89 protein-coding genes, 1 pseudogene and 1 riboswitch (2 of these 91 cut by a window edge) are annotated in these 115,343 nt (G+C 34.9%); of the genes and pseudogenes, 75 read left to right on the top strand and 15 right to left on the bottom strand.

What is annotated here, in order from left to right; all coding sequences use genetic code 11:
* The 4 genes in view from purM to purD are tightly spaced (at most 47 nt apart) and all read left to right on the top strand, a layout consistent with a single transcriptional unit that may run on beyond the window.
* Positions 1-893, top strand: partial view of a phosphoribosylformylglycinamidine cyclo-ligase gene (purM, locus tag ACFVR2_RS16510; RefSeq protein WP_387363831.1) — the 3' portion only. Its footprint begins 145 nt before the window's first position; 893 of the gene's 1,038 nt are visible here — the last part of the coding sequence; its start codon lies off the left edge, out of view; its stop codon occupies positions 891-893.
* Positions 893-1,456, top strand: coding sequence for a phosphoribosylglycinamide formyltransferase (gene purN / locus ACFVR2_RS16505; protein ID WP_387363828.1), 564 nt, complete (start codon positions 893-895; stop codon positions 1,454-1,456). Before purM ends, purN begins: the two co-directional genes overlap by 1 nt.
* Positions 1,457-1,503: 47 nt before the next feature.
* Positions 1,504-3,039, top strand: a complete 1,536-nt coding sequence (gene purH / locus ACFVR2_RS16500; RefSeq protein ID WP_387363825.1) for a bifunctional phosphoribosylaminoimidazolecarboxamide formyltransferase/IMP cyclohydrolase — start codon at positions 1,504-1,506, stop codon at positions 3,037-3,039.
* A gap of 19 nt (positions 3,040-3,058) precedes the next feature.
* Positions 3,059-4,324: a phosphoribosylamine--glycine ligase gene (purD, locus tag ACFVR2_RS16495; protein ID WP_387363822.1), complete on the top strand. Its 1,266-nt coding sequence runs from the start codon at positions 3,059-3,061 to the stop codon at positions 4,322-4,324.
* A 108-nt stretch (positions 4,325-4,432) separates the two neighbouring features.
* Here the strand turns inward: purD and ACFVR2_RS16490 are convergent, their stop codons facing one another.
* A complete protein-coding gene (locus ACFVR2_RS16490) occupies positions 4,433-4,690 on the bottom strand; it encodes a YgaP family membrane protein (RefSeq protein WP_069032652.1) in 258 nt (85 codons plus the stop codon).
* Positions 4,691-4,911: 221 nt separating this feature from the next.
* On the opposite strand from ACFVR2_RS16490, the gene pcrB reads away from it, so the two are divergent.
* The 10 genes from pcrB to gatB all read left to right on the top strand — a co-directional run bounded on the left by pcrB (position 4,912) and on the right by gatB (position 18,764).
* On the top strand, positions 4,912-5,610 hold the full coding sequence (gene pcrB, locus ACFVR2_RS16485) for a heptaprenylglyceryl phosphate synthase (RefSeq protein WP_387363818.1): 699 nt from the start codon (positions 4,912-4,914) through the stop codon (positions 5,608-5,610).
* Complete coding sequence (pcrA, locus tag ACFVR2_RS16480; protein ID WP_387363815.1) at positions 5,610-7,787, top strand: DNA helicase PcrA; 2,178 nt, start codon at positions 5,610-5,612, stop codon at positions 7,785-7,787. The genes pcrB and pcrA overlap by 1 nt, the downstream gene beginning before the upstream one ends.
* A 16-nt stretch (positions 7,788-7,803) precedes the next feature.
* Positions 7,804-9,804 (top strand): NAD-dependent DNA ligase LigA, encoded by a 2,001-nt coding sequence (ligA, locus tag ACFVR2_RS16475; protein WP_387363812.1) that lies wholly within the window; start codon positions 7,804-7,806, stop codon positions 9,802-9,804.
* A gap of 74 nt (positions 9,805-9,878) precedes the next feature.
* Positions 9,879-11,081 (top strand): CamS family sex pheromone protein, encoded by a 1,203-nt coding sequence (locus ACFVR2_RS16470; RefSeq protein WP_387363809.1) that lies wholly within the window; start codon positions 9,879-9,881, stop codon positions 11,079-11,081.
* A 201-nt stretch (positions 11,082-11,282) separates the two neighbouring features.
* Positions 11,283-12,830, top strand: a complete 1,548-nt coding sequence (pruA, locus tag ACFVR2_RS16465; protein WP_387363806.1) for an L-glutamate gamma-semialdehyde dehydrogenase — start codon at positions 11,283-11,285, stop codon at positions 12,828-12,830.
* A 266-nt stretch (positions 12,831-13,096) separates the two neighbouring features.
* Positions 13,097-14,299 carry an FtsW/RodA/SpoVE family cell cycle protein gene (locus tag ACFVR2_RS16460; protein ID WP_387363803.1) on the top strand — a complete coding sequence of 401 codons (1,203 nt, stop codon included), beginning with the start codon at positions 13,097-13,099 and terminating at the stop codon, positions 14,297-14,299.
* 435 nt (positions 14,300-14,734) lie between these two features.
* On the top strand, positions 14,735-15,259 hold the full coding sequence (locus tag ACFVR2_RS16455) for a deoxycytidylate deaminase (RefSeq protein WP_387363801.1): 525 nt from the start codon (positions 14,735-14,737) through the stop codon (positions 15,257-15,259).
* A 299-nt stretch (positions 15,260-15,558) separates the two neighbouring features.
* The gene (gatC, locus tag ACFVR2_RS16450) at positions 15,559-15,849 is read left to right on the top strand and encodes an Asp-tRNA(Asn)/Glu-tRNA(Gln) amidotransferase subunit GatC (RefSeq protein WP_387363798.1); all 291 of its coding nucleotides are present in this window, start codon (positions 15,559-15,561) and stop codon (positions 15,847-15,849) included.
* A gap of 14 nt (positions 15,850-15,863) precedes the next feature.
* Complete coding sequence (gene gatA / locus ACFVR2_RS16445) at positions 15,864-17,318, top strand: Asp-tRNA(Asn)/Glu-tRNA(Gln) amidotransferase subunit GatA (protein ID WP_387363795.1); 1,455 nt, start codon at positions 15,864-15,866, stop codon at positions 17,316-17,318.
* Between the two features lie 15 nt (positions 17,319-17,333).
* Entirely contained in the window at positions 17,334-18,764 is a 1,431-nt protein-coding gene (gene gatB, locus ACFVR2_RS16440; RefSeq protein ID WP_387363792.1) for an Asp-tRNA(Asn)/Glu-tRNA(Gln) amidotransferase subunit GatB, read from the top strand.
* Positions 18,765-18,825: 61 nt separating this feature from the next.
* Here gatB and ACFVR2_RS16435 read toward each other — a convergent pair whose 3' ends face one another.
* Positions 18,826-19,293: a formate/nitrite transporter family protein gene (locus ACFVR2_RS16435; protein ID WP_387363789.1), complete on the bottom strand. Its 468-nt coding sequence runs from the start codon at positions 19,291-19,293 to the stop codon at positions 18,826-18,828.
* A gap of 261 nt (positions 19,294-19,554) precedes the next feature.
* On the opposite strand from ACFVR2_RS16435, the gene ACFVR2_RS16430 reads away from it, so the two are divergent.
* The 15 genes from ACFVR2_RS16430 (at position 19,555) to ACFVR2_RS16360 (ending at position 43,547) form a co-directional block, all read left to right on the top strand.
* Positions 19,555-20,439, top strand: a complete 885-nt coding sequence (locus ACFVR2_RS16430; RefSeq protein ID WP_097973985.1) for a diacylglycerol kinase — start codon at positions 19,555-19,557, stop codon at positions 20,437-20,439.
* Positions 20,440-20,548: 109 nt separating this feature from the next.
* Positions 20,549-21,931: a 23S rRNA (uracil(1939)-C(5))-methyltransferase RlmD gene (gene rlmD, locus ACFVR2_RS16425; protein ID WP_387363785.1), complete on the top strand. Its 1,383-nt coding sequence runs from the start codon at positions 20,549-20,551 to the stop codon at positions 21,929-21,931.
* Between the two features lie 203 nt (positions 21,932-22,134).
* Positions 22,135-23,118, top strand: a complete 984-nt coding sequence (locus ACFVR2_RS16420; protein ID WP_387363898.1) for a tRNA dihydrouridine synthase — start codon at positions 22,135-22,137, stop codon at positions 23,116-23,118.
* A 352-nt stretch (positions 23,119-23,470) separates the two neighbouring features.
* Positions 23,471-24,388: an N-acetylglucosamine kinase gene (locus ACFVR2_RS16415; RefSeq protein ID WP_387363782.1), complete on the top strand. Its 918-nt coding sequence runs from the start codon at positions 23,471-23,473 to the stop codon at positions 24,386-24,388.
* A 35-nt stretch (positions 24,389-24,423) separates the two neighbouring features.
* Complete coding sequence (locus tag ACFVR2_RS16410) at positions 24,424-25,551, top strand: MupG family TIM beta-alpha barrel fold protein (protein WP_387363779.1); 1,128 nt, start codon at positions 24,424-24,426, stop codon at positions 25,549-25,551.
* 25 nt (positions 25,552-25,576) lie between these two features.
* A complete protein-coding gene (locus tag ACFVR2_RS16405; RefSeq protein WP_387363776.1) occupies positions 25,577-26,944 on the top strand; it encodes a nucleotidyltransferase family protein in 1,368 nt (455 codons plus the stop codon).
* A 33-nt stretch (positions 26,945-26,977) separates the two neighbouring features.
* Complete coding sequence (locus ACFVR2_RS16400; RefSeq protein ID WP_387363773.1) at positions 26,978-27,694, top strand: SIS domain-containing protein; 717 nt, start codon at positions 26,978-26,980, stop codon at positions 27,692-27,694.
* A 428-nt stretch (positions 27,695-28,122) separates the two neighbouring features.
* On the top strand, positions 28,123-30,063 hold the full coding sequence (locus tag ACFVR2_RS16395; RefSeq protein ID WP_387363770.1) for a BglG family transcription antiterminator: 1,941 nt from the start codon (positions 28,123-28,125) through the stop codon (positions 30,061-30,063).
* Between the two features lie 170 nt (positions 30,064-30,233).
* Entirely contained in the window at positions 30,234-34,535 is a 4,302-nt protein-coding gene (locus ACFVR2_RS16390; protein ID WP_387363767.1) for an InlB B-repeat-containing protein, read from the top strand.
* Positions 34,536-34,629: 94 nt separating this feature from the next.
* Entirely contained in the window at positions 34,630-35,934 is a 1,305-nt protein-coding gene (gene celB, locus ACFVR2_RS16385) for a PTS cellobiose transporter subunit IIC (RefSeq protein ID WP_387363764.1), read from the top strand.
* A 51-nt stretch (positions 35,935-35,985) separates the two neighbouring features.
* Positions 35,986-36,501: an RDD family protein gene (locus ACFVR2_RS16380; protein WP_387363761.1), complete on the top strand. Its 516-nt coding sequence runs from the start codon at positions 35,986-35,988 to the stop codon at positions 36,499-36,501.
* Between the two features lie 28 nt (positions 36,502-36,529).
* Complete coding sequence (locus ACFVR2_RS16375) at positions 36,530-36,838, top strand: PTS sugar transporter subunit IIB (RefSeq protein WP_098846158.1); 309 nt, start codon at positions 36,530-36,532, stop codon at positions 36,836-36,838.
* A 141-nt stretch (positions 36,839-36,979) separates the two neighbouring features.
* The gene (locus ACFVR2_RS16370; protein ID WP_097974004.1) at positions 36,980-37,291 is read left to right on the top strand and encodes a PTS lactose/cellobiose transporter subunit IIA; all 312 of its coding nucleotides are present in this window, start codon (positions 36,980-36,982) and stop codon (positions 37,289-37,291) included.
* Entirely contained in the window at positions 37,291-38,607 is a 1,317-nt protein-coding gene (locus ACFVR2_RS16365) for a 6-phospho-beta-glucosidase (RefSeq protein ID WP_387363757.1), read from the top strand. Before ACFVR2_RS16370 ends, ACFVR2_RS16365 begins: the two co-directional genes overlap by 1 nt.
* A 587-nt stretch (positions 38,608-39,194) precedes the next feature.
* Positions 39,195-43,547 (top strand): S8 family serine peptidase, encoded by a 4,353-nt coding sequence (locus ACFVR2_RS16360; protein ID WP_387363754.1) that lies wholly within the window; start codon positions 39,195-39,197, stop codon positions 43,545-43,547.
* Between the two features lie 191 nt (positions 43,548-43,738).
* Here ACFVR2_RS16360 and ACFVR2_RS16355 read toward each other — a convergent pair whose 3' ends face one another.
* Positions 43,739-45,157 carry an amino acid permease gene (locus ACFVR2_RS16355; protein ID WP_387363751.1) on the bottom strand — a complete coding sequence of 473 codons (1,419 nt, stop codon included), beginning with the start codon at positions 45,155-45,157 and terminating at the stop codon, positions 43,739-43,741.
* A gap of 672 nt (positions 45,158-45,829) precedes the next feature.
* Here ACFVR2_RS16355 and ACFVR2_RS16350 point away from each other — a divergent pair.
* Positions 45,830-47,113, top strand: a complete 1,284-nt coding sequence (locus ACFVR2_RS16350; protein ID WP_387363748.1) for an efflux RND transporter periplasmic adaptor subunit — start codon at positions 45,830-45,832, stop codon at positions 47,111-47,113.
* 596 nt (positions 47,114-47,709) lie between these two features.
* On the opposite strand, the gene ACFVR2_RS16345 is transcribed toward ACFVR2_RS16350, so the two are convergent.
* Entirely contained in the window at positions 47,710-49,005 is a 1,296-nt protein-coding gene (locus tag ACFVR2_RS16345) for an MFS transporter (RefSeq protein WP_387363745.1), read from the bottom strand.
* Positions 49,006-49,457: 452 nt separating this feature from the next.
* On the opposite strand from ACFVR2_RS16345, the gene ACFVR2_RS16340 reads away from it, so the two are divergent.
* From ACFVR2_RS16340 to ACFVR2_RS16285, 12 genes are all read left to right on the top strand, one after another.
* Positions 49,458-50,264 (top strand): alpha/beta fold hydrolase, encoded by an 807-nt coding sequence (locus tag ACFVR2_RS16340; RefSeq protein ID WP_387363742.1) that lies wholly within the window; start codon positions 49,458-49,460, stop codon positions 50,262-50,264.
* 33 nt (positions 50,265-50,297) lie between these two features.
* Positions 50,298-51,101 carry an IclR family transcriptional regulator gene (locus tag ACFVR2_RS16335; protein WP_335407225.1) on the top strand — a complete coding sequence of 268 codons (804 nt, stop codon included), beginning with the start codon at positions 50,298-50,300 and terminating at the stop codon, positions 51,099-51,101.
* A gap of 268 nt (positions 51,102-51,369) precedes the next feature.
* Positions 51,370-51,903: a cupin domain-containing protein gene (locus ACFVR2_RS16330; protein WP_387363738.1), complete on the top strand. Its 534-nt coding sequence runs from the start codon at positions 51,370-51,372 to the stop codon at positions 51,901-51,903.
* Positions 51,904-52,013: 110 nt separating this feature from the next.
* A complete protein-coding gene (locus tag ACFVR2_RS16325; protein WP_387363735.1) occupies positions 52,014-52,934 on the top strand; it encodes a VOC family protein in 921 nt (306 codons plus the stop codon).
* A 63-nt stretch (positions 52,935-52,997) separates the two neighbouring features.
* Entirely contained in the window at positions 52,998-53,789 is a 792-nt protein-coding gene (locus ACFVR2_RS16320; RefSeq protein ID WP_387363732.1) for an SDR family oxidoreductase, read from the top strand.
* A 31-nt stretch (positions 53,790-53,820) separates the two neighbouring features.
* Positions 53,821-55,509: a thiamine pyrophosphate-binding protein gene (locus ACFVR2_RS16315; RefSeq protein ID WP_387363729.1), complete on the top strand. Its 1,689-nt coding sequence runs from the start codon at positions 53,821-53,823 to the stop codon at positions 55,507-55,509.
* Between the two features lie 12 nt (positions 55,510-55,521).
* Positions 55,522-56,967 (top strand): aldehyde dehydrogenase family protein, encoded by a 1,446-nt coding sequence (locus ACFVR2_RS16310; RefSeq protein WP_387363726.1) that lies wholly within the window; start codon positions 55,522-55,524, stop codon positions 56,965-56,967.
* A 15-nt stretch (positions 56,968-56,982) separates the two neighbouring features.
* Positions 56,983-57,765 carry an aspartate dehydrogenase gene (gene nadX, locus ACFVR2_RS16305; RefSeq protein ID WP_387363723.1) on the top strand — a complete coding sequence of 261 codons (783 nt, stop codon included), beginning with the start codon at positions 56,983-56,985 and terminating at the stop codon, positions 57,763-57,765.
* Between the two features lie 30 nt (positions 57,766-57,795).
* The gene (locus ACFVR2_RS16300; RefSeq protein WP_387363720.1) at positions 57,796-59,097 is read left to right on the top strand and encodes an aromatic ring-hydroxylating oxygenase subunit alpha; all 1,302 of its coding nucleotides are present in this window, start codon (positions 57,796-57,798) and stop codon (positions 59,095-59,097) included.
* 20 nt (positions 59,098-59,117) lie between these two features.
* Positions 59,118-59,627, top strand: a complete 510-nt coding sequence (locus ACFVR2_RS16295) for an aromatic-ring-hydroxylating dioxygenase subunit beta (RefSeq protein ID WP_387363717.1) — start codon at positions 59,118-59,120, stop codon at positions 59,625-59,627.
* 23 nt (positions 59,628-59,650) lie between these two features.
* The gene (locus tag ACFVR2_RS16290; protein ID WP_387363714.1) at positions 59,651-60,433 is read left to right on the top strand and encodes an SDR family NAD(P)-dependent oxidoreductase; all 783 of its coding nucleotides are present in this window, start codon (positions 59,651-59,653) and stop codon (positions 60,431-60,433) included.
* Positions 60,434-60,807: 374 nt separating this feature from the next.
* Complete coding sequence (locus ACFVR2_RS16285; RefSeq protein WP_387363711.1) at positions 60,808-61,935, top strand: IS110 family RNA-guided transposase; 1,128 nt, start codon at positions 60,808-60,810, stop codon at positions 61,933-61,935.
* Between the two features lie 512 nt (positions 61,936-62,447).
* Here ACFVR2_RS16285 and ACFVR2_RS16280 read toward each other — a convergent pair.
* Entirely contained in the window at positions 62,448-62,912 is a 465-nt protein-coding gene (locus ACFVR2_RS16280) for a hypothetical protein (RefSeq protein WP_387363708.1), read from the bottom strand.
* Between the two features lie 924 nt (positions 62,913-63,836).
* Here ACFVR2_RS16280 and ltrA point away from each other — a divergent pair.
* On the top strand, positions 63,837-65,639 hold the full coding sequence (ltrA, locus tag ACFVR2_RS16275) for a group II intron reverse transcriptase/maturase (RefSeq protein WP_483867304.1): 1,803 nt from the start codon (positions 63,837-63,839) through the stop codon (positions 65,637-65,639).
* 306 nt (positions 65,640-65,945) lie between these two features.
* On the opposite strand, the gene ACFVR2_RS16270 is transcribed toward ltrA, so the two are convergent.
* The 3 genes from ACFVR2_RS16270 to ACFVR2_RS16260 form a co-directional block, all read right to left on the bottom strand.
* Complete coding sequence (locus ACFVR2_RS16270) at positions 65,946-66,098, bottom strand: hypothetical protein (RefSeq protein ID WP_387363705.1); 153 nt, start codon at positions 66,096-66,098, stop codon at positions 65,946-65,948.
* Positions 66,099-66,779: 681 nt separating this feature from the next.
* The gene (locus tag ACFVR2_RS16265; RefSeq protein ID WP_387363702.1) at positions 66,780-67,079 is read right to left on the bottom strand and encodes a hypothetical protein; all 300 of its coding nucleotides are present in this window, start codon (positions 67,077-67,079) and stop codon (positions 66,780-66,782) included.
* Between the two features lie 122 nt (positions 67,080-67,201).
* Positions 67,202-69,043: a terpene cyclase/mutase family protein gene (locus tag ACFVR2_RS16260; RefSeq protein WP_387363699.1), complete on the bottom strand. Its 1,842-nt coding sequence runs from the start codon at positions 69,041-69,043 to the stop codon at positions 67,202-67,204.
* 398 nt (positions 69,044-69,441) lie between these two features.
* Here ACFVR2_RS16260 and ACFVR2_RS16255 point away from each other — a divergent pair, with 398 nt between their 5' ends.
* From ACFVR2_RS16255 to ACFVR2_RS16200, 12 genes are all read left to right on the top strand, one after another.
* Positions 69,442-70,776, top strand: coding sequence for an aspartate aminotransferase family protein (locus tag ACFVR2_RS16255; protein WP_387363696.1), 1,335 nt, complete (start codon positions 69,442-69,444; stop codon positions 70,774-70,776).
* Positions 70,773-71,471, top strand: coding sequence for a CoA transferase subunit A (locus tag ACFVR2_RS16250; RefSeq protein ID WP_387363693.1), 699 nt, complete (start codon positions 70,773-70,775; stop codon positions 71,469-71,471). Before ACFVR2_RS16255 ends, ACFVR2_RS16250 begins: the two co-directional genes overlap by 4 nt.
* A complete protein-coding gene (locus ACFVR2_RS16245; protein WP_098846183.1) occupies positions 71,456-72,118 on the top strand; it encodes a 3-oxoacid CoA-transferase subunit B in 663 nt (220 codons plus the stop codon). Before ACFVR2_RS16250 ends, ACFVR2_RS16245 begins: the two co-directional genes overlap by 16 nt.
* 15 nt (positions 72,119-72,133) lie before the next feature.
* Entirely contained in the window at positions 72,134-73,447 is a 1,314-nt protein-coding gene (locus ACFVR2_RS16240; RefSeq protein WP_387363690.1) for a peptidase, read from the top strand.
* Entirely contained in the window at positions 73,425-74,288 is an 864-nt protein-coding gene (gene ablB, locus ACFVR2_RS16235; protein WP_387363687.1) for a putative beta-lysine N-acetyltransferase, read from the top strand. The genes ACFVR2_RS16240 and ablB overlap by 23 nt, the downstream gene beginning before the upstream one ends.
* A 65-nt stretch (positions 74,289-74,353) precedes the next feature.
* Positions 74,354-75,742, top strand: a complete 1,389-nt coding sequence (locus ACFVR2_RS16230; protein ID WP_387363684.1) for a sigma-54 interaction domain-containing protein — start codon at positions 74,354-74,356, stop codon at positions 75,740-75,742.
* 254 nt (positions 75,743-75,996) lie between these two features.
* On the top strand, positions 75,997-77,427 hold the full coding sequence (kamA, locus tag ACFVR2_RS16225) for a lysine 2,3-aminomutase (RefSeq protein ID WP_387363681.1): 1,431 nt from the start codon (positions 75,997-75,999) through the stop codon (positions 77,425-77,427).
* The gene (locus ACFVR2_RS16220; RefSeq protein ID WP_097973365.1) at positions 77,427-77,705 is read left to right on the top strand and encodes a YokU family protein; all 279 of its coding nucleotides are present in this window, start codon (positions 77,427-77,429) and stop codon (positions 77,703-77,705) included. Before kamA ends, ACFVR2_RS16220 begins: the two co-directional genes overlap by 1 nt.
* 185 nt (positions 77,706-77,890) lie before the next feature.
* A complete protein-coding gene (locus ACFVR2_RS16215) occupies positions 77,891-79,312 on the top strand; it encodes an amino acid permease (RefSeq protein ID WP_387363892.1) in 1,422 nt (473 codons plus the stop codon).
* 470 nt (positions 79,313-79,782) lie between these two features.
* Entirely contained in the window at positions 79,783-80,616 is an 834-nt protein-coding gene (licT, locus tag ACFVR2_RS16210; RefSeq protein ID WP_387363678.1) for a BglG family transcription antiterminator LicT, read from the top strand.
* Between the two features lie 406 nt (positions 80,617-81,022).
* Positions 81,023-82,885, top strand: a complete 1,863-nt coding sequence (locus ACFVR2_RS16205) for a beta-glucoside-specific PTS transporter subunit IIABC (RefSeq protein ID WP_387363675.1) — start codon at positions 81,023-81,025, stop codon at positions 82,883-82,885.
* 77 nt (positions 82,886-82,962) lie between these two features.
* Complete coding sequence (locus ACFVR2_RS16200; protein ID WP_387363672.1) at positions 82,963-84,405, top strand: glycoside hydrolase family 1 protein; 1,443 nt, start codon at positions 82,963-82,965, stop codon at positions 84,403-84,405.
* A 144-nt stretch (positions 84,406-84,549) separates the two neighbouring features.
* Here the strand turns inward: ACFVR2_RS16200 and ACFVR2_RS16195 are convergent, their stop codons facing one another.
* On the bottom strand, positions 84,550-85,983 hold the full coding sequence (locus tag ACFVR2_RS16195; protein ID WP_387363669.1) for an APC family permease: 1,434 nt from the start codon (positions 85,981-85,983) through the stop codon (positions 84,550-84,552).
* A 527-nt stretch (positions 85,984-86,510) separates the two neighbouring features.
* Here ACFVR2_RS16195 and ACFVR2_RS16190 point away from each other — a divergent pair.
* The 5 genes from ACFVR2_RS16190 to ACFVR2_RS16170 all read left to right on the top strand — a co-directional run bounded on the left by ACFVR2_RS16190 (position 86,511) and on the right by ACFVR2_RS16170 (position 92,537).
* On the top strand, positions 86,511-87,848 hold the full coding sequence (locus tag ACFVR2_RS16190; protein WP_387363666.1) for an APC family permease: 1,338 nt from the start codon (positions 86,511-86,513) through the stop codon (positions 87,846-87,848).
* Positions 87,849-88,229: 381 nt separating this feature from the next.
* Complete coding sequence (locus tag ACFVR2_RS16185; RefSeq protein WP_387363663.1) at positions 88,230-89,528, top strand: Glu/Leu/Phe/Val family dehydrogenase; 1,299 nt, start codon at positions 88,230-88,232, stop codon at positions 89,526-89,528.
* Between the two features lie 20 nt (positions 89,529-89,548).
* Entirely contained in the window at positions 89,549-89,833 is a 285-nt protein-coding gene (locus tag ACFVR2_RS16180) for an SAV0927 family protein (RefSeq protein WP_387363660.1), read from the top strand.
* Between the two features lie 109 nt (positions 89,834-89,942).
* The gene (locus ACFVR2_RS16175; RefSeq protein ID WP_387363657.1) at positions 89,943-90,191 is read left to right on the top strand and encodes a biotin/lipoyl attachment domain-containing protein; all 249 of its coding nucleotides are present in this window, start codon (positions 89,943-89,945) and stop codon (positions 90,189-90,191) included.
* Positions 90,192-90,407: 216 nt separating this feature from the next.
* Positions 90,408-92,537 (top strand): sigma 54-interacting transcriptional regulator, encoded by a 2,130-nt coding sequence (locus ACFVR2_RS16170; RefSeq protein WP_387363654.1) that lies wholly within the window; start codon positions 90,408-90,410, stop codon positions 92,535-92,537.
* A gap of 24 nt (positions 92,538-92,561) precedes the next feature.
* On the opposite strand, the gene ACFVR2_RS16165 is transcribed toward ACFVR2_RS16170, so the two are convergent.
* Positions 92,562-92,696 carry a hypothetical protein gene (locus tag ACFVR2_RS16165; protein ID WP_286131749.1) on the bottom strand — a complete coding sequence of 45 codons (135 nt, stop codon included), beginning with the start codon at positions 92,694-92,696 and terminating at the stop codon, positions 92,562-92,564.
* Positions 92,697-92,959: 263 nt separating this feature from the next.
* Between ACFVR2_RS16165 and ACFVR2_RS16160 the strand changes: the two genes are divergently transcribed.
* The 7 genes from ACFVR2_RS16160 (at position 92,960) to ACFVR2_RS16130 (ending at position 101,994) form a co-directional block, all read left to right on the top strand.
* A complete protein-coding gene (locus ACFVR2_RS16160; RefSeq protein WP_387363650.1) occupies positions 92,960-94,453 on the top strand; it encodes an aldehyde dehydrogenase family protein in 1,494 nt (497 codons plus the stop codon).
* A gap of 71 nt (positions 94,454-94,524) precedes the next feature.
* Complete coding sequence (locus ACFVR2_RS16155; protein WP_387363647.1) at positions 94,525-95,895, top strand: putrescine aminotransferase; 1,371 nt, start codon at positions 94,525-94,527, stop codon at positions 95,893-95,895.
* Positions 95,896-95,977: 82 nt separating this feature from the next.
* On the top strand, positions 95,978-97,348 hold the full coding sequence (gene gabT, locus ACFVR2_RS16150; RefSeq protein ID WP_387363644.1) for a 4-aminobutyrate--2-oxoglutarate transaminase: 1,371 nt from the start codon (positions 95,978-95,980) through the stop codon (positions 97,346-97,348).
* A gap of 32 nt (positions 97,349-97,380) precedes the next feature.
* Entirely contained in the window at positions 97,381-98,802 is a 1,422-nt protein-coding gene (locus ACFVR2_RS16145) for an NAD-dependent succinate-semialdehyde dehydrogenase (protein ID WP_387363889.1), read from the top strand.
* Between the two features lie 111 nt (positions 98,803-98,913).
* On the top strand, positions 98,914-100,098 hold the full coding sequence (locus ACFVR2_RS16140; protein ID WP_387363641.1) for a CaiB/BaiF CoA transferase family protein: 1,185 nt from the start codon (positions 98,914-98,916) through the stop codon (positions 100,096-100,098).
* Positions 100,099-100,111: 13 nt separating this feature from the next.
* Positions 100,112-101,329 (top strand): acyl-CoA dehydrogenase family protein, encoded by a 1,218-nt coding sequence (locus ACFVR2_RS16135; protein WP_387363638.1) that lies wholly within the window; start codon positions 100,112-100,114, stop codon positions 101,327-101,329.
* Between the two features lie 230 nt (positions 101,330-101,559).
* Entirely contained in the window at positions 101,560-101,994 is a 435-nt protein-coding gene (locus tag ACFVR2_RS16130; RefSeq protein ID WP_387363636.1) for a DUF488 domain-containing protein, read from the top strand.
* A 39-nt stretch (positions 101,995-102,033) separates the two neighbouring features.
* Here the strand turns inward: ACFVR2_RS16130 and ACFVR2_RS16125 are convergent, their stop codons facing one another.
* A complete protein-coding gene (locus ACFVR2_RS16125) occupies positions 102,034-102,384 on the bottom strand; it encodes a hypothetical protein (protein ID WP_387363633.1) in 351 nt (116 codons plus the stop codon).
* A gap of 378 nt (positions 102,385-102,762) precedes the next feature.
* On the opposite strand from ACFVR2_RS16125, the gene ACFVR2_RS16120 reads away from it, so the two are divergent.
* Complete coding sequence (locus ACFVR2_RS16120) at positions 102,763-103,308, top strand: hypothetical protein (RefSeq protein WP_387363630.1); 546 nt, start codon at positions 102,763-102,765, stop codon at positions 103,306-103,308.
* Positions 103,309-103,674: 366 nt separating this feature from the next.
* Positions 103,675-105,609, top strand: coding sequence for a fibronectin type III domain-containing protein (locus tag ACFVR2_RS16115; protein ID WP_387363627.1), 1,935 nt, complete (start codon positions 103,675-103,677; stop codon positions 105,607-105,609).
* Between the two features lie 150 nt (positions 105,610-105,759).
* On the opposite strand, the gene ACFVR2_RS16110 is transcribed toward ACFVR2_RS16115, so the two are convergent.
* Positions 105,760-106,809, bottom strand: coding sequence for an NAD(P)/FAD-dependent oxidoreductase (locus tag ACFVR2_RS16110; RefSeq protein ID WP_387363624.1), 1,050 nt, complete (start codon positions 106,807-106,809; stop codon positions 105,760-105,762).
* 201 nt (positions 106,810-107,010) lie between these two features.
* Here ACFVR2_RS16110 and ACFVR2_RS16105 point away from each other — a divergent pair, with 201 nt between their 5' ends.
* From ACFVR2_RS16105 to ACFVR2_RS16090, 4 genes are all read left to right on the top strand, one after another.
* Positions 107,011-107,856, top strand: a complete 846-nt coding sequence (locus ACFVR2_RS16105) for an ABC transporter ATP-binding protein (protein ID WP_387363621.1) — start codon at positions 107,011-107,013, stop codon at positions 107,854-107,856.
* Positions 107,807-108,727, top strand: coding sequence for an iron-hydroxamate ABC transporter substrate-binding protein (locus ACFVR2_RS16100; RefSeq protein WP_387363618.1), 921 nt, complete (start codon positions 107,807-107,809; stop codon positions 108,725-108,727). Before ACFVR2_RS16105 ends, ACFVR2_RS16100 begins: the two co-directional genes overlap by 50 nt.
* A gap of 193 nt (positions 108,728-108,920) precedes the next feature.
* Positions 108,921-109,931, top strand: a complete 1,011-nt coding sequence (locus ACFVR2_RS16095; RefSeq protein ID WP_387363615.1) for a FecCD family ABC transporter permease — start codon at positions 108,921-108,923, stop codon at positions 109,929-109,931.
* Complete coding sequence (locus ACFVR2_RS16090) at positions 109,928-110,938, top strand: FecCD family ABC transporter permease (RefSeq protein ID WP_387363612.1); 1,011 nt, start codon at positions 109,928-109,930, stop codon at positions 110,936-110,938. Before ACFVR2_RS16095 ends, ACFVR2_RS16090 begins: the two co-directional genes overlap by 4 nt.
* Positions 110,939-110,998: 60 nt before the next feature.
* On the opposite strand, the gene ACFVR2_RS16085 is transcribed toward ACFVR2_RS16090, so the two are convergent.
* The 3 genes from ACFVR2_RS16085 to ACFVR2_RS16075 form a co-directional block, all read right to left on the bottom strand.
* Positions 110,999-111,586, bottom strand: coding sequence for a xanthine phosphoribosyltransferase (locus ACFVR2_RS16085; protein WP_387363609.1), 588 nt, complete (start codon positions 111,584-111,586; stop codon positions 110,999-111,001).
* 101 nt (positions 111,587-111,687) lie between these two features.
* Positions 111,688-111,789: riboswitch (purine riboswitch) on the bottom strand.
* Between the two features lie 73 nt (positions 111,790-111,862).
* Positions 111,863-112,429: an HD-GYP domain-containing protein gene (locus tag ACFVR2_RS16080; protein ID WP_387363606.1), complete on the bottom strand. Its 567-nt coding sequence runs from the start codon at positions 112,427-112,429 to the stop codon at positions 111,863-111,865.
* Positions 112,430-112,463: 34 nt separating this feature from the next.
* A complete protein-coding gene (locus tag ACFVR2_RS16075; RefSeq protein WP_387363603.1) occupies positions 112,464-113,897 on the bottom strand; it encodes a BglG family transcription antiterminator in 1,434 nt (477 codons plus the stop codon).
* 456 nt (positions 113,898-114,353) lie between these two features.
* Between ACFVR2_RS16075 and tnpA the strand changes: the two are divergent.
* Both tnpA and ACFVR2_RS16065 read left to right on the top strand, forming a co-directional pair.
* Positions 114,354-114,753, top strand: a pseudogene (gene tnpA / locus ACFVR2_RS16070) (IS200/IS605 family transposase).
* Positions 114,754-114,764: 11 nt separating this feature from the next.
* Positions 114,765-115,343, top strand: the 5' portion of a protein-coding gene (locus tag ACFVR2_RS16065) for an RNA-guided endonuclease TnpB family protein (RefSeq protein WP_387363600.1). The gene runs 534 nt beyond the window's last position; only the first 579 of its 1,113 coding nucleotides appear in the window; its start codon is at positions 114,765-114,767; its stop codon lies off the right edge, out of view.

The following is a 115,343-nucleotide window of genomic DNA, read 5'->3' as shown; positions in this document are numbered from 1 at the left end:
AATTCAATCTTAAAGAACCAGTTCTTGTATCAGGGACAGATGGAGTAGGAACAAAATTAAAATTAGCTTTCCAAATGGACCGTCATGATACGATTGGCATTGATGCAGTCGCGATGTGTGTGAATGATATTGTGGTTCAAGGAGCGGAGCCTTTATTTTTCCTAGATTACTTAGCAGTTGGAAAGGCTGTACCTGAACGAATTGAGCAAATTGTAAAAGGTGTATCTGATGGTTGCGTTCAAGCAGGCTGCGCTTTAGTCGGAGGAGAAACTGCAGAAATGCCTGGTATGTATCCAGAAGATGAATATGACGTTGCTGGTTTTGCAGTAGGAATTGCTGACAAGTCGAAGCTTGTAACAGGTCAAAACATTAAAGAAGGAGATATCTTATTAGGAATCTCATCAAACGGAATCCATAGTAATGGATATTCTCTAGTTCGTAAGGTTTTATTAGAAAAAGGTGGCTTAACGCTTGATCAACACATTGATAAATTAGGTCATACTTTAGGCGAAGAATTACTACGCCCAACTAAAATTTATGTAAAACCAATCTTAAATGTCCTGAAAAAGTTTGAAGTAAAAGGTATGGCACATATTACTGGTGGTGGGTTTATTGAAAATATCCCTAGAATGCTTCCAGAAGGAATCGGTGCAGAAATTGATTATGGTTCATGGCCAATCCAACCAATCTTTGATCTATTAGAAGAGATTGGTGAATTGAAGCGCGAAGAAATGTTTAATATTTTTAATATGGGTATTGGTATGGTTCTTGCGATTAGTGAAGAGAACTTACATGACACTATTAAACTATTAGAAGAAGACGGAGAAAAAGTATTTATTATCGGAAGAACAAAAGCAGGTGAAGGTGTTACCTTTGGCGGAGGTTCTCTGTAATGAAGAAGATTGCCGTATTTGCTTCAGGAAATGGCAGCAACTTTCAAGCCATTCTTGATGCAACTCTAAACGGAGAAGTAAATGCTGAAGTGAAATTACTTGTTTGTGATCGTCCCAATGCATTTTGTATCGAACGAGCAAAGCAAGCAAATATTCCATCATTTATATTTTCAGCGAAAAACTATGAATCAAAAGAGCAATATGAAGGTGAGATTATTGCCCATCTTAAAGAGTTAAATGTCGAATTTATTGTATTAGCTGGCTATATGCGATTGATTGGTTCGACAATTTTAGACTCATTTCCCGGGAAAATTGTAAATATTCATCCTTCATTTCTACCATTATTTCCTGGAAAAGACGCAATTGGTCAAGCTCTCCTAGCTGGTGTCGAATCGACTGGAGTAACGGTTCATTATGTCGATGAAGGAATGGATACTGGTCCAATTATTGCGCAAGAAGAAATTCTGATTGAAAAGGGGGATTCTAAGGAGTCTCTTGAGCAGAAGGTTCATAGTGTCGAGCATGTTTTATATGTGCAAACACTAAAAAAATTGTTTAGTTAACTAGATTAGATATAGAGCATGAAATCGATTAGATAGGGGAATGTATCATGAAAAAACGAGCTTTAGTTAGCGTTTCAGATAAACAAGGGATTATTGAATTTGTAAGTGGATTAATTAAACATGATTTTGAAGTTATTTCAACAGGTGGAACTTTTAATTTATTAAAAGATGCTGGATTAAATGTAATTGGTATTTCAGAAGTAACTAACTTTCCAGAAATTATGGATGGTCGTGTAAAAACATTGCATCCTTCAATTCACGGAGGTTTACTAGGCGTTCGTTCAAATGAAGAACATATGCGTCAAATGAACGAGTTAGGTATTCAGCCAATTGATTTAGTTTGTGTAAATTTATATCCGTTTAAAGAAACAATCATGAAGCCCGATGTTACATTTGAAGATGCAATTGAAAATATCGATATCGGTGGTCCTACAATGCTTCGTTCAGCAGCTAAAAATCATGAGTTTGTATCTGTAGTGGTAGACCCAACAGATTATGAAGTAATTTTAGCTGAGTTAGCTGAAAATAATACGGTTTCTATTGATACGAACCGTCGATTAGCTGCTAAAGTTTTCCGTCATACTGCAGCTTATGATTCATTAATTTCTAATTATTTAACAGAGCAAGTAGGAGAAGAAAATCCGGAAAGCTATACTGTTACTTACGAATTAAAACAATCTTTACGATATGGTGAAAATCCTCACCAAAAAGCGACATTCTATCGTGCTCCAATGCCAACAGTTTCATCAATTGCTTATGCAGAGCAATTACATGGTAAAGAGCTTTCTTATAACAATATTAATGACGCAAATGAAGCATTAAATATTGTTCGCGAATTCTCTAATCCAGCTGTTGTCGCTGTAAAACACATGAATCCTTGTGGAGTAGGCGAAGGCACTACAATTGAAGAAGCTTATGATCGTGCTTATACTGCTGATCCAGTTTCAATTTTTGGAGGAATTATTGCGACAAACCGTGAAGTTGATGCTACAACAGCTAAGAAGATGCATGAATTATTCTTAGAAATTATTATCGCTCCTTCATACAGTGAAGAGGCTTTAGAAATCTTAACTAGTAAAAAGAACTTACGTTTATTAACAGTGGACTTAGAAACTAAGCCTACGTTTGCACCTAAATTAACAACAGTTCATGGTGGCTTATTACGTCAAGACATGGATACATTTGGATTAGATGATGCAACAATTACAGTCCCTACAAAACGTCAACCGACTGAAGAAGAGTGGGAGAATTTAAAATTAGGTTGGAAAGTTGTAAAGCATGTTAAATCAAATGCGATTGTTTTAGCAAAAGATCATATGACAATCGGTGTTGGTGCAGGTCAAATGAATCGCGTTGGAGCTGCAAAAATTGCGATTGAACAAGCTGGCGAAAAATCAAATGGCGCGGCGTTAGCTTCAGATGCATTTTTCCCTATGAATGATACAGTAGAAGCAGCGGCTAAAGCTGGTATTACAGCAATTATTCAACCAGGCGGATCAATCAAAGATGAAGATTCAATTAAAAAAGCTGATGAATATGGAATTGCAATGGTCTTTACAGGGGTTCGTCACTTTAAACATTAAGAAATAAGGAGATGACAAGATGAAAGTATTAGTCATTGGTCGCGGAGGCCGTGAGCATACAATTGCTTGGAAGGTAAATCAATCGGAGAATGTAACAGACGTATTTGTTGCTCCAGGAAACGATGGAATGATTGATGTTGCAACACTTGTCAATATTGATGAAAGTGACCATGAAGCACTTATTGCATTTGCAAAAATGGAAGAAATTGATTTAACAATCGTTGGTCCTGAAGTTCCTTTAATGAACGGAATTGTAAATGATTTTCGAGCTGCTAATTTAAAGATTTTTGGTCCAACTAAGGAAGCGGCAATTATTGAAGGAAGTAAAAGTTTTACAAAGGATTTAATGAAAAAATATGCTATCCCAACTGCGGCTTATGAAACGTTTACTAATTTTGAAGAAGCAAAAGCATATGTTGAAAAAGTAGGTGCACCGATTGTTATTAAAGCTGATGGATTAGCAGCTGGTAAAGGTGTAGTTGTAGCGATGACAATTGAAGAAGCAATCATCAGCCTTCATGACATGCTTCTTGATGAAAAGTACGGCGATGCAAGTGCATCTGTAGTAATTGAAGAATATTTAGAGGGTGAAGAATTCTCGCTAATGTCGTTTGTTAACGGGAATAGTGTTTATCCTATGGTAATCGCTCAAGACCATAAACGTGCTTATGATGGAGACAAAGGACCTAATACGGGTGGTATGGGTGCGTATTCGCCAGTACCACAAATCTCAGAGTCAGTTGTTGAACAATCTTTAAAAGAAATAGTAGTACCAGTCGCAAAAGCAATGATTTCTGAAGGAAGACATTTTACTGGAATACTATATGCAGGTTTAATGTTAACAAGCCAAGGACCTAAAGTAATCGAGTTTAATGCAAGATTTGGGGATCCAGAGACTGAAGTTGTATTACCTCGTTTAGAGAGTGAGTTAGCTGAAGTGTTGTTAGGAATATTGAATGAAGAAAAAATCCATTTAGAATGGTCTGAGGAAGCTGTTGTCGGTGTTGTACTTGCTGCAAATGGATATCCTGAAGTTCCTGAAAAAGGTGCTGTAATAACTGGATTAAATAATGTAAGTAATGAAACGATGGTTTTCCACGCAGGTACAAAACTTGAAAATAATGAATTTCTTACAAATGGTGGTAGAGTATTAATTATTGCACATAAAGGAAGCTCCATTAATGAAGCTTGCGAAAATGTATATAAGCAAATTGATACAATTCAATCAACTGGCTTATTCTATCGCCACGATATAGCGCATAAAGCAATTAAAGTAAATAATTAGTAAGAAAGGGTCGTCATTTATGATCAATGACGACCCTATTTCTCGTTAAAATAAGAACTAGTGTTCTATTTTTATCTATACAATCTACTCCATTTTTGATAAACTACTTTATGAAGGTTGAATGTAATCTTCGAATGTATCTCCCTCGTCGTGTTTATCTGCCATAATCTTACATTTCTTACCTAGAGCAGTCATTGGGCAAAAACGTAATACTCCCTCTGCAACTTTCATGGCACCGATTATGATCAAAATGATGACAGAATTACTACATCTTCTGCGTGTAAGCTTGGCTGTACCATAAGCTAAAATTGTTAAGCCAGCAGTTATACGTATAAGTGCATTTATAATGCTAATATTTGGTCTCAACAGTAACTCCCCTTATAATAAGTATCAGTGACTAAATCACTCTTTACCATTTTTCCCTTTAATTGTTTCAATATCATAGGAAACAATTAGTATTAATTACTTAAAATGGGAATGTAGGGTTACTTTTCCTTTTTAATAAGATACAATACATTTATATTTTTGATAAAAAGTACTTAATAAAATAGATAAATTAATGTTAAAAAACAATTCCGGAGGACAAAATGTACGATTATTCACAATGGAATCACATATTTAAATTAGATCCAAACAAAGAAATCTCTGATGATGAATTAGAAAAAATTTGTGAGTCAGGAACGGATGCAATTTTAGTTGGTGGAACGGACGATGTAACGTTAGATGCTACGATATCTCTACTAGTTAGAATAAGACGCTATGCAGTACCATGTATTTTAGAGGTGTCAAATCTTGAAGCCGTAACTCCAGGGTATGATTTTTATTTTATCCCGACAGTTTTAAATAGTAATGATCCAAAGTGGATTGTTGGAATGCATCAACAAGCAATGAAAGAATTCGCTCATTTAGTTCATGCTGAAGAATTGGTGATGGAAGGTTATTGTATATTAAATGAAGATTGTAAGGCTGCAAAGCTGACAAGTGCAGTGACAGATCTTTCAGTAGAAGATGTTGTAGCTTATGCGGAAGTTTCTGAGCAATTATTAAAATTACCGATTTTTTATTTAGAATATAGCGGCACATATGGTTCACCACAAGTGGTAGAAGATGTATCAAAAGTATTAAACAATACGAAATTATTCTATGGTGGGGGAATTTCATCAACTCAACAAGCAATTGAGATGAAGCAATTTGCTGATACAATTGTTGTTGGGAACATTATATATGAGAACATACAAGAGGCTTTACTTACTGTGAAAGCTGTGAAAGAAGGAGCGACTAAGTAATGAAAACAGCAGAAGAATTATTGCAAGGTTTAAATCCAATGCAAAAAGAAGCCGTTAAAACGGTTGATGGTCCTTTATTAATTATGGCTGGAGCAGGTTCAGGTAAGACTCGAGTATTAACACATCGAATTGCGTATTTATTAGGTGAAAAAGGTGTTGCTCCTTGGAATATACTTGCGATCACATTTACAAATAAAGCAGCTAGAGAGATGCAAGAGCGTATTTTTAATCTAGTTGGAAAAGATGCAGAAGATATTTGGGTTTCAACATTTCACTCAATGTGTGTACGTATCCTTCGTAGAGATATTGATCGTATTGGCTTCAATAGAAGCTTTTCTATATTAGATACAACTGACCAATTAACAGTAATTAAAAATATCCTTAAAGAGAAAAACTTAGATTCAAAGAAATTTGATCCACGTAGTATTCTTGGAACTATTAGTAGTGCAAAAAACGAACTACAAACTGCTGCAGATTATACAAGAGATGCTTTTACTCCATATGAAAAAGTTGTTGGAGAAATTTATGCATCTTATCAAGATCGACTACGTAAAAATCATTCTTTAGACTTCGATGATTTAATTATGATGACAATTAATTTGTTCGAACGTGTTCCAGAAGTACTACAATATTATCAACGAAAATTTCAATATATTCACGTGGATGAGTATCAAGATACAAACCATGCTCAATATAAAATTGTAAAATTACTTGCCGAGCAATTCAAAAATATTTGTGTTGTAGGTGATTCAGACCAATCAATTTATCGCTGGCGTGGAGCAGATATTTCTAATATTCTATCATTCGAAAAAGATTACGAAAAAGCACAAGTTATTCTGTTAGAACAAAACTATCGCTCGACTCAAACGATTCTTGATGCAGCTAACGCAGTTATCACGAATAATTCAAATCGTAAAGCGAAAAAGCTATGGACAGAAAATGGACAAGGTACTCCAATTCATTATTTTAGAGCTGCCTCTGAACAAGACGAAGGATATTTCGTAGCCGGTAAGCTAGCCGAGTGGAAAAAAGAAGGCGTTCGTCAATATGGTGATGTTGCAATTCTATATCGTACGAATGCACAATCACGTGCAATGGAGGAAGTTTTAGTTAAGTCTAATATTCCTTATAAAATGGTCGGCGGAGTAAAGTTCTATGATCGTAAAGAGATTAAAGATATACTTGCTTACTTAAGATTTATTGCCAATCCAGATGACGAGATCAGTTTTTCAAGAATTATTAATGTGCCAAAACGTGGTGTAGGCGCGGCGTCTGTAGATAAAATTATTAACTATAGCATAATGAATGACTTATCTTTATCTGATACTTTAGAGCAAATTGATTTTGTTGGATTAAGTGGAAAAATCACGAAAGCAGTCGGAGATTTCCATGCTATGACGAAAAACTGGCAACAGATGCTAGATTATTTATCAGTAACTGAACTAGTTGAAGAAATACTTGATAAAACAGGCTATATCCAAGTATTAAAAGATGAAAATACAATAGAATCTGCTTCTAGAATCGAAAATATTGAAGAGTTTTTAACAGTTACAAATGCTTTTGAAGAAAGCAGTGAGGATAAAAGTTTAGTATCATTTTTAACTGATTTAGCATTAGTTTCTGATATCGATCAAGCGGATAAAGAAGAGTCACAAGCAGATGAGGTTATACTTATGACGCTTCACTCTGCAAAAGGGTTAGAGTTCCCGGTAGTCTTTCTAATCGGTTTGGAAGAAGGTATTTTCCCACATAGCCGTTCTTTAATGGACGAAGAAGAAATGGAAGAAGAAAGAAGATTAGCATATGTAGGTATTACACGTGCGGAAAAGGATTTATATATTACAAATGCTCAAACACGTACACTATATGGTCGCACTAGTGTAAACCAAGAATCTCGCTTTATTAATGAAATTCCTGATGAACTATTAGATCGTGCAAATAAGAAAGTAGTAACTGAACGCCGTGTTGTTTCAAGACCAGCAGTGGCAATGAAAACAACAGGTGGCGAGTCACTTGGTTGGCGAGTTGGAGATAAAGCTTCTCATGGTAAGTGGGGCATTGGTACAGTTGTAAGTGTAAAAGGAGATGGCGAAGCAATGGAGTTAGATATTGCATTCCCAAGTCCTGTTGGTATTAAGCGTTTATTAGCAAAATTTGCTCCAATTACGAAAGCATAGAAGGGATGGAGAGCTCTTGGATCAAAAAATCATTGATAAAGTTGAAGAACTAAGAACAAAATTAAATCAATACAACTATGAGTATTACGTATTAGATCAGCCATCAGTGCCAGATGCCGAGTATGACTCACTATTACATGAATTAATTGGATTAGAAGAACAATATCCTACTATTTTAACACCAGATTCTCCATCTCAACGTATAGGTGGACAGGCAATTGATTTATTCGAAAAAGTCGTTCACAGTCATCCAATGTTAAGTCTAGGAAATGCGTTTAATGAAGGAGATTTAAGAGATTTCGACCAAAGAATTAGACAGGATTCAGCGGGAGTATCTTATGTTTGTGAACTTAAAATAGACGGTTTAGCCGTTTCACTTCAATATGAAAATGGATTGTTTGTAAAAGGTGCAACTCGTGGTGATGGTACAGTTGGGGAAGATATTACGCATAATTTAAAGACGATTAAAGCAATTCCATTAAGACTTTCTGAGCCAATTACAATAGAAGCTCGTGGTGAAGCATTCATGCCAAAAGCTAGCTTCGAAAAGGTTAATGAAACGCGTGAAAAGAATGGGGAAGAATTATTTGCAAATCCAAGAAATGCAGCGGCAGGTTCATTACGCCAACTTGACCCGAAAATTGTTGCAAAGAGAGATTTATCGTTCTTTGTTTATGGATTCCCTACAGCTGAAGAATTTTCAATTCAAAAGCATAGCGAAGCCTTAGACTATCTTCATAAACTTGGATTTAAAACAAATACTTTCCGCAAAACATGCCATACAATTGAAGAAGTAATTGAGTATGTTGAGGAATGGAAAGAAAAACGCCCATCGCTGCCTTATGAGATTGATGGAATTGTTATAAAAGTGGATGAATACAGTACTCAGAAAAAGTTAGGATCAACAGCTAAAGTACCAAGATGGGCTATTGCATATAAGTTCCCAGCTGAAGAGGTTGTAACAAAATTAGTAGATATCGAATTGAGTGTTGGACGTACAGGTGTGGTAACACCAACTGCAATTTTGGAACCTGTTCGTGTTGCAGGAACGGTAGTAAAACGTGCATCGCTTCATAATGAAGATTTAATTAAAGAAAAAGACATTCGAATTGGTGACTCAGTCGTTATTCGCAAGGCTGGAGATATTATTCCTGAAGTAGTAAATGTACTATTAGATCGTCGTACTGGTGATGAACAGCCTTTTGCAATGCCAACTCACTGCCCTTCGTGTGATCATGAGTTAATAAGAGTGGCAGGTGAAGTAGCACTACGTTGTGTAAATCCTTTCTGTCCATCTCAAATTCGTGAAGGATTAATTCATTTTGCGTCTCGTGATGCAATGAATATCGATGGTTTAGGCGAAAGAGTAGTATCGCAATTATTCGATGCTAATTTGATTAAGACATTTACAGATCTTTATCTTCTATCGAAAGAACAATTATTATCGCTAGAACGATTTGGAGAAAAGTCAGCAGATAAATTAATTTATGCAATTCAAGCTTCTAAAGAAAATTCACTTGAAAAATTACTATTTGGTTTAGGTATTCGTCATGTTGGAGCTAAAGCAGCAAAAACATTAGCACAGCATTTCCAAACAATTGATCGACTCATGGAAGCATCGGTTGAGGAAATTACCGGAATTAATGAAATTGGTTCTAAAATGGCCCAGTCAATCAATGATTATTTTTCACAAGACGAAGTAAAAGAACTTATTTCAACGTTTAAAACTGTTGAAGTAAATACTGAATATAAAGGGATTCAAGTAGAAAATATTAATAAGGATTCTCTTTTTGCTGGTAAAACAGTAGTATTAACTGGTAAGCTAGAACAGATGACTAGAAGTGAGGCTAAGAAACAATTAGAAGCACTTGGAGCAAAAGTAGCTGGAAGCGTTAGTAAGAGTACTGATTTAGTCATTGCAGGTGAGGCTGCTGGATCGAAATTAGATGCTGCACGTAAATTAAATATCGAAGTTTGGGATGAAGAGAGAATGATTAAAGAGCTTCAACCACAATAACTATATCAATCAACTAGAGGGCGGATTAATGAGATATTAGTTCGTTCACTTAATAAGTAGAAGGTGTGAGTTAGATGAAAAAACGTATAGGAATGCTCCTATGTTGTTTTTCGCTCATCTTATCTGGCTGTTCATTATCAATAAAGAATGAAGATAAGGTTGTACAAGAGAGCAATAACAAAAAAGGGGAAGACGCAATCATACCCCGTTATTCAATTTCAAATGATTACTACAAGACAATACTTCCATTTAAGCCGAGTAAAACAAGAGGTGCTGTCGTTGCAAATATCGATAATAGACTTGATATTAGTGAATTTGAATTAGGTTTAATGCGAATTGTACAAGAGCAATATTCAACAAAAGATTACTTGTATCAAGAAGGACAATTATTAAGTAAAAAAACAGTGGAATCTTGGCTAAAAAGGAAGTATACTCCTTCACAATTTAAACAAAAACAAGATGCACTTAAGAACGCAAATTTAAAACCGAGTTCGATTACAAATGATGGATTGAATCCAATTCAAACGGACACAAAAAATCTTACTGAAGATCAAAAGGCTAAACAAGCTCCGATCTTTTTAAATTCTATTTTAGAGCAGGATTATCTTAAAAAGAACGGAAAAGAAGTTAAAGTTGAGGGAGTAGCAATTGGTTTAGCAATGAACTCTGTTTATTATTATCAAGAGGAACATGGCTACCCAAGAGAACTTAAAATTCCTCAAGATGAAATGATTAAACAAGGTAAAGCGATTGCTCAAGAAATTTTGACGCGAGTGCGAAAAATGGACGAATTTAAAGATATACCAATCACATTTGCTATTTTCCGTCAGCAAAGCCAGTCATCTGTAGTACCTGGAAACTATGTTGCTATGACTTCAGTTTCTGGAAATGACTTCTCGATTAGTAATTGGGATAAAATAAATGAGAAGTATTATTTATTCCCTTCAGCTGCTGCGACTGCAGATTACCGAGATGATGCAATGAAAATGGTTAATTTTAAATCAGATATAGAAAATTATTTTCCGAATTATACTGGTGTTGTAGGCACTGGTTTTTATAAGGATAATGAATTAATACAACTAAAAATTGATATACCTATGCAATTTTATGGTAAGGCAGAAGTCATAGCTTTTACCCAATATGTAGCGGGACTTATGATGGACCATTTCCCTTCATACTTAAAGGTTGAGACGAATATATTCTCATCAAATGGACAGGAAGCACTCATCGTAAAAGAAGTAGATGCTAAGGAACCAAGTGTGCATATTTATAACTAAAAGGAAGAGGACTACTCTTCCTTTTTTTTATTTAAGGGAAGAATCTGTAAGCGTTTCATATTTGAAGAATATATAGGAATATTGTATTATGTAAATGTGAGTTTTTTATTCAGTAGTTATTCTACTAGCAATTTACTGAAAAGACTGATAGAAAAACGGTTACAGTTATTGCTATTTTCAAACTAAAGGGGGATTTATTCAATGGTTATACCTTACAAACATGAGCCATTTACTAACTTTGGCTTAGAGGAAAATCAAGAACAATACAATCAAGGATTAGCAAAAGTTTCATCTTATTTAGGTGAAAAGTATCCACTAATCATTGGTGGAGAGCGTATCTTTACAGAAGAACAGATCGTATCTGTAAATCCTTCAAATCATAAAGAAGTTATTGGTTCTGTATCTAAAGCAAGCCGTGACTTAGCTGAAAAAGCTATGCAAATTGCTGATACAACTTTTAATACATGGAAAAAAGTTAAACCTGAAGTTCGTGCTGACATCTTATTCCGTGCGGCTGCGATTATTCGTCGTCGTAAACACGAATTCTCAGCTTTATTAACTAAAGAAGCTGGTAAACCTTGGAATGAAGCAGATGCTGATACAGCTGAAGCAATTGATTTCTTAGAGTTCTATGCTCGTCAAATGTTACAATTAAAAGACGGAATTCCTGTTGAAAGCCGTCCTGGTGAATACAACCGTTTCAACTACATTCCATTAGGAGTTGGCGTTGTAATCTCTCCTTGGAACTTCCCATTCGCAATCATGGCTGGAACAACTGTAGCTGCTGTAGTAACAGGTAACACTGTTCTATTAAAACCAGCAAGTACAACTCCAGTAGTTGCTTACAAATTCTTAGAAGTATTAGAAGAAGCTGGATTACCTGCAGGAGTAGTAAACTTCGTACCAGGTAGTGGTGCTGAAGTTGGAGATTACTTAGTTGATCACCCACGCACTCGTTTCGTCAGCTTTACTGGTTCTAAAGAAGTAGGTATCCGTATTTATGAGCGCGCTGCAAAAGTAAACCCAGGTCAAATCTGGTTAAAACGTGTTATCGCTGAAATGGGCGGTAAAGACACAATGGTAATTGATAAAGAAGCTGATTTAGAATTAGCTGCTAAATCAATCGTTTCATCTGCATTCGGATTCTCTGGTCAAAAATGTTCAGCATGTTCTCGTGCAGTAATTCACCAAGATGTGTATGATCAAGTTCTTGCTCGTGCAATCGAATTAACAAACGAATTAACTGTTGGAAACCCAGAAGACCGTTCAACTTACATGGGTCCAGTTAATGACCAAGCTGCTTTCAATAAAGTAATGAGCTACGTACAAATCGGACGTGAAGAAGGCCGTGTAGTAACAGGTGGAGAAGGAGACGATTCTACTGGTTGGTTCATCAAACCAACAATCGTTGCTGACGTTAAAGAAGATGCTCGTTTAATGAAAGAAGAAATCTTTGGACCAGTTGTAGCATTCTGCAAAGCTAACGACTTTGATCACGCTTTAGAAATTGCTAACAACACTGAATACGGTTTAACAGGTGCTGTAATCTCTAACAACCGTGCAAACATCGAAAAAGCACGTGAAGATTTCCACGCTGGTAACTTATACTTCAACCGTGGATGTACTGGTGCAATCGTTGGTTACCAACCATTTGGTGGATTCAACATGTCAGGTACTGACTCAAAAGCAGGCGGACCAGACTACCTAGTTCTTCACATGCAAGGTAAAACAACTTCAGAAATGCTTTAATTAATAGAGTAAAGGTTTGTTTTATTGACATCCTTTATAAGAAGTAACCCCACAGAGAAGTTAATTTCTTTGTGGGGTTTCTTTGTATTACTATACAATTCCTAGCATTATAAATTAATAGATTAAAGTTACTTTTGTCCATAGTTTGTCTAAAAATCGAATGATTTTCGAAACATCAACTTGTTCCGTAGTAAATGGAATTAAGCAATTAGTATAATGGTTAAAAGAAATTTATTAAAAGTAAAGAATGTTAGAGGACTTTGAGTATGAATCCTAAAAAAGATTTTTTTAAATCCTATGACTTTATTATGCTAATTTTAATTTTTTGTCTGATGTTTACTAGTATTGTTGCGATCTATTCAGCTAGTAAAAGTGGTCAGTATCAGGGAGGTTTCGTAGAAAGGCAAAGTGTTTTTTATTTAATTGGACTTACAATATCAATATTAATTGCGAAAATTGATCTTAACCGAATCAAAAAGATAAACTGGATTATTTATGGAATTTGTATTTTACTTTTAATCGTTTTAATTTTTGCACCTAAAAGTATAGCGAGACCAGTCAACGGGGCAAAAGCATGGTTTCAGCTACCGATTATTGGTTCACTACAACCTTCAGAATTCATGAAGATAAGTTTAATTATAAGTATTAGTGCCTTGGTAGATAAACATAATAAGGTATTTAAAATTAATAATATAAAAACTGACTTAATTTTGTTATGTAAAATACTCCTTGTTTCGTTGCCACCTTCCTTAATTGTCCTTAAACAACCGGATACTGGGATGACCATGATTTTTCTAGTCATTATTTTCTCCATCGTAATGTGCTCCAAGATTAAAACATCAATTTTGTTATTTTTAATATCAATTCCTTCACTAATGATAATTGCATTTTTAGTACTCTTAACTAAATTTCCGAATTATTTTGAAGAAAGAATACTGTCTTTATTATTGCCTCATCAGAGAAGTAGAATTGAAGGATGGTTAGATCCATTTGCACACAGTGATGCCGGATTTCAAACAAAACAAGGATTACTAGCAATTGGTACAGGTCAATTTTCAGGAAAAGGGTACTTAAATGGAATTGTTTATATTCCAGAAGAACATACTGATTTTATTTTTGCTAATATAGGCGAAGAGTTTGGTTTTATTGGAGGAGCAGTAATCATAGCTTTGTTTTTTCTTTTGCTAAGTAGATTAATAAATATTGCATTGGATGCTTTAAAAAATACCAATAATTTGTTTGGCCCAATGATCTGTGTTGGTACGATATCTGTATTAACATTTCAAATCTTTCAGAATATAGGAATGACAATAGGCTTGCTACCTGTAACGGGTATTACACTACCATTTATAAGTTACGGTGGAAGTTCATTGTTATCAAATATGGTATTAATAGGATTAACACAATCAGTTAGAAATTCTTATAATGGATACATATTCCATAGTTTGTCGGGAGGGAAGTATGGATAACAAAATATTTGAAAAGAGAATGAGAGTGTTACTATACATAGCCATTGGTTTATTCTCGATTATAATCTTAAAACTTTTGTATACGATAATAACTCTAAATTAAGAGCTAGTAAGATGTCACTATAATTTGGATTAACTATCCTTTTTTATTGCCACAAATAAATAGGTGATATTATTAAAAACCTCTTTTTTCTTGAATGAACAGAGAAAAATAGGAAGTATTAAGTTCCGGGAAACAGGTAATAGCTGTATTTTTCTATATATGAACAATTCATTGTGTAAACATTCACATAAAATACCATTAAGAGTGTAAGGAGATTTACGCTCTTTTTTTTATGAGCATTACCATAAACTTATCACTTAATACTAAGCCCTTCTCCATATTATTATGCTATAATTTTAAATAAACGAAAGTGAACAGAGAGAAGGGATACCATGCAAATTTTACAGAGAATTATTCAATTAGTAGATTCAATTCCTTTAGGAACTCGTGATGATTGGGACTCTTATTTTTTAGGACAGGCATTTATAACTTCTCTTCGTTCAACTTGTGGAAGTAGAAGGGTTGGAGCAGTTATTGTAAGTGACAATAGAATAATTGCTTCTGGGTATAATGGTTATCCAAAAGGAGCTAAGCATTGCATTGATGGGGGATGCCCACGCTTTGCTGCTCGTCAAGAAGGGTTAGTAGAAAGTGGTAAATACTCAGATCAGTATCCTTGTGATGCTTTCCATGCTGAAGAAAATGCAATTTATCAACTAGTACAATCAGGAATTCAAAAAACGAAAGGTGATAATTGGACAATCTATTGTACGACTGCACCATGTCGAGCTTGTGCGAAAATGATAAATGGAGCGGGTATTACTAGAGTTGTATATAATGTAGGCTATCCGGATGATTATTCTATTGAGTATTTTGAAAAATATGGAATTGAACTAACAAGAATTCCTACTGAATAATCGTGAATCCATATTTAAACAAACGTTTAATTTATTTTTATAAGTAGGTTAATCCAAAATTTGATGTACAGACTGTTTGGAAGCGAACGTCTTTCGAGGCACGGAAGCCTAATGAAGAGTGGGGTTACCTTATACGGTAATGAGAACTTCGGTTAGGTGAAGAAACGAAGAAAGCGAGCGTTTGACGGACAGTCTTTAATTATTTTACTTGGATTTAAGAGGAATGTTGCCCGACACATGGGAAATTTGGTATTATCAGTATATTGTATGTTGTGCGAATAATATGGAGGTGCATATAAATGTCAAAAATTACAATGGAGCAAGTTAAGCACGTTGCTCATTTAGCGCGTTTAGCGGTGACTGAGGAAGAGGCAGAGAAGTTTTCAAAACAACTTGGAGCAATTTTAGATTTTGCTGAGGAGTTAGGTGAACTTGATACAACAAATGTGAAACCAACTACACATGTTCTAAAAATGCGTAATGTATTACGTAAAGATGAGCCAGGTAAAGGTTTACCAATTGAAGAGGTACTGAAAAATGCACCAGACCACAAAGATGGACAAGTTAAAGTACCGTCAATATTGGATTAAGGGGGGGAATTAGAATGTCATTATTTGAATATACAGTTTCAGAATTACATAGCAAATTAAAATCAAAAGAGATTAAAGTAGAAGAATTAGTAAATGAATCGTATGAGCGAATCTCTGCAGTTGATGGTAAAGTAAAATCATTTTTAACTTTAAATGAAGAGCAAGCGCGTCTACAAGCGAAAACACTTGATGAAAAGCCTTGGGATGAGTCTCGTGGAATTCTTTCTGGTATGCCTATTGGTGTAAAAGATAATATCGTTACAAAGGGTCTTCGTACTACTTGTGCGAGTAAAATACTTGAGAACTTCAATCCAATTTATGATGCGACAGTTGTAACGAAAATAGCACAAGCTGAAAGCATTACGATCGGTAAATTAAATATGGATGAATTTGCAATGGGTTCATCTAATGAAAATTCTGCGTTCGGTGGTACTCGTAACCCTTGGAATACTGAATACGTACCAGGCGGAAGTAGTGGTGGGTCTGCAGCTTCAGTTGCTGCTGGAGAAGTATTATTCTCTTTAGGTTCTGATACAGGTGGATCAATCCGTCAACCAGCTTCATTCTGTGGAGTTGTTGGTTTAAAACCTACATATGGTCGTGTATCTCGTTCTGGTTTAGTAGCATTTGCTTCTTCTCTAGACCAAATTGGCCCAATTACTAGAAATGTAGAAGATAATGCATTGTTATTACAAGCAATTTCAGGATTAGATGCAAGTGACTCAACTTCAGCAAATGTAGAAGTTCCTTCATTTGCTAAGGCGTTAACAGGTGATGTAAAAGGTCTTCGTATCGCTGTACCTAAAGAATATTTAGGAGAAGGCGTTGGTGAAGAAGCTCGTGCATCTGTTATGGCTGCTTTAAATTTATTAGAAAGCTTAGGTGCTACTTGGGAAGAGGTTTCATTACCACATTCTAAATATGCATTAGCTACATATTATTTAATTTCTTCATCTGAAGCATCTGCTAACTTAGCTCGTTTCGATGGTATTCGCTACGGTCATCGTGCAGTTGATGTAGAAAACTTAATTGATCTTTATAAGAAAACTAGAGCTGAAGGCTTTGGAGATGAAGTAAAACGCCGTATCATGTTAGGTACTTATGCATTAAGTTCTGGTTACTATGATGCTTACTATAAAAAAGCTCAACAAGTACGTACATTAATAAAAGAAGATTTCGAGAAAGTATTTGAAAACTATGATGTTATTATTGGCCCAACTACACCAACTCCTGCATTTAAAGTAGGCGAAAAAGTAAGTGATCCAATGACAATGTACGCAAATGATATTTTAACGATTCCTATTAACTTAGCGGGTGTACCTGCGATTTCTGTTCCTTGTGGTTTCCACAATGGCCTTCCATTAGGATTACAAATTATTGGTAAACATTTTGATGAGTCTACAATTTATAGAGTTGCGCATGCATACGAGCAAGCAACTGACTTTACAAAACAAAGACCACAACTATAAGGAGGCGCGGGAAAGATGAATTTTGAAACGATAATCGGTTTAGAAGTACACGTAGAATTAAAAACAAAATCAAAAATCTTCTCACCAAGCCCTAATGCGTTTGGTGCAGAACCAAATACAAACACTGGTGTAATTGATTTAGGTTATCCAGGTGTGTTACCAGTATTAAATGAAGAAGCTGTAAACTTTGGTATGAGGGCAGCAATGGCATTAAATTGTGAAATTGCAACTGAAACAAAGTTTGACCGTAAAAACTACTTCTATCCTGATAATCCAAAAGCTTACCAAATCTCTCAATTTGATAAGCCGATTGGTGAAAATGGATGGATTGAAATTGAAGTTGGTGGCAAAAAGAAACGTATCGGTATAACTCGCGTTCATTTAGAAGAGGATGCTGGAAAGTTAAATCATACAGATGAAGGTTATTCATTAGTAGACTTTAACCGTCAAGGAACGCCATTAATTGAAATCGTTTCTGAGCCGGATATGAGAACACCTGAAGAGGCTTATGCATATTTAGAAAAACTTAAATCAATTATTCAATTCAGTGGTGTATCAGATGTAAAAATGGAAGAAGGCTCACTTCGTTGTGATGCTAATATTTCTTTACGTCCATTTGGACAAGAAAAATTCGGTACAAAAGCAGAATTAAAGAACTTAAACTCTTTTGCTTTCGTTCAAAAAGGACTGGAGCACGAGCAAGTTCGCCAAGAAAAAGTATTATTATCTGGCGGAGTAATCCAACAAGAAACACGTCGTTACGATGAAGCTACAAAGACTACAATCTTAATGCGTGTAAAAGAAGGTTCGGATGATTACCGTTACTTCCCAGAACCAGACTTAGTTGAACTATATATTGATGATGAGTGGAAAGAACGTGTTCGCAAAAGTATTCCGGAGCTTCCAGATGCTCGTCAAAAACGCTATGTAGAGCAACTAGGTTTACCAGCATACGATGCAATGGTATTAACTTTAACAAAAGAAATGTCTGATTTCTTCGATGACACTGTAAACAATGGTGCAGATGCAAAATTAGCATCTAACTGGTTAATGGGTGAAGTTTCAGCATACTTAAATAAATCACAAAAAGAATTCCATGAAGTTGCTTTAACGCCTGAAAACTTATCTAGTATGCTTAAGTTAATTACAGACGGTACAATCTCTTCTAAGATTGCGAAAAAAGTATTCACTGAGTTAATCGAAAACGGCGGAGACGCAAACGAAATTGTAAAAGCGAAAGGCTTAGTACAATTATCTGATGAGGGCGCACTTCGTAAAATCGTTATTGAAACTCTTGATGCTAACCCACAATCAATTGAAGACTTTAAAAATGGTAAGGACCGTGCTATTGGTTTCCTTGTTGGTCAAATGATGAAAGCGACTAAAGGCCAAGCGAATCCACCACTATTAAATAAGATCTTAATGGAAGAAATTCAAAAAAGATAAATCTTTTAATACAAAAAACTACGAGCTAAATAAGCTCGTAGTTTTTTTGCATTGTTTAGAATCAAAATGACTCAATAATATGGTTGGCTTGTTGGTGCATACAAAAGGATATCCACCTTACTGTAGGATCGTTATATAATCCTGTTATATGTATTAATAAAGAAAAACAACCAGCACCTAGTATATTTCCAATGTAAGTTATAAGCCATAAATGTAACACCTCTGGCCAATTCATTTTTCCTCTAATTGCAGTGTAGGCAAAATAAAATATGTTTCCTATAAATAGGTCAGCACCACCGTATGCAATTAGAAGAATGGCGACGGTAATTGTTATAGCAGCCATTGGGTAGGCAAAAGGTGTATACGCAGCATGAAAGAAATGACCTGATTTAAATGCTACTATAACGCCGAAGCCTATAAACATACTAGCCATTATTGCTCTTAATAAAAAACGCAAAACACTATCACGGTAAATTTTTAACTTTTTTAAAGCAAAATACTCTACATTCACAAACGGTTTGTTTTCCATCTCATTATCAATCCTTAATTCTACTTTAATGTATTTATCATCAATATGTACTATAATGATTAAGTTGTTCAAAACGATAGAAAAATATAGCAAAGAAACCAATGTAATATAAATTTAATATAATATAATAAGCTTTTCAAACTGGGTTTGAACATGCTTTATAAAGGTAAAAATAGATAAGTAAATGGAAAAAGTTTACTACAAAAACTTTTTAGGTTAGGATATAAGTTAGAGAACTTAAATAAATAAGTAGGATGGTTAATGATGAAACGTGCTAGAATTATCTACAACCCTACTTCTGGTCGTGAAATTTTTAAGAAAAAGCTTCCCGATGTGTTGCAATTGTTCGAGCAAGCGGGGTATGAAACTTCTTGTCATGCAACAACCGGTGCAGGTGATGCGACAATCGCAGCAAGAGAAGCATGTGAACGAAAATTTGATTTAGTTGTAGCTTGCGGTGGAGATGGAACACTTAATGAAGTCATTAGTGGTATGGCAGAACAAGAATATCGACCAAAGTTAGGATTAATCCCGGTTGGGACAACAAATGATTTTGCTAGAGCAATTGGTGTGAATGTTTCAATTATGGAAGCGGCTGAAGTCATAACAAATGGGCAAACTGTCCCCCTTGATATTGGAAGAGTTGATGATAAATATTTTGTAAATATTTTAGCTGCCGGTAAAATTACAGAATTAACATATGAAGTACCTAGTAAACTAAAAACAATGTTAGGACAGCTAGCATATTATTTAAAAGGTATTGAAATGTTACCAAGAGTTAAGCCTACACGATTAAAAATTGAGTATGATGGAAAAGTCTTTGATGAAGAAGCATATTTGTTCTTATTATCGAATACAAATTCAGTTGGCGGATTTGAAAAAATTGCACCAGAGGCAAGTATCAATGATGGACAATTTGATTTATTAGTCTTAAAGAAATCAAATATAGCCGAAATCATCAGAGTATGTGCCCAGCTATTAAGTGGCCAGCATGTACAAAATGAATATGTTCTTTATACTAGAGCAAGCCATTTGAAAATTATGTCTGATGATAAACTACTATTAAATATTGATGGTGAGTATGGTGGAGAAACACCATGTACTGTCGATATGCTTTACAACCACCTAGAAATCTATGTACCATAATAAGTGAAATAGTAGTAAATACTAGAAAAAGTAACCACGGTAGTTAACGTGGTTATTTATTTTGTATAATGAAATAGTTTAATAAAAGGTTGAAAGGTAGGTAAGGGACTTGTCGAAAAGAGTATTACCTGTAGAAAAGAATCAATTCATAGATGTTGAATTTATCGATTTAACTCATGAGGGGCATGGAGTTGCAAAGGTGGATGGATATCCGATCTTTGTACCAAATGCACTTCCTGGTGAAAAAGCACAAATTAAGGTACTAAAAACAAGCAAAGGCTTTGGGTTCGGTAAAATTATTGAATTCCAAAAAGAAAGTGATGTTCGAGTTGAACCAATTTGTTCGATTTACGATCAATGTGGTGGTTGTCAAACTCAACATATGAGCTATGAAGGCCAACTTGAAGCGAAACATAAACAAGTAGTAGAAGTTGTAAAACGAATTGGGAAACTTGATGACGTAGTAATCCATCCAGTGCTAGGAATGGAAAATCCATGGAGTTATCGTAACAAAGCACAAGTTCCAGTAGGGGAACTAGAAGGTGGACTAGTTGTTGGTTTCTATCAAAAGAGAAGCCATGAAATAATTCCAATGAATGAATGCTACATTCAAGGAAAAGAAAATGATGAAATGATACAAGCTGTGAAGGATCTTTGTGAGGAATTAAAAATTGAGCCATACGATGAAGTTGGCCACAAAGGACTATTGCGTCATATTATGGCACGCTATGGATACTATACAAATGAATCAATGCTAGTTCTTGTTACAAATAAAATGAACTTTGCTCAAAAAGACGAATTAATAGCTAGAATTGTTGAGAAATATCCAACAATTACAAGCATTATTCAAAACGTAAATAATGAAAAAACAAATGTGATACTTGGGAATCCAACAATTGTATTATACGGAAGTGAAACAATCAAAGATAAAATTGGTGACATTACTTTCGAAATTTCAGCTCGATCATTTTATCAAGTTAACCCTACACAAACTAAGGTTTTATATGATAAAACACTCGAGTATACAAACTTAAATGGTAGTGAAACAGTTATTGATGCATACTGTGGAATCGGATCAATCTCATTATTTTTAGCTCAAAAGGCTAAAAAGGTTTATGGTGTAGAAATTGTACCAGAAGCGATTGAAGATGCGAAACGAAATGCAATGATTAATGAGATGACAAATGTTGAATTTGAGGTAGGGAAAGCTGAAGAAGTTATACCTAATTGGTACAAGCAAGGAATTACAGCGGAAGTATTAGTTGTAGACCCTCCAAGAAAAGGTTGTGACGAGGCTTTATTAAATACAATCATTGATATGAAGCCGAGTAAAGTAGTTTATGTATCATGTAATCCTGCAACATTAGCAAGAGATTTACGAGTACTTGAAGACGGCGGTTATAAAACAGTTGAAATACAGCCAGTGGATATGTTCCCACATACTAGTCACGTGGAAGCTGTCGCGAAATTAGTACTGAAAGATGGCAACTGATTTTATATCTTTTCAATCTAGTGGTCTTCCAAATTACTTCAGTTTTTTAACAAAACTTTTAGTAACTTGAACAGTGGAATGCTGTTTGATGGGCCGGAGATAATAAGTGAATAAGCATGGTATAAATGAAAAGGAAGCGTTTTTTAATTTTGGGATAAAGGGGTTGGACTATTTTCCCATAATGAGAGGATTTGAATTTGATTATGATAGATAATTTTTGGCGTGATTTACCACGACCATTTTTTGTGCTTGCACCGATGGAAGATGTGACAGACGTTGTTTTTCGCCATGTGGTGAGTAAAGCGGGTAGACCGGATGTATTTTTCACAGAGTTTACAAATTCGGATAGCTATTGTCACCCAGAGGGCATGAAAAGTGTGCGTGGCCGTTTGATTTTTACAGAAGATGAACAGCCAATGGTGGCACATATCTGGGGGGATAATCCTGAATATTTTCGTCAAATGAGTATTGGTATGGCGGAACTAGGATTTAAAGGAATCGATATTAATATGGGTTGCCCTGTACCGAATGTGGCATCAAGAGGGAAGGGGAGTGGCCTTATTCTGCGCCCAGACGTTGCTGCAGAACTTATTCAAGCAGCAAAAGCAGGCGGACTTCCTGTCAGCGTGAAAACGCGACTCGGCTTTAAGGAGGTAAATGAGTGGGATGAGTGGTTAACGCATATTTTAAAACAGGATATCGCCAACCTTTCTATTCATTTACGTACAAGAGATGAAATGAGCCAAGTAGATGCGCATTGGGAGCTAATTCCGGAAATTAAAAAATTACGTGACCGTATCGCACCAAATACGCTTCTAACAATCAATGGAGATATTCCTGACCGTCAAATTGGACTACAGCTTGCCGAAAAATATGGTATTGATGGAGTTATGATCGGACGAGGCATTTTTAAAAATCCGTTTGCTTTTGAAAAAGAGCCAAAAGAGCATAGTAGTAAAGAACATCTTGATCTTTTAAGACTCCAGCTTGATCTTCAAGATCAATATGCGGATGTATTGCCACGTTCAATCACAGGGCTTCATCGTTTTTTCAAAATTTATGTCAAAGGATTCCGCGGAGCTGGTGAACTAAGAAATCAATTGATGAACACGAAATCAACAGATGAAGTACGTGCAATGCTTGATAACTTTGAGTCAAAGAATCTTGATGGAATATTGGAACTGTAAAAGTGTCAGCCCTTGTGTTGTCAATTACAGTCTGCACATATAAATACAATTAAAAAGTACTCTCTAGAGTAGACACTTAAAGTCTAGCTATAGGGTACTTTTTTTGTATTCATTATACAATCTAGAACTTTGACGAGTTGTTCACATTGAATAAGTGGTTTTTTTCCTTTACATGAAGAAAATATCCACCTAGTAAATGAGAAATGTTTACTTTACAATAAATGCAACTATACATTCATAACAAATTTGAAATTTAAGATGAAATAAAAAACGATAAAAAGAATGAATTAAAAGCTAAATGTATAAGTAGATTGATACTTATTAGCTTAACGAAAGGACGGATCAACACATAATGAATAGATTGATAATCGGAATGGATGGCGGAGGAACGAAAACGAGAGTTATGGTCAAAGAACGACTAGATGGAGAAACGTTATTTGATCAAAATTTTGGGATGTCAAATTATAACAACATCGGTGTTGAAGGGCTTAGACCAGTATTTAGTGAAATATATGAATCACTAACTTCTTGTTTTGGAGAGCGCTTACGAAATGCGATCCTTGTATTAGGCTCTGCAGGAGTAGATCGACCGAAAGATATTGATATTTATTTGAATGCATTAAAAGAAAGTGGTTTTACTTGCCAGTTAGAAGTAGTGAATGATGCAGAAATTGCTCTTGTTGGTGGGAACGGAGATCGAAAGGATGCTTTAATGATTGCTGGAACAGGTTCCATCGTTATGGGAGTAGACTCAAAAGGAAATACAATACGCTCAGGAGGATGGGGCGGATTAATAAGTGATGAGGGTGGAGGCTTCCAAATTGGCTTACATGCAATCGCGACAGTTATGAACGAGTATGACAAAGTGATTGCTCCTACATCATTTACCGAAAAACTACTTGCTCATTTTAAGTTAAATTCTCCAGAAGATTTTATGGACTTATTATACTTGGAAGATACAATTCCGGTAGATAAGGTAGCTTCGTGTACGCCAATCATATTAGAAGCATGGGTAAAAGGTGACGAAGCTGCTCGTACAATTGTCGAAGGAGAACTAGATAAGTTGGTTCGTTTAGTCATTGGAATCAGCCGACAAATGGGATCAATTAATTTCCGCCTTTCTGTGGCAGGAAGTTTGCTGACGAAATCAACTGAGTATTTCGATACGCTAAAAGAGAAGTTAAATGTGGCTTTACCACAGGTTGAACTTTCTACACCTCTTTATGATCCAGTTTTCGGTGCCATCATTATTGGCGAGAAATACAAGTAATTCAAAATAAAAATAGTAAGGAATGGCGATCGAATATGCGTGAAATAGGAATTAGTGTGTATCCCAACTTTTATCCAATGAATCAAATCAAAGATTATTTAGAAAAGGCTAATTCATTTGGTTTTAAAAAGGTATTTGTTTCACTGATTTTAAATAATCATGGTTTTGAAGGAGCACTAAATGTAAATGCTGAAACTTGGAATGAATTATTTAGTTATTGTAAAGAACTTAATATGACGGTGTCAGCTGATATGAATGATGAAGTTTTCAGTGAGTTGGGTTGTACATTAACCGACCTTACAGCGTTACAAAATATGGGCATCACAAGACTCCGCATCGATGGTGGGTTTACGAGTGAAGAAGTTGCACTTCTTTCAAAAAATAAGCAGGGAATACAAATTGAAGTAAATGCTTCAATGTCTTCTTCTAATAATCAAGATGGAAACGCTTTACGCGAATGTCGTGAGTTTTTAGAAACAATAGAAAGAGAAGGAAATATTGGACAACTAACAGCTTGTCATAATTTTTTTCCTCTACCAGATACAGCATTGTCTTTAGAAGATATACGTTCAATTAACAATATGTTTGCTTTATTCGGTGTGCCAATCGGAGGGTTTGTTGCATCTCAGCTTTCGCCTAAGGATTTACACCACTTAGGCCATGGAGTTTGTACAATTGAAAAACATCGCTTCTTGCCTAGCCATATTGCCATGCTAGAGTTATTTGCAAATGGTTTTAATGATGTGTTAATTGGTGACTCATTTGCAGATTTTTCAGAGCTCAAAGAAATGTCTAGATGTTACAAACGAGATTATATAGAAATTCCAGTTGTTTTTAATCAGTTTGTTCCCGAGCCGACAAAAATGAAAATTAGCGAGCAGGTTCTTATTTCAAGAGTAGATCAACCAGCAAATCTCATTCGTGCAACTGATACAAGGGGAATGGAAGTACCCCATTGCTATTGTGCACCAAGAAAGAAATATACAGTTTCAGTTTTAAATAATCGAAGTGCACAATATGAGGGAGAGGTACAAATTTCATTAAAAGATTTAGGACAATCCGTTGAGCATAATGTCATTGGATTTGTTCATCCTTTTGCATACGATTTAATGCCTTATCTATTAGCAGGCAAAAATAAATTTCGATTAGTTGAATATAAGTAAAAAAATTTATAGTCGAGGTATTCGAATGGTAAAAAGTGCAGTAATTCTTGCGGCAGGCAATGGGAGTAAAATGATTCCTTTCAACGCAGTTCGCTCTAAAACAGCAATAAAAATCGCTGGTAAACCATTAATACGTTATAATATTGAATCCATTGTAGCAATGGGAATAGAAGAGATTGTTGTTGTCGTTAATGAGGAACATCAAAGAGAGATTGAGAACCTTCTATTCGACATAGATCATGTTAAATTTGTAGTTGATCAATCAAATTTAGGAAGTGCAGAAAGTTTAGTAAAGGGAGCTGAGAAACTTTCAAGTACTAAGGAGTTTCTCGTTCTTTACGGTGATACGATCGTCGAACAAAAGGATCTCGAGCAATTAGCTAATTCTAACAAACCTACCGTTTTGTTGAAGAAATTAGAAGAGTCATCAAGAAATTGGATCGGTGCGAGTATAAAGGATGGATTTGTTCAGTCAATCGGTGCTCATTACCGTGGTGACAGTATTACACATCAATTTGCAGGATTTCTTTTTGAAGAGTCAATTCTAGATGAAGTGAGAAGAACGCCGGATTATTTTCCGAATGTAAAAGTAGGAGTGGGTGCTCCAAAAGAACGATACATCGAAGCTGCACTTCTAATATCACTTGAGAAAACAAAACTACAAGCGATTGAGTGTAATGGCCATTTCTTTGATATAGATAAGCCTTGGCATATGTTAGAAGCGAATGAATATATGGTGAATCATTTTTGTCATGCAATAAAAGAAAACGAACTAGCTGAAGGTGCGATGATTTCTGAAAATGCAACCATTCATGGTCACGTAAAGCTTGGTAAGAATTCCTCAATTGGTGATCGAGTTGTCATTCACGGTAACCTAATTGTAGGTGATCATACGATCATTGATAATGGTGCAATTTTCAATGGCAATGCAGTTATTGGCGATCATACTGCCATTCGTAATTATTGTATTATTTATGATGGAGTATCAATTGGATCGCATTGTATATTCGACCATTGTGCAGAGTTCCTTGGCGGAATGGTAATGGATAAGGTATATCTTTACCACTATGGAGAGTTTTATGGCGCAATTGGAAGTCATACAGATATCGGTGCAGCAACGGTTTGTGGAACATTACGCTTTGATGACGGTGAAACTGAGCACTCAGTAAATGGACGGAAAGAAATACCTTTACATTTTTCAAACGCAGCTTATCTTGGTGATTATTGTAGAACCGGAGTGAATACGATTATTATGCCTGGTTGTAAAATAGGGGCTTATAGTGTGTTAGGAGCAGGTGCAATCATCGATAAAGATATCGAACAAAATAGCCTTGTTTTCGTAAAACAAGATCTAGTTATTAAAAAATGGAGTGAAAAGAAGTACGGTTGGTAATTTTATTAAATCGATAAAAGAAGGTATTCATTTATGGAGAATTATTTTAAGTATGTAATGGCAAATCTCGAAAAATTATATACAACACAAAATCAAAACATTGACCAAGCGGCAACATGTATTTTTGAAGCCATTCAAACTGGTGGTCGCTTCCTCGTTACTGGTTCAGGTCATTCACATATGTTTGCAGAAGAATTTTATGTAAGAGCAGGTGGGTTTGCTGGGGTCTCTCCAATTTTGCCGAATGAGTTTTTTTTACATGACCATCCATTAAAAAGTACTGTGATCGAACGAATAGAGGCTTATGCAAAGGTAATTTTTGATTTATACAAAATAAGCTCAAAGGATATTCTTGTGATTGCTTCCAATTCGGGAAGAAATGGAATGACTGTTGAACTTGCAAAAATGGCACAGGAATGCGGTGCAAAGGTAATTGCTTTTACAAATCCAAATCATCCAGAAGGCTCAAAATCAAGACATAGTAGCGGGAAATATCTTTGCGATTTTAGTGATGTAGTCATAGATAATTGCACCGGACCTGGAGATGCTGCCTTTTATGTAGAAGAAGCAAATACAGGTATGGGGGCAACTTCAACAATGGCTGGAGCATTTGTTGCTCAAACAATTTCTATATTATTAGCAAAAAAATTTCATCAAGCTGGATTAAAACCACCTGTGTTTAAAAGCTCTAATGTAGATGGTGGAGATGAATGGAATAGAGAGTTGTTTGCGAAGTATTATGGTGTTTAATCATTAATCGAATATCTATTAAAAAGACCAAAGGTTTGACTTGTTTTTGCGTTCCCAGTTTATGGGAGCGCTTTTTCACGTTTGAACGGATTAAAGCATTAACCACGTCTTACAGAATTTTTAATACGTTGTTAAGAAACGCTTAAAACAACAAAAAGCCAAAATCCTTGATCCTATTGCTTTTATGCTAAGATAAGGATTTTTTTTGTATACAAAAGAAATAGAATCGGATGGTGCTAGTAAAATGTACCTGTATTTTGTTGTAGGACATAGGTCGTATTATTGCATTAGAATGTAATGTGACATATGAACTAGACTTATTTGTTTTAAATTGCGAACTATTTTGGAAAAATTCAAACTGTTAAATAGATTTGTTGGAAAGTAAACTTAAAATACTAGATTAGGAATCTAGGGTGGTGAGGTAATAAATGCGAAGAGATTTAATTTTGCAATATTTGTATCAAAAAGGAAAATCACTAACTTCACAGGAACTTGAATCTGAATTCGCCATTTCAAATCGTACACTGCGAAATGAATTAAAAGAATTAAACGCGATTGGTGAAAAGTTCGGATTTGTGGTTCAGAAAAAACGTGGTGAAGGCTATTTACTTCATGTAGCAAACCAAGAACTGGTTCAAACGTATTTGAAAGAAATAGACGGTGCATTAGCACCAGATTTACCTCGTGTCCGAGTGAGTAATATTATTATGCTTTTGCTTCAAACGACTGAGTTTCAAACGATTGATCTGTTTGCTGATAGTCTAATGATTAGCAGATCAACAGTTTTTACTGACATGATTGAAGTTGAAAAGCAAGTAAGGATTTTTGATTTAAAAGTAGAAACAAAATCACGCTATGGAGTTCGTTTACTTGGGGATGAAACGAATTTTAGAAGAGCGTTTTCCTACTTCTTAAGTCAAAAAGAAACAGGGCTGTTAAAGAAGTCGAATTATCAAACTTTTGAGAAAGCTTTTCCTTTTGAGGAAATTCGAGCTGTTTTGAGTGAAGAAGTACAGAATAATCAACTGAAATTAAGTTATTTTGCACTTGAGAATATTTTAGTGCATATCCAAGTACTCTCGTTTCGAGTAACTCAACACAACTTTATCTTGCCTAATCAAGAAAAAAAGTTAGATGTTTCTCTAATCAAACAATCGTTTATGAATATAGCAAAGAGAATTTGTGAAATTCTTTCTGAACTATATCATGTCGTATTACCAGAGAGTGAAATTATCTATTTAGCTGCTCATATAAGTGGTAAATCGAGTGTAGACGATATTGAGGAACATGAAAAAAATGACTTAAAACAAAAACTAAAGAATTGTTTAGAAAGATTAGATCAAACATTCTTAACTCAGTTTTCAGGTGATCAGCAGCTTTTAAATACGATGATCATGCATATGTATCCACTGTTAAGAAGATTATATTTCAATTTAAAGCTTACGAATCCATTGATTGATGATGTATATAGTAGGTATTCAGATGTATTTATGATTGCTTTAAACTTTTCTGAAATGATAAAGGAAATTTGGGGATTCGAACTTTCTAGTGACGAAATGGGTTACATCACAATGCATTTAGCAGCTCACGTAGAAAGGGAGAAGCAAAAACAATTAAGTTCCTTCAAAAAAATTCTACTATCTTACGGATTAGGAGCAGGATCGGCCGATTTAATGAAAATGAAACTTGAGACACTTTTCCAAGGGGCAATAATTGATGTCGTCTTGTATAGTGAGCTTCAAGCGTTAAATTTAGAAGATTATGACTTATTAGTTTCATCGACTTCGATTCCTTTTGACAATATTTCGATTCCATATATTCAAGTAGCACCAATATTAACTGAAACGGATGTTCAAAGAATTCGACGTACGCTTACTAGATACCCGGCTAATAAAGTTAAAGAAGATGTACCAACACTTTTATCTTTATTTCATACAGAATTGTTTTATATAGAAGAAAGCAAAGAGTCGTTTGACTACAAAGCATTTATTAAAGAAAAGGCAAAAAGCGTTGTTGAACTAGGATTTGCAGCACCTAATTATCCCACTTTAGTTGTCGACCGTGAAGAAAAAATATCGACGATACTACAATATGGAATTGCTGCGCCACATGCATTAAAAATGGTTGCGATTCAGGATTCAATCAGTGTAGTAATCTTTAAAAATCCACCAACGATCGATGGAAAAGTCGTACAAATACTATTTTTAATTAATCTTCGTGCCGGAGACTTGTTTTTACACAAGGAGTTAAGTCGATTATTTTTACATTTAATGGATCATCCTGAGACCAAACAAAAAGTTTTGAAATCAAATAATTTCAATGATTTTCAATATGAAATTTCTAAAATCTTGTTTCAATATGGTTCGTAACGATTTAGCGATCATGCTAACAAATAATTAATAGGATGATCGCTAATAGATACGGATCAACTTCATGTTATCATTTGTCCTTTTTAGATAATCTTGAAAACGGTTACTTGTTCATGAAAAGGTACTTCGATTAAAAAATTAATTAATAAAATTATTTTGGAGGAAGATAAATGAAAAGAAATAAATGGTTTTTAGGTAGAGCACTTCCAGCTTCTGTACTAGCAGCAACAATGTTTGCAAGTCCTTTAAGTGGAGTTGTTGCAAAGGCAGCACCAACTGTTACAACACAATCTGTAGCGCCGATTTCAACAGGCACTAAGATTTTTATGAATACTACACAAATTACTCACGCAAAACCAAGTAGTTTAGATACAACAAAGCCAGTAAAATGGACAACCTCTGATCCATACGTTGCGTATGTTGATACAATCGGTAACGCAAAAGGTGATTATAGCGGTAAGGTTTTAGGTGTATCTGGTGGTTCTGCAATCATCACAGGTACTGGAGTAGATTTAAGTGGTAATCCAGCTAAAGTGAATATTACGGTTTCTGTAATTGAGACGCAGGCATCTACTAATCTAGAAAAGCTAGTTTACTATTACAATGCGGGAGATTCGAAAATTCCTGCTGCACTTTCATCAACTAATTTGCAAACAACAAATATTCCAACTGCTCCATCAGGAACTAAGTTTCCTTCTAAAAACTATGTTGGCTATGTAAATGGAGAAAATGGCGTCAAATGGTTAGTTTCAAAGGATACTTTAATTAAGTCAAATGGTAACGTTAATTTTGGTGATGAAAAAGATCATCCTGTGACTACAGGTATCGTATCCGATGCAATTACACTATATGATCCAAACTTAGCTCCGGCTGATCAAATTCAATATTTACAAGGTGGAAGATATGTTCCTCAAACTGGTGAAAATTCAGGTTCAGGAATTGATAAAAACGGAAACCCAACTCAATTTAATGCCAAAGAAGTAATTACAAACATTATGTCTGATGGAAATAATGGACTTTGGATTCTAGGCGAAAAAGGAAATGCTACTCATATTGTAAGAAAACAAATGTCTCTAATGGGCAAATCATTAGTTCAAGAAGAAATTTCTAGAAACTATGCAGATCGATTTGGTTTCCAATCTGGTTCTATGAGTTTTGGTAATAAGGATAATATGATTAAAGCTCTTATGACAGCAGATAAAGATGCTATAAGCTCGATTTCTGATACGGATAACGATGGATTATGGACTACGATGTACGCTTCAGGTGAAATTTGGAGATACAACTACATGAAAGAAAACTTTGGTGAAAAAGATGCTAGGACAATAGATGCTAAAGCTTCTGCTGTTCGCGCTGTTGAAGCCATTGTAACGCTTGGTTATGTATCAGGAACGCAGTTAAAGGTACCTTCAAAAGACAATGTTAACGATGTTGTTTATATTGTTAACTCACTAGGTGGTAAAGTAACAACGATTGATGAAGGTAAGAAGTGGCTTGCAGATAACGAAGGTAAACCAGTATTCGTTGATAATGATGGAAAGTATACGTTAGACACAACAGGAAAACCTGCTTCAGCTGGGTTCTTTGCTAGATCGTATAAAGTAGAGGGCAGCAACAATGGTTCTACGACTGCAGAAAGCAAATCATGGGATCAAGCTTGGCTTCAAAAAAGTGCAGGAACTACTAAAGATGTAAACGGGAATACAATTAAATATTCTGTTCCAGGTAAAATCAGTGGAGGAACTGCTGGAATCAAGGCTTATGACACTGTTGCAGTACCGCCGCGTTTAACGAATATTATAAATGAACAAAATCCTAATTTAGATGATGCAACAAAAGCTTTAGACTCTAACAAAGTCTATTATAAAGCAACAACGTCTACGGACGAATTAGTAGGTCATTACTTTACATTAGACCTAGCTTATAACACGTTTAAAGATAGTGATCCTGAATTAGCGGCTCTTGTGAAAAATGATTTAATTAACCATACAAATGCAATGGTTTTAAACAACTATTATCAAGTAAGTGTTACTGGGGAGAACCCAATTGAATCTCGTTTCAATGGTACAGCACCTGGAGATGGATTAAATGCTCCTTCAGCTCCAACTAAATGGGCTAATTTAAATCCAGAATTCCTTGACGGTGTATCAAATGCATGGGATAGAAATGACTACGAAGATGGTCCATTAAATGCAACGTTGACATTACAAATGCTTGTAGCTGCAAGAGATATGGGCGGTTATACGCCAGCAGAAAAAGCTGCACTTGAAGCACAAGGTGTTGCAGTAATTTCTCCACTTGATTTTGCAAATGAATACAAAGTAATGAATGGTGTGAAAGCATCTACAACAGCTTCAGAACACAATGATTATGAAACAAGATATCCAAAGTCTTATAACTCAACTTCATTACTTGATATGTCATTACAATACCACTCTAGATACTTTGGTATCTCTGCTCATAACGGAGACGATATTGGCGTGAGTGGAGTATCTTACGAATCATACATGAACTATTCTGATGAAGAAGAAGCTGCACTAGCATATTACACATTATCTCACCATGCAGAGAATACGAATGCTAAAGGGATCTTAGACGGTATGAACCAATGGTGGTTCAATGAAAAGAGAGAGAAAAATCCATTTATGTTAACTTTCTACGCAGCTTCTCTAGGTGCAATGAAAGAAAAAGGATTTAGTATCGGAAGTTCAACGGTTGACCTTGAAGGTTCAACATGGCAAATGAAACGTATACCAAATAACTTCATGAACTGGGATTCTCTTTCTGCAAACAGAAATGACGTAACGCACGTGACACCTGATTTAATGGTTGATCAATTAATTCCACGTGATGAAGTAATGATGTCTAAATACAATACAAATATTTTTGGAACGATGGACCGAAGAACAATTGATTCTGGTAACAGCTTATCAATGGAATCTTCAACTGTAACATCTATGCCTTATTGGTTAACTCAAAACCCTGAGGATGCTGCATATGTAGAAGATTTAGGATCAAAAGTTACTGCACCAGTAAATAATGGTACAGAAAGCATTGCTTATCCAACGAATGTAGCGGCTATGAATCCGAATGCTAAATATAACGACGACACACATACATTTACGATTAATGTTGGTGACTCTGTTAAATTGGATGCTAATACGACAGGATATACAAAAAATGTAGCTTGGTTAACGAATTCTTGGGATTTAGCTGGATATAGCAATGGATTACCAACACAAATCAATGCTGATTCAAATGTATCTAATGTTCTGGATTTAAGAACTTTAGCAGCTTATGGTGAAGTTGGTAACGTTAGTGCAGCAGGTATTAGTGAAGATGGTGTGCACTATGGATCATACGCAACTGCTTTAAGACCAGGAACAAGTACAGTTACGGGTTATGTGATTGACGGATTCTTTAGAGCTCCGAAAAAAATCACTTACACAATCAAAGTTGTTGATTCGATGAAATCAGCTGAAAAAATTGCTCCTACTGAGCTTGACAAGAACTCATTTGCATACCCAACTTGGTTAAAAGATGCAATGGCTGAAAAAGGATTGAATACAGATGGAAACAAATATGTAGATGTTAGTTACGAATCATCTTCACCAGACGATGTTGCTGTTGATGCGGATGGAAAAGTAACGTACAACACTGATAAACCAGCTAACATCACTGCTACGGTTGTATACTCTGGAATGACATTGAACGGAGAAGCACAATTTGCAAATGATAGCCACGTGATGACTTTTGTACGCACAGTATCTAAGGATGCAAAACAAACAGTTTCATTTAATTCACAAGGCGGATCTGCAGTAGATCCAATAACTGCAACTTATAATCAAGCGATTACAGCACCAACACCAACAAAAACAGGTTATACATTCCTTGGTTGGTATAAAGATGCTTCATGTACTCAAGCATGGAACTTTGCAACTGATACAGTAACAGCATCTACTACTCTTTACGCTAAATGGGATATTAACAAATACACAGTTACATTTAACAGTAAAGGTGGATCTAAAGTAGCTACTATAACAGGAAACTATGATTCTATCATTGCGAAACCAGCTAACCCAACGAAAAAAGGATTTAACTTCGTTGGATGGTACAAAGATGCAGCGCTTAAAACAGCATGGAACTTTACTACTGATAAAGTAACAGCAAATACAACACTTTACGCAAAATGGACTGTTACTACACCAACAGGATTAAAAGCAACAAAAGCGAGTACTACTTCAATTAAAGTAAATTGGACTGGAGTAAGTGGCGTTTCTGGTTATGAAATCGTTCGTGCTACAAAAAGCGATTTCTCTGATCAAACAACAAAAACAACTACAACTGGAACATTTAATGCAACAGGATTAGTAAAAGGTAAAACGTACTACTTTAAAGTTCGTGCCTACACTCTTGATGGAAATGTAAAAGTTTACGGAAGCTATACAGCTGTTGTTAAAATCAAACTTTAAATCTACTAAATGAAATAAATACTAAAAGGATCTTGGTATATGGGGAAATTCTTGATTTGCCAAGATCCTATACCCTTAAAGAGGTGAAAACGAAATGAATAGTAAATTTTTTGAAAGAAAATTCTTACCGATCGCTTCAAAAATAGGTAATCAAAGACACTTACTAGCCTTACGTGACGGTATTATGTTTGCTATGCCACTAATGATCATTGGTTCATTTTTCATTATCGTAGCTTGGTTAGAAGCAGATTGGTATCAAAACTTCATGTCAAAAGTATTTGGCGAAAATTGGAATGCTTTCGGAGATATCGTTTATAACGGTTCAATGGGGATTATCGCATTAGTTGCAGTATTTGGCGTAGCGTATTCCTTAGCAAGTAGTTATAAGGTCGACAAAAAGAATATTGATGGAGTTCCAGCTGGGGTATTAGCATTAGCAAGTTATTTAATTGTTAACATTATGAGCACTTTCAAAGACGGTAAGGAAACTGTATCTGCTTGGTCACCTGATCTATTTGGTGCACAATACTTGTTTGTTGGATTAATCATTGCAATTATTACTGCTGAAATTTATCGTTACTTCTTACAAAAGAAGATCATCATCACTTTACCAGATACAGTGCCGCCAACAGTTTCACGTTCATTTACGGCTCTTATTCCTGGCTTTGTGATTATCCTTTTCTTCTTACTAGTTCGATACGGATTTAGTCATACAGGTTGGGGAGATTTTGCAACGTTTGTTCATAAAGTTGTAACACAACCATTTACGATTTTAGGTTCAACTTATGTTGGTACACTTGTCGCATGTTTAATGGAACACCTTTTATGGAGTTTTGGTATCCACGGTTCATCAATCATCACGTCTGTTATGGAACCAATTTGGATTACAAATGCAGATGCAAACTTAGCAGCACTTAAAGCAGGTAAGACACTGCCACATATCATTACGTATACATTCTATGAGAATGGAATTTGGATGGGTGGATCTGGTGCTACTTTACCAGTTGCAATCTATATGACATTTTTAGCGAAGTCAAAACTTCTTAAGAAGGTAGGACGTCTAGCAATTGGGCCATCTATCTTTAACGTTAATGAGCCAATTATGTTTGGTGTTCCGATTGTTTTAAATCCATTTTTAATGATTCCTTATATTCTAGCTCCAGTAGCAGTATTAACAGTTACGTACTTTGGTACGTCAATGGGAATTTTCCCACATACGACTGGTACGATCATCCCTTGGACAACTCCTTATTTTATAAGTGGTTATCTAATGACGGGTGGTAAGATTATGGGGGTAGTTATGCAATTGGTTGCATTTGCAGTAGCTTCAATCATTTGGTTCCCATTCATTCGCATGTGGGATAAGAAAAATTTAGAAATGGAGAAAGCTAGTAAATAATTCTCCAAAGCAAATAGATGGATAATTGATTAGAAGAAGGGACTAAAGCTTATGGAAAATCGACAAAAAATTATAACTTCGTTTCGATTAAAAAGAATCGGTGCCTTTGCCATTGATGCAATAATTGTTTCAATCATCTTGTCAATTGTGTATCGAATCACGGGACTTCCAAACTTTCCAGGGGTCTTAGCAAATATGATTGAGCTTCAAAAATCAGCTGCTAGTCAAGATGCAGCTGTAAAGGTAATGGCTCTTTTTAATGAAGCATTTCTCCAATCGCTTATAATCTATTTTTGTTATGACGTTTTAACAACCCTATTATTGAGGGGATCAACAATTGGAAAGATGATTTTTCGATTGAAGGTAACTCGTATTAATAACAAAAAGGGAATACTTCCTTATATATTACTAGTGATTGTTAGAAGTTTCTTTAAATTTTTGACGATGTTTATTTTTCAAGGTCTCCCGTTCTTTTTATCCGTTATTAGCATGTTTGCTAATAAAAAATCATTAGCTGTTCACGATCGAATCGGTCGATTTGTCGTTATTAATAAGAACGAAGCATAAAAACTTACTAAAGAAAGAGGAAATCATCATGAATATCTTACTTTGCTGTGCTGCAGGGATGTCAACAAGTCTAATCGTTTCTAAAATGGAAAAAGTTGCTGAATCAAAAGGGATTTCAGCACGTATATGGGCAGTTTCTGAATCAGTTGTTCGCTCAGAAATCGAAGAAGCTGATGTGTTATTGTTAGGTCCACAAGTACGTTTTCTTTTAGAAGAAATGGAAGAAATCTGTGAAGAGAAAAACATTCCAGTTGAAGTAATTAATATGATGAATTATGGCATGTGCGATGGTGAAGCTATTTTAGAGCAAGCTATCAGTTTAATTGAAAATAAGTAATAACTGTTGAGAAGTGACTTTTCTGATCTTTGCTCAAGAAAAATACGATGAATACCTTAAAGGTTTATAACTTTGAAAAATTAATAAACGTAGGGTTATGACGATAAATAATTTTATTAATAAAGAGAGGAGGTCAGTTTTATGGTAAAAAATGAAACGGAAATTTTTACACTGATTCTTCATGGTGGAAATGGTCGAAGTGCTGCAATGGAAGCGATTCAAGCAGCAAAAAAACAAGACTTCGATTTAGCTCGCAAGAAATTGAAGGAATCAGGTGATGCTTTGAATGAGGCACACCATATTCAAACAACGCTTATTCAATCAGAGATTGGTGGCACTCCAACGGAGATTTCACTTTTAATGATTCATGCTCAAGATCACTTAATGAATGCAATGACTGTAAAAGACTTGGCAAAAGAGTTCGTTGACATGTATGAAAGGGGCCTAAAGTAATGTCAAAGAAATTTAAAATCGTGACAATAGGTGGGGGCTCAAGTTATACGCCAGAATTGGTTGAGGGAATTATTAAGCGCTATGAACAAATCCCAGTAACTGAGCTATGGCTTGTTGATGTCGAAGCTGGACGTGAAAAATTAGAAATAGTTGGTGCACTAGCAAAGCGCATGGTCAAAAAAGCTGGAGTACCAATGGAGATTCATCTATCGTATGATCGTCGTGAGGCTTTAAAAGATGCTGATTTTGTTACAACACAGCTTCGTGTTGGACAACTAGCTGCACGCGCCCTTGATGAAAGAATTCCACTTAAACATGGCGTAATCGGTCAAGAAACAAACGGTGCAGGTGGATTGTTTAAAGCCCTACGTACAATTCCTGTGATATTGGATATTTGTAAAGAAGTTGAAGAGCTATGTCCAAATGCTTGGATCCTTAACTTTACAAACCCTGCCGGAATGGTAACAGAAGCAGCATTAAGATATTCAAATATTAAGAGATTCATTGGTCTTTGCAATATACCAATCGGAATGGAAATGGGTGTTGCAAAACTATTAAATGTAGATCATTCACGTGTACGTATTGATTTTGCAGGTCTAAATCATATGGTATATGGTACAGAGGTTTATTTAGACGGAGTTAGTGTAAAAGAGCAAGTACTTGAAATGATTATGGATCCTGCTAATGCTAGCTTTGTAAAAAATATAGATGCGGAAGAATGGGCACCTGAATTCCTAAAAGCGGTCAATGTCATTCCTTGTTCATATCACCATTACTATTATAAAACATCTGAAATGCTTGAAAGAGCATTAAAAGATTTTGAATCGAATGAAACGCGTGCAGAAGTCGTGCAAAAAATTGAAGCATCTCTTTTTGAAAAATATAAAGATGAAGCGCTAGATGTAAAACCACCTGAGTTAGAAAAACGTGGTGGAGCTTACTATTCTGATGCGGCTTGTCGCTTAATTTCATCTATTTATAATGATACAAGAGATATCCAACCATTAAATACGATGAACAAGGGAGCTATTTCAGGTTTACCATATGATGGTGCAGTAGAAGTTAGCTGCGTCATCACAAAAGATGGTCCAATTCCACTGACGATCGGGGAATTACCAGTTCCAGTTCGAGGATTAATTCAAACGATTAAATCTTTCGAACAGACAGCAATCGAGGCTGCTGTAGAAGGAAATCGCGAAAAAGCAATTCTTGCATTGACGATTAATCCGCTTGTTGCAAACGATAAAATAGCTGTAGCCATCGTTGATGAAATGCTAGAAGCGCATAAAGAATATTTACCGAGGTTTTTTAAATAAAAATAGTAAGGCAGCAAACCAGATGGGGGTGCTGTCTTTTTATTTTTGTCCCTTTTTAAGATATTGTTAATCAACTCTATTTTTGAAATTTTCACTCTTGAATTTACCACATAAGTCCTACGTTCTACTTTTATATATATTTAAAAAATGTGATTATTTATCTAGATAAATAATCAAACCTAGAACTTTAAATCTATAAAAAACAGCTCTAAAACGATAAATTAATACAAAAATTTACATATTTTTATTAAAAATGCAAAAAAAAATTAAAAATTTTAAAATATTTTGAATTTTATAGAGGGATTTTGACTAAAAAAAAGAATAATTAAATTTATCTATTATTCCTTAAAAACTTTATTAAAAAAAAATTAAAAAGTGTAGGTATTAATAGGATCAATTATGATGAAAGGAGATATTAAGGGGCTAGCTGGAAAAATTAGGGGTAATTTGACATGTTCTTGATTGAGAAATTTTTTCATTGATTTGTCGATATTCCTCGAATTGCAGTATTAAAAAACAGGGGAAGTTTTTTAAGAAAGTAAGTACTAATCTATTTTATTTAAAATTTTCTTGAGAGGAACGAAGAAATGAATAATAAAAAGAATCGTAAAATAACTACATATGCATTAGCATCTGCTCTTGCTCTTTCTAATTTAGCATTTGTTTCACCAACTTCAGCTGAATCTTACCGACCAGGTGATTTAGCATCAAAGTTGGAACAAATTAAACAATCACAGGAATCAAAAGAACTACAAAATAAAAACAAAGTATCTGAAGCGAAAGCAAATTTAAAAGCATCAGATAAAGTACGTGTCATCGTTGAATTGGATGGACAATCACCAATTGAATACGCAACAAAACAAGGTAAATTGTTTAAGGACTTATCTGAAAGTCAAAAGTCTAGTCTTTATGCAAAAGTAGATAGTCAACAAAGTTCGGTAAAATCAAAGTTACAATCAAAAGGAATCAACATTAATTATAAAAAACAATTTACAACTGCATTTAACGGTTTCAGTGGTGTAGTAGAATTTGGTGATGTAGCAAAAATTGAAGCTACTTCAGGTGTAAAAAGCGTTTATTTAGCGAATGAATATAATCGTCCTACAGCTGAGCCATCTACTCCAGATATGACGAAGAGTCATCAATTTATCCAATCTAAAGAAACTTGGAAAGACACTGGATTTGACGGTAAAGGTATGGTTATCTCCATTATCGATACAGGAATTGACCCTACACACCGTGATTTTAAATTAACTGATCCTTCAAAAGAGGACTTAACAAAAGATTCAGTAGCTCAAATTGTAAAAGATAAAGCTTTACCAGGTAAATTCTATACTGATAAAGTTCCTTATGGTTATAACTATTATGACCAAAACAGTATCGTAACGGACCTTGGACCTGGTGCTTCAATGCATGGTATGCACGTAGCAGGTATTACGGCTGCTAACGGTGACGAAGCAAACGGTGGAATTAAAGGGGTTGCACCAGAAGCGCAAGTTCTTGCGATGAAAGTATTCAGTAATGACCCAAGTTATCCATCTACATGGTCTGATATTTATCTTGCAGCGATCGACGATTCTATTAAACTAGGTGCAGATGTACTAAACATGAGTCTTGGTTCTGTAGCATCTTCTTATGAGCCAAATAGTGCTGAAGATCTTGCGATTACTCGTGCAGTTGACAATGGTATTGTATGTGCTGTTTCTTCAGGAAACTCGAATCATATTGGTTATGGATGGGATGATCCTCTATCACAAAACCCTGATATTGGTGTAACCGGAGCTCCAGGTCTTAATAAAGACACTATCTCAGTAGCTGCTTCTGGAAATGAAGCTTATCTTTATGAACATGCGATTACTGTTGAAGGTAAAAATGATCTTAGCGTTGTTGGTAAAGGAATCGATGCTTGGAAAAATTTATCAGATAAATTCGGTGGAAATATTCCAGTTGTAAATTTAGGTAAAAACGCTAATGGTAGCTACAAACTAGGTGGACAGAATGATTATAATGGTGTAGATGTTAAAGGGAAAATCGTATTAGTAGCTCGTGGTACATATACTTTTGCTGATAAAACGAAATATGCTGCTCAAGCTGGCGCAGCTGGTATTATCGTATGGAATGCAAATAACGGTACTCAATTCGCTGACCAAGGCGGATGGGATGTTCCTATGATGCTTGTTAACTCAAAAGCTGATGGTGAAGCATTATTTAATTCGATTAATGGTTCAGGAACAATTCATGTTAACCAAACTGCAAGAAATGAAAGTCCTGAAATGGGCCGTATGACAGCATTTACTTCATGGGGAGTTACACCTAGCCTTGAGTTAAAACCTGAAATTACAGCTCCTGGTGGAAATATTTATTCAACTGTTAATAATGACCAATATGAAGTAATGAGTGGTACTTCAATGGCAGCTCCACACGTAGCTGGTGGATCAGCATTAGTACAAGAATACTTGAAAAGTGATAAACGTTTCAGTTCTTTAAGCTTAAGTCAACGTACTCACTTAGCAAAAGTATTATTAATGAATACTGCAAAAGTTATTAATGACTTAGATGGTCATCCATTCTCACCACGCCGTCAAGGTGCAGGTATGATGCAAATTGAAAATGCTGTTACAACACCAGTTTATTTCTATAGTAAGTCAACAGGTGAAGCCAAATACGAATTGAAGGATTTCCAATCTAAGCAAGTATCAATGACTTTCACAGCTAAAAATATTTCTGATAAAGATGCTGAATATAAAGTTGACACAAATGCGTTAACAGATGAATTCTATCAAACTGCTGATGTTGATCGTAATGCGCTTCAAACAGGTGCATTAAATGATGCAAAAATAGATGCTCCTGAAACGATTAAAGTTCCTGCGGGCCAATCTGTTGATTTCACTGTGAAAATTGATTTAACTGATGCAAAAATTCCAGGATTCGATAAGAGTGGAAAAGAGATTTCAGTACCATTACATGACAATATTTTTGTTGAAGGTTCTGTAAATCTTATCAGTACTGATGGTCATCCAAATCTTACGACTCCATACGTAGGCTTCTACGGTAAATGGGACAGTCTACCAATCGTTGATGGATTCAAAGATCTTGGTGAAACTCGTTATTTTGATTTACAAAGTTATTTTAGGACAACTGAAGCGCATGACATGGTAGTTGATGGCGGAAATAGCTTCTGGGAATCTTATCTTGGAAAAGATGGAAAAAATAATTACGCGTTTTCACCAAACGGCGATAAAAACGGAGATAATATTAATCCTCTGACATCATTCTTAAGAAATGCATCAGAAGTACAATATAACATCCTTGACAAAGACGGTAAATTCCTTCGTCGTTTAAGTGCTCAATCTGATGTTACAAAAAATGCTTTTAACAATGGTAAAGGCGCAGCATATAACAACAGCAAGTCAACTATTTGGGATGGTAAAGTAAATGGTGAAGTTGTGCCAGACGGAAAATACTATTACGAGATTAAATCCGTAATTGGCTACGATAATGCACAATGGCAATCTAAGAAGATTCCAGTTTATATTGATACTCATGCTCCAACTATTCAAGCAACTTATGATCCAGATAAGAAAGTTGTTGCTTGGGATGCTTCAGACGATGAAAATGGAGTGAAAGATTATTATATTTTCGTTAATGGTGAAAAGAAGGATGTAGTTGATAATAAGACATCCGCATATGATTTATCAGCATACCCAGATAAATCATATGTAGAAGTAGTTGCTGAAGACTATGCAGGTAACTTAGCAGTAGACACTGCAGCAAAAGGAGACGTAGATCTTCCATTAGTCTATATCACAGATGGTCAAAAAGATAAAACTGGAGCTTATATTCCGAACTCACCGGAGCCATGGGGAGCTTATAATGACAAGAATATCCCAGTAAAAGGGTTCGTAACAGATGATACTCGTATTAAAACAATTAAGGTTAATGGAAAAGAAGTTCCAGTTGATTATGATGCAAAAACTGGACACTACAATTATTCAACAACTGTAACGTTTGACCAAGATGGTCCTTACACTGTACAAGTTGAAGCAACAGACTATGCTAATAAGAAATTCTCAATTGCTCGTCATATTTATGTTGATACTCACGCAGCAGAAATTAATGTACTAAACGCTCCTACTCGAGTGGACAAAAAAGAAGGTCAAGTTTCATTTGATGTTAACTTAAAAGATAACTATAGCTTCTTAGACTTCTACGTTGGTGAAAACCACGAATTTAATGTTCCATTAAAGAGCCCAGTGGATGTTGTAAAACCACTAAGTAAAGAATATAAAGTAACTGTACCATTAAAAGAAGGACAAAATAAAATTATGTTAAGAGCGACTGACCTTGCTGGTAATGAAACAGTGAAGGAAGTAGTAATTAATCGTGCAGATGCTCCGATTAAAACTGGTTGGGTAGTAGAAAACGGCAAAAAATACTACTACAATAGCAAAGGTGTTAAAGTAGTTGGTTTGACTACAATCGGTGGTAAAAAATATTACTTCGATAAAGATGGAGTAATGAAAACTAGTTGGGTAGTAATAAATGGAAAACGTTATTACTTTGATAAATACGGAGTAATGAAAACTAGCTGGTTAGAATTAAATGGTAAGAAGTATTACTTTGATAAATATGGAGTAATGAAAACTAGCTGGTTAGTATTAGGAACTAAACACTATTACTTCGATAAATACGGAGTAATGAAAACTAGTTGGTTAGTGTTAGGAAATAAACACTATTACTTTGATAAATACGGAGTAATGAAAACTGGTTGGTTAGTATTAGGTTCTAAACACTACTACTTCGATCCAAATGGAGTAATGTTTAGTAATGGCTGGAAAAAAATAAATGGTAAATATTATTACTTTAACAAATCTGGCGTAATGGCTGTAAATACTACAATCGGTAAATATAAAGTAGGTAAAGACGGAGCAAGAAAGTAAGCTTTTAATTTAATAGCTTACTAGAATTGGGAAAATTTTGGGCATGTATTCGATTTAATTTCGGATACATGCTTTTTGTTTAGAACAGGATTTATAGAGAAATAGGAAAGCAAGGGATACTTGTATAACGAAAAAAACCACAAGAAAATTAATTTCCTTGTGGCATTTTTCATTTTTAGTGGCTTTTTGCTTTAGCTTATTTTCGTTTTATTATTGTTGTTCGCGGTCCCTAGTATACTTCTTTTCTTACCGTATAATCCATACACAACGAGTCCTATAGCCATCCAGACAATAAAACGAATAAATGTAATACCTGGAAGACTAGCAATTAGATAAGCAGAGAAACCGATCCCGATTATTGGAATAAGTGGAACCAATGGTGTTTTGAATCCTCTTTTTAAATCAGGACGTTTTACTCGTAGTACAATGATAGAAGAACAAATTAAAATAAATGCTGTTAACGTTCCAATATTAACTAATTCAGCCACTTCGTTAATTGGCGTAACACCTGCTACAAATGCAGTAATTAAACCAATTATTAAAGTAGGACGATAAGGTGTTTTATATTTAGGATGTAATTTTGTAAACCATTTTGGTAATAGACCATCTCTACTCATCGAGAACCAAATACGTGATCCGGCAAGCATAAATGAGAACAATACTGATAGAATCCCTGTAATTGCAGCGGCAGAAATGATTAATGTAATCCACTTCATTCCAATATTACTAAAAGCTTTTGCTACAGGTGCTGCGTTATTAAGTGTTTCATAAGGAGCCATACCTGTAATAATAAGTGACATTGCAACATACAAACATAAAGCGACAGCTAATGATATGATAACTGCAAGTGGTAAATCACGTTGCGGTCTTTTTGCTTCTTCTGCTGCTGTTGTTAATGTGTCATAGCCGAATACAGCAAAGAATACTAGAGCTGCTCCACTCATTACGCCATGAAAACCAAATGGCATGAAAGGATGCCAGTTAGCTGAATCAATATGAAAACTACCAACGCCAATAACTAAAAGAATAATACCTAATTTGATCATAACCATTAATGAATTGAATTTAGAACCTATTTCAGTTCCTAATGTAAGTAAGCCTGCAATTCCAAGACTAACTAAAACGGCAATTAAGTCAACTTTGTGACCTGCTCCAGTACCAGGAGCGCCTTGTGCCCATACAGGAATATGAACTCCCATTTGTAATAAAAACTCTTGCATGTAGCCAGACCATCCAATAGCCACTACTGCAACAACTAATGCATACTCGAGTAACAAATCCCACCCGATTAACCAAGCTGTACCTTCTCCTAAAACAGCATAGCTGTAAGTATAAGCACTTCCAGCTACCGGTATTAATCCAGCAAATTCTGCATAACACAATGCTGCTGCTGCGCTAGCTAAACCAGCAATAATAAACGATAAAAGAACTGCCGGACCAGCGTGATCAGCCGCTGCTACACCGGTTAATACGAAAATACCTACACCTATGATCCCGCCTAAACCAATGGCAGTCAGTTGCCATAAACCTAGAACGCGGTTAAGTCCGGTATTTTTAGCCCCATCCTGTTGAAGCTGTTCAATCGACTTTTTCCTGAAAAAAGCATTCATCCAAAGACTCCCCCTTTTTGTGAATAATCTGTATTTTTAGTAAATAAATACACACAGCTTAAAAGAGTGCGTAGTAACTAATCAATTTGCAACGGGAGAGGTGTATTTAATTCCCAAAATTGAAGGAGGAAGACTGATAATTCCTCATAAATTTCGTAAGCGTTTTCTAATGCGTATACGAAATATTTTTAGTAGATTTGAATATTGGAATAATTATCCTTTTCTACAAAGATATTTTTTGTATTGTAACATAGTTCAATAATACTACGCAATAATAGTATGAATGTTTTAAATATTATATTTTAATCTAAAAGAATATAAATTTTAATTAAATTGATGAAAGTATGTGCGAAAATACATAGATATATCAAGGGGTTCTGTGACTTTTTTAGTAGACTCTATTTATTCGTTCTTTATCGTAAAAATTAAAACATAAACGACAAAATTATTTTTTTGAAATTAAAATTAGAATATTCTGAAATAATAAAAATCTACCCGAATCAATCTAATAATCCACTCAAAAGGGCAAATAAAAGTCTTATTAAAAAAAACATATCAAATATTTATGATTTTCTAAAAAATCTCCTTGAAACGCTTTTTAAAACAATAGACAATAGATATAGGAGAAGTCGTATTAAGTTTTTGGCAAGATAAGGAAGGGGCAAGAGTTTTATGGAAACGGCGAAAAGAATTGACGAAGAAAAAGAACAACCAAAAGTAATAACGCCACGTCAGAAAAAATTTATTTTAATGGGGATCATTGTTCTTTTATTCGTTTCTGTGGTTCTTAGCGTAGCGGTGGTAGAAGTAAAAAAAAGTAAATCTAAAACATTACAGTTTATCAGTCCAACGGTAAAAAGTTTTACGAAAACTGAAACTGTATCTGGTCGTGTAGTACAAAGTCATACTGAAACAATTTACGTAAATCCAACTAAAGGTTCTATAAATGAGATTTTTGTTAAAGAAGGAGATACTGTCACAAAAGGACAAAAACTTTTTTCTTATGAAGATACAACTATAGCAGCTGAACTAGGACAAGCAGAAGTAAATAAGAAGCTAGCAGAAACTACTGTTACGCAGAAAAACGACCAAATTGCATCATTAGAGAAAGACATTCAAAATGCTATTTCAGCGTCACAATCTAATACAACTGATGCAAATAATATAGATAAAAATGCAACAAATGCAACAAATACAACAAATACAACAAATACAACAAATACACAAGAAATTCAATCGCTACAAGCTGCACTTAATACTGCAAAAGAAGAGCTTAATGCTGCACAGCTAAAAGTAGAACAAAATACACTTGAAGCTGAAAAGCTGAAAGCACAACAAGAATCATTAACTGTTAACAGTAATAATGATGGGGTAATACTTAACTTGAACAAAAGTATCGGTCAAGGTTATAAAGCAACAGATAAACTGCAAATCTCAATTATGCAAATTGCTTCAAACGAACCATTTCAAATTGAAGGGAAGCTAACAGAAGAAGAGAAAGCAAAAGTTGAGCCAGGCCAAACAATTAAAGTCAGTTCAAAAGTTGTTGCTGATAAGAGCTGGAAAGGAAGCATTTCAGAGGTAAGTAACTATCCTATGAACGATCCATCCACAAATCAAGATAAGAATTCCAAAAAAGAAGCTATACCATACTACACTTTTAGAGCAACGCTAGATTCACAAGAGAATCTATATCCTGGTTACGAAACAAATCTTGAAGTAATAGTACAATCAAAGGATTTGTTAGCAATACCTGAGACGAGCATTAAAGGATCAGGAAAATCAAAATATGTGTATGTACTTAAAAAAGGAACTATTTATAAACAAAATGTAAAAACTGGCCAAAAACAAGGGAAATATGTTGCCATTCTTAAAGGGGTAAAGGAAGGGGATAAAGTAGGGAAAAATCCTTCCTGGACTGTCCGCCCTGGAACTAAAATTGATTTAGATAAGTAATAGAATAGACGATTACCGTAGATAATTCATTTTACTATAGTGATCGTCTATTTGTTTTCTTAGAAACAAAGAAGAGGGCGTCTCAAAAAGTCAGATTAACTGACACGAGACGCCTTTTTTTAATGTGAAAATAGTATTTAGTCATGTAGTAGGGTATCTCAACAGAACTTTTCATTTTAGACGAGAAAATGGCCCTTTTTTATAAGATATTTAGAAGATTTTTTTTCGATTTAGTAAGAGTTAGAATCTATTTGCTAGTTTTCCATTTCAAGGTATCTACTATAATGCAATTTTTATGCCGTATTACCCCAACTGGTATAGGTAATTAAGAATTTTAACTGCGATTTTCTTAGATTTAATTGCAGTTTTGCCAATTTAATTTGCGGTTCTCTAATTTTAATTGCAGTTTTACTGATATTAATTGCGATTTTCAGATTTTAATTGTTGTTCATTGTTATTTACAACTCTTCAGTATTTATTTGCATAGTTGGACTACTTATTTGCGATTCGCCGTTATAAAAAAGGGGCTACCCATTTAAAGTTATACTTTTGGGACGCCTCCTATTTTGTAAAAGCGTTTTCAAAAATTAAATTGATTAAGCATTAATTTTTTGTGGAGGTAGGGGAATAGCGCGTAGTTCAGTTGCTTCTTCTTTAATAGAAAATAAATAAGCGATCAAACCCAATAGAGCCGTAATGATTAACATAATAATTGAGGTAGTGAAATTTCCACCTGATGAATCACGTAACCAGCCCATAATATAGCTAGAAAAGCCACCCATTAGGTTTGTAAATCCGATTAAGCCTGCTGCACGGCCTGCCGTCTCTGGTGTTGAATATTTTACTAAGAACATATTACTAAGATGGAAGACACCACCTTGACATCCCATAGCAAGTCCCATGCAAATCCCAGCTAATACTGGATTTGGAACAAGAACTGCCGTTGTTAAAAATATAGCAGTCAGTGAAAATAATATTGATGCCATTAAGCTTGGGCGTCTTGTTTTATCGGCAAGAAAACCACATGCGAGAACAAATCCAAGCGCAAATAGCCACGATAAAGAAGTAATGCTTGTCATACCTTCACGATCAAAACCTTTTGCCTCGATCAAGTATGTTGGCAGCCAAATGCTTATTCCAAAGAAAAGGAAAGAACAGACTAACATACCAAACCAAACAATCCAAAAACGATAATCTTGAATAAAATTTTTATTCTCACTGGAACTACTTACTTGCTGTTCTATTGGATCCACTGGACGATGAATTAGATCCAATTCTTCTTTACTAACCCACGGGTGTTCACTAGGTGTATTTCTTGTAAGAAAAATAAACATAGGAATATTAATTAAAAAGTTAAATCCAGCGAGCAGAAAGAAAGCTGATTGCCAATGAAGTGACGAAATAACAAGTACTAATATAACTGCCCCAATTGCTGGTCCTAAATAGTTACCTGTAAGCCAAGAAGCTTGAGCTCGCCCTAGCTCTCGTTTGTTGAACCAAGCAGAAATAAATTTCCCTGAAACAGGAATCATCATCCCTTCCCCAAATCCAAGAATTATTCGACTTATAATAAATGCTTCATATGTAGTGGAGAGACCAGATGAAAACATAGTAAGAGACCAAACAAATAATCCAGCTATAGCCGTTTTTCTCGCACCAAATTTATCAATAATGAATCCCCAAAATAGATTTGAAACCCCATATGCAATCGTAAAAATAAATGAAAGAAGACCAATTTTTGCATTTTTGTCAACACCAGTCATTCCGAGTGCCTTCAAAAACTCTGGATCTGTTTGTATGACAGAAATGCCAACTTTATCAATTTGTCCGAAGAACCAAAAGAAAAAGATTGGTAAAGCAATTAAAATCCATCTTTTTTTTGTATGTAGCATTAAAATTCTCTCTCCTTTTAAAATCAAGTAATTGCGTTTAAAATTTGGAAGGAAAAAGCAGAAACTACGTTTACCTAATAGATTTGAAGTTCAAATAATCTGTTTTGATACTTCAAGTTTTCATTTTGGCCCAACTTAAACGACCCACTCCTTTCGATTAAAGTGTAAAAGTTTTAAATATAAAACAGTGTTTCAGAATTTAACAATGAAACTCTTTTAAAGATAAAATAATTAGAAAAGTTTGTCAATTGTGATTTTACTGAAAAATTTTCCAGTTTTATGTTTCAATGGCAGAATCAATCATTTATCTATCTGTTGAATAAATAGAGTTATTGACATTAAATTCTGACAAATCTATAATTCAAATTGAAAAAACATGTTTTTTATATGAAACATAATGTTTTTTGTTATTCAGGTTAGTAGATTTTGAATATAGAGTGGAGGTAATGCGGATGCCAATTAGTCAATTAAAGGAGTTATCGATTCATTATCAAGAATCAGGTGAAGGACAAGCCCTTGTAATTTTACATGGTTTGGGAAACAATTCTCAGTCATGGAAGCATCAATTAAGTGAATTGAAGGAACAGTATAGAGTAATTGTTTGGGATGCTCCAGGTTATGGTGGGAGTTCCGATCTACAAAAGGAGTTCCATGAATTTTCCGAGTTTGCTAATGTGCTTAAAGAGTTTTTGGATAGTCTAGGGATAGATTCGATCTATTTACTAGGTCATTCAATGGGGTCGGCAATTGCAATTGATTTTACAAATCGTTTTCCACATATGGTCGATGCGTTAATTATTTCAGATGCAACACGTGGAGCAGCTGGGTTAAGTAGAGAAGAAAACGAGAAAAAACTTCAAAATAGATTAAACTCCATTGAAAATCTACTTCCAAGTGAACTAGCCAGAAAAAGAGTAAAAGCATTACTTGCTCCGAATGCATCAGCCGAGGTTATAAAAGAGGCTGAACGTATCATGTCACAAGTACGTCTATCTGGTTACCGTTCTGTTTCCTACTCTTTATCAAACTTAAACCAAATGGAGATTCTGTCTTCAATAACTGTTCCAACACTTGTCATGTGCGGAGAGTTAGATCAAGTAACGCCAGTAAGTGAATCACAAATATTTCACGAGTTGATTCCAAATTCAGAATTTGTTATCGTTCCAAATACAGGGCATTTATGCTATCAAGAAGATCCTAAAATATTTAATCAATCCGTGTTAAACTTTTTAAAGAAACAACCGATAAGTCAAAAATAGAATTGAATCTATGTATTAGGAGAGGTTTGCTCGATGGATAATGTAGAAAAAGAAAAATATAGCGCCAATTCTTTAGTTAGAGGATTAGAAATTATTAAGCTTTTTAATGAGGAACATCCTAGTTTGTCACTGTCAGAGATTGCAAAAAAATTAGGGGTAAGCAGGACAGTACCTTATCGATTACTTTATACACTGCAGTCGATTGGATACTTAACACAGGATGAAAATACGAAACAATATTCATTAACCCCAAAGGTTCTTGAATTAGGTTTTAGTTATATAAATAGCTTGAAAATACCTGAAATTGCACAACCTTATATGGAATCATTACGTGATGAAATAGGAGCTTCTTGTCATTTGTCAATTTTAGATGGACATGAAGTAGTTTATGTAGGGAGTGCACCAGTTAGAGGGGTATCAGCAGTCAATGTCAATATTGGTTTAAGACTACCAGCTCATGCAACTGCAAATGGAAAGCTACTTCTTGCATACGAGCCAAAGGAAAGTCTTATGCAACTGTTCCAAGTTACAAATTTAACGCCATATACAGATAAGACGTTAACGACTCCTGGAGAGTTTATGGATCAATTAGAAAAAATACGTCAAAATGGCTACTCTATGACTAGTGGAGAATTTCATCAAGGTATTCATTCAATCGCCGCACCTATTTACGGTAGAACAGGAAAGGTATTAGCAGCACTGAATATCGTAGCGACTGAATTATCTTATCAGGAAGATTTTATGAATAAAGTTGCATTGCCTAAACTACTAGACGTCTCTGTTTTACTATCAAACTATATGGGTTACAATGGCAGAGTTTCAACGCAGGTAAAATAGTTCAAGTTAAAAATATGGGTTCCCATACTAAGGGAATCCATATTTTTTTTGCAAAAAAACTAGTTAAAAACCTTGAAAATACAGTGTGTTTTTATATTTGATTTTTATGACATATCAAAATTTTCTAAAAACTATGTTGACACAAAGGTTAATCCATCCTAGAATTATTTTATAGATAAAACACTGTTTTGTATATGAAACACACTGAGTGTTAAAATACAAAACATTTTGTTTAAAAAAGAACAACAATACAAGGAGGATTTTTAAAATGACAAATGAAACTTTTTCAGTAAAAGAATTTGAAAAAAAATACGTGGCTCGCTTAGAAGACCGTACGCTAGATTGGAATGTATTAAAGTTTCAAGAGGAAATTGATCCGAGGTATAAGCGTGCTCAAATGCGTTATATTGGACGCGGTGCGACAGCGAATAATGATTCAAATGTAATTACAGCAGAACATTTTACATTAAGTACAATGGTTCTACCTCCTGGCTGTATTGGACCTTTACATCTCCACGATGATGTAGAAGAAGTATTTTTCATTCTTGAGGGAGAAGTAACTGCTTTAATTCAAGAAGTTGGTAAAGATGAAGTACATGAAATTAAATTAAAAGCAAGAGATTGTATCAGTTCTCCTCCTGGCGTTCATCGAGGCATTAGAAATGATGGAGATACTGAAGCACGTATGTTAGTTATGCTTGGCGCAGTGAAACCAAACCTACCAACTTATCCAGAGGGTAGCGAGCTTGAAGAACTTCGTAAACAACGTGCTAAAGAAAGAGAAGCAATCATCAAAGGTTAATTAAAAAAATTGAAAAAAGGTCAGCTGCATTTTGATTAAATTGTAGCTGCCTTTTTCAATAGAGTTAATAAAAGAAAGCGCTTTATATAAATGAATGGGAGGGATTGTTGGTGCTAGGAATTACTCATTTAAGACATATAAGTTTGATCACACCAAACTTTGACGAACAAGTGAACTTTTACGAAAAAGTTTGGGGTTTAGATCGTGTAAATGTTTCGGATGACAATATTGCATATTTTCGAGGGGCAGGACCAGAGCATCATATACTAAGCCTTCGAAACGGCGATAAATGTGGTTTGCATCATATTGCATTTGGAATGGTCGATAAAAATGCAGTGGATCGTGCAGCGGAAATTTTACATTCAAAAGGAGTACATATTGTTGAAGAGCCAGGTTATTTGGATGAAGCTGGTGGAGGATATGGGCTTCGATTTGTTGATCCAGAAAACCGTGTAATTGAACTTTCTGCTTGGGTAGAGGTTCAAACATCAATTTGGACTAATAAAAACGTTGATCCAGTGAAATTAAACCATGTAGTTATGAACACAAAAGATTTAGATATGATTGTGGAGTTTTATACTGATGTGCTTGGATTCAAAGTGACTGATTGGAGTGAGCACCAAATGTCTTTCTTAAGGTGTAATCGAAAACATCATTCGATCGCATTTAACCAAGATGCACACGCTTCAGTTAATCATATTGCTTATGAGGTTGATTCAGTGGATGAACTGATGCGAGGCATTAGTAATGTAAGGAAAGCGGGATTAAGTGAGTTATGGGGTCCAGGTCGACATGGTCCTGGTAATAATATCTTTTGTTATTTTCAAGATCTCGGTGGATTTGTTATGGAATACACCTGTTATCTCGAAACAATTGAAGATGAGGCTGAATGGAGAGCGCGAGTTTGGAAACGCGTTCCACATCTAATGGATCAATGGGGAATTGCTGGTCCACCAAAACCAGAAGCTCGTAAAGCTATGGGCGGGGAGCCGGATACTGGCTGGGTAGATACAACGGTTGAAGTACGTTAAAAAGTTTAAATAAAAATGTTTTAAGTAATAAGAACCATGAAAGCTTTTATAAGGGGTGACGGGATGGATCTTGGGTTAAATGGAAAAGTTGCAGTGATTATGGGTGGCACCTCTGGTGTTGGACTGAAGACAGCTGAATTATTTTTAGGTGAAGGTGCTAAAGTAGCAATTTGTGGAAGAAGCAAAGAGCGTGCAGATAAAGCATTAAATCATTTACTCTCATATGGCAAAAGCGAAGATCTATTTGCTACGACATGTGATGTTACATCAAAAGAGGACGTTAACTCGTTTATTCAACAAACAGCAGAAAAATTTGGTGGAATTGATACGTTAGTGAATGCAGCTGGTCAAAGTGTTATGGGGCATTTTTTCGATATTACGGATGAACAGTGGCAGGAACAAATTCAATTAAAGTATTTCGCGATTATTTATGCAGTTCGTGCAACTCATCCTTATTTAGTGAAAAGAGGTGGGGGCCGAATTATTAATATAAATGCAACTCTAGCTAAAGAGCCCGAGCGTCATATGGTAGCAACAGCAGCAACCCGTGCAGGACTTTTAAATTTAAGCAAAACATTGTCTCAAGAATTAGCATCAGACAATATTTTAGTAAATTCAGTAAGTCTTGGATTAATTCGGACAGATCAATGGGAACGTAGAAGATTGAAAAATGCTCCTGATATGGATCCCGAAGAATATTATAGAGATCTTGCGATAAAAAGAAATATTCCACTAGGTCGTGTAGGTGAAGCGGAAGAAGTTGCTAGTGTAATTGTTTTTCTTGCTTCAGACAAAGCGAGTTATGTAGCTGGTTCTACAATTGAAACTGCGGGTGCAATCGGTAAAGCACTTTAAATAAATTATTAGACAAAGGTAGGATACTAAGATGAAAAATCAAGAAGAGATCGTATTTACTACTGCGGATGCCGTCGTAAAAGAGTTAGTTCAAGCAGGCGTAGAAGTCGCTTTTGGAATCGTAAGTATTCACAATATGCCCATCTATGACGCGATTTTAAGGGATGGAAGTATTAAGCTAATCTGTTCACGTGGCGAAAGTGGAGCAGTAAATATGGCAGATGGTTATGCACGTGCGACAGGAAAATTAGGTGTTGTTATTACTAGTACAGGAACAGGAGCTGGAAACGCTGCTGGTTCATTAGTAGAAGCATGGGCAGCTGGAGTGCCACTACTTCATCTGACAGGAGAAGTAGCATCACCTTATCTTGGTACAGGTAAAGGGTACATACATGAATGTAAAGACCAGCTTTCAATGATGAGCGGTGCTTGTAAAAATGCTGTAAGACTTAGAAGACCAGAACAAACAGCTGGTGTAGTAAGAAAAGCAATTGAAGAAGCATTAACTGCTCCAACAGGACCAGTTAGCTTAGAAATTCCAATCGACTTTCAATCAGCAATTATCGAGGACGTTTCAATCGATAAGGTACAGGTAGATGTTTTTAAACCGCAACTAACTACAGTAATACCAGAAATCGCAATTTCAAAAATTTTAGAAGCAAGTCGTCCAGTTATTTGGGCTGGTGGCGGTGTTATTTCTGCCAATGCCTCAAAAGAGTTAACAAATTTAGCAGAAATTCTTGGAGCTGCTGTCATTACAAGCCAATCTGGAAAAGGCTCGATACCAGAAGATCATGAACAATGTATCGGTCATTTTGCAGCCAATGAGTCGACAAAAGAGTTTTTGAGAAATGCAGATTTACTGATTAGTGTAGGTGTACGCTTCAGAGGAAATGAAACTTCTAACTGGAAAGTCCCCGTCCCAGAGGAACATATTTCGATTGATGCAGATTTTAATGCAATTAATCGTAATTATAAAGCAACAGTTGGGTTAGTCGGAGATGCAAAAGATATTTTATCGGCTCTAATTAATAAAATTGATGAAAAGTCTATTTCGGTTTTACCTTCTTATATAGAAGAAGTACGTTCTTTAAGAAATGAAGTACGAGGACAACTTCGTAAAACACTCGGCCCATTTGAACAATTTGTAGATGGCATGAGAGACATTTTACCGAGAGATACGATTTTGGTTCGAGATGTGACAGTACAAGCAAATGTCTGGGGTAGCAGAATATTCGACATTTATGAACCGAGAACATCTATTCACGCATCCGGTGGCGGGATCGGTCAGGGTCTTCCTACTGCTATAGGAGCTCAATTGGGTTGCCCTCATCAAACGGTCGTATTAATGGCTGGAGATGGTGGATTTATGGTTAATGTAGGTGAAATGGTGACTGCAGCTGAAGAAAATCTTCCAATTATTGTTGTGTTATTTGATGATTCTGGCTATGGGGTTCTCCGTAATATTCAAGAAGCGGCATACGGTCGCCAAGTAGCGGTGAATTTATTAAGCCCAGATTTTGTAAAACTAGCTGAGTCAATGCATTTTGAAGCAGCACGTATTGGTTCAGGTGACGAATTTGTTAATGAACTAATGAAGGCAACTGAAAGAAGAAAGCCAACAATGATCGTTGTAGATATGGAAGCAGTTGGACCTATGGCAAAACCTTTTGGTGGACCTCCAGGAGCAGCTGAAAGCTTTAAGCCAAAAAAATTATAAAGGAGATTCAATATGATTTCGACATATCCAGTTGTATCAGGAAGATATCTCATAAACGGTGAATGGAAAGAAAATAATGAAACATCAAATATTATTAATCCTGCAAATAAGTCGGAAGTAGTTGGCAAAGTTGCATTATGTACTGAGGAAATCGTAAACGAAGCAATTAATGCAGCATCGAAAGCATTTGAATTTTGGTCACAGAGTGAGATTCAAGATCGTGTAGAAAGAATGAAAGCTGCAGCGCAGGAACTTTCTAAAATCATTGAAGAACATGTTTCATTATTTGTTCGTGAAAATGGAAAAACACTAGTAGAAGCTAAAAAAGACTTATTACGCTGTGTTGAAGTAATGAATGGTGGAGCGGATGAACTACTAAAATGGTGGAATCCAGAATTACTTCCAGGAAATCAAAAAGTTCAAGTAAGAAGAAGAGCTAGAGGGGTTACTGCAGTAATTACTCCTTGGAATTCGCCTATGATTTTAACATTTAAGCGAGTGATTCCTGCTGTTTTAGCAGGGAATACAGTTGTCGTGAAACCTGCGACAAATTGTCCACTTACCATTATGGCTTGTTTAAAAGTAGTGGCTGAACATTTTCCACCTGGTGTAATTAATATTGTCACAGGTTCAGGAAAAATGATTGGTGACAAGCTTTGTTCTGATTCGCGAGTTCGTACGATTGCTTTTGTCGGAAGTACACAAACAGGTAAAGATATTATGAAAAAGTCTTCTGAAAATCTTCAAAAAGTATATATGGAGCTTGGTGGGAATGACCCAGCAATCATTTTAGAAGATGCAAACTTAGATGAAGAAGCTATTAAACGATTAAGAATGAGTATTTTAAAAGCGGCTGGCCAAGTATGTTCGGCTATTAAGCGCGTATATGTACAAGAATCTAGATACGTTGAATTAGTAAAAAAATTAAAGAAAGAATTTGAGCGTATTGTTGTAGGTGATGGTATTCAACCTGATGTAACAATGGGCCCATTAAATAATAAAGCTCAGTATGACTATGTCAACGGATTAATCGAGCGAACTGAAAAAGCAGGTGCAAATGTAATAACAGCCGGAATTCAACTGAATCCTGAAATGTGGGATCAAGGATACTTCATCTTACCAACAATCGTAACAGGTGTTGACCAGCAAAGTGAGATTGTGCGTGCAGAACAGTTTGGACCAGTAATTCCTATGTTACCGTTTTCAACGATTGACGAAGTTATCAAATTAGCAAATGATAGTGAATTTGGCTTAAGGGCTTCTGTTTGGACAGAAAATGAAGAACTAGCAGTTGAAATGGCAGATCGCTTAGAAGCAGGCGCAGTTTTTCATAATAACCATACCATCTTTAGTGATTTAGCATTGGATTTCCCAGGGTTAAAAGAAAGTGGTGTTTCAAGGGAAACGAGACACTGTGGATTGGAATTCTTTGCAGATTCATACGGATTTGCAAATTAAGGATGGTGAATAAACATGAAACTAGGTCTAATCGGCTGTGGGAATATTGGTCAATTTCTTCTTCAAGCAATTAATAAAGATGGAATGTTACCAGGTGGAAAGATTGTTTCTATTTATACACGTTCCGAAGAATCAGGCGTTCAACTTGCTAAAGAATTTGAAACAGAAGCTTATCAAAATATAGAGGCTCTACTTCTTTCTGATATAGATTTAGTCATTGAAGCCGCAACAGTTGAAGCTGCAAAGGAGTACGCTATAAAGGTTCTTGAAGGTGGAAAAGACTTATTGTTAAGCAGCATTGGGGTCATGGCTGATTCCGCTTTTGAAGAAGGAATTCGAGAGGTTTGTACAAGAAATGGTGTAAATATTTTCTTACCTTCGGGAGCAATCGGTGGATTGGATATTTTAAAGTCAGCAAAAGCTGTGAATGGTCTAGAGACTGTTTCAATTACAACTAGAAAACCACCTGGAGCATTATCGAAAGAAGTATTAGACAAAGAAACGATTTTGTTTGAAGGCTCTGCAGCTGAAGCAATTAAGCTATACCCAAGAAATATTAATGTGGCAATTGTATTATCCTTAGCTGGAATTGGTGCTAACAATACGAAAGTGAAAATTATTGCTGATCCAATTGCGATAAAAAATAGTCATTTGATCGAAGCATCTGGCGCGTTCGGAAAACTTAAACTTGAGATTGAAAATGATCCAATGCCAAATAATCCTAAAACAAGTTATTTAGCAGCGTTAAGTGTTTTGGCGAAGTTACAAAACAAAGATAAATTTGTACAAGTTGGGTAGAGAGTCAAATACGAGAGGGGAGTGCCGAGCATGATTAAAACAGAAAAAACTTTAGATGAATTGTCAAAAGAGCAACTAGTAAATTACTTAAACGAAACTGTCAAACCAGATGAAGGAGTCATTCCTGCATATCTTCTAGGTGATAAAGCCGTTTACGAATTAGAGCATGAAAAAGTATTTTTAAAAACATGGGTTTTTCTTGGACATGAATCCGAAATTCCAAATCCAGGGGACTTTATGACCCGTGAGCTTGCAGGATATTCAATCATTATCTCACGCGAAAGTATGGGAGAAATCAATGCATTTTACAATATGTGTACACATCGTGGCATGAAGCTGTGCCGTGCTGATAAAGGAAACAAGACTTTATTTACATGTCCATATCACGGATTTAACTTTAAAAATACAGGTGAACTTGTTGGAGTACCGCTTCAAAAAGATATTTATGGCGAGAGACTTGACCGTACTAAATTGGGTCTTCATCAAGTGAAGCTAGAATCATATAAAGGACTTTTATTTGGAAATTGGGACGAAAATGCAGAGCCTCTTGAAGAGTTTCTCGGCGATTTTAAGTGGTATTTAGATATCGTAGTAGGACGTGCCGAGATGGAAGTAATTGGAGCTCCGCAACGATTTATTGTTAAATCAAACTGGAAGGTCGGTTCTGATAACTTTGTAGGTGATTCATACCATACGATGGTTACTCACGGTTCAATTGCAAAATTAGGCATGGTCCCAAGTGCAACATATTCGAAGCGCGGTTTTCAAATTCATACTGAAAACGGGCACGGATTAAACCTTGGAACACCAAACCCAGACTTTGCTTTTCCTGAAGAATTGAAGGATGAGTATAGAAGTAATTTGTCAGAAGAACAATATGAAGTTCTATCAAACTTAAAAAATATGATTGGAAATGCTTTTCCGAATATGTCATTTTTAATATCTCACACAAAAATTAAGGGCGAATTAATTTCGAATACTTCAATTAGAATGTGGAGACCTATTAGTCACAATAAAATGGAAGTAATTGCATGGATGCTAGTAGAAAAAAATGCTTCTCAGGAATGGAAGAATCGATCAAGAGATTCCTTTATCTTAACGTTTAGTCCATCTGGTATTTTTGAACAGGATGATACTGAAGTATTCACAGACATAACGGAAGCAGCTCAAGGTCCAATGCCATTTCAAAAGAATTTAACTTATAACTATACAATGGGACTACATCGTGAACCCGTCGATTTTATCGGACCTGGGGTAGCCTATGATGATAAATTTACAGAAGCGAGTCAACGTAATTTTTATCAGTATTGGCTTGAATTAATGACAAAGTAACAAAGGGGGGAGGAAGAAAAATGAATGTTGAAAAATTATTAGCGAAATTAGAATTTGAACAGTGGTTAATTGATGAAGCAAAATTACTTGATGATATTGAATTTGATGATTGGTTTAGTTTAATGCATTCGAATTTAATCTATCAAATGCCTGTACGCGTAAATAAAGAAGGAACTGTGCGCCCAGACTATTCTACTGAGATGTTTACTTTTAATGATGATATTGAATTATTAAAGCTTCGAGTAGATCGATTGAAAACTGACTATGCATGGGCTGAAATTCCTCCTTCAAGAACCCGCCGTTTTGTAAGCAATGTTAGCGTAAAGGAACTAGTTAAAGAAGAGAAGGCTGTAGTTAATAGTTATTTACTGATCTATCGTAGCCGTAGTACAGATATTCACCATGATCTAATTTCTGGAGAACGTAATGATGAGTTTACATATGAAGATGGGAAGTGGAAGCTTTCCAAGAGAGTATTTATTGTAGATCAAACAACAATTAATACTAGAAATCTTGCAATCTTTGTTTAATAGAAGAAAAAGGAGGCTAAGTGATGTTATTAAAAGATAAAGTAGTGTTAATTACAGGAGGCGCTTCTGGAATAGGAGCGGCCGTTACAAGACGATTCATTCAAGAGGGAGCAAAGGTAAGTATTATAGGTCGCTCACTTGAAACACTAGAGCAAATGAAAGAAGAATTTGATGACAATCTCCTTATCATTCAAGGTGACGTAAGCAAATACGAAGACAATGAGCGAGCTGTAAAAGCGACTGTTGAACAGTTTGGTAAACTAGATGTATTTATTGCGAATGCAGGCGTTTTCGATGGTTTTGCAAAATTCGCTGATGTAACACCCGATGCCCTATCAGATGCATATGATTACCTTTTAAATATAAATGTAAAAGGATCTTTTTTTGGTGCAAAAGCAGCTTTAGAGGAATTACAAAAAACAAATGGTAATATTATTTTCACTGTATCTGGAGCAAGCTTCTACCCAGACGGCGGTGGAGTTTGGTATACGGCTAGTAAGCATGCACAAATCGGATTAATGCGTCAGCTTGCTTTTGAACTAGCACCAAATATACGAGTAAATGCAGTAGCGCCAGGAGGGACTTTAACAGCACTAACTGTCATTCCACCTTTACGTACATTTACTAAATCCGTAGATAATGATACGAAAGCAAGTAATATAAAAAGAAGAAATCCACTTCAACTAGCACAAATGCCTGAAGATCATGTTGCAGCATATGTACTTTTAGCATCTGACCAGTCACGTGCGATCACTGGTGAAGTCATTTCAAGTGATGGTGGATTATCTGTTCGTGGACTTGGTTAAGGAATTATTGATAAAGCATAGGGTGTCTTAAAGGAGTGACTTTTAGGGACACTCTTTTTTTATTAGTGCTAATTAATTGTAAGTGGTAGTAGTTCAAACTGTATATATGATGAGTTATATAGAGACCAGTTATATGATAAATCCTATGGAAGAGCTGCTTCACGCTTGTTTACATAAAAACGGTTATCGGTAACAAAAAAAGGATCTAAGTTATCAGATCCTATTTGCAACTTATGTAACTAAAGCATCAGTTAGTCATAATGAACGAAACGGCTCCATTTTGCTTAACGTAGGTTGCAGTTGGCAATAATGGGAGTGATTAAAAAGCCTACCCAAGCCAAATGTAGAGCTACAAACAAAAGGAGCCGTGTATTATGAAGGATAGTCAAAAATTTGTTGGTTTAGACGTTTCAAAAGAGATAATTTCTGTTGGTATTGCTGATGAGGGACGAGGTAAGCCGAGATTTCACGGTAATATTCAAAATAACCCTGAAAGTATCCGTAAACTGTTTAAGAAATTAGGTGACCCAGAAAAATTACTAGTTTGTTATGAAGCTGGGGCATGTGGTTACAGTATTTACCGTCAACTTTTATCAATGGATATAGAGTGCATCGTTGTAGCACCAACACTTATTCCTAAACGTACTGGTGATCGGGTAAAAACGGATCGTCGTGATTCACTACGTCTAGCTCAACTTCTACGAGCTGGAGAGCTAACTGCTGTTTGGGTTCCAGATGAAACACATGAAGCATTAAGAGATTTAATCCGCGCACGTTTTGATACGCGAGAAGATTTACAAAGATACCGTCAAAGATTAGTTCACTTCTTATTACGTCATGAAATTCGTCCACCTCAAGGTGTGAAGAATTGGACAGTAAAATACCGTACTTGGTTGAATACACTGACTTTTAATAAACAGTCATTGCGAATTGTTTTTCAAGAATATTTACATTGTATTTATGAAGTTGAAGAAAGAATGAAGCGTATTGAAGCTCAAATTCACGAAGAAGCAATTGAAAGTGAACATGCGCCTGTCATACAAGCCCTTCAGACATTAAGAGGTATAGCTGAAGTTACAGCTGTCACTCTTGCAGCTGAAATCGGTCAATTCTCACGTTTCTCAAATCCAAGGCAATTAATGTCTTATGCTGGTCTCGTTCCGAAAGAATACTCTAGTGGTTCAAATCGCTGGCAAGGTTCCATTACGAAAATTGGGAATTCACACATTCGCCGTGCTTTAGTAGAATGTTCCTGGTCTTATCGTCATCGCCCTTCTCTTAAAGGTGAATTACTGAAAAGGCAAGCTGGTCAGCCACTTGAGGCACAACGAATTTCTTGGAAAGCGCAACATCGTCTCAATTTAAAATACAACCGAATTACTTCAAGAGGTAAAGGTGGTAAATTTGCAGTAGTTGCAGTTGCCCGTGAATTGCTTGGATTTATTTGGGCGATTGGTTGCAGTATAGAGAATCAAAAATTAAACCCATTAATTGTTGCTTAAATACTAATTTATTACTAAGTAAGTTTGATTAAAATCTTAAAGATCCAATCACAATGAAAGATAAAGTCTAATTGGCTATTGAAATTTTGGCTCGGAGGCAAACTCGGTAAGGAGAACCCTCTTGTTCAACTATGTACTAGGTTTAATACTGAACGTACGCCGTTAGATCGAGGCAGCTCCGTAACGGATAGAATGAAATGTGGTAACCAACCCACGCATATCAGACTGTAAATCACTGTTGATAATTTTGCCTTCGTGCCAAGGTTTTAAGGTAGTTATTCTTTATCTTTGAAAACTAAAAAATAATCTATTCTAATTAATTTGGAAAGGTAATTCACAGACTTAGTTAACCCTTTTTGAAAAACTAAGTTGGTAGTCTTAAAATAAGTCTGTCTAAAAACAGATAAAACCCTAATTTTAAAACCATTTGGGTCTGGTGATTTGACAGTTTCGTTCATATCAGTTGAATAAGCTAATCATTGATTAAATGATAGATACAACTTAGAAACTAATTACTTATTTAACATTTTTATATATTTAATCATTAAGACATTGAAATATATTTCTGTTCCAACAGAAGTAACTAAATCGAGCCAGTTGGTCTCATTCAAGGAAATTGAAGGATCAATATAAGCTAGAATTAAATAACCGACAATCATAATAACAGTAACTAGGACAAAAAATCGGAGTGTGAGTGGAAGATACAAACTAAAATAGCGAAAGACAAATTCCTTCCCGTCTCCTCGTTGATTTATTTTATATGCTAAATAAATTCCAACTAGATTGATAACCAGAAAACTAATCATATCAATAATATCTAAGATGTTAAAAGTTTTAGTTAACAATAATAACGGATAAGTTAGTAAAACTATTGCGAATAAAGAAATACCTATTATTTTATGGTATCTTAGTGACTTATTGGACAGACTCTCTTCTTTTAAAGCTTGAACGAGCCCTTTTACATTCCAAATGTACATATGTAATCCCCTTTATAATGTCTAAAAAATCATATCCATTATAACTCGGACATAAAAGTGAAGAATGAAGAGTAAAGTAGAACTTATGTAACTAACGCAATGCTTTAGTTGAATAACATGATCGACTGTTTAGTCGAATTTTTTATTCAACAAAATGGCAGGATAGTTGTGCGAAATGTTTCTAGCTTAAATGGAGAATGGTCACATTACTCTAGTAAAGGCTAGACAGTTCCTTTCGGAATTGAAGGATTATATCGAAGAATCAAATGATTGGGTAACGCCTTGAAGGGTTCTCTCTTAGTCGAATAGCATTAGATTTAGTAAGAATGATCGTGTTATAAGCTCGGCGAAAAGGCGTGAGAAATTACCGTACCAGTTCGGCTGACGAAAGCCTACTCGATGGAGTGGTGTAATTCATGGTGCTTGAGTTGAATGAATAGGGTGAGAATGCGAATAAGCCTACAACAAAAGGTTAAGCTGACAAACTTCCGAATGTACAGGTCTATACCTGCGATACATAGAAATGTGTATATCACCAAATTGTGAGGTTAGATGTGGATTAGTAAGACTAACTATTATGAAAATCCATGATACGTTACAGGCGTATGAATACTAACAGGCTTACAGGAAGCACCTAAGTTCATTCTATAATAGATATAATTCAACATTGTAAACTGATAACGTGGAGGGCTTACTTCCTATGAAACGTTGGCAAGGAAAGCTTTAATGATACTAGTTACAGTATAACTTGTCTTTATATCAGTGAAAGTGGTGGCACAGTACCAATGAAATGTCTAATCCACATGGAGGGATAGCCACTAGACTAATATAGATTTATTCAACCATGTAAGGCAGTTCTTTATCGATTAATAAGGTTCTTGTGAGACTAAAAGAGGTTTAACTTCGAAAGGAGCAACCGACTTATTGAAACGGGAGAAACTGAGACACAGTGAATATTACAGTATGCAAACTTGTTTTGACATACTTTATGCCCAAAGTGTCAGTGGTCATCACTTCTATGACTTAACAGAATTAATGTGTTCTGAAGATAATATTCGACTTGCCTACCGAAACATTAAAAGAAATACAGGTAGCAAAACTGCGGGAACAGATAAATTAACGATTGAAGATATTATAAATCTATCAGTTACAGGAGTAATAGAAAAGGTTCAAACAATGTTCATGTGTTACGAGCCTCAAACAGTAAGGCGTGTTTTTATTCCGAAAGGAAAAGGGAAAACAAGACCATTGGGGATTCCAACAATTTGGGATAGAATCTTTCAACAATGTATACTTCAAATTTTAGAGCCAATATGTGAAGCGAAATTCCATAAACATAGTTATGGATTCAGACCAAATCGAAGCACACACCATGCGAAAGCTAGATTCGAGTTTCTTATAAATCGAGTTGGGCTCCACCATTGTATAGATGTAGATATAAAGGGCTTCTTTGATAACGTTAATCATAGTAAATTACTAAAGCAAATGTGGTCACTAGGCATAAGGGATAAACCACTTCTTTCTATTATATCTAAACTGTTAAAAGCAGAGATAGAAGGTGTAGGTATTCCTACAAGAGGTACCCCACAAGGAGGAATATTATCTCCTCTACTTTCCAATATTGTATTAAATGAGTTGGATTGGTGGATAAGTGACCAATGGGAAACGTTTGAAAGTGACCATACTTTCTTAAGCAATGGTAGCAAGTATAAGTCCTTAAAGAAAACAGCTTTGAAAGAGTGCTTTATCGTTCGCTACGCGGACGATTTTAAGATAATGTGTAGGACAAGGTCACAGGCGATAAAAATGAATTATGCATTGAAAGACTTTCTAAAAAACAGACTACATCTTGAAACCAGTGAAGAGAAATCTAAAATTATCAACTTAAAGAAGAACTCTTCCGAGTTTCTTGGCTTTTCGATAAAAGGCGTAAGAAAAGGAAAAACGTATGTAGCAAGGTCCGATATGTCGAAGAAGGCAAAAGCCAACGCCTTTCAAAAGATAAAGGTAGCTATAAAATTGGTTAAGAAAAAGCCTAGCAACCAGACTGTATGGAATTTTAATACAGTGGTAATGGGAATCCAAAACTATTATTCTGTTGCCTCTCAAATTACTATTAATCTAAATAAGTTAAACTATCATCTACGTAAAACGTTATACAATCAACTAAAGAATATTAGAACAGAGGCAAGTTTTCATGATATGACTAAGACCTTACAGAAAAGGTACAAAGGTTATGAAAGTAAATTATATAAGATACAGCAAATGGTATTTGTCCCTATCCATGCCCAACGGTGGAAATTACCACACTGTTTTACACAAACGATATGTAACTTCACTGCCGAAGGTAGAGCGAAAATACATAATAACTTAAAAGCTATCGATAGAAATATACTTACTTACATCATGAGAAACTACATTCCAAATCGATCAATTGAATACAATGACAATCGAATTAGTAAATTTATTGCCCAATATGGCAAATGTGCCATATTAGGAGTGGATTTAGGGATAAATGAATGGCATTGTCATCACATTAATCCTTATCATTTTTCAAAGGATGATAGCTATTCAAATCTTATTATTGTAGATAAATTTATACATAAACTGCTTCATCTAAAGGATGAGGATAAAATAGAAACTCTTTTGAAATCCTTTAAACTTACTCGTAAGCAAATGGAAAAAGTAAATTTATTACGACTAAAATGTCAGAATCAAACAATCTAAAATTGGAAGAAAAGCACTCGTCTGCTTAATACATAGAAAAGAATAAATTGGATTAGTTGGAACGCCGTATGCGGTGAAAGTTGCACGTACGGTGTGAACAGGGGGAAAAGGGAGCGATAACTTCAAACCCTTACCTATCTGTATGAACAAGTAGAAAAAAGCCTAACCGTTTGGGCTAGACTTTTGAAGTTTATATATAATTAGATTTGTAATTTTCATAATGCTCTTGAATATTTCTTTCTAAACGAATAGTTATATTTTTAAATCATTCATAGTAGCTCTCCTAATATAAATTTTCATCCGGTATTATTGGACACGGATGATTTCATAAATATCTTTATCAAAGCGCACTCGAGTGTGCTTTGATTCAAGGCGATCAATCTCCTCAAAACTTTCATATGTAAATGAAAGTTCAAACCACATTTTTTTGATTTCAGTAAAAATAATAGTAAGAATCATTATTCCTCCTAGTATGAGTAATGTTGTTTTTTTACTCTTTTCTTGGTGTATACGTGATCGATTACAAATTGATTATATATCAAAAAGAGTTTATTTTGTGAAGAATTTCACAAAATAAATGTGAATTTTTTGTGACTAATTTCGAATAATTTTGATAATCATTCGAAATAGAAAGATTCATCAGTAGTGTAAGAATAAATGTATTGATTTCATCGGATGTTTCATTTATGTCTCCCTTTTTTATATTTACTAAATTATATCAATCGAGTATGTACTTGTATTTTGGGGGAATATCACATTTATTCATATAAAATCAAACAATCCTTATGCAACTAAATGCCATTTAGTTGAACAAGGAACATAGTTTTTTTATGTATATGGCATGCAGCACTAGTTTACATAAAGATTCTTGACGGAAGTAAACAAAAAGCCAATCCCCTCTGAGGCAAGGGACTAGCTTATATGTGTTTTATCTAGCTATACATAATTTTATAAGTTGTTGGTTTTTCAACATTTGTAAGGGGAAATACAGCTATTGTATTCTCCTATTTTTGTATAAAATCATGCATATAAAGAGGCCTATAAAGAGGCCTATAAATTTCCCCTTAGAATGATTCAAATGAGGGAATTTAATAGGCTCATTTATTTAAAAATATATTAAATATTACTGTCTACAATTAATTAAATCCAAGAACCTCTTCTACAGCTCTTAATTAAATTCCACATTTCTCTTTGATGAGAAGGATTTTTTGGATCTACATTACAATTCATTAGCCATTCACAAGCGTTCTCACGTTCTTCTTCAGTTATTGATACTTTACAACATTCTGATAGTCTATCAATCATACTACATGCACCTTCTCGGCACTTTATATCATTACAACGAAATGATCGACAAATATTAAAAATACGAGGAAAACAGCGTGGATCACAAGCTTTATTACAAAAAATTCTCATTAAAGTTGGGTCAAGATTTCCCATAAAGCCACTCCTTTATTGTTTAAACTATTAACTAAAATGACATTCACACAAATATTTTTTCAACAATGTATTATATGCCGTCAAAGTAAATAGGGACGAGGCGTTTAACTAGAAATCGCAAATTAGTCACTTGTCTCATATTTTTTTAGATAATGACTTAAAGTCAATAAGGGCCATATATAACGATAGCTATGGTAATTTATATAAAAATGACCAGGTAATCCCCCACCTGTTGGGTAGGTTAATCGCTTATCATGGATCTTTAACCAGTTTAAAATGTTTACTATTCCATCATCAATTTCACTAGTAGGATAATCGTTGATCGAAATGAGTGTATCGACGACCCATGATGTATGAACAATTGTCGAATAAGAAAGAGGGATATACTTTCTTTCTATGTCGCTTTTACAAGACTCACCCCATCCACCATCATCATTTTTTATAGTAAGTAGCCAGTCATTAGCTTTTTGAATACTTGGGTGACTCGAAGGGATACCAACTGCTTTCATACCAGTAGTAGCGGCCCACGTTCCATAAATATATGAAATTCCCCAACGGCCGTACCAGGAACCATCCTTGTGTTGATGATTGATTAACCAATTAACTCCATCATCAATTCTTGGATGAACCATATTTAACTTTAATTTGGATCCTAGAAATTCGATTGTTCGACCAGTCAAATCTGCTGTAGACGGATCAACTGCAGTATCAACAAAATTTTGGATAGGGAAGATGATTTTTAAGTATTTGCTACTGTTTTTTTCAAATGATGCCCATCCGCCGTCTTTATTTTGCATATCAAATAACCATTTCACTCCAGCGTTCCAAGATTTTCTATAATCGTCATCCACTAAGGAGATATCAGATGTCGCTCTTAAGACTGCTTGCGTATCATCTACATCTGGATTTTGAGTATTGCTGTCCGAAAATCCCCAACCTCCTAAACAAATCCTATGATCTTTCTCGACTACTGTATGTTGGAGAGAGACTAAGTAGTTGGATGCGGACTTGATTGCCTCATCATTTATTGGCACACCTGCTTCTTGCAATGCGTAACTAGTAAGTGCTGTATCCCATATTGTCGAAGGGGAATTTTGGATATGAAGGGAATCTTCCAATTCAAATAGGAAAGATTTTATACCTAAAATAGCATTCTGAATTACGGGAGAATTAACTTGATAGCCTAATGAAAGAAGGGCATAAATTCCAATAAAAGTTGCGCTAGCATAACTTGCTAAGGTTCCATCTTCTTCAATATTTTGAAGAATATATTGTTCGGCCTTCTTAATAGCCACTTTGGAAAATGATTTAATAAGAGGCATTTTAATATTTGCGAATTTCCGCTTTTTACTAATCTCTTTGAACTTATTGTTTGTAAACAAATGTTGTATTGTAGGCGTCCATTTATTTTTAATCGTAAACTTTTTATGTCCTAATATTAAAAGTGGGGCAAAGTGGAATCGAACATAAGAACTAAATTTAAAGAAGGACAAAGGAAAAAACTTTGGTAAATTCATTAAAAGGAGAGGAACTGGAAAAAAACTGGGCCACGGATACAATTCATGTAAAGCAAGCATAAATTTTGTGGAGATGTGCACACTTTCTAATCCCCCATTTTGACGAATGAACGCTTCTGCTTTCTTCATTTTTTCATCAGAAATTTCTATATAACCGGAGAATAATAGTGCAGTGTAAGCCTCTACAGTTACTGATAAATTTCCTGAGTCATCATCAAAAAGCTTCCAGGCCCCACTTGGGTCTTGCTTTATTAATAAACGATTTACTAGTTTCTTAATTAGTTCTTCATCATGACATTCAATCGTTCTTAAAATAATAATCATATAGGCATCTGTCATAGGACCACTTTCGAAACAATATCTCCATGATCCATCATCACTCTGATCCAATTTAATCTTATCTATTAGACTATCAATTTCAACTCTAACTTTCTCTGATAAATCCATTTTTAATCTTCACCGCCAACTGATTGTGATACATCTTTTTTCACGTTAAAAATTATAAATTGGCAGCAGGAAATCTTACTCGACATGGTTGCCAATTTTCGGAGTTAAGTATAGGTGCAACTACGCCTCTGACTTCACCTAAAAGGATCGTCAGTCAACGAGTTTTCTTTATATAGATATGTAGATGACCATCAATTGGGGCGGGCAACTATTTGTACAAATAGATTGTTGTGAAGTTAAACAGCTAATTAAATTTTTGAATACAGGGGTTAAGTGTAAAAAAATAAAAAGGAAGTATGTCAGAAAGCAAGAATACTAAAAAATACCCTCTATTTAAATTTCCAATATTTAGTAGTGTGGCTTTTTTCGTTTTATATAAGGAAGGGTGGGGATAAAAAATGGAAAGAGATTATTTAATTAAACCATTACTTGGCCAGCATTACCCTATGATTTCTCATGGAAAGGGTGTTTACCTATTTGATAAAGATGGTAATCGGTATATTGATGGTTCATCTGGCGCAATTACTGTAGGAATTGGTCATGGTGTTGAGGAAATTATTGATGTTATGACTGAACAAGCAAAACAAGTATCTTTTGTTTATCGTTCACAATTTACTAGTGAACCTGCTGAGAGGCTAGCAAAGAAGTTGAGTGAGATCACTCAAGGTGATTTAAACTGGACGTTCTTTGTTAATAGTGGTACCGAAGCAACAGAAACTGCTATGAAACTAGCGATACAGCATTACCAAGAAAAGGGAATGAAGGGGAAGAATAAAATCCTATCACGCTGGATGAGCTACCATGGCATAACAATTGGAGCACTTTCTATGTCAGGTCACCCTTTACGACGCCAACGATTTGTACCAATCTTGGAGGATTACCCTTCAGTTTCACCACCGTATTGTTATCGTTGTCCTTTTAACTTAGAACACCCATCATGTGATTTAGCATGTGCATCTGAATTAGAAACAGCCATTGATCGAATTGGCCCTGAACATATTGCAGCATTTATTGCTGAACCAATTATCGGTGCTGCAGGTGGTGCGATTGTACCATCTAAAGGTTATTACCAAAGAATTAAAGCTATTTGTGAAAAGTACGATATTTTGCTGATTTCCGATGAGGTTATGACTGGCCTTGGACGTACTGGAAAAATGTTTGCAATGGAGCATTGGGGCGTTCAACCTGATATCGTTACGCTTGGAAAAGGATTAACATCTGGTTATACACCAATGGCTGCAACGATTGCTAGCGATCGAGTTATTGAACCAATTATGCAAGGTTCAAAGGTTGTAATGAGTGGACATACTTTTAGTGCTAATCCACTATCAGCTGCTGTTTCATTGGCCGTTATTGAATATGTTGAGAAACATAATTTAGTACAAGCCGCAGAAGAAAAAGGTAATTATCTGATGAATAAGCTCCAAGGTTTAAAGGAGAAATTTTCATTCATAGGTGATGTTAGAGGAAAAGGTTTGTTAATCGGAATTGAATTTATTCAAGATATAAAATCAAGTTCCTTTATTCAAAAAGTAATGTGTAAGGGGTTACTTTTATATCCTTCCGTTGCTGGAAAAAACGGAAAAGAAGATTCAGCTTTCATGATTGCACCACCTTTAACGATTACTTATGAAGAACTGGATGAATTGCTTCAAATTCTTACAGAGAGTTTAAAAGAATTGGAAATGGAACAATCTCAACTAATCTATGCAGCTGAGGGGGAAATCGTATGAATTTAGTTGAAAATACTTATAAAAAAATAGCAACAGTGGAACAAATTCTTCAATTTTTTCATGACGACATGACACTAATGGTTGGAGGATTTGGAGGAGTCGGTTCACCGCCAACTTTACTCCAAACATTATTTGAAAGTGGAGTTAAGGATCTTCACTTGATTTGCAATGATACTGGATTTCCGGACATTGGCATCGGAAGGATGGTAAGGAATGAAAGGATCAAGTCAATTGTGACATCTCATATTGGATCGAATCCATTTGCAGGAAAATTAATGACGGAAGGTAAGCTTAAAGTAGAATTTTCTCCGCAAGGTACTTTAGCAGAGCGTATCCGAGCTGGAGGAATGGGGCTTGGAGGAGTATTAGTAGATGTAGGTCTTGATAGTATGGCAGAAAACGGTAAAGAGAAGGTATCTGTAAAAGGTAAACAATTTCTAGTTGAAGAAGCTCTTAAAGCAGAAGTTAGTATTATTTTTGCAAAGAAAGCTGATCCATTTGGAAATTTGGTTTTTGACAAGAGTGCAAGGAATATGAATCCACATATGGCTATGGCAGGAGATATTACGATTGTAGAAGCGGAAGAAATAGTTCCACTTGGATCGTTGAATCCTGAGGAAATCGTAACTCCAGGTGTGTTTGTTGATTACATAATTTCATCAGAAGGAGTGAACTGGAAATGGGCATGGGAATAGACTTTCGTCAAAAAATTGCAATGCGAGCTGCTAAGGAAATAAAAAACGGAATGATCGTAAATTTAGGGATTGGAATTCCATCCATTGTTCCAGATTACTTACCGGAAGATGTACATGTTATGTTCCATGCGGAAAATGGCGTAATGGGAATTGGACCGAGTCCCGAAAAAGGAAAAGAAGATGAAAATTTATGTAATGCAGGTGGTTTCCCAATCACTGTTTTAAAAGGTGCTAGCTATTTTGATAGTGCTACTGCTTTTGGCATTATACGAAGAGGTTTACTAGATTTAACGGTTTTAGGGGCATTACAAGTTAGTGAAAAAGGAGATTTAGCAAACTGGATTGTACCTGGAAAGCGTGTACCAGGAATAGGTGGGGCGATGGATTTAGCTCAAAAAGCTAAAAGAGTAATAGTCGTTATGAATCATACCGATAAAGCTGGGAATCCAAAAATTGTGAAAGAATGTAGTTTGCCATTAACTTCTAAATCTTGTGTAGATTTAATCATAACGGAAATGGCTGTTATTGAAGTAGTCAACAACACTTTAGTGCTTAAAGAACTAATGAGTCCATATACTGTAGAGGATGTAATCGAAAAAACTGGTGCGAAATTAGAAATTAGTACGGATTTAAAAATGTTTATATAGAAAAGGGTGAAGAGGATGAGTCATTACAAAAAAGTTATTCAAGATTATATAAGCGAACATAAAGAAAAAACAGTTGATCTTCTTAAACAGCTAGTAATGGAAAATAGTGTGTCTGGTAATGAGAGTAAGGCACAAGCAATTGTCCTTGAAAAATTAAGAGAGCTTGATTTGGATTTAGACGTATGGGAACCAGATTTAAAAGAAATGAAAGAGCATCCTTATTTTATTTCAACAAGAGACAGTTTTACTGGTAGTCCTAATATTGTCGCTACGCTTAAAGGAACGAGCGGAGGAAAGTCCATGATCTTAAATGGACATATAGATGTTGTTCCAGAAGGAAATATTCAGCAATGGACGTACCCTCCTTACAGTGCAACCGTAGTCGATAACAAGCTCTATGGGCGTGGTGCAACTGACATGAAAGGCGGAAATGTTGCGTTAATTTTAGCAATTGAAGCAATAAAAAGAAGTGGAATTACACTAAAAGGTAATGTTTATTTTCAAAGTGTAATCGAGGAAGAGAGTGGTGGCGCTGGTACACTTGCTACAATATTGCGAGGATATTCAGCGGATGGTGTTATTATCCCTGAACCAACAAATATGAAGTTTTTCATTAAGCAACAAGGATCAATGTGGTTCCGTCTTAAGGTAAAAGGTAAGGTAGCACATGGAGGTACTCGTTACGAAGGTGTAAGCGCTGTCGAAAAAAGCGTACTCATCATTCAACAAATCCAAAAACTTGAGCAATTACGAAATGAACGAATAGTTGATCCGTTATATGATGGAGTACCGATTCCGATACCAATTAATATAGGAACAATTCATGGTGGAACATGGCCATCTTCTGTATCTGATCTAGTAACTTTAGAAGGAAGATTCGGTGTAGCGCCAAATGAAAGATTAGAAGATGCGAAAATAGAATTTGAGAATTGGATAGGTAATATAAAAAAGCTTGATGATTGGTTCGTAGAAAATCCTGTAGAAGTAGAGTGGTTTGGAGCAAGATGGGTTCCTGGTACTATTGAAGCTGATAGTGAATTAGTGCAAACTTTGCAACGAAACTATCTTGAAACAACGAAACAAACCCCAGTAGTTGAAGCTGCACCATGGGGAACTGATGGTGGATTATTTACACAAATTTTAACTATTCCGATGATTGTTTTTGGACCAGGGGAGACAAAAGTAGCTCACTACCCAGATGAATTTATTGATTTAGATCAAATGTTTTTAGCAGCAGAAATCATTGCCTGTACATTAATTGACTGGTGTGGAGTTGAGGGCCAACAACATGAAGGTGAGGGAGCATATGAAAACGAAAAAGTATTATGAAACAATTAAAGTTCAACAGGAAAACTATTATTTTGAAGGTGCTTTAGATTATTTTAATGAGCGAATTCGTGTTGATTTTTACTTAGGGAATGTAGCACTACTAATCGAGAGAATAGAAAAACTAGTAAAAGAACACAAATTTACTAAGCTGATTATTAAAGCAAGAAGTGAACATTTATATTCCTTCTTACAATCAGGATATATGATAGAATCTGCACTGAAAGGCTATTTTCAAGGCAGTGATGGCTTTTTTGTTACGAAATATGTTAGCCAGGATCGAAGAAATAGTCTTTATTGGGCTGCTGGAGATGATATTTTAGATGCTGTTTTAAAGAGTGATCAATCAAAAGAAAAAGTAATTCCTGACGAGTATGTTTTAAGAAGAGCTGAAAAAAATGACTCAAATAAACTTGCAAAATTATATGGTCAAGTTTTTAAGGTATATCCTACACCTTTAAATGAATCCACTTATGTTGAAAAAACGATGGATGAGGGGACTATTTATTGGGTTTACGAGAAAGATGGAAATATTGTAAGTGCAGCATCTGCTGAAGTGGACTTCGGTCAAAGAAATGCCGAGCTAACAAATTGTGCAACACTTGAAGAGCATCGTAAGCATGGATTGATGAAGGAGCTAATGAAGAAGTTAGAACTGGATTTAGTAAGCCAATCAGTTTATTGCTCTTATACGATCGCTCGAGCATTATCATATGGAATGAACGCAGCCTTTCATCAATTAGGTTATAAGTATACTGGAAGAATGACAAACAACTGCTATATCTTTGATAAATTAGAAGATATGAATGTATGGGTGAAGGATCTTTCAAAAGTAGTCTTTTAATGTCAAACTGCCGAAAAATGAGCGTCAAATTGCCAAGTTTTCGGCAGTGAAAGGATGGTTATGAAATGAACGCAACAATTCCAACTAATCAAATGATTAGTGCCATATTAAATAGTATCGATGAATCAATTCACGCAGTCGACAAAAATGGAATGACTATATTTTATAATCAAGTTGCGGCTGACCATGACGGTGTTTCTGTTGAAGAAGTTCTGGGAAAGCATGTACTAGAAGCTTTCCCTTCTTTAACGAAAGAAACAAGTACCTTACTGAAAGTACTAGAAACAAAGCAAGCGATTATTCAACAGCCTCAACGCTATGAAAATATTAAAGGCCAATTCATTGATACAGTTAACACGACAATTCCAATTATTTTGGACGATCAATTGATCGGTGCTGTTGAAATTGCAAAGGATTATTCTACAATTAAATCGCTTGGTGAGAAGGTTTTAGACTTACAAGCGAGAATTAAACCGCAAGTGAAAAAAGGAAAAGCTAAACAAGTTCACTTTTATACGATCTCAGATATACTAACGGATGACCCTGCATTATTGGCCGTTAAAAATCAAGTTGAAAAGGTAGCAAATGCAGACTCTGCAGTACTGGTAGTTGGTGAAACTGGAACTGGAAAAGAACTTTTTGTACAGTCAATTCACCATATTTCAAATAGGAGTGAAGGCCCTTTTATTGCTCAAAACTGTGCTGCTTTACCAGAATCATTACTGGAAAGTATATTATTTGGTACGACAAAAGGTAGTTATACAGGAGCGATAGATCGCGCAGGGTTATTTGAACTAGCTGATGGTGGAAGCTTGTTTTTAGATGAACTAAACTCGATGCCATTAGAGCTCCAAGCCAAGCTACTAAGAGTACTAGAGGATGGAGTTGTTCGCCGAATAGGTGATTCAAAGACTCGTAAAGTTAATGTAAGGGTAATCGCTGCCATTAATGAATCACCTTTAGATTGCGTTCAGAACGGTATCATGCGACCGGATTTATATTATCGTTTAAATGTGTTTTCTTTGTTCATACCACCGTTAAGAGAGAGGAATTATGATATTGAGCTACTCACGTCTCATTTTGTTGAGCAATTTAATGAACGTTTCTCAAAGAATATTCGAAATGTAGAACATACAGTATTTGAGTTATTCCACCAATATAATTGGCCTGGTAATGTCCGAGAACTAAAGCACACGATTGAGCATGCTATGATTATGGCAGAAGGGCATACGCTTACGGTTAAACATCTTCCGATTCAACTACAACAAATTAAGAAAAGTACTGAAACAAAAGGAGTTCAGCCTTTACGTTCTGCAATGCAGGAAATGGAAATTTCACTTATAAAACAAGCATTGCTGCAAACGAATTCTAATATTCAGCAAGCTGCAGCGCTACTTGAAATACCTAGGCAAACTCTTCAATATAAAATTCAAAAGTTAAATATCGTAGTATAAACTACTTTTTAATCTTCTTAAAAATCTAGTTTTAGCACTTCATTTAATAGCCAAGCCGCCTAATTTTAGGCGGTTTTATAATTTTTGCTGCATCTTGAGAAGATACCCACTTAAGATTTTAACTTTAAAAAATAAAAAAACAGGCTGAATAGTTTGAATTTTCCATATTCGTGGCGCTTTTATTAAATATTTGTAAATTTTTGGCACGGCTCTTGCTATATATTAAAACAAACAATTTGAAAGGGGATGTAAGGATGGTAAATGCAGTCTATGCTCCAAAAAGACATTGGAAAGAAGTTGAATTATGGAAAGATGTAACAGAGGAACAATGGAATGATTGGGTTTGGCAACTTACAAACACCATCAAATCATTGGATGAGTTAAAGCAAATAATTAACCTCACGCCAGACGAAGAAGATGGGGTACGAATTGCGACAAAAACAATTCCACTAAATATTACCCCATATTATGCATCGTTAATGAATCCGGATGACCCACGTTGTCCAGTTCGTATGCAATCAGTTCCAATCTCTGCGGAGATTCATAAAACTAAGTATGATTTAGAGGACCCTCTTCATGAGGATGAAGATTCTCCTGTTCCAGGTTTAACACATCGTTATCCAGATCGTGTACTATTTTTAGTAACAAATCAATGCTCAATGTACTGTCGTTACTGTACTAGACGTCGCTTCTCAGGACAAATTGGAATGGGAGTGCCAAAGAAACAGCTTGATGCTGCTATTAATTACATTAGCAAAAATCCTCAAGTGCGTGATGTACTTATTTCAGGTGGAGACGGTCTTTTAATTAACGATAATATTTTAGAGTATATTTTAAAAAATTTACGTGACATTCCACATGTGGAAATTATCCGTATTGGTACAAGGGCACCTGTAGTATTCCCACAACGTATTACTGAAGATCTTTGTAATATCTTAAAAAAATATCATCCAGTTTGGTTAAATACTCACTTTAATACTTCAATCGAAATTACAGAGGAATCGAAACGAGCTTGTGAAATGCTTGCAAATGCTGGAGTACCGTTAGGAAACCAAGCCGTAATCTTGGCTGGAATTAATGACAGTGTACCAATTATGAAAAAGCTAATGCATGATTTAGTTAAAATTCGTGTTCGTCCATATTATATTTATCAATGTGATTTATCAGAAGGAATTGGACACTTCCGTGCGCCTGTTTCAAAAGGTTTAGAAATTATGGAAGGATTACGAGGCCATACTTCTGGATATGCAGTACCAACATTTGTAGTAGACGCACCGGGTGGTGGAGGAAAAATTTCTCTTCAACCAAATTACTTAATTTCTCAAAGTGCTGATAAAGTTGTTCTTCGTAATTTTGAAGGTGTAATTACTACTTATCCGGAACCACAAAATTACGTACCAGGTAGAGCAGAAGCATATTTTAAAGAAATTTATCCTAATATGGATGAAAAACGTTCCAATGCAGGAATCGCAGGATTAATGAATGAAACAAAATTCAATCTTGTTCCAGAAGGTTTACAACGTATGGAAGTTCGTAAAACATATGCAACAAACCCAGAGCATGCTTCTTTAAAAGATAAGCGCGATAAACGTGACGAATTAAAAGAAAAGAAATTCCAAGCACAGCTTACAAAAATCCAAGTTAGTGAAAAGCTAGTAGGAAGTGCGCAAGGAGACGCTGAATGATGAAATGTCAGTGGTGTGAATCAGCTAACATAGTTGAATCAACAAATACAGTCTACTGGGAACTTCCTGATGGTACGAAGGCAATTGAGATTAAAGAAACGCCATGTATCATTTGCTTAGATTGTAAAATAACATATCAAACAGATGATACTGTTGGTGCAATTGAGGAGCAATTATACTTAATCGACACAAAGCTGCTTGGTAAAACGACTTCATATAATGAGTTGATCGAGCAACAAAGATTATTAAAGAGGAATTACTTTGATTTTTCCAAATAAGAAATGAGAAGCGACCATGCGCTTCTCATTTTCTCTAATGTTCAAACTTTACCTAATCCTGCCAATGGACGATTGAAAAAAAGCAGAAAATTATCGAATCCAAAAAACGACTGAAAAGGAGTATTTTAATGAAAAATACGGTAAATACAATACCAGTCATTGATTCTAAGAACCATATTCCTTCTATGCCTCAAGAGTTAAAGCGTGGATTAAAACCTCGTCATATTACAATGATTTCACTAGGAGGAACAATTGGAACAGGTCTATTTTTGGCAAGTGGAGGTGCGATCCATAATGCAGGACCAGGTGGTGTTCTGGCAGCTTATACAGCGATTGGAATAATGGTGTACTTTTTAATGACAAGCCTTGCTGAGATGGCAACATATATGCCAGTTGCTGGATCTTTTAGTACATACGCAACAAAATTCGTTGATCCTGCACTTGGTTTTGCACTTGGCTGGAATTACTGGTATAACTGGGCAATTACAATAGCAGCTGAACTAGCTGCAGTTACGATGGTGATGAAATTCTGGTTACCACATACATCCTCACTCTTATGGAGCTCATTATTTTTAGTTATTATCTTTCTGTTAAACTACCTGTCAGTCAAAGGGTTTGGGGAATCTGAATACTGGTTTTCTATTATAAAAGTTGTTACAGTTATCATTTTTTTAATTTCGGGATTTTTAATGATTTTTGGAATTATTGGTGGAGAGGCAGTAGGGTTTAAAAATTTTACAGTTGGTGATGCTCCTTTTCATGGAGGATTCATGGCGACACTCGGAATCTTTATGGCAGCTGGATTTTCTTTCCAAGGTACCGAGTTATTAGGGGTAGCAGCTGGGGAGAGTGAGGAGCCTGAGCGAAATATTCCTCGTGCGGCTCGTCAAATATTTTGGCGTATTTTATTATTTTACGTATTATCTATATTTGTAATAGGTCTACTAATTCCATATACAAATCATAATTTAGCAAGTGGCGATGTAGCTGTTAGTCCATTTACGCTAGTTTTTGATAAAGCAGGCATTGCATTTGCAGCGTCTGTAATGAATGCAGTTATCTTAACGGCGGTTTTATCAGCTGGAAACTCAGGAATGTATGCTTCAGCTCGAATGCTGTGGGATATGGCTCGCCAAGGGAAAGCTCCAAAAGCATTAGGTAGATTAAATAAAAGGGGTGTACCTGTTAATGCATTAATGATTACAGCGGCAGTCGGTACATTAGCATTTTTAGCTTCTCTATATGGTGACGGAGTTGTTTACATTTGGTTACTTAATGCTTCAGGTATGTCTGGTTTTATTGCTTGGCTTGGCATAGCGATTTGTCATTACCGTTTCCGTAAAGCCTATGTAGCACAAGGGAAGGATTTAAATGATCTACCGTATAAAGCAAAATGGTTCCCATTCGGACCAATATTTGCTTTCGTACTATGTGGGGTCGTTATTCTTGGACAAAACTATTCAGCATTTATGGGAAATACAATTGACTGGAACGGTGTACTTGTTTCATATATAGGTCTGCCATTATTCCTTATTTTGTGGACCGGATATAAACTCATAAAAAGAACAAAAATTGTTCGACTTAGTGAGTGTGATTTGGAGAAATAAGCACGTGGACAAGTTTAGCATATGACTTTACAGCACCAGCAAAAGCAGTGAATCAAATCATAGATAAGGATTAGAAAAAGTATGTAGTTGGAAAGTAACAATAGGATTGGTGATGATTTCAAAGAAATTCCTCATCATTCCTTTTTTGGAATAAAATAGCATAGAAAGATAGTGAAAAATACCCTGTTCTTTGTAAGTGTATAGCGATCTTATAATCTTACAGAATCAAAAAATAAAAATATCTTGTTTATAAATATGATATTTTTTATAATTATCTGTATCTTATAAATAAAAGGATTGTTACTGCAATGCAGGCAAAACCTAGATGATCAATGTCCTAATGTTAGGCATTGGTTGTTTAGGTTTTTTTTAACTAGAGATGTAGTAAAATTGACCTGTAAAAAAAGAAGAGATAGTATAGAAATAAAAAATGGTATCGCAAATAATCCTTCGCAAGAGAGGTGAATTAGATGATCATCCATAAAGTGATTAATAACAATGTAGTAAGCGTTTTGAATGAGCAAAATAAAGAAATGGTTGTTATGGGGAGAGGGCTGGCCTTTAAGAAAAAAACAGGTGATCCTGTTGATGAGCAATTGATTGAAAAGGTTTTCAAGTTGGATAACAAGGATTTATCGGAGCATTTTAAGAAGCTGCTTGAAGAAATTCCTTTACAATATATGGAACTGTCAGATGAAATTATCCGCTTTGCAAAAGAGACATTAGGAAAAAAATTAAGTGAAAGTATTTATGTGTCTCTGACAGATCATATTCATTTTGCCTTATATAGACAGAAAAATGGACTGGAAATCAAGAATCCTTTACTTTGGGAAGTAAAACGACTGTATAAGGAAGAATTTTCGGTGGGTAAACATGCATTAAATATTATTGAGCAAAAAACAGGGATTCGTTTACCTGAGGATGAAGCAGGTTTTATTGCTCTGCATGTAGTAAACGCGGAATTGAATGAGGAAATGACGAACATTGTAAATATTACAAAGTTCATTCAAGAAATATTAACTATTGTAAAATATCATTTTAAAATTGAATTTGATGAAGAATCTTTAAATTATTATCGCTTTGTCACACATCTTAAATTTTTTGCTCAAAGGATTCTTAGTAAGACATATTTAAATAATGAGGAAGATTTTCTGTTCAATACAATAAAAGAGAAATATAAAGATGCTTCTGTTTGTACAGAAAAAATCAAAGATTTCGTTCTAAAAAAATATGAGTATGAATTAAGCACAGAAGAAAAACTTTATCTAACAATTCATATTGCTCGTGTTGTAAATAGAAATTAATTTTTTGTGAAAGCGTTGACATCGTTAATTTGCAGTGATAATATCAAGTTATCAATTAAATACATCCGATTTTATAGGATTGTTACTGGTCGTGCAGGCAAAACCTAAATTGTCGTCTCTTCTGTTTTCCTGAGGCGTGCAGTTTAGGTTTTTTGTTTTCTTGGGACACTTTTGATCCGGACGAGGGAACTCAAGATGGGCCAGTTAACATATCGTTGTATTTAGTTAAAAATTAAATATCAAAATTCAGGATTGTTACTGGTCATGCAGGCAAAACCTAAATTACAAGAGTGTATGATGATTTTTACATGCACCTGTAGTTTAGGTTTTTTATTTTACTAAAATAGCAATTTGAAAAATGTATTAAATATTTTTGGAATTTTCCATGATTTGAGGAGGGGTATTTGTGGATTATAAGCGAACTGCTAGAGAGATTATAGATTTAGTCGGTGGGGAAAAAAATATAACCAATTTGATCCATTGTATTACTAGGCTTCGATTTAATTTGAACGACGATAGCATTGCAGATAAAAACAAAGCTAAAATCGAGGCAATTGATGGTGTCATGGGGGTAAACAGAAGTGGCACTCAGTTTCAAGTAATCATAGGAAACGATGTTGTAAAAGTATTTGATGAAATTAATAAAATTGCCAATATTAATTCTGGTAATTCAGATGGTAATAAAAAGACTAAAGGAAAAGGGATCGGAAGTATTTTTGATGTAATATCTGGAACATTCGCACCAATATTACCTGCAATCACTGGAGCAGGTATGATCAAAGCAATCCTTGCTATTCTTTTGACATTCCACTGGATTTCAGACAAAAGCCAAGCATATATTATTATGAATGCGATTGGAGACGGTGCATTCTACTTCATACCGTTCTTAGTTGCTTTTAGTGCAGCGAAAAAATTTGGGTCCAATCAATTTGTTGCAGTTTCCATCGCTGGTGCCATTATGCATCCATCCATTACAGCGTTATTAAGTAGTGGCAAACCGGTACACTTTATCGGTCTTCCTGTAACGGTTGTAACATATGCATCATCTGTTATCCCGATCTTATTGGCAGTTTGGATTGCATCTTATGTAGAAAAATGGACTGATCGTGTAACTCCAAGCATGGTTAAACTGATTATCGTTCCGACTATTACTCTATTGGTAATGGTTCCAATCACTTTAATTGCTGTTGGTCCACTTGGTGTATTCATTGGTACTGGTCTTTCTAAAGGTGTTACTTTCCTATATGCTCATACTGGCATTTTTGCAGGACTTCTGCTTGGAGGTACATTCTCTTTAATCGTTATGACTGGGATGCACTACGCGTTTCTTCCAATTGTAGTTGGAAACTTAAGCACAAAAGGATACGATACAATCCTTCCAGCAATGTTTATGGCTAATATGGGCCAAGCTGGAGCGGCTTTTGCAGTATTCTTAAAATCAAAAAATAAATCATTTAAATCATTAGCACTTTCAGTTAGTATGACAGCTTTAATGGGTGTAACAGAACCAGCTATGTATGGTGTAAATATGAGACTTAAAAAGCCATTCATTGGGGCTTTAGTTGGTGGAGCAATCGGTGGAGCTTACTATGCATTGATGGCCGTAAAACTATACGTTATTCCAAGTAATGCTGGTCTTCCAGGAATTCCTTTCTTTATTGGTGATACATTTGTTTATGCGTTGATTGGTTTGCCAATTGCGTTTATCGCAGGTACAGTCGCAGCGTACTTTATTGGCTTCGAGGATGTAGAAGTAAAAAAAGACAAAAAGGAAGAAAAAGTAGTAAATGAAGTGAAAAACGTTGATCAAAATCGTATTCAAGAAGTAGTAAGTCCTATAAAAGGAAAAGTTGTACCTTTAACTGATGTAAAGGATGCTACATTCTCTAGTGAAGCTTTAGGTAAAGGTATTGCCATTGAACCTCAAGAAGGAAAAGTCGTTTCTCCTGTAAATGGAGTTGTTACAACTTTATTTAGAACGAAGCACGCGATTGGCATTACATCTGAAAATGGAATTGAAATTCTAATTCACGTTGGAATGGACACAGTTAAATTAGATGGGGAATTTTTTACAGCACACATTAGCCAAGGTGACGTCGTGAAAGCTGGGGACTTACTTGTTGAATTTGATTTAGAAAAAATTAAAGAAGCAGGCTACGAGGTTACAACTCCTATCGTTATTACAAATAGTACTAATTATCTAGAAATTAATGCAGTAAATAAAGAAAACGTTAAAGAAAATGAAACACTTTTAACGATTTGCGGTTAATTTAGAAAACGATTCTGACTGTTGAGTTTAAAGTCAGCAGTCAGAATATTTTGATAAAAATTGTGGAGGGGATTATTATGTCAAAAAGCTATTCATTTCCTAAAGGATTTCTATGGGGAGGAGCAACTGCTGCCAATCAATTAGAAGGTGCTTACCAAGAAGGTGGAAAAGGGTTAAATTTAGCAGATGTTATGCCTGGAGGAAAAGTAAGACTAAAAGTCATTCAAGAACCAGGATTTGATTTTAAAATAAATAAAGAAAAATACGTCTATCCAAATCATGATGGAATTGACTTCTATCACCGTTATAAAGAAGATATTGCACTTTTTGCAGAAATGGGATTTAAAACATATCGTATGAGTATCGCTTGGAGTCGTATCTTTCCAAAAGGCGATGAAGTAGAGCCAAACGAAGCAGGTTTAGCTTTCTATGACCGTGTGTTTGATGAACTAAAAAAATATAATATTGAACCAGTTGTAACAATTTCTCACTACGAAATTCCATTACACTTAATTACAGAATATGGTGGCTGGCGTAACCGTAAAGTAATCGGATTCTTTAATCGATATGCAACAACATTATTTGAGTACTACAAAAATAAAGTAAAATACTGGTTAACTTTTAACGAAATTAATGGTGCAACACATTTACCACTATTAGGTCTGGGTTTTTCACCTGAAAGTAAAGAAACACAATTGCAGGATAGCTTCCAAGGGCTTCACCACCAATTTGTAGCAAGTGCGTTAGCTGTAAAAGCAGGACATAAGATCATTCCAGGTAGTCAAATTGGTTGTATGCTTGTGTATGTTCCAACTTACAATTACGACTCAAACCCTGAAAATGTGATGTATGCTCTACAAGAGTCTCGCCTGTGGAATAACTACTGTGGTGATGTACAAGTTAGAGGAGCATATCCAGCATTCGCAAAACGCTACTGGAAAGAAAATGATATCAACTTAGACATTCAAGACGGTGACTTAGAAATCATTAAAGAAGGAACAGTTGATTTCATTTCGCTAAGCTACTATATGTCACGCACTGAGAAAAAACATAAAACGAACGAAGAAAGTAGCCAAGGTAATTTAGTTGGTGGCGTTAAAAATCCATTTTTAAAAGAAAGTGATTGGGGTTGGGAAATCGATCCAACTGGTCTTCGCATTGGATTAAATCAATTATATGACCACTACCAAAAACCATTATTCATCGTAGAAAATGGTCTTGGCGCATACGATCAAGTAGAAGAAGATGGTTCGATTAATGATGATTATCGTATTGATTATCTTCGTAGTCATATTGAGGCAATCGGTGAAGCAATCGAGGATGGTGTCGAACTGATGGGTTACACTCCATGGGGATGCATTGACTTAGTAAGTGCGTCTACAGGTGAAATGTCTAAACGTTACGGCTTTATTTACGTAGACAAGCAAGATGATGGAAGCGGAACTTTAGTGCGCAAAAAGAAAAAATCATTTTATTGGTACCAAAATGTGATTCAAACGAATGGGGAACAACTTGATTAATTAAAGAGATAAGAAATAACGTACATATTTGTAAGTGAATATGTACGTTATTTTTATAACATTAAAGCTAGAATACTAATCTACCATTATTAATTAATAAAAAGCCGATCTCCCATATAAGGAGTTTCGGCTTTATTTTTTCTTTTAAACATCCAAATCCTTCTCTAAATTAATACCAATTTTACCTTCTTGTATTCTAGATCTGAATACAGCCCAATAAATAACGATGCCAGCAAGAAATAAATAAAGGATAACTTTAGTCGTTGGTAAAAAGTCTTTTGATAGAGTTAAAATACCAACTTCAAATACTAACCAAATAATCGCAAGAATCGTAACAGGTAGTCGCCATTTTCCTAACTTAAAACCATCTGTATCCGGTAAGGTCTTAATTTTAGTAGCGTATGCGATTACAGTTATTAAGTAAATAATGGCCGGAAGTGCCGCAGAAGTACCTATTAATAAAGATAGTTTCCCAAAATAGAATACAGCAATTATGCCTAATACAGAAACTAAAATTATCGCATTGTACGGTACATTGTGTTTTTTATCTACTTTTTTAAACACATTTGAAGCGAAAAACACATTGTCTCTTGAAAGGGCGTAAATAAGTCGAGAAGCAGAAGCCATAATAATTAATCCACAAGCAAAAATTGACACAATAACTAATGCAAGGAAGAAGTCAGCAACTGCAGTGCCCAAACGTGATTGTAAAATATCAGAAATAGGGGAAGCAGAAGCCATGATTCCGTTAATATCTTTAATTCCCGAAGTAACAATGATTAAGAATACAAATCCAATTACACCTGCAAGTAACATTGAGTAAACGATGGCTTTAGGTACGGTTTTATTAGCATCAACTGTTTCTTCTGCTAAATTAGCCGCTGCTTCAAAGCCTACTAATGTATAAGAGCCCATTACGACTGCTAGTACAAATGCTGTAAAATAGCTTCCATTTGAACCAACCTTGTGAGCAGTATAAGTTAATAATGAAAAATCTGCTCCTTTGAAAAATAAGACAAAGCTTAAAATAATAATAATGCCAATAAATCCGATTACTTCTGTATAGACAGCTGAATTATTAATGATTGTAGCAATCCTTACTCCGTAAATATTTAATAATGCTTGTATAACGATTGTAATTAATACGACGGTTGTAAGAACTGTAGTAGTACTCTTAATACCAAGTAAATCAAGAAAAATTGGTGCTACACCATAATCAACAGTAGGAACAACAATAATTAAGTAACATAATGCTGCCCAACCTGTAAACCAACCAAATCCCCGATTCGTTAAACGGCTAACCCATTGATATACATAGCCACTTAAAGGAATTTTGCTCGATAAATCTGCAAATATTAAAGCTACAAGTAAATGTCCCACCATGACAAATGGCCACGTCCAAATTCCAGCAGGTCCGGCGGCTCCTAAAGCAAGACTATAAGAGCTAAAAATACCAGTTGTAATTGAGATAAACGAGAACGCAACTGCAAATGAACTAAAAAATTTTAATGATCGCTGTAATTCCTGTTTGTAATTAAACGATTGTAAACCATCTGAATCAATGCCTTGTTTACTCATAAATCATCTCCTCCAAATTCGAAATTTATTAACAGAATTTTCTTATAATTAAACTCGTAGTTAATGCGATTTGATTAACTAAAAGTTTTATTATCAATCGGCTACAAAATCTACATATTATGCTCGGACCTAAAATTGGGCAGAGTGATATTTTACAGTTATCAATGCAACTTCCGTGCCAGTCTAATAGATGGGATTAATTTAGAGATTCATATAAAAAGAGAAGTAATTCCTATGAGGTCTTGAATAATGTATGCAGGAATGAATAACAATCAGGCTAATCATAAAAGTTGATTTTAGTGAAAGGAATTTCGCTTTTTCGATCAATACTTAATCATTTCAAAGCAATAGTAGGTGTTCTTTATAACGTTTACAAAAAATTAATATTTTGGCATAAAACTTGCAATTCTAGAAAATGACTTATTTAAATATTCAAAAAAAGGAGGTTTCTGTCGGAAAAGTAAGAATTATAGAGAAGTAGTAAATGTAGTGTAAGCGCTTAATCTAAAACGAAGGGGATATGATAGGTGGAAAATAAAACACAGTTAAAAAGATCCTTAAAGTTATGGCAAGTAGTTATGATGGGGTTAGCCTATATGACCCCTATGGTTGTTTTCGACACATTTGGAATTGTATCTGATGTAACTAATGGTCACGTACCAAGTGCATATATAGTAGCTCTAATAGGAATGTTATTTACAGCGGTTAGCTACGGAAAGCTTGTAAGAGAATTTCCTGAAGCTGGGTCAGCTTATACATATACCCAGAAAGCAATTAGTGGACACTTAGGTTTTCTAGTTGGCTGGTCATCATTATTAGATTACTTGTTCCTACCGATGGTAAATGCTTTATTAACTAAAATTTACTTAAATGCCCTTTTTCCTAATGTTCCAACTTGGATTTGGGTAATTGGATTTGTAGTACTAGTTACTTTCTTAAACTTAAGAAGTATTAATATGCTGGCGAATTTCAATACCTTCTTTGTATTAGTTCAGCTTGCGATTATGGTTGTCTTTATCGTTCTTGTAATCCAAGGCTTACATCATGGAGAAGGTTATGGCGGATTCAGTATAAAACCACTTTTTAATGTAGGAATGCATTTTGGTACATTAGTAACCGGTGCAACAATTCTTTGCTTCTCATTCTTAGGATTTGATGCTGTTTCTACTTTATCAGAAGAGGCAATAAACCCAGCAAAAACAATTCCTAAAGCAATTCTTTACACAGCACTTTGGGGAGGCGTAATCTTCACAGTTACATCATTTTTCATTCAACTATACTATCCGGACATATCTAGATTTAAGCATCCAGATGCTGCATCACCAGAGATTGCATTATATGTAGGTGGTAAATTATTTCAATCAATTTTCTTATGCATTACCTTTATTAATACACTAGCTTCTGCATTGGCATCACATGCGAGTGTCTCACGTTTGTTATATGTAATGGGGCGCGACAAAGTTTTCCCAGATAAATGGTTTGGATTCGTTCATCCAAAATGGAAAACACCAGCATTTAATGTAATTTTCGTTGGAGTGATTTCATTATCAGCCATTTTTTTCAACTTGGTAACAGCTACTTCATTAATTAACTTCGGAGCATTAATGGCATTTACTTTTGTTAATTTATCAGTCATTAACCATTTTTACATTCGAAGAAAGCTTAGATCAGTCAAGGGCACCTTTTCTTACCTAATTTTGCCTTTAATTGGGGCCGCATCTGTAGCAATCCTATGGTTCAACATTGAAAAAAGCTCATTAATAATGGGAACAATTTGGTTCGTCGTTGGTTTATTATATTTAATTTATCTTACAAAGGCATTCCAAATTGCACCTCCTAAATATGAAGAAGAAGCTGCGGTGTAATAAACACACAAAGACGAAAAGTCACAAGGCAATTAATTTCCTTGTGGCTTTTTTGCGTTTTGATCTATACCAGAATTGTTGGTTTACATTTTCTCCTTCCTTGAGAGTGCAAATTAGGTAATTCAATTTTGAATAATGATTAATGCAAAATTGAATAATTCATGCATTTAATCATATATCCACTAAAAAATCGAATTTGGTTCTTGAAGAAAAAACGACTTTTAAGGATCATTCGAAAAAATATAAAAAGTAATGAAAGTCTTATAATTGCCTATCTAATAAGCATTTGTCTGTTTTATCTCATCACAAAATGATGAAATGATTTCAAGTTGGCACAGGAATTGCTATTAAATTTTAAAAATAACTAATGAGGTGTGTAAAATGAGCTCAAATTTAACTGAAGCAGAACAAATTGAAAAGAGTAGTGAGCAGATAGAAATAGATGATTCCCTTCAGGAGTTTAGAGAAACGCTAAATGAAGCAATTGGCATAATGAACTATCCGAGCCAAGTATTTGATTTCCTTAAAACACCAATGCGATTTTTAGAATTTAGTATTCCCGTTCAAATGGATAATGGTGAGACGAAAGTATTTCAAGGATATAGAGCACAACATAATGATGCATTAGGACCTACAAAAGGGGGAATCAGATTTCATCCTGATGTAACGCCAGAGGAAGTAAAAGCATTAGCTGGCTGGATGAGTTTAAAGTGTAGTATTACTGATTTACCTTATGGTGGAGCAAAAGGTGGGGTTGTTTGTGACCCAAGACTATTAAGCATGAATGAGCTAGAAAAATTAAGTAGAGGTTATGTAAGAGCTGTAAGCCAAATTGTAGGACCTACTAAAGATATTCCAGCACCTGATATGTATACAAACGCACAAGTAATGGCTTGGATGCTAGATGAATATGACCATATTAGAGAGTTTGATTCGCCAAGTTTTATTACTGGTAAACCCATAACTTTAGGAGGTTCAGTAGGTCGAGAGACGGCAACATCAAAAGGAGTATTTTATGCTCTCGAGCTAATTAGTGAAATACAGAAAATCGAGATTAAAAATATGAAAGTCATTATTCAAGGCTTTGGAAATGTTGGTAGTTACTTAGCACAATACTTACATGAAGCTGGAGCAAAGGTTGTTGGAGTTTCAGATGTACTTGGAGGAATTTATGATCCAAAAGGTTTAGACATTCCATATTTATTAGACAATAGAGATTCATTTGGAGTTGTTTCTAACTTATTTAAAAATGCGATTTCTAATCAAGAGTTATTAGAAAAAGAATGTGATGTTTTAATTCCAGCAGCAATAAGTGGAGTGATAAACAACCGTAATGCGGATAAATTGAAATGTAAGATTGTTGTTGAAGCAGCGAATGGACCGACTACTAAAGAAGCGCTAGAAATCCTTGATCAAAAAGAGATTTTAGTCGTTCCCGATATTTTAGCCAACTCAGGTGGGGTTGTTGTTTCGTATTTTGAATGGTGTCAAAATATGCAAGGTTATTATTGGTCTGAAAGTACTGTAGACGAGAGATTAAAAGAAAAAATGACAGATAGCTTTTTAAAAGTTTATAAAACATCGCAAAAATATAATGTAAACATGAAAATAGCAGCTTATATCGAAGGCATTCGTAAAATTGCTGAAGCTTGTCGCTTGAGAGGTTGGATAAAATACTAAAACAAAAGGAGAGATTTAGAATGATCGATATTATTTCTGAATCAACGGAAAAACAGCTTGTACACCACTATTGTTTATTAACTCAAAATAATAGATATGATTTATCGATTGCCTTTTCAAGTCACTTTTATGGAAAATCAATGGTTACATCAATTCAATCTAGTAAAATGTCGTTATTATGTTTAGAAGATATTCAATCTGAACATTATTGGGCTCCTAAATTAGGTATTGCTGAGGAAGATATTTCAGAAATCCAAAATTTCTTTAGCATGGTTTTACCATCAAAACACATTTGTGAGTTATAAAATGAGGAATTATTTTTTATAGGAAACTCGCTGATTAGCGAACTTTAAGGCGAAGACAGAGGCGGAGAAATTTAAAACATTCTTAATGTGCAAAAAAGGAGTGAGCTTTATGTATTATGGAGTCATTGTCAGTGACTACCATGGAACAGTTGAAGAAACTGCTATTCAGAAAGATTCAAGAATTTATGAATGGGAGCCGTTATTCTTTATTAAAACTACAGATGGAGTTACAAAAATTATTCATCAAGGAATAAGCGGTGAAGTTGTTTCAATGGAGGTCTCAATTGGAGACAAGATAGTTCCTGGAATGGTTCTTGCGTATGTTAAAGAGGATTTGTTTGTTACGGCTAGCGATTGAGTAGAGTGTGATTAGATAATTTTGAATCAATTAACGCGTTCGTTCTCTTTTCTAACAAATAAAGGGGTGTCTCTGGTCGAAAGACTTAAGAGACTGCCCTTTATTTTTGTTTAAGTTAAATAGATTAGTAAATTTTAATTTTAGATTTTTATGATAAATTTAAAAATTCTGCTAAAATAGGAATGTATAATGGTTTAGATATAAGGGGGGAAAGAAATGTTATCAATAAATGAGAAACAAATAAGACCAGTCATCACAATAGATATCGATCAGTACAAGGAAAATGATGAAATCGATTTATCCTATGTAAATGAACCCTTTTTATTCTTACGTAAGCAAAATCAGATTTTTGGTTATGTTCAATTCAATAATATTATTCAAGGTAATGATAAAAAGAAAAATATAGCAATTTCAAAGATTACTAGTTCCTCTCAATCAATTAAGAGTGTTTATTGCTTAAGTGGGCAAATTTCATTAACAGATCTATTTCAAATTATTGGTGAACCAATCTCGATCGTAAAAGAAGAAGATATGCCAATAGGTTACATACTTCGAGAAGATATATTAGCGGAGCTTTTCAAACAAGAAAATAAAAGTGTAGATTTATTAAAAAGTATTTTGACTTCAATACCAATGGGAACGTTTGTAGTAGATAAAAATAAAGTTATTATTAATTGCAATGATGCTGGGTTAAAAATGATTAAATCAACATCTGAAAAAGTAATTAATACAAAAGCAGAAACTATTTTTAGCGGTGAACAAGTTGAAAATGTATTTGCTACAGGTAAAACAATTCTTAATCAGATTCAAATAAATGACGATATGGGTGTTCTTGTTGATTATAGCCCAATTTTCGTTGATAACGAGGTTGAAGGAATCGTTATTGTTGTACAAGATCTCCCAATGGTTGAAGAAATGGCTTCCGAAATTGAATATGTAAAAGATTTAAATAAAGATTTGAATGCTATTTTATCGAGTATTTATGATGAAATACTTGTAGTAAATCGCAAGGGTGAGCTAATTCGTTACAGTGAAAATATAATTCCTGGATTTTGGAATGTAGATTTAAAGGAACTACTTGGAAAGAGTATTTTAGAATTCGAAAACCAAGGACTTTTTACGCCATCTGTTACAAAATTAGTTTTAGAAAAAAAGAAGAAAGTATCAATTGTTCAAGAAACAATTAATGGACGTAAAGTACTTGCAGTAGGAAATCCGGTTTTTGATGAGAATATGGAAATTGAGCGTATTATTATTGCTTCTAGAGATATTACAGAAACTTCACGCCTTAAAACGGAATTAAAAGAAATGAAGAAGATTTCTGAGCAATATAAAAAGGAGCTAGAAGATATAAAGAGCAAGGATCAGTTTGTTAAAAAGCTGATTTACTGCAGTCCTAAAATGGAGCAAATCATCAATCAAGCGAAAAAAATTGCTGATTTTTCTTCCACTGTGTTACTGCATGGAGAGTCTGGTGTAGGGAAGGAAGTAATTGCACAGGCTATTCATCAATTAGGAAACCGTTCTGCAAAACCGTTTTTAAAATTAAATTGCGGTGCAATACCTGAAAATCTTCTGGAAAGTGAGCTTTTTGGCTATATTAAGGGAGCGTTTACAGGAGCGGATCAAAATAAGGATGGCTATTTTAAGCAAGCAGATGAAGGCGTTTTATTTTTAGATGAAATTGGTGAAATGCCATTGCATTTACAAGTTAAATTGCTTAGAGTCCTTCAAGAACAAGAAGTAATTCCAGTTGGAAGTACAAAGCCAATTAAAGTAAATGTACAAATTATTGCAGCTACAAATAAAAGATTAGAAAAAATGGTTGAGGATCGTACATTTAGGGAGGATTTGTATTATCGACTAAATGTTATACCTTTAAACATTCCACCATTAAGAGAAAGAATTGAAGATATCTCATTATTATCTTTCCATTTCTTACAGCAATTAAATGAAAAATATAATAAGAGTTTTCATCTTACACCAGATGCAATTAACGTATTAGAATTTTATTCTTGGCCAGGGAATGTCAGAGAACTTCAAAACATCATAGAAAGATTAGTCGTCTCTGCTGAAGATCAAATTATTAATGCAGAGGATGTTAATCAATTCTTACCAAATAGCTATGACTTCAATAAATCTAAACCAGTCATTAATAAAGTAATTCCTCTACAAGAAGCAATTGATTATGTTGAGGAGCAACTTATTATGCTTGCGATGAAGCAATATAAAACAACAACGAAGGCTGCACAGGTTTTAGGGATTAGTCAGTCCTCGGTAAGTCGCAAGTATCAAAAAATAATGAATGAAAAGAATATGAATAGTGACTTTATGTCATTTAATTAGAAAAAACGCACAGAGTGCGTTTTTTTATTTCTCTAAATCCCCTATATTTTCAACATTACTATCAATTACTTCAGTCATACTAACTTGGTCCCTCGAGAGACTAAATGCCATGAATATGATGATGAGTCCCACCGCAATGCATGTTCCTGCAAGCAACATAATAATTCCTCCTTTCATGGTGTTCTAGCCTATGCAATGAATTTTCTTAATATGTCGTTTTACAGAAATAGTTTTAAAAACGTTTAATTATCATAGAAATTTTACGAGTTTTAAAGATTATGCAAATTGTAATAGTGTTATGCAAAATTGAATAATAATGTACAGGTTATTGAAGTAAAACCCTTATAAATTAGGTGTATTAAAGTTGGCACGGTTCTTGCAATCTATTAAGTTGTTAAGAATTTAAGGAGGGTTTATATACAATGGTCGATGTTCAATTTAAAACAATTGATTTAAAGATGTTTATTAATGGCGAATGGAAAGATTCTAGCAATCATGAGAAACGCCCTGTTATTAACCCAGCAAATGGAGAAATCATTGCATATGCTCCTGAAGGAACGGTTGAAGATGCGAAAGAAGCAATTGATGTTGCTCGTAAAGCATTCAATGATGGAAGATGGTCTGATTTATCTGCTCAAGAAAGAGCAACTTACTTATTTAAAATTGCAGACAAAATAGAAGAGTACCAAGAAGAATTAACAAAACTTGAAACGTTAGATAATGGAAAACCACATCGTGAAGCGGGCTTTGATGTTGCTGATGCAGCAGCTTGTTTTCGTTATTATGCAGGATTAATTACAAAGCCAGATGGGTTTACTTATCATGTAGCAGATCCTATGCAGGCGATGGTTGTTCGTGAACCAATAGGAGTATGCGGATTAATTGTTCCTTGGAACTATCCGCTATTAATGAGTATATGGAAAATTGCTCCTGCGTTAGCGGCAGGTAATACAATTGTTTTCAAACCATCAGAAGTAACACCAGTGACTCCTAAGAAATTATTTGAAATTTTTGAAGAGGTTGGTCTTCCACAAGGTGTAGCAAATATGGTTATGGGTGCTGGTCCGGTGGTTGGAAATGAAATCGCTGCCAACCCTGATGTTGATATGGTTTCATTCACAGGTGGAACAAAAACAGGTAAACATATCATGAAAACAGCGGCAGATACGATGAAAAAAGTATCACTTGAGCTTGGTGGGAAATCTCCGAATATCATTTTTGCAGATGCAGATTTTGAAACGGCTGTCGATTATGCTCTATTTGGAATTTATGCAGGTTCAGGTCAAGTTTGTTCATCTGGATCAAGAATATTAGTAGAAGAATCAATTTATGATCGCTTCGTAGATCGCTTTGTAGAGCGTGCTAGGAAAATTAAAGTCGGCCCTGGGGATGTAGCTGAAACCGAAATGGGTCCACTAGTTAGTAAAGAGCATTTAGAAAAAGTTTTAAGCTATATACAAATAGGCAAAGAAGAAGGCGCAACACTTGCTTGCGGAGGAAATCGTATTGAAAAAGGTGGTTTAGAAAAAGGTTATTTTGTTGAACCAACTGTTTTTGTAGATGTTGAACAAAATATGCGCATCGTCCAAGAAGAAATTTTTGGTCCAGTCGTATGTATTCAAAAGTTTAAATCTGAAGAAGAAGCGTTAAAACTTGCAAACGGAACTGTATATGGTTTAGCAGGTGCTGTCTTTAGTAAAGATGGAGCGAAAGCTTTAAGGGTAATTAAAAAGCTACGTTCAGGCATTACTTGGATTAACTCTTACCACCCAACATACAATGAAGCACCTTGGGGTGGCTACAAACAAAGCGGTGTAGGACGTAGCTTAGGTACGTTTGGGCTAGAAGAATTCCAAGAAATTAAGCAAATTAACATTAACTTACAAGTTGAACCAATTGGATGGTTTGCAGAATAATTTTAGGCAGTTATAAGAAGAGACAGATAGGAAAGAAAAAAATAGATAAAACGACTATAGGAGTGAACAAAATGGGTATCAACTTAAAAAACGAATTAAAAAGTGAAGAAAAAAATGTAACCGAGTACATTAATAAGGTTTTAAGTTTAATAGAAAAAGAGACTGTTACAGAAGAAGACGCTGCATGGATCACAAAGGAAACAGTTGATGGTTTTAGAGAGCACGTAAACCCAGGTTTCCTTGCTTACCGTAAAACTGTTACAGAAGGCGGTCAATTTGCATCTGTTGAATGGTCTGATAGTGGCTCATGCTTTAAAGACGTAAACGGTAAAGAGTATATTGACTGTTTAGGCGGATTTGGAATTTATAATGTTGGGCACCGTCATCCAAAAGTTATCAAAGCTGTTACGGATCAGTTAAAAAGACAGGCACTTCATAGCCAAGATTTATTAGATCCATTACGTGCAATGCTTGCTAAAATTTTAGCAGATATTACACCTGGTGATTTAAAATACTCATTCTTTACAAATAGTGGTACTGAAAGTGTAGAAGCAGCATTAAAACTTGCAAAAATGTATAGTGAGCGCAGTACATTTATTTCAACTACACGTGCATTCCACGGAAAAAGCTTAGGTTCTTTATCTGGTACTGCAAAAGGCATGTTCCGTAAACCGTTTTTACCGTTAATTCCTGGATTCCGTCATGTTCCATTTGGTGACATTGATATGATGAGAAAAACATTTGAAACTTGCTCTTTAGTAGGAGAAGATGTTGCAGCAGTTATACTTGAGCCAATTCAAGGTGAAGGTGGAATTATTCTTCCTCCTCCAAACTACTTAAAAGAAGTTCGAGAACTATGTGATGAGTACGGAGCACTATTAATTTTTGACGAAGTTCAAACAGGTATGGGTCGTACTGGTAAAATGTTTGCTGCTGATTTATATGAAGTGGTTCCAGACATTATTTGTCTTGCTAAAGCTTTCGGTGGAGGAGTTATGCCGGCTGGAGCAGTAGTTGCAAATGAAGAAGTATTTAAAAGCTGGTTCCCAAATCCATTTATGCATACAACAACATTTGGTGGAAATCCATTAGCATGTGCAGCTGCTATTGCTACAATCAGTGTGCTTCTTGAAGAAAAATTACCTGAAAGAGCGGAAGTAGTTGGAGCTTACTTCTTAGATCAATTAAAAGAAGCAGCAAAAGGACATGAAGACAAAGTATTAGAAATTCGTGGTCAAGGTTTAATGATTGGAATTGAGTTCCATCAAGATGAAATTGGCTATGAAGTTTCTAAAGGAATGTTTGATAAAGGGATCCTAGTTGCTGGTACATTAATTAACTCAAAAACAATTCGTATCGAGCCTTCTTTAAAAATTAGCTATGAAGAAGTTGATACTGTAGTAGGTGCATTTAAAGAAATTTTATCTACTATTGAAGTTTAATTCTTTTAGCATGTCATGACTTTAAAATTCATGACATGCTTTCATTACCGACAAAAATCGTTATAGATAGGATGGTGCAATAATGGCAGATCGAAAATTCGTTAAAATCCAAACGGCAATTCCAGGACCAAAATCACAAGAGCTGGTTGCTCGAAGAAATAATGTGGTTCCAAAAGGGATTAGTAATAATAGTGAAGCATTTGTAAAAAAAGCAAAGGGTGCACTGGTTGAGGATGTAGATGGTAATACGTTTATCGACTTTGCAGGTGCAATTGGAACGATAAATGTAGGCCATTCCCATCCTAGAGTAGTAAGGGCGCTTCAAGCTCAGGCCGGCGATTATATTCATACAGGCTTTAATGTCATGATGTATGAATCTTATATTCAGCTTGCAGAAAGATTAGCAGATCTTTCACCTGGAAGTTTTGATAAACAAGTAGCATTTTTTAATAGTGGCGCAGAAGCTGTTGAGAATGCAGTGAAAATTGCAAGAAAGTATACAAAGCGTCAAGGAATCATTTCTTTTACTAGAGGATTCCATGGTCGAACATTAATGACAATGACGATGACAAGTAAAGTTAAGCCTTACAAATATGGATTTGGACCATTTGCTCCTGAAGTGTATAAAGCACCATATCCATATGTTTACCGTCGTCCAGATCAAATGGATGAAAAAGAATATAGTAAATTTATCATTGAACAATTTGAACAGTTTTTGATTGCAGAGGTTGCTCCGGAAACGATTGCTGCAGTCGTAATGGAACCAATCCAAGGTGAAGGTGGCTTTATTGTTCCTGATCTTGATTTTGTAAAAAGGGTTAGAGAAATCTGTACGCAATATGGAATATTATTTGTAGCAGATGAGATTCAAACTGGTTTTGCTAGAACAGGTAAATATTTTGCAATTGAGCACTTTGGAGTTGAGCCTGATTTAATTACAATTTCAAAATCAATGGGTGCAGGAGTACCTATTAGTGGCGTGATCGGTAGAAAAGAAATTATGGAAGCTTCTGATGCCGGAGAAATAGGTGGAACATATTCTGGTAGTCCACTTGGATGTCGTGCAGCATTAGCAGTACTCGATATCATTGAGGAAGAAGGATTAAATGAGCGAGCTGTTGAAATTGGCGAAAAAGTTTACGAGGAAATGCACAAATGGGCTAATCAGTTTGAACAAATAGGTGATATTCGCGGAATTGGCGCAATGTGTGCGATGGAGATTGTAACAAATAAGAAAGATAAAACACCAGATAAGGTGACAGTTGGAAAGATTGTAAAAGAGGCTAACAATAGAGGGTTAATGTTGTTAAGCGCAGGTATCTTTGGCAATGTTATTCGTTTATTAATGCCACTAACGATTACAGATGAACAGCTTGAAGAGGGGCTAGATATTTTAAGGGAGTCAATCGAAGCTGTATTAGTACCAGAATTTCAACTGGAGGTAAACTCATGAGCCAAATTAAAGAGAAATATGAAGTCTACCCAATGTATATAGATGGTACATGGGTTGGGAACGATCATGAATATTATACGAAGGTTACAAATCCTGCAACCGGTGCAGTTGTAGGGGCAATTCCAACTGGTGGTACATATGAAGCTAAATTAGCTGTTGATGCTGCTCATACAGCATTTAAAACTTGGTCAAAAAAGACAGCAGAAGAAAGATATCATTTATTAATGAATTGGTATCGTCTGATTGACGAAAAGAAAGAAGAAATTGCTAAATTAATGACAATTGAGCAAGGTAAACCATTAAAAGAAGCATTGGGTGAGACTGTTTATGCAAATGGTTTTATTTCTTGGTATGCAGAAGAAGGCAAACGTGTATATGGAGAAACAATTCCTGCAACACAACCTAATAAACGAATTCTAATTAGGAAAGAACCTGTAGGAGTTGTAGCAGCAATTACACCGTGGAATTTTCCGGCAGCTATGATTACTAGAAAAGTTGCTCCTGCACTTGCAGCTGGTTGTACAACGGTTATTAAACCAGCTACTCAAACACCTTTAACAGCATTAAAGCTTGCGGAGCTTGCTCATGAAGCGGGAATTCCAAAAGGTGTAATTAATGTTGTTACTGGTAAGTCTTCTGAAATTGGCGATGTATGGCTAAAAGATCCAAGAGTAACGAAGATTACATTCACTGGTTCTACTGAAGTTGGCAAAACGCTAATGAAAGGAGCAGCGGAGAATGTCAAAAAGGTTTCGCTAGAGCTTGGTGGAAATGCACCATTTATTGTCATGGATGATGCTGATTTATCAAAAGCAGTGGTTGGCCTAGTTCAGTCAAAATTCCGCAATGCAGGTCAAACTTGCATTTGTACAAATCGTATTTATGTACAGGAAAGTGTAGCCGAAGAATTTACAGCATTATTTACAAAAGAGCTAGAAAAATTAAAAGTAGGTAACGGTTTAGAAGAAGGAATTGATGTTGGTCCACTAATTGATCATGCAGCTTTAGAAAAGGTAAAAACGCTAGTTGAAGACGCTACTAATAATGGTGGGAAAATCGTATTTAGTGGTAATAAACCGTCAGAGGAAGATGGATATTATTATGCACCAACTATTTTAACAGGGATTACGGATGAAATGGCATGTATGAAAGAAGAAATATTTGGTCCACTTGCACCAATTACTACGTTTAAAACCGAAGAAGAAGTAATTGAGAGAGCAAATAATTCAAATTACGGTCTGGCTGCATATGTGTATACGGAAAACTTAAGTCGTTCTTTCCGCGTTACAGAAGCACTTGAGTACGGAATTATTGGACTAAACGATGGTACACCTTCTGCAGTACAAGTTCCATTTGGCGGTTATAAAGAAAGCGGTCTTGGAAGAGAAGGCGGTCACTTTGGTATTGAGGAATTTTTAGAAGTTAAATATATTTCAATTGGGTTAGACATTTAATAAATCTACTGTTAATACAAAGCGCAGTTGTAAGCCAGTTAAACATTCAATTCAACTATTGTGATTGATCGTTTTACTGGCTTATTAACTAGATTAATAGAGGTGGGAAAATTGCCAGGTGCATTACATGGAGTAAAAATCATCGATTTAACAAGAGTACTAGCCGGGCCCTTTTGTACGATGATCCTAGGGGATTTAGGAGCAGAGATTATAAAAGTAGAAAGCATAAATAATGGCGATGAAACCAGGGGATGGGGGCCACCTTTCGTTGAAGGTGAAAGCGCTTATTATTTATGTGCAAACCGCAATAAAAAAGGCATGACGCTAAACTTAAAAAGTGAGCAGGGGAAAGAAATTTTAAAAAAGCTAGTTTCAGAGGCTGATGTAGTTGTTCAAAATTTCAAACCTGGAACAATGACAAAACTAGGTTTTGGCTATGAGGATTTGAAAAACATAAAAGAAGACATCATACTAGCGTCCATAAGTGGGTTTGGCAGTGTTGGGCCGAATTCAAGTTTACCAGGATATGATTATATCATCCAAGCGATGTCTGGATTAATGAGCATTACTGGTGAGAAAGAAGCAGAGCCAACAAAAGTAGGAGTAGCCATTTCGGATGTTTTAACTGGTCTATTTACATGTATTGGGATTCTTGCTTCACTTCAGAATCGAGATCGTACAGGAGAAGGTCAGGAAATCGATATTTCATTGTTTGACTCTCAGCTAGCTGCTTTAGTAAATGTAGCTAGTAATTATTTATGCAGTCGAATTGTACCTGAACGAATGGGGAATCAGCACCCAAATATCGTTCCATATCAAGTCTTTACTGCAAGTGACGGTGAATTAGTCATAGCGGTAGGTAATGATGAACAATTTAAAAGGTTTGCTCTACTAATTGATGAACCAAATTTACTGGATGAAAAATATAAAACAAATACTGGACGATTACAGCATCGAAAACAAATAGAGCAATTAATTCAAAATAAGTTAAAAATGAAAAGTAAAAATGAGTGGAAAGAATTATTAGATCAAATTGGAATCCCAAATGGACCAATTAATAATGTGAGTGAAGCTTTACAGTCTGAACAAGCTAAATCGAGAGAAATGGTGTTAGATGTAAACCATCCTTTTATAAAGGATCTAAAACTAGTCGGATCACCGTTAAAATTATCAAAAACACCAATCGAAGTATTAAGACACCCGCCCCTACATGGTGAGCACACAGAAGAAATTGTAAGTAAACTAGGATATTCCCGAAATGAAATAGAAGAAATGAAACGAAATAAAACAATTTAAGGAGGAAATAGGAATGGATTTTTCATTATCAGAGGAACAAATTAGTGTAAGGAAAGTAGTCAGGTCATTTGTAGACAGAGAAATCATCCCTTTTATAAAAGAATGGGATGAAAAAGGACATTTTGAAGCCAATATTCTAAAACGACTTGCAGATTTACAACTAATGGGTGTATGTATTCCAGAACAATACGGTGGAGTAGGAATGGATTATAACACATTAGCGATTGTATGTGAGGAATTAGAACGAGGAGACACTGCTTTCCGCACGGCTGTTTCTGTACATACTGGTTTAAATAGTATGACATTACTACAATGGGGTACTGAAGAACAAAAGAAAAAGTATTTAGTACCTCAAGCTGAAGGAAAGAAAATTGGAGCATTTGGATTAACTGAACCGAATGCAGGCTCTGATGTAGTTGCAATGGCAACAACAGCTGTAAAAGATGGAGATAGCTATATTTTAAATGGATCTAAAACATGGATTTCTTTATGTGATGTAGCTGACCATTTCTTAATTTTTGCGAAAACAAATCATGACCTAAAGCACCATGGTATATCCTGTTTTATTGTAGAACGTACATTTGAAGGCGTTTCCACAAAAGCAATCAAAGGAAAAATGGGTATTAGAGCAGGAAATACAGGTGAAGTATTTTTAGATGATGTAAGAGTACCTGCTGAAAACTTATTAGGCTTTGAAGGTGAAGGGTTTAAAATTGCAATGTCTGCACTTGATAATGGACGATTTACTGTTGCTGCTGGTGCTTGCGGATTAATCCAAGCATCACTTGAAGCAAGCGTAAAATACTGTAATGAGCGAAAAACATTTGGTAAAGAAATTGGCAAACATCAATTAGTACAACAAATGATCGCGAAAATGTCATCAAACCTTGAAGTCTCACGTCTATTAGTTTATAAAGCTGGTTGGTTAAAAAATAACGGAAAGAGAAATACAAGAGAAACATCACTAGCGAAATGGATTTCTTGTAATGCAGCAAACGAGGCAGCTAATGATGCAGTTCAAATTCACGGTGCATACGGATTCTCAAACGAATTCCCAGTAGAACGCTACTTAAGAAACTCAAAAGCACCTGTTATCTACGAAGGAACAAGAGAAATTCACACAATCATGCAAGCTGAATATGACCTTGGCTACAGGGAAGATAAAATCCTAAGAAAAATGCTTCCATCTTGGCCATTTGAAGAAGTTACAGTTGAGGCAGTAAAGTCTTAACGCTTATTTTATATATAAATTTGAATTACTTTGATCGCTCAGCTTAGGCTGGGCTTTCTTTCGTAAAAGAAATTATTTTACATAAAATTGCTATCAGTTTTACCAATATAAGGAGGGAATCTTGATATTTACAAGAAAATAATAATAAGCATATTTATAGTGCTTTCTATAAAGGTGAATGTTAATAAACATAAATATACTTTGACTAGTTGAAGGAGTAGTTATTAAATATGAACATAACAACAATCGGATTCTCAAAAAAATCATTAAGAACCTTCGCATCCATGCTCCAACAAAGTAACGTAACGCATCTAATTGATACAAGACTACATAACACATCACAACTAGCAGGATATGCAAAAAAAGATGACCTTCATTTTGTAATGGGTTTATTAAATATTCAATACACACATGACACTGATTTAGCTCCAACAGAAGAATTACTAAAAGCAATTAAGAAAAAGGAAGTCTCATGGAATGATTTTGAAAAAGACTTTTTGCGCTTAATACAAAATCGTAAAATCGAAACCAAAATAAACGACTTTATAAGCAACGGCGTACCATGTTTTATGTGTAGCGAAGAAAAACCACACCATTGTCACCGCAAACTAGTCGTAGAATATTTAAGAGAATTTGATCATCGTTTTGAAATTATTCATTTATAAATTTGATAAGACTGTCCGTTAAAGACAGTCTTATTTAAGTTATTTAATATAAGTACTTAAAATATTTTGTATCCGTTGGAAAACATCATCAACGTGATCCAATTCTAAAATGATTTTATCGTATTTATGATCTTTTAAAGTTAAAACTAAATTCCCCTTGTTAGTACTTGAAGCTACAAAATAGTTCACTCCATCTTTTCTGAAATAGCCATATTTATTTGCGCCTAAATGTGTACCATATATTTTCCATAAAAATTGATGGATATCCTCTATAGAAACATCCTTTATATTACCGTAGGGAACCTCGATTGTATGTGTTAATCCTAATATTGTTTCAAGACTAGAAAGTGAAATGATTAATTGATTTTCCTCAAATGAAATTGTTTTCATAAAAAATCCCTCCTTACTTCTTATACGACTAGGGAACGTATTTCGTTCAATTATTTTAATTCAATTATAAAAACATAAAAATGATCGATACTTTTGACCGAATTCACTCATGTTTACAAAACTAAACAAACGTTTAATTAAAATGAATAGGCTAATCACAGTAAGTTCAAATTTGGTGAGCAAGTATAAATGGTAACATTGAAAATGCATCGATTGTCATGATTTTAAAGTATACGAACTTGAAAATATAAACTTAGTATTAGTAAAAATAAGAAAAAAATTTGAACAATAGATAATTTTTATCATAGCTTGAAAATGCTAGGGAATCATATCATCTAGATAAAAGAATTATTTACTATTCTCAAAGAGGTATGTGACATGGATCAACAAGTACAAACTTATTTTGAAAACCTTGAATCAAAAGACAAGAATTTGCAATATGAAGCTTTTGACTATATTATTTCCGTTACAAAAGAGAAAGTGGATTGGTCGTATGAAGTATGGGATCGATTAAAATCGGAGCTAACTCATAAAGAAAATCACAAAAGGTCAAGAGCTGCACAATTTCTCTCAAATTTAGCGATTAGTGATCCAGAGAAGAGGATGCTAAACGATTTTCCTGCAATTTGGCAAGTTACATATGATCCAAAATTTGTTACGGCAAGACACACTTTACAATCAATATGGAGAGTAGGTTTAGCTAGCCCAGAACATAGAGCAATCGTCCTTGAACATCTAGTAAATCGTTATTTAGATTGTAAAGAAGAGAAAAACCATACACTGATTCGGTACGATATCATTCAATGTATGAGAAATCTGTATGATGCGGTTAAGAATGAGGAAATTAAACAAAAGGCCATAGAGTTGATTGAAACAGAAGAGGATCTGAAATATCGGAAAAAGTATATGACGGTGTGGAAATGAGCAATAAAAAATAGAAATCCATTAGGGATTTCTATTTTTTATACCAAAGTTTCTAACAATCACCAATCATTTTAAGGTAGTATAAAATTGTAGTGGCTTTTTAACTATTTGGAGTTTTAATTTTCTCATTATTGCCAATGTTCACGCCGTATATTAATCGGTAGCTGGATACAATTCGAATGTAAGTTTACTATTCTTATATATAAACAATATGAACATAGTGTAAAAGTTTCATAGGTCTGAAAGTGGATACATTAGCGTTTCTGTGAAACAATCGGTAGAGTTACACAAAAAAATAACAAATGTAGTCGAAAGCACAACTTTTGTGTTTTTTTCTTACATAATTAACTATAAAGGAGCAAGAAAATGAAAAAGGTATTTAGTTTGTGTCTAATTGTTTTTCTAATAACAAACATGTTCAGCAGTCTTGTATTTGCAGATGAAACAACCAGACAAATTCCTAATGGTTCCTCAGTTACAGCACAAATATCGGAAGGAACCAAGCAAGAATATGAATTTACAACGGAGGAATATGGAGAATATTACATCGTACTCGATAATGCAGTCGGAAAATATAGTCTCACTCTTTCTGATAGTGATGGCAAAACAATTTCTTCCACTTATAATGGTCCCTCCCAATTAATACTCAATTTAAATGGTAAATTAGAGAAGGGTACTTATACTATTCATGTAGAACCACTTGATTTAAGTGGTATATCAGTAGGTAGCTATCGTTTGAAAGCGACTTACGCCTCTACATTTAGTCGAAATGAGGTAACCTTTGAACCAAATGATACCATGTTAACAAGTATGAATCTTAAAAACGGAGAATATTTAAGCTCAACAGCTGATAATTACCTTGATAGAGATGTTTATCAATTCACTACTGATAAGACTGGAAACATCTATATTGCTATAGATGAAATCGTAGGCGGTTTCAACTTTATGCTTTATGATAGTTCTGGGAATTATGTAGACCATCCTCATTTAAAAGCAGCTGATGGTCTTGCCTATATTAGTACGAAAGTTCCTCAAGGTACATATTATTTGTATGTTAACCCGTATTATTCACCTGAAGTTAAGACCGCTTCTTATCGGATAAAAGCAACTTATCCAGCTGCTTTTACACGAGATAAAATGTCATTTGAGCCAAACGATACTGATGAGTCTAGTATGCAATTGATATCAAGCCAATATTATTCTTCTTCTTGTTACAATATGATTGATAAAGATTTCTATCAATTTACGACCAACAAATATGGTTTTGTCGTACTGAATCTTGATAATATCAAAACAGATGGTTCAATTGCTATGTGGCTTTATGATAGTAAGGGAAATTCTATTGAAAGTGCCAGTGGTTATACCTATAAAACGGGAGATAAATTACATTACAGCTTAAATTTACCTAAAGGAACGTATTATATTCATATTGTACAAGGTAACCGACCTGGAATAGAACTACCAGGAACGTCAATTTCAACTTATCGTTTAAAGGTAGATTTTCCAGACAAAACGCCTAATGTTAACCCATTAAATAATATCGATACTAATCTAACAGGAACAGCCGAAAGTGGTACGAAAGTATATGCATGGTCAGGAAGTAAAAAAATTGGTGAAGCTGTAACGAAAGATGGAAAGTACACCATTATAATACCAGTTCAAAAAGCTGGAAGTGTAATCGGAGTATACACGGTTGACGAAGATGGGAATACAAGCACTACTGTTAATACAACCGTAGTTGATGCTACTATAAAAGCGGAATCTAGTTCGTACAACAAGATTAAAATTAGTTGGAACAGTGTACCTGGAGCAAATGGATATGAAATTTATCGAAGCTCGTCTAGTTCTGGTACTTATAGCAAGGTTGGTTCAGTATTAAATGATGGTTCGAATACTTTTACAAATAACTCTGTTACAACTGGTACAACCTATTACTATAAAGTAAGAGCATACAGTACAATTAATGGAATAAACAACTATACTTCTTTTACAAAAATCACGAGTGGTAAAGCCATTCCAACAACTCCTAGTGTAGTTATGGTGAAAAAAATAGATTCAACGTCAATGACTTTATCTTGGACGAAAATTGATGGAGCAAGTGGGTATCAAGTCTATCGCTCAACATCAAGCACTGGACCGTTTAGTTGGGTGGGCACTACCACAAGTGGTAGTCTTAACAATTTTAAAATTGTGAAATTAACAAAAGGTAAAACGTATTACTTTAGAGTAATCGTCTATCGATTAGTTAATGGAAAGAAAGTATTTAGTAATCCAACTTATGCGAGAGTATATAAAAATTAAAAAACATCCATCTAAACAGTTCGCAAGACTAGTTTATTGTTTTCAGAATATAAATACGATGCTACTTCGGAGTATGAAGCTCAGCGAAAAAAAACGAATTCAATTTGAATTCGTTTTTTGTTCTATTAGCCAAGAAAAACCTTGCTAAGATTAACTCATCAACTGTTTAATTAATTCACGATTTCGTTTTTTAAATACTTCATTATGAGAAGAAACCATTGCTGATCCACTAGCATCTGGTTGGATATACTGCTTCGCTTTATTAACGGCATTAGCGGCATCTTGAAATGCGCCTGCAATTAATTGTAACTTTCCTTCATGCATTAAAATATCTCCAGCTGCGTAAATCCCTTCAATCGAAGTTTCACTCGTTGTATTCCCTTTAATATAGAAATCTTGAATCATTTCTACTTTTATTTCACTGTTATTTAATAAAGAAGTATCTTGTTCATATCCGTGATTAATGATTACCTCATCAATTGCCAAATGAGATACTTCACCAGATTCATTATTTGTCAGTTCAACCTTTTCAATTTCTTCATGGTTTTCACCAGCAATTAATTTCGTAATAGATGTATTGAAAAGACATTCAACTGAACTATTCATTAATTGAGAAACTTGTGCTTCATGACCCTTTAGAGCATCTTTTCGGTAAGTTAAATAAACTTTCTTAGCAATTGACTCTAACTCATTGGCCCAATCAATTGCAGAGTTACCACCACCGGAAACGATTACAGTTTTATTTTGGAAATGCTTAAGTGATTTTACTGTATAGTTTAAATTTGAAACTTCGAATCTTTCTGCTCCATCTATTTGAAGCTTTGTTGGATTTAAAATACCACTTCCAACTGCAACAATAACTGTTTTAGAATAATGTTTTTGACCTGAAGCTGTATGTAAAACAAAAATACCATTATCGTCACGAGTGATTGTGTCGACTTTTTCATTTAACACAACAGTCGGATCAAACGTTAATCCTTGCTGAACAATTTGTCCGATAAATCTCTCCCCAGGGATTGGTGGTTGTCCTCCAACATCCCAAATCACCTTTTCAGGATAACAATGAACTTTGCCGCCTAATTCAGATTGAAATTCAATCATTTTTGTTTTCATTTCTCGTAAACCACTATAGAAGGCAGAGTAAAGTCCAGCAGGACCTCCTCCGATTACTGTTACATCATAAAGATCGTACATGTTCATTATGTTCTCACTCCAGAATATTCTGTCATTGATTATCATTCTCAATAAAATATAAACCATTTTTGAGAATTTTTCAATGATTTCACTAAAAAATAATGTTGACAATATTAGTAAATAGACTTATATTTACGTAGTAATAACGATTGATAATAATTATCATTATCACTAACGGTTGGAATATAAATGAATGGAGGTCCGTTTATGGTACGGTTATACACTAATGAATTGACCATTGGTTATGGTGATCGTTTGATAGTAAAAGACCTTAATATAAAAATTCCGGATAAACAAATTACAACAATCATCGGTTCAAATGGATGCGGGAAATCGACTCTTTTGAAGGCGATTACAAGAATAATCTCTCATCAATCCGGAACGATTATTTTAGATGGAGAAAACATTGCTTCAGAGAATACTAAATTACTAGCTAAAAAAATGGCGATTCTACCTCAAACCCCAGAGAGTGCAAGTGGTTTAACTGTAGGTGAACTAGTATCTTATGGTCGATTCCCATATCAAAGTGGTTTTGGCAGATTAAATCAAAAAGATATTGAAGTAATTGATTGGGCACTTGAGGTTACAGGTACAAAGGAATACAAATATCAAGCGGTTGATTCGCTTTCAGGAGGTCAACGTCAACGAGTTTGGATCGCAATGGCGTTAGTACAAGAAACAGAAATCATTTTCCTTGATGAGCCAACTACATATTTAGATTTAGCACATCAGCTCGAAATTTTGGAGTTGTTACAAAAGCTAAATCAAGAACAAGAACGCACGATTGTAATGGTTTTACATGACCTAAATCAAGCTGCTCGATTTGCAGATTTTATCATCGCACTTAAAGATGGAGAAATCGTAAAAGCGGGTTCTTGCGAAGAAGTCATTACACATGAAGTTCTAAAAAAAGTTTTTTCAATTGATACAGTAATTGGAAGAGATCCAAGAACAGATAAACCAATGTGCATAACATACAATTTACTTAAGGGAGAAGAGAAAAATGAAGAAAATCTTAATACCATTTCTTTTAATATTCGTGCTAATTATTAGTGCATGTAGTAAAGGAGCATCAAGTACAGAAGGCTCAAAGAATGAATCAAAAAAGTCTGGAACTATTACATATCAATCGCAAAATGGTCCAGTTAAAGTCCCAGCTAACCCTAAACGTGTAGTAGTGTTATCATCGTTTGCAGGAAATGTAATGTCTTTAGGAGTTAACATTGTCGGTGTTGATTCTTGGTCTAAGTCGAATCCTCGCTGGGCTGAAAAATTAAAAAATGTTGAAGTAGTTTCAGATGATAATATCGAAAAAATTATTGAGTTAAATCCAGATTTAATTATTGGCTTAGATAATGTTAAAAACCTTGATAAATTAAAGAAAATTGCACCTACTGTAGTTTATACATACGGCAAAATAGATTACTTAACTCAACATATTGAAATTGGTAAATTATTAAACAAAGAAAAAGAAGCTCAAGCATGGGTAGATGATTTTAAAGCTCGTGCACAAAAGGCCGGAGAAGAGATTAAAGCTAAAATTGGTCCAAATGCAACAGTTTCTGTAATTGAAAAATTCGACAAGCAGCTTTATGTATATGGTAACAACTGGGGTCGTGGAACAGAAATTCTTTTCCAAGAAATGAAATTAAAAATGCCTAAAAAAGTTGAAGAAAACGCATTAAAACCAGGATATTTTGCAATTTCATTAGAAGTACTTCCAGAGTTTATGGGTGACTATGTAATCTTCAGTAAATTTGATCAAACTGATACTTCTGTAGAAAAAACAGGTACTTATAAAAATACACCAGCAGTAAAGAATAAGCACGTTTTCGAAGTAAATGGAAGTGAATTCTATTTCAATGATCCAGATACTTTAGACATGCAATTAGAATTCTTTAAAAAGCAATTTCTAGGTAACTAACAAAAATAAGAGTAGGAATTCTATTATTCCTACTCTTATTATTTAGACATTGTCCAAAGATTTTATTGCAGACTGTTTGAAAACATTTGTCTTTTTGAGGCGCGAAGTTACCCTAGTCGGTAATGAGCACTGCAGAAAACGAGCGTTTGGAGGGCAGCCTGAAGACATTCTATATAGAGAAGATGAGAGGCTAATGACACGAAAACACAAAGGTTCTGTTCCATTCTTTTTTAAATTTATATTGGGGATTATCATTTTTATAGTTATGTTTGTAATTGCGATTGTTTTCGGCGCAGCGGATACAACTGTTGGTGATGTATGGAATGCGATTTTTACAAACATGAATAGTCAACAGATTTCTATTATTAGAGAGTTACGTCTGCCTCGAGAGGTGGCGGCAATATTTGTAGGGGCAGCTCTTGCGGTGGCAGGTGCTATTATGCAAGGGATGACAAGAAATCCACTTGCAGATCCTGGTTTGCTCGGCTTAACGGCAGGAGCAAATGCAGCTTTAGCAATAACAATGGCTTTCCTACCAAAAGTTAATTATTTTGGGATTATGATAGCTTGTTTTATAGGTGCAGCGGTTGGTTCACTAATCGTTTTTGGTATTGCTACAGTGAAAAAAGGCGGTTTTTCTCCATTTCGTATTGTTTTAGCGGGGGCGGCTGTTACAGGCTTTTTAACTGCTATTTCTGAAGGTGTAGGAATTTACTTTAAAATATCTCAAAATATTTCAATGTGGACTTCAGGTGGATTAGTCGGTACATCATGGGGGCAAGTAAAAACGATTACGCCTTTTATTGTAGTCGGTATTCTAGTAGCAATTTTCATGGCACGTCAATTAACAATACTTAGCTTAAACGAAGAGGTTGCTGTAGGTTTAGGTCAAAATATCCCAAGAATTAAAGCAATCTTATTTGTAGTAATCGTTTTACTAGCTGGAGCGGCAGTTGCTCTAGTAGGAAATATGGCATTTCTAGGTTTAATGGTACCTCACATGGTGCGCGGATTCGTCGGTACTGATTACCGGTTTATTATACCGATGTCTGCTATTTTTGGTGCTACATTCTTACTTTTGGCAGATACACTTGGGAGAACAATTAATATACCTTATGAAACACCAGTTGCAGCGATTGTTGCAATGATTGGACTTCCTTTCTTTCTATTTATCGTACATAAAGGAGGCAAAGAATTCTTATGATACAGCCTGCTATTATTAGAAAACAAAGGTTAATTCTGTTGATACTCTTTATACTTATTCTATTAACAATGTTTATTGGAATGAGTTTGGGATTTTCAGCAATACCATATAGTAGATTGCTACCAACATTTTTAGGTGATGGTACGTTTAAAGAAGAGTTTGTAATCTTTTCAATTCGATTACCTAGAATGATTATCACTTTAATGGCGGGAATGGCACTTGCACTATCTGGTGCCATTTTGCAAGGGGTAACACGAAATGATATGGCGGAGCCTGGAATATTAGGTTTTAATGCTGGTGCAGGTGTAGCTATTACAGTATTCTTTTTATACTTTCCAATTGAAGCAGGATCGTTTGTTTATTTAATCCCAATCGTTGGATTTTGTGGTGCTATTGTAACAGCAATTATTATTTACTTATTTTCTTATAAGAAAAATTCGGGTTTACAACCTATAAGACTAGTTTTAGTAGGGATTGGTTTCTCGATGGCTCTTTCAGGAATCATGATTGTATTAATTTCATCTGCGGAACGTGCTAAAGTAGATTTTATTGCCAAATGGTTAGCAGGTAATATTTGGGGGACAGATTGGCCGTTTATTTGGGCATTCTTACCTTGGTTAATTGTATTAATTCCGTTTACTTTATATAAAGCAAACACATTAAACCTTCTTAATTTAAACGAGCCTGTTGCAATCGGGGTAGGGGTCTCATTAGAAAAGGAAAGAATTGTTTTAATGTTAGCAGCAGTTGCATTAGCAGCATCTGCTGTTTCAGTAACAGGAGGAATTGCATTTATCGGATTAATGGCACCACATATTGCTAAAAGCTTAGTTGGCCCAAGAAATCAATTATTTATACCCATCGCAATTTTAATTGGTGGATTATTACTATTAGTTGCTGACACAATCGGAAGAAACTTAGTCGATCCGGAAGGAATACCAGCAGGGATTATAGTAGCCCTAATCGGTGGACCTTACTTTGTATATTTAATCCTAAAAAAGGCTTAATCAATAGAAAAAGACATTGTGAACTACACAAATCGTTCGAACAATGTCTTTTCTTTATTCTTAAACAGTTAATTCTTCATTTAAGTATTTAATTTGTCCGTCTTTTAAAGATTGAATACGAGCAAGAGATTCAACTCGATAACCACGATCACGCAGAATCTTTCCACCATCTTGGAATGATTTTTCAATTACGATCCCAAAGCCAACTGTTTCTGCCTTCGCTTGTTCGATAATTGAAAGTAATCCAAGAGCTGCCTGTCCGTTAGCTAAGAAATCATCTATTATTAATACTTTATCACCTTCGTCTAACCATTTATGAGAAATTGAAATTTCATTTTCTTCTTTTTTTGTAAATGAATATACTTTGGCAGTATAAACATCTTGCTGCATTGTGATTGATTTTTTCTTGCGAGCAAAAACTAGAGGAACATTTAAAGCAAGTGCTGCCATTAGCCCAGGTCCGATACCTGAAGATTCTATCGTAACTACCTTTGTTATTTTTTCTTCAGAAAATAAGCGCGCAAATTCTTCCCCAATTTCTTTCATTAAAACAGGATCCATTTGATGATTTAAGAAAGCATCCACCTTTAATACATCATTTGCTAAAACGATTCCTTCTTGTTCAATTTTTTTAAGTAATAATTCCATAATGATCCCCCTTAATGTAAACAAAAAACTCAAAACATGTACTTCACTGTATAAAATGAGTGAAGTAACACATTTTGAGTCTTTGATTCGAAAGAGCTATAGACAGACGTGTTACCACTCATAGTCGGTAAATTTAAGGTTAACCGGTAGAAACTTGTGAGCCATATCCTCACTATTATACGAGTGAAATTTATAATTTTAATGAAACTATAACATGTTAATAGATTCTGGTCTAGCAATTAATAGGTGTAAATTATTAGCATTATTGATTATTACTTAATACAGTTTACAAATAAACTTAGTGAACTCCTTTACTAAATCCTGGTCGTAAACAGTACCACTTTGTTTTTGAATTTTTTTTAACGATAATTCAATTGAACATTTCTTTCTATAACAACGGTCATGGGTTAGTGCATCAAAACTATCAATTATTCTGATTACTTTAGAATTAAAATCAATTTCGTTACTACGTAAACCTTCATAGCCAGTCCCATCAATATTTTCATGATGATAACGTACTGTTTTTAAAATATCTCTATGATATGAAAAATCTTTTAATAATTCATATCCATAAATTGTGTGATTCTTCATTAGATTCCACTCGAAATCGGTAAGAGGACCTCTTTTTGTAACGATTGAAATTGGTATTTTTAGTTTACCAATATCATGTACATAACCAATAAAATGTAACTGATTGGATTGGTGTAATGAGAGATCTAAATATCTACTGAATTTATACGACATTTCTCCTACACGCATCCCGTGTAAAAAAGTTTCATGATCAAGTTGCCTTACTAGATCTACTAACTCATTTGTGACGAATGTTTGCCTTTCTTTTATCATAAAATCACCTTTGAATGCTTATTCAAAATAAAATTTATTTTAATAAATGGGCGATATGATTAATATCGCGCTGTGAAAGAGTAGAACTAATTACCGCAATTGGAACAATTTCTATATCAATTTGAAAATCAGCAATGATAAAGTCCAAACGTAAGTCACTAATCGTTTCAGGACTCAGATCGCCGTTTTGTAGTTCAACAAACTGGATTTTATCTCCAAATTCCTTTATAAGTTTAGCTGTTAAATACTGCCGTACACCATAACCTTCACTACTTAACAGTAGCACCCTTTTTTTTACTAATGATAATTTAGTGATTATTGCTTGAATATTTAAAGTGATTTTAGCAATTACTTCATTATTTACTTCTGGGTATGAAAGGTTTTTGCACCAATTACGAAATACGGTTTTTACTTTATTAAATAACTCTGGATAACGCTTTTTAGCGTAATCAGATATGAGAGATGATCGATCAATTCTACCGTTTAAAAAAAGAAATAGGGAAAGGACTTTAAATTGTTTTTGAAGAGTGAGAATAAAGTCATTATGATCATGTAATTTTATACTAAGCTTTTTTTCGAGCATCGTAACGAGCTCGTGTAATTCTAAATATTGTTTTTCGGATTTATTATGGTAGCTATTTATTATTTCATCTTGAGGTTCATTATCGCTAGAAAAATAAGGGAATGCAGATATCATTAGAGAAAGAGCGTTAATTTCATTTAATGGAATAGATACTTTATAAATTTTTTCTAGCTGTACGCACATATCAGTTGCAACTGAAAAAAACTTCGAATCCTTAATATTGTTAGAAGGATTTAAGTCCAATTGTATATCTCGATCGATTCTTTGAAGCATCGTACCAACATAATAAATATATTTATACATTGTAGGTGGAAATAAAAATAAATTATTATTTTCAGCTGACTTTGTAACTACTTCTTTAATTATAGGAAACGATAGTGAATCATAAGGCCACTTATTCGTATAGGAATATAGACCATACAATACGTCACAGCATAAGATTCTTTTTTGAAACTCATTGCCTACAATTTCAAGAGGTGCACGCTTTAAACTTAAATTATATGATTTCAATAAAGTGTCTACTCGTTCGAGAATTTTATAAACAGTATTATGATGTGTGTATAAAACTTTTCCTAAATCACTAATGTATTCAATCTCTTTAATTAGAATAAACATGATTACTTGAAGCGATAGAGAATTCTTAACAAATAGTGAACGAACTTGATCAAGCGAGGAATTAATTGGATTATTTATATAAATACCTTTTCCTTTTATCGTTTCAATATGCCATCCCTCAGGGAATGTTGCATTGATAATTTGTATATCGGTTCTTATTGTTTTCTCAGTACAGTTTAAATTTTTAGCAAGCTCCTCCGTTTTGAACCATTTTTCTTGACTACTTAAAATATCGATTAAGTGTAATCTTCGTAAACTCGCCTTATCCATCTCATCTCCTACTTTATCTAAAATAATTTTTTTAAAAATAAACCAACATTTTTTTGTGATAACACTCACATAAAATGTTGTTGAGATAATGTTTTCAAAATTATTGTAAACTTAGATGATGGATAAGGATATGACTATTTTTACCGTTAAAAACGGTAAAAAATATACACTAATCGACAATCTCCTTTTTATATAACGAAAGGCATACAACGTTTAGGGAAACTTTCTATATTACTTGTTTTTACCTATCAAAACGGTAAAAAATAGCATTTGAAACTTTAATTAGCAAGACTATAATTTAATTTGAAAAGGAACTCGTTTTAATAGATTTCCGAAAGAAGTCTCCCATACTCAAGAAGGGCGATAGCCCAATGTAGGTGGTAGATGAATTTCGGTTGGCTTTAGCCAAAGGTTTTGTATAATCAGTCTTAGATAAATTAAAGGGCTGGTATACCAATGAAATTAGACACTAATAATCATTCAGTGTTCTCGATGTATTATCATCATGTACTGGTTTTGAAATATCGTAGACATGTATTTCATAGTGAAATATCTGATTTTGCAAAAGAGATGTTTTCTTGAAATTGGAAGTAAATACAATATCTATTTAGTGGAATGGAATTACGATAAAGATCATATCCACATCTTATTCAAAGAACATCCTAACTTTGAACTGTCAAAGTTCATCACTGCTTATAAGAATGCAAGTTCTCGATTGTTAAAGAGAGACTTCCCACAGATCAGGAAAAAATTATGGAAAGAAATGTTTTGGTCAAGAAGTTTCTGTCTGCTAACAACAGGCGGTGATCCAATAGATACCATTAAGAAATACATTGAAAATCAAGGTCAAAAGTGAGGTGGAATGATATGGCAAAGCACAATAAAGCATATAAGTTTCGTTTATACCCAACAGAAGAACAAGCATTTCTTATGCGAAAAACTTTCGGTTGTGTGAGATTCATATACAACAAAATGTTGGCAGAACGAAAAGAAACATACGAGAAATACAAAGATGATCAGAAACAACTAAAGAAACAAAAGTTTCCAACTCCTGCAAAATACAAAGCAGAATTTGAGTGGTTAAAAGAAGTTGATTCTTTAGCCTTGGTCAACGCTCAACTAAATTTGCAAACTTCATATAAAAATTTCTTTAGTGGCCACAATGACTTTCCTACATTTAAAAACAAAAAGGGTAGAAATTCATATACAACCAATCTCGTAAACGGAAACATCATGTTATTTGCTCGCCATATCAAATTACCAAAGCTAAAAATGGTACGAATCAGACAGCATCGAAAAATTCCACAAGACCACATAATCAAGTCATGCACGATCTCCATGACATCTACTGGTAAATACTATGTTTCTATTTTGACTGAATACGAAAAAGAAATTATACAAAAAGAAGTGAAAAACGTTATTGCATTAGACTTTGCGATGGCTGAA

Source organism: Gottfriedia sp. NPDC057991 (assembly GCF_042886615.1).
Taxonomy (GTDB): Bacteria; Bacillota; Bacilli; order Bacillales; family Bacillaceae_G; genus Gottfriedia.
Note: the sequence above shows the minus strand (reverse complement) of the source record. Positions and strands in the feature narration are given on the sequence as shown.

What these genes read in the sequence shown, in the direction of transcription:
- purN (WP_387363828.1), top strand. Translation starts at nt 893, where the DNA reads ATGAAGAAGATTGCCGTATTTGCTTCAGGAAATGGCAGCAACTTTCAA.
- purH (WP_387363825.1), top strand. Translation starts at nt 1,504, where the DNA reads ATGAAAAAACGAGCTTTAGTTAGCGTTTCAGATAAACAAGGGATTATT.
- purD (WP_387363822.1), top strand. Translation starts at nt 3,059, where the DNA reads ATGAAAGTATTAGTCATTGGTCGCGGAGGCCGTGAGCATACAATTGCT.
- pcrB (WP_387363818.1), top strand. Translation starts at nt 4,912, where the DNA reads ATGTACGATTATTCACAATGGAATCACATATTTAAATTAGATCCAAAC.
- pcrA (WP_387363815.1), top strand. Translation starts at nt 5,610, where the DNA reads ATGAAAACAGCAGAAGAATTATTGCAAGGTTTAAATCCAATGCAAAAA.
- ACFVR2_RS16470 (WP_387363809.1), top strand. Translation starts at nt 9,879, where the DNA reads ATGAAAAAACGTATAGGAATGCTCCTATGTTGTTTTTCGCTCATCTTA.
- pruA (WP_387363806.1), top strand. Translation starts at nt 11,283, where the DNA reads ATGGTTATACCTTACAAACATGAGCCATTTACTAACTTTGGCTTAGAG.
- ACFVR2_RS16460 (WP_387363803.1), top strand. Translation starts at nt 13,097, where the DNA reads ATGAATCCTAAAAAAGATTTTTTTAAATCCTATGACTTTATTATGCTA.
- ACFVR2_RS16455 (WP_387363801.1), top strand. Translation starts at nt 14,735, where the DNA reads ATGCAAATTTTACAGAGAATTATTCAATTAGTAGATTCAATTCCTTTA.
- gatC (WP_387363798.1), top strand. Translation starts at nt 15,559, where the DNA reads ATGTCAAAAATTACAATGGAGCAAGTTAAGCACGTTGCTCATTTAGCG.
- gatA (WP_387363795.1), top strand. Translation starts at nt 15,864, where the DNA reads ATGTCATTATTTGAATATACAGTTTCAGAATTACATAGCAAATTAAAA.
- gatB (WP_387363792.1), top strand. Translation starts at nt 17,334, where the DNA reads ATGAATTTTGAAACGATAATCGGTTTAGAAGTACACGTAGAATTAAAA.
- ACFVR2_RS16435 (WP_387363789.1), bottom strand. Translation starts at nt 19,293, where the DNA reads ATGGAAAACAAACCGTTTGTGAATGTAGAGTATTTTGCTTTAAAAAAG.
- ACFVR2_RS16430 (WP_097973985.1), top strand. Translation starts at nt 19,555, where the DNA reads ATGATGAAACGTGCTAGAATTATCTACAACCCTACTTCTGGTCGTGAA.
- ACFVR2_RS16420 (WP_387363898.1), top strand. Translation starts at nt 22,135, where the DNA reads ATGATAGATAATTTTTGGCGTGATTTACCACGACCATTTTTTGTGCTT.
- ACFVR2_RS16415 (WP_387363782.1), top strand. Translation starts at nt 23,471, where the DNA reads ATGAATAGATTGATAATCGGAATGGATGGCGGAGGAACGAAAACGAGA.
- ACFVR2_RS16410 (WP_387363779.1), top strand. Translation starts at nt 24,424, where the DNA reads ATGCGTGAAATAGGAATTAGTGTGTATCCCAACTTTTATCCAATGAAT.
- ACFVR2_RS16405 (WP_387363776.1), top strand. Translation starts at nt 25,577, where the DNA reads ATGGTAAAAAGTGCAGTAATTCTTGCGGCAGGCAATGGGAGTAAAATG.
- ACFVR2_RS16400 (WP_387363773.1), top strand. Translation starts at nt 26,978, where the DNA reads ATGGAGAATTATTTTAAGTATGTAATGGCAAATCTCGAAAAATTATAT.
- ACFVR2_RS16395 (WP_387363770.1), top strand. Translation starts at nt 28,123, where the DNA reads ATGCGAAGAGATTTAATTTTGCAATATTTGTATCAAAAAGGAAAATCA.
- ACFVR2_RS16390 (WP_387363767.1), top strand. Translation starts at nt 30,234, where the DNA reads ATGAAAAGAAATAAATGGTTTTTAGGTAGAGCACTTCCAGCTTCTGTA.
- celB (WP_387363764.1), top strand. Translation starts at nt 34,630, where the DNA reads ATGAATAGTAAATTTTTTGAAAGAAAATTCTTACCGATCGCTTCAAAA.
- ACFVR2_RS16380 (WP_387363761.1), top strand. Translation starts at nt 35,986, where the DNA reads ATGGAAAATCGACAAAAAATTATAACTTCGTTTCGATTAAAAAGAATC.
- ACFVR2_RS16375 (WP_098846158.1), top strand. Translation starts at nt 36,530, where the DNA reads ATGAATATCTTACTTTGCTGTGCTGCAGGGATGTCAACAAGTCTAATC.
- ACFVR2_RS16370 (WP_097974004.1), top strand. Translation starts at nt 36,980, where the DNA reads ATGGTAAAAAATGAAACGGAAATTTTTACACTGATTCTTCATGGTGGA.
- ACFVR2_RS16365 (WP_387363757.1), top strand. Translation starts at nt 37,291, where the DNA reads ATGTCAAAGAAATTTAAAATCGTGACAATAGGTGGGGGCTCAAGTTAT.
- ACFVR2_RS16360 (WP_387363754.1), top strand. Translation starts at nt 39,195, where the DNA reads ATGAATAATAAAAAGAATCGTAAAATAACTACATATGCATTAGCATCT.
- ACFVR2_RS16355 (WP_387363751.1), bottom strand. Translation starts at nt 45,157, where the DNA reads ATGAATGCTTTTTTCAGGAAAAAGTCGATTGAACAGCTTCAACAGGAT.
- ACFVR2_RS16350 (WP_387363748.1), top strand. Translation starts at nt 45,830, where the DNA reads ATGGAAACGGCGAAAAGAATTGACGAAGAAAAAGAACAACCAAAAGTA.
- ACFVR2_RS16345 (WP_387363745.1), bottom strand. Translation starts at nt 49,005, where the DNA reads ATGCTACATACAAAAAAAAGATGGATTTTAATTGCTTTACCAATCTTT.
- ACFVR2_RS16340 (WP_387363742.1), top strand. Translation starts at nt 49,458, where the DNA reads ATGCCAATTAGTCAATTAAAGGAGTTATCGATTCATTATCAAGAATCA.
- ACFVR2_RS16335 (WP_335407225.1), top strand. Translation starts at nt 50,298, where the DNA reads ATGGATAATGTAGAAAAAGAAAAATATAGCGCCAATTCTTTAGTTAGA.
- ACFVR2_RS16330 (WP_387363738.1), top strand. Translation starts at nt 51,370, where the DNA reads ATGACAAATGAAACTTTTTCAGTAAAAGAATTTGAAAAAAAATACGTG.
- ACFVR2_RS16320 (WP_387363732.1), top strand. Translation starts at nt 52,998, where the DNA reads ATGGATCTTGGGTTAAATGGAAAAGTTGCAGTGATTATGGGTGGCACC.
- ACFVR2_RS16315 (WP_387363729.1), top strand. Translation starts at nt 53,821, where the DNA reads ATGAAAAATCAAGAAGAGATCGTATTTACTACTGCGGATGCCGTCGTA.
- ACFVR2_RS16310 (WP_387363726.1), top strand. Translation starts at nt 55,522, where the DNA reads ATGATTTCGACATATCCAGTTGTATCAGGAAGATATCTCATAAACGGT.
- nadX (WP_387363723.1), top strand. Translation starts at nt 56,983, where the DNA reads ATGAAACTAGGTCTAATCGGCTGTGGGAATATTGGTCAATTTCTTCTT.
- ACFVR2_RS16300 (WP_387363720.1), top strand. Translation starts at nt 57,796, where the DNA reads ATGATTAAAACAGAAAAAACTTTAGATGAATTGTCAAAAGAGCAACTA.
- ACFVR2_RS16295 (WP_387363717.1), top strand. Translation starts at nt 59,118, where the DNA reads ATGAATGTTGAAAAATTATTAGCGAAATTAGAATTTGAACAGTGGTTA.
- ACFVR2_RS16290 (WP_387363714.1), top strand. Translation starts at nt 59,651, where the DNA reads ATGTTATTAAAAGATAAAGTAGTGTTAATTACAGGAGGCGCTTCTGGA.
- ACFVR2_RS16285 (WP_387363711.1), top strand. Translation starts at nt 60,808, where the DNA reads ATGAAGGATAGTCAAAAATTTGTTGGTTTAGACGTTTCAAAAGAGATA.
- ACFVR2_RS16280 (WP_387363708.1), bottom strand. Translation starts at nt 62,912, where the DNA reads ATGTACATTTGGAATGTAAAAGGGCTCGTTCAAGCTTTAAAAGAAGAG.
- ACFVR2_RS16270 (WP_387363705.1), bottom strand. Translation starts at nt 66,098, where the DNA reads ATGATTCTTACTATTATTTTTACTGAAATCAAAAAAATGTGGTTTGAA.
- ACFVR2_RS16265 (WP_387363702.1), bottom strand. Translation starts at nt 67,079, where the DNA reads ATGGGAAATCTTGACCCAACTTTAATGAGAATTTTTTGTAATAAAGCT.
- ACFVR2_RS16260 (WP_387363699.1), bottom strand. Translation starts at nt 69,043, where the DNA reads ATGGATTTATCAGAGAAAGTTAGAGTTGAAATTGATAGTCTAATAGAT.
- ACFVR2_RS16255 (WP_387363696.1), top strand. Translation starts at nt 69,442, where the DNA reads ATGGAAAGAGATTATTTAATTAAACCATTACTTGGCCAGCATTACCCT.
- ACFVR2_RS16250 (WP_387363693.1), top strand. Translation starts at nt 70,773, where the DNA reads ATGAATTTAGTTGAAAATACTTATAAAAAAATAGCAACAGTGGAACAA.
- ACFVR2_RS16245 (WP_098846183.1), top strand. Translation starts at nt 71,456, where the DNA reads ATGGGCATGGGAATAGACTTTCGTCAAAAAATTGCAATGCGAGCTGCT.
- ACFVR2_RS16240 (WP_387363690.1), top strand. Translation starts at nt 72,134, where the DNA reads ATGAGTCATTACAAAAAAGTTATTCAAGATTATATAAGCGAACATAAA.
- ablB (WP_387363687.1), top strand. Translation starts at nt 73,425, where the DNA reads ATGAAAACGAAAAAGTATTATGAAACAATTAAAGTTCAACAGGAAAAC.
- ACFVR2_RS16230 (WP_387363684.1), top strand. Translation starts at nt 74,354, where the DNA reads ATGAACGCAACAATTCCAACTAATCAAATGATTAGTGCCATATTAAAT.
- kamA (WP_387363681.1), top strand. Translation starts at nt 75,997, where the DNA reads ATGGTAAATGCAGTCTATGCTCCAAAAAGACATTGGAAAGAAGTTGAA.
- ACFVR2_RS16220 (WP_097973365.1), top strand. Translation starts at nt 77,427, where the DNA reads ATGAAATGTCAGTGGTGTGAATCAGCTAACATAGTTGAATCAACAAAT.
- ACFVR2_RS16215 (WP_387363892.1), top strand. Translation starts at nt 77,891, where the DNA reads ATGCCTCAAGAGTTAAAGCGTGGATTAAAACCTCGTCATATTACAATG.
- licT (WP_387363678.1), top strand. Translation starts at nt 79,783, where the DNA reads ATGATCATCCATAAAGTGATTAATAACAATGTAGTAAGCGTTTTGAAT.
- ACFVR2_RS16200 (WP_387363672.1), top strand. Translation starts at nt 82,963, where the DNA reads ATGTCAAAAAGCTATTCATTTCCTAAAGGATTTCTATGGGGAGGAGCA.
- ACFVR2_RS16195 (WP_387363669.1), bottom strand. Translation starts at nt 85,983, where the DNA reads ATGAGTAAACAAGGCATTGATTCAGATGGTTTACAATCGTTTAATTAC.
- ACFVR2_RS16185 (WP_387363663.1), top strand. Translation starts at nt 88,230, where the DNA reads ATGAGCTCAAATTTAACTGAAGCAGAACAAATTGAAAAGAGTAGTGAG.
- ACFVR2_RS16180 (WP_387363660.1), top strand. Translation starts at nt 89,549, where the DNA reads ATGATCGATATTATTTCTGAATCAACGGAAAAACAGCTTGTACACCAC.
- ACFVR2_RS16175 (WP_387363657.1), top strand. Translation starts at nt 89,943, where the DNA reads ATGTATTATGGAGTCATTGTCAGTGACTACCATGGAACAGTTGAAGAA.
- ACFVR2_RS16170 (WP_387363654.1), top strand. Translation starts at nt 90,408, where the DNA reads ATGTTATCAATAAATGAGAAACAAATAAGACCAGTCATCACAATAGAT.
- ACFVR2_RS16165 (WP_286131749.1), bottom strand. Translation starts at nt 92,696, where the DNA reads ATGTTGCTTGCAGGAACATGCATTGCGGTGGGACTCATCATCATATTC.
- ACFVR2_RS16160 (WP_387363650.1), top strand. Translation starts at nt 92,960, where the DNA reads ATGGTCGATGTTCAATTTAAAACAATTGATTTAAAGATGTTTATTAAT.
- ACFVR2_RS16155 (WP_387363647.1), top strand. Translation starts at nt 94,525, where the DNA reads ATGGGTATCAACTTAAAAAACGAATTAAAAAGTGAAGAAAAAAATGTA.
- gabT (WP_387363644.1), top strand. Translation starts at nt 95,978, where the DNA reads ATGGCAGATCGAAAATTCGTTAAAATCCAAACGGCAATTCCAGGACCA.
- ACFVR2_RS16145 (WP_387363889.1), top strand. Translation starts at nt 97,381, where the DNA reads ATGTATATAGATGGTACATGGGTTGGGAACGATCATGAATATTATACG.
- ACFVR2_RS16135 (WP_387363638.1), top strand. Translation starts at nt 100,112, where the DNA reads ATGGATTTTTCATTATCAGAGGAACAAATTAGTGTAAGGAAAGTAGTC.
- ACFVR2_RS16130 (WP_387363636.1), top strand. Translation starts at nt 101,560, where the DNA reads ATGAACATAACAACAATCGGATTCTCAAAAAAATCATTAAGAACCTTC.
- ACFVR2_RS16125 (WP_387363633.1), bottom strand. Translation starts at nt 102,384, where the DNA reads ATGAAAACAATTTCATTTGAGGAAAATCAATTAATCATTTCACTTTCT.
- ACFVR2_RS16120 (WP_387363630.1), top strand. Translation starts at nt 102,763, where the DNA reads ATGGATCAACAAGTACAAACTTATTTTGAAAACCTTGAATCAAAAGAC.
- ACFVR2_RS16115 (WP_387363627.1), top strand. Translation starts at nt 103,675, where the DNA reads ATGAAAAAGGTATTTAGTTTGTGTCTAATTGTTTTTCTAATAACAAAC.
- ACFVR2_RS16110 (WP_387363624.1), bottom strand. Translation starts at nt 106,809, where the DNA reads ATGAACATGTACGATCTTTATGATGTAACAGTAATCGGAGGAGGTCCT.
- ACFVR2_RS16105 (WP_387363621.1), top strand. Translation starts at nt 107,011, where the DNA reads ATGGTACGGTTATACACTAATGAATTGACCATTGGTTATGGTGATCGT.
- ACFVR2_RS16100 (WP_387363618.1), top strand. Translation starts at nt 107,807, where the DNA reads ATGAAGAAAATCTTAATACCATTTCTTTTAATATTCGTGCTAATTATT.
- ACFVR2_RS16095 (WP_387363615.1), top strand. Translation starts at nt 108,921, where the DNA reads ATGACACGAAAACACAAAGGTTCTGTTCCATTCTTTTTTAAATTTATA.
- ACFVR2_RS16090 (WP_387363612.1), top strand. Translation starts at nt 109,928, where the DNA reads ATGATACAGCCTGCTATTATTAGAAAACAAAGGTTAATTCTGTTGATA.
- ACFVR2_RS16085 (WP_387363609.1), bottom strand. Translation starts at nt 111,586, where the DNA reads ATGGAATTATTACTTAAAAAAATTGAACAAGAAGGAATCGTTTTAGCA.
- ACFVR2_RS16080 (WP_387363606.1), bottom strand. Translation starts at nt 112,429, where the DNA reads ATGATAAAAGAAAGGCAAACATTCGTCACAAATGAGTTAGTAGATCTA.
- ACFVR2_RS16075 (WP_387363603.1), bottom strand. Translation starts at nt 113,897, where the DNA reads ATGGATAAGGCGAGTTTACGAAGATTACACTTAATCGATATTTTAAGT.